The organism is Micromonospora sp. NPDC004704 (assembly GCF_053601675.1).
The window spans coordinates 1-112,475 of sequence record NZ_JBSGCD010000009.1; the positions used below are offsets into that span (position 1 = coordinate 1).

Annotated in this window: 109 protein-coding genes and 3 pseudogenes (1 of these 112 running past the window's edge); 68 read left to right on the top strand and 44 right to left on the bottom strand. The window is 71.5% G+C overall.

All coding sequences use genetic code 11. From position 1 onward, the window contains the following. Positions 1-159: 159 nt before the first annotated feature. Together ACWEFB_RS14745 and ACWEFB_RS14750 are read left to right on the top strand one after the other, a co-directional pair. The gene (locus tag ACWEFB_RS14745) at positions 160-795 is read left to right on the top strand and encodes a nucleotidyltransferase family protein (protein ID WP_452285669.1); all 636 of its coding nucleotides are present in this window, start codon (positions 160-162) and stop codon (positions 793-795) included. A gap of 41 nt (positions 796-836) precedes the next feature. Next, a pseudogene (locus tag ACWEFB_RS14750) lies at positions 837-1,844 on the top strand (XdhC family protein); the annotation flags it as partial. A 126-nt stretch (positions 1,845-1,970) separates the two neighbouring features. On the opposite strand, the gene ACWEFB_RS14755 reads toward ACWEFB_RS14750, so the two are convergent. Further along, on the bottom strand, positions 1,971-3,596 hold the full coding sequence (locus ACWEFB_RS14755) for a PucR family transcriptional regulator (protein ID WP_452285671.1): 1,626 nt from the start codon (positions 3,594-3,596) through the stop codon (positions 1,971-1,973). A 149-nt stretch (positions 3,597-3,745) separates the two neighbouring features. Here ACWEFB_RS14755 and uraD point away from each other — a divergent pair, with 149 nt between their 5' ends. From uraD to pucD, 7 genes are read left to right on the top strand one after another with little or no spacing between them, the layout of a single operon-like run. Beyond that, positions 3,746-4,306, top strand: coding sequence for a 2-oxo-4-hydroxy-4-carboxy-5-ureidoimidazoline decarboxylase (uraD, locus tag ACWEFB_RS14760; RefSeq protein WP_452285673.1), 561 nt, complete (start codon positions 3,746-3,748; stop codon positions 4,304-4,306). Further along, positions 4,303-4,644, top strand: a complete 342-nt coding sequence (gene uraH, locus ACWEFB_RS14765) for a hydroxyisourate hydrolase (protein ID WP_452285675.1) — start codon at positions 4,303-4,305, stop codon at positions 4,642-4,644. Before uraD ends, uraH begins: the two co-directional genes overlap by 4 nt. 3 nt (positions 4,645-4,647) lie before the next feature. Continuing rightward, entirely contained in the window at positions 4,648-5,514 is an 867-nt protein-coding gene (gene pucL, locus ACWEFB_RS14770; RefSeq protein ID WP_452285677.1) for a factor-independent urate hydroxylase, read from the top strand. Then, complete coding sequence (locus ACWEFB_RS14775) at positions 5,514-6,377, top strand: FAD binding domain-containing protein (protein ID WP_452286036.1); 864 nt, start codon at positions 5,514-5,516, stop codon at positions 6,375-6,377. The genes pucL and ACWEFB_RS14775 overlap by 1 nt, the downstream gene beginning before the upstream one ends. Then, the gene (locus tag ACWEFB_RS14780; RefSeq protein WP_452285679.1) at positions 6,374-6,868 is read left to right on the top strand and encodes a (2Fe-2S)-binding protein; all 495 of its coding nucleotides are present in this window, start codon (positions 6,374-6,376) and stop codon (positions 6,866-6,868) included. Before ACWEFB_RS14775 ends, ACWEFB_RS14780 begins: the two co-directional genes overlap by 4 nt. After that, positions 6,855-8,210 (top strand): 8-oxoguanine deaminase, encoded by a 1,356-nt coding sequence (locus tag ACWEFB_RS14785; protein ID WP_452285681.1) that lies wholly within the window; start codon positions 6,855-6,857, stop codon positions 8,208-8,210. The genes ACWEFB_RS14780 and ACWEFB_RS14785 overlap by 14 nt, the downstream gene beginning before the upstream one ends. Continuing rightward, a complete protein-coding gene (pucD, locus tag ACWEFB_RS14790; protein WP_452285683.1) occupies positions 8,207-10,459 on the top strand; it encodes a xanthine dehydrogenase subunit D in 2,253 nt (750 codons plus the stop codon). Before ACWEFB_RS14785 ends, pucD begins: the two co-directional genes overlap by 4 nt. A 43-nt stretch (positions 10,460-10,502) precedes the next feature. Here pucD and ACWEFB_RS14795 read toward each other — a convergent pair whose 3' ends face one another. Then, positions 10,503-11,915, bottom strand: coding sequence for a xylulokinase (locus ACWEFB_RS14795; RefSeq protein WP_452285685.1), 1,413 nt, complete (start codon positions 11,913-11,915; stop codon positions 10,503-10,505). Between the two features lie 371 nt (positions 11,916-12,286). On the opposite strand from ACWEFB_RS14795, the gene ACWEFB_RS14800 reads away from it, so the two are divergent. Together ACWEFB_RS14800 and ACWEFB_RS14805 are read left to right on the top strand one after the other, a co-directional pair. Then, complete coding sequence (locus ACWEFB_RS14800) at positions 12,287-12,679, top strand: YciI family protein (RefSeq protein WP_452286038.1); 393 nt, start codon at positions 12,287-12,289, stop codon at positions 12,677-12,679. Positions 12,680-12,682: 3 nt separating this feature from the next. Continuing rightward, positions 12,683-13,933, top strand: coding sequence for an RNA polymerase sigma factor (locus tag ACWEFB_RS14805; RefSeq protein WP_452286040.1), 1,251 nt, complete (start codon positions 12,683-12,685; stop codon positions 13,931-13,933). On the opposite strand, the gene ACWEFB_RS14810 is transcribed toward ACWEFB_RS14805, so the two are convergent. Next, positions 13,930-14,835, bottom strand: a complete 906-nt coding sequence (locus ACWEFB_RS14810) for a hypothetical protein (RefSeq protein ID WP_452285687.1) — start codon at positions 14,833-14,835, stop codon at positions 13,930-13,932. The two genes, ACWEFB_RS14805 and ACWEFB_RS14810, sit on opposite strands and share 4 nt — an antisense overlap. A 106-nt stretch (positions 14,836-14,941) precedes the next feature. On the opposite strand from ACWEFB_RS14810, the gene ACWEFB_RS14815 reads away from it, so the two are divergent. Then, complete coding sequence (locus ACWEFB_RS14815; protein ID WP_452285688.1) at positions 14,942-15,436, top strand: tetratricopeptide repeat protein; 495 nt, start codon at positions 14,942-14,944, stop codon at positions 15,434-15,436. Positions 15,437-15,461: 25 nt separating this feature from the next. Here ACWEFB_RS14815 and ACWEFB_RS14820 read toward each other — a convergent pair whose 3' ends face one another. Next, positions 15,462-16,616 carry a LacI family DNA-binding transcriptional regulator gene (locus tag ACWEFB_RS14820; RefSeq protein ID WP_452285690.1) on the bottom strand — a complete coding sequence of 385 codons (1,155 nt, stop codon included), beginning with the start codon at positions 16,614-16,616 and terminating at the stop codon, positions 15,462-15,464. A gap of 23 nt (positions 16,617-16,639) precedes the next feature. Continuing rightward, positions 16,640-16,831, bottom strand: coding sequence for a hypothetical protein (locus tag ACWEFB_RS14825; RefSeq protein WP_326559615.1), 192 nt, complete (start codon positions 16,829-16,831; stop codon positions 16,640-16,642). Between the two features lie 266 nt (positions 16,832-17,097). On the opposite strand from ACWEFB_RS14825, the gene ACWEFB_RS14830 reads away from it, so the two are divergent. After that, complete coding sequence (locus tag ACWEFB_RS14830; protein WP_442792037.1) at positions 17,098-17,226, top strand: SEC-C metal-binding domain-containing protein; 129 nt, start codon at positions 17,098-17,100, stop codon at positions 17,224-17,226. Between the two features lie 221 nt (positions 17,227-17,447). Next, on the top strand, positions 17,448-18,269 hold the full coding sequence (locus ACWEFB_RS14835; RefSeq protein ID WP_452285693.1) for an alpha/beta fold hydrolase: 822 nt from the start codon (positions 17,448-17,450) through the stop codon (positions 18,267-18,269). A 75-nt stretch (positions 18,270-18,344) separates the two neighbouring features. Here ACWEFB_RS14835 and ACWEFB_RS14840 read toward each other — a convergent pair whose 3' ends face one another. Further along, entirely contained in the window at positions 18,345-18,665 is a 321-nt protein-coding gene (locus ACWEFB_RS14840; protein WP_452285695.1) for a hypothetical protein, read from the bottom strand. Further along, positions 18,662-18,961, bottom strand: coding sequence for a hypothetical protein (locus tag ACWEFB_RS14845; protein WP_452285697.1), 300 nt, complete (start codon positions 18,959-18,961; stop codon positions 18,662-18,664). Before ACWEFB_RS14845 ends, ACWEFB_RS14840 begins: the two co-directional genes overlap by 4 nt. 447 nt (positions 18,962-19,408) lie before the next feature. On the opposite strand from ACWEFB_RS14845, the gene ACWEFB_RS14850 reads away from it, so the two are divergent. From ACWEFB_RS14850 to ACWEFB_RS14865, 4 genes are all read left to right on the top strand, one after another. After that, entirely contained in the window at positions 19,409-20,206 is a 798-nt protein-coding gene (locus ACWEFB_RS14850) for a helix-turn-helix domain-containing protein (RefSeq protein WP_452285699.1), read from the top strand. Then, a complete protein-coding gene (locus tag ACWEFB_RS14855; RefSeq protein ID WP_452286042.1) occupies positions 20,203-20,397 on the top strand; it encodes a DUF397 domain-containing protein in 195 nt (64 codons plus the stop codon). Before ACWEFB_RS14850 ends, ACWEFB_RS14855 begins: the two co-directional genes overlap by 4 nt. 89 nt (positions 20,398-20,486) lie before the next feature. Further along, on the top strand, positions 20,487-21,008 hold the full coding sequence (locus tag ACWEFB_RS14860; RefSeq protein WP_452285701.1) for a metallophosphoesterase family protein: 522 nt from the start codon (positions 20,487-20,489) through the stop codon (positions 21,006-21,008). A gap of 78 nt (positions 21,009-21,086) precedes the next feature. Continuing rightward, positions 21,087-21,617: an orotate phosphoribosyltransferase gene (locus ACWEFB_RS14865; protein ID WP_452285703.1), complete on the top strand. Its 531-nt coding sequence runs from the start codon at positions 21,087-21,089 to the stop codon at positions 21,615-21,617. Positions 21,618-21,636: 19 nt separating this feature from the next. On the opposite strand, the gene ACWEFB_RS14870 is transcribed toward ACWEFB_RS14865, so the two are convergent. The 3 genes from ACWEFB_RS14870 to ACWEFB_RS14880 all read right to left on the bottom strand — a co-directional run bounded on the left by ACWEFB_RS14870 (position 21,637) and on the right by ACWEFB_RS14880 (position 28,132). Further along, positions 21,637-22,692, bottom strand: a complete 1,056-nt coding sequence (locus ACWEFB_RS14870) for a glutathione S-transferase family protein (protein ID WP_452285705.1) — start codon at positions 22,690-22,692, stop codon at positions 21,637-21,639. Positions 22,693-22,790: 98 nt separating this feature from the next. Next, positions 22,791-25,007, bottom strand: a complete 2,217-nt coding sequence (locus tag ACWEFB_RS14875) for a M4 family metallopeptidase (protein WP_452285707.1) — start codon at positions 25,005-25,007, stop codon at positions 22,791-22,793. A gap of 242 nt (positions 25,008-25,249) precedes the next feature. After that, on the bottom strand, positions 25,250-28,132 hold the full coding sequence (locus ACWEFB_RS14880; protein WP_452285709.1) for an AAA family ATPase: 2,883 nt from the start codon (positions 28,130-28,132) through the stop codon (positions 25,250-25,252). 216 nt (positions 28,133-28,348) lie between these two features. Here ACWEFB_RS14880 and ACWEFB_RS14885 point away from each other — a divergent pair, with 216 nt between their 5' ends. From ACWEFB_RS14885 to alc, 3 genes are read left to right on the top strand one after another with little or no spacing between them, the layout of a single operon-like run. After that, complete coding sequence (locus ACWEFB_RS14885) at positions 28,349-29,542, top strand: DUF6986 family protein (protein ID WP_452285711.1); 1,194 nt, start codon at positions 28,349-28,351, stop codon at positions 29,540-29,542. Positions 29,543-29,594: 52 nt separating this feature from the next. Continuing rightward, entirely contained in the window at positions 29,595-30,920 is a 1,326-nt protein-coding gene (gene allB / locus ACWEFB_RS14890) for an allantoinase AllB (RefSeq protein ID WP_326559605.1), read from the top strand. After that, a complete protein-coding gene (alc, locus tag ACWEFB_RS14895; protein WP_452285713.1) occupies positions 30,920-32,029 on the top strand; it encodes an allantoicase in 1,110 nt (369 codons plus the stop codon). The genes allB and alc overlap by 1 nt, the downstream gene beginning before the upstream one ends. A gap of 80 nt (positions 32,030-32,109) precedes the next feature. On the opposite strand, the gene ACWEFB_RS14900 is transcribed toward alc, so the two are convergent. Together ACWEFB_RS14900 and ACWEFB_RS14905 are read right to left on the bottom strand one after the other, a co-directional pair. Continuing rightward, entirely contained in the window at positions 32,110-32,796 is a 687-nt protein-coding gene (locus ACWEFB_RS14900; protein WP_452285715.1) for a hypothetical protein, read from the bottom strand. Positions 32,797-32,923: 127 nt separating this feature from the next. Further along, complete coding sequence (locus tag ACWEFB_RS14905; RefSeq protein WP_452285717.1) at positions 32,924-34,141, bottom strand: phosphotransferase; 1,218 nt, start codon at positions 34,139-34,141, stop codon at positions 32,924-32,926. Between the two features lie 323 nt (positions 34,142-34,464). On the opposite strand from ACWEFB_RS14905, the gene ACWEFB_RS14910 reads away from it, so the two are divergent. Further along, positions 34,465-34,596 (top strand): hypothetical protein, encoded by a 132-nt coding sequence (locus ACWEFB_RS14910; RefSeq protein ID WP_363597848.1) that lies wholly within the window; start codon positions 34,465-34,467, stop codon positions 34,594-34,596. A gap of 50 nt (positions 34,597-34,646) precedes the next feature. Here ACWEFB_RS14910 and helR read toward each other — a convergent pair whose 3' ends face one another. Together helR and ACWEFB_RS14920 are read right to left on the bottom strand one after the other, a co-directional pair. Beyond that, positions 34,647-36,785 (bottom strand): RNA polymerase recycling motor ATPase HelR, encoded by a 2,139-nt coding sequence (gene helR, locus ACWEFB_RS14915; protein ID WP_452286043.1) that lies wholly within the window; start codon positions 36,783-36,785, stop codon positions 34,647-34,649. A 132-nt stretch (positions 36,786-36,917) separates the two neighbouring features. Next, positions 36,918-37,490 (bottom strand): TetR/AcrR family transcriptional regulator, encoded by a 573-nt coding sequence (locus ACWEFB_RS14920; RefSeq protein WP_452285719.1) that lies wholly within the window; start codon positions 37,488-37,490, stop codon positions 36,918-36,920. A gap of 103 nt (positions 37,491-37,593) precedes the next feature. Between ACWEFB_RS14920 and ACWEFB_RS14925 the strand changes: the two genes are divergently transcribed. Further along, entirely contained in the window at positions 37,594-38,514 is a 921-nt protein-coding gene (locus tag ACWEFB_RS14925) for an NmrA family NAD(P)-binding protein (RefSeq protein WP_452285721.1), read from the top strand. Between the two features lie 214 nt (positions 38,515-38,728). Here ACWEFB_RS14925 and ACWEFB_RS14930 read toward each other — a convergent pair whose 3' ends face one another. Both ACWEFB_RS14930 and ACWEFB_RS14935 read right to left on the bottom strand, forming a co-directional pair. Next, positions 38,729-39,718 carry a pirin family protein gene (locus ACWEFB_RS14930; protein WP_326559598.1) on the bottom strand — a complete coding sequence of 330 codons (990 nt, stop codon included), beginning with the start codon at positions 39,716-39,718 and terminating at the stop codon, positions 38,729-38,731. A 9-nt stretch (positions 39,719-39,727) separates the two neighbouring features. After that, on the bottom strand, positions 39,728-40,228 hold the full coding sequence (locus tag ACWEFB_RS14935; protein WP_452285723.1) for a MarR family winged helix-turn-helix transcriptional regulator: 501 nt from the start codon (positions 40,226-40,228) through the stop codon (positions 39,728-39,730). A gap of 182 nt (positions 40,229-40,410) precedes the next feature. On the opposite strand from ACWEFB_RS14935, the gene ACWEFB_RS14940 reads away from it, so the two are divergent. Both ACWEFB_RS14940 and ACWEFB_RS14945 read left to right on the top strand, forming a co-directional pair. After that, positions 40,411-40,935, top strand: coding sequence for a GNAT family N-acetyltransferase (locus ACWEFB_RS14940; protein WP_452285725.1), 525 nt, complete (start codon positions 40,411-40,413; stop codon positions 40,933-40,935). Between the two features lie 33 nt (positions 40,936-40,968). Continuing rightward, positions 40,969-41,553, top strand: a complete 585-nt coding sequence (locus ACWEFB_RS14945; protein WP_452285727.1) for a DUF1684 domain-containing protein — start codon at positions 40,969-40,971, stop codon at positions 41,551-41,553. Positions 41,554-41,614: 61 nt separating this feature from the next. Here the strand turns inward: ACWEFB_RS14945 and ACWEFB_RS14950 are convergent, their stop codons facing one another. Together ACWEFB_RS14950 and ACWEFB_RS14955 are read right to left on the bottom strand one after the other, a co-directional pair. After that, positions 41,615-42,193 carry a general stress protein gene (locus ACWEFB_RS14950; protein WP_326559594.1) on the bottom strand — a complete coding sequence of 193 codons (579 nt, stop codon included), beginning with the start codon at positions 42,191-42,193 and terminating at the stop codon, positions 41,615-41,617. Positions 42,194-42,366: 173 nt separating this feature from the next. Beyond that, positions 42,367-43,797, bottom strand: a complete 1,431-nt coding sequence (locus tag ACWEFB_RS14955) for a glycoside hydrolase family 6 protein (RefSeq protein ID WP_452285729.1) — start codon at positions 43,795-43,797, stop codon at positions 42,367-42,369. 323 nt (positions 43,798-44,120) lie between these two features. Between ACWEFB_RS14955 and ACWEFB_RS14960 the strand changes: the two genes are divergently transcribed. Continuing rightward, positions 44,121-47,054, top strand: a complete 2,934-nt coding sequence (locus ACWEFB_RS14960; protein WP_452285731.1) for a carbohydrate-binding protein — start codon at positions 44,121-44,123, stop codon at positions 47,052-47,054. Between the two features lie 154 nt (positions 47,055-47,208). On the opposite strand, the gene ACWEFB_RS14965 is transcribed toward ACWEFB_RS14960, so the two are convergent. Next, positions 47,209-47,715 (bottom strand): OsmC family protein, encoded by a 507-nt coding sequence (locus tag ACWEFB_RS14965; RefSeq protein ID WP_452285733.1) that lies wholly within the window; start codon positions 47,713-47,715, stop codon positions 47,209-47,211. Positions 47,716-47,838: 123 nt separating this feature from the next. Here ACWEFB_RS14965 and ACWEFB_RS14970 point away from each other — a divergent pair, with 123 nt between their 5' ends. Further along, positions 47,839-48,837 (top strand): anti-sigma factor RsbA family regulatory protein, encoded by a 999-nt coding sequence (locus ACWEFB_RS14970; protein ID WP_452285735.1) that lies wholly within the window; start codon positions 47,839-47,841, stop codon positions 48,835-48,837. Positions 48,838-48,863: 26 nt separating this feature from the next. Here ACWEFB_RS14970 and ACWEFB_RS14975 read toward each other — a convergent pair whose 3' ends face one another. The 3 genes from ACWEFB_RS14975 to ACWEFB_RS14985 are packed head-to-tail and all read right to left on the bottom strand — an operon-like array spanning position 48,864 to position 51,880. Then, complete coding sequence (locus ACWEFB_RS14975) at positions 48,864-49,541, bottom strand: HAD family hydrolase (RefSeq protein WP_452285737.1); 678 nt, start codon at positions 49,539-49,541, stop codon at positions 48,864-48,866. A gap of 5 nt (positions 49,542-49,546) precedes the next feature. Beyond that, entirely contained in the window at positions 49,547-51,694 is a 2,148-nt protein-coding gene (locus tag ACWEFB_RS14980; protein WP_452285739.1) for a SpoIIE family protein phosphatase, read from the bottom strand. 9 nt (positions 51,695-51,703) lie between these two features. Further along, positions 51,704-51,880: a hypothetical protein gene (locus tag ACWEFB_RS14985; protein WP_452285741.1), complete on the bottom strand. Its 177-nt coding sequence runs from the start codon at positions 51,878-51,880 to the stop codon at positions 51,704-51,706. Between ACWEFB_RS14985 and ACWEFB_RS14990 the strand changes: the two genes are divergently transcribed. Then, the gene (locus tag ACWEFB_RS14990; RefSeq protein ID WP_452285743.1) at positions 51,880-53,142 is read left to right on the top strand and encodes a mechanosensitive ion channel family protein; all 1,263 of its coding nucleotides are present in this window, start codon (positions 51,880-51,882) and stop codon (positions 53,140-53,142) included. The genes ACWEFB_RS14985 and ACWEFB_RS14990 overlap by 1 nt on opposite strands. 50 nt (positions 53,143-53,192) lie before the next feature. Here the strand turns inward: ACWEFB_RS14990 and ACWEFB_RS14995 are convergent, their stop codons facing one another. Continuing rightward, complete coding sequence (locus ACWEFB_RS14995; RefSeq protein ID WP_326559585.1) at positions 53,193-53,405, bottom strand: hypothetical protein; 213 nt, start codon at positions 53,403-53,405, stop codon at positions 53,193-53,195. A gap of 173 nt (positions 53,406-53,578) precedes the next feature. Here ACWEFB_RS14995 and ACWEFB_RS15000 point away from each other — a divergent pair, with 173 nt between their 5' ends. Further along, a complete protein-coding gene (locus ACWEFB_RS15000) occupies positions 53,579-54,775 on the top strand; it encodes an MFS transporter (protein ID WP_452285745.1) in 1,197 nt (398 codons plus the stop codon). Positions 54,776-54,812: 37 nt separating this feature from the next. Here the strand turns inward: ACWEFB_RS15000 and ACWEFB_RS15005 are convergent, their stop codons facing one another. From ACWEFB_RS15005 to ACWEFB_RS15015, 3 genes are all read right to left on the bottom strand, one after another. Beyond that, the gene (locus ACWEFB_RS15005; protein WP_326559583.1) at positions 54,813-55,070 is read right to left on the bottom strand and encodes a hypothetical protein; all 258 of its coding nucleotides are present in this window, start codon (positions 55,068-55,070) and stop codon (positions 54,813-54,815) included. Between the two features lie 88 nt (positions 55,071-55,158). Beyond that, a complete protein-coding gene (locus ACWEFB_RS15010) occupies positions 55,159-55,623 on the bottom strand; it encodes an SRPBCC family protein (RefSeq protein WP_452285747.1) in 465 nt (154 codons plus the stop codon). 63 nt (positions 55,624-55,686) lie between these two features. Beyond that, positions 55,687-56,097: a DUF2795 domain-containing protein gene (locus tag ACWEFB_RS15015; protein WP_326559581.1), complete on the bottom strand. Its 411-nt coding sequence runs from the start codon at positions 56,095-56,097 to the stop codon at positions 55,687-55,689. 162 nt (positions 56,098-56,259) lie between these two features. On the opposite strand from ACWEFB_RS15015, the gene ACWEFB_RS15020 reads away from it, so the two are divergent. Continuing rightward, positions 56,260-56,667 (top strand): ChaB family protein, encoded by a 408-nt coding sequence (locus tag ACWEFB_RS15020; protein WP_452285750.1) that lies wholly within the window; start codon positions 56,260-56,262, stop codon positions 56,665-56,667. A 32-nt stretch (positions 56,668-56,699) separates the two neighbouring features. Here ACWEFB_RS15020 and ACWEFB_RS15025 read toward each other — a convergent pair whose 3' ends face one another. Beyond that, on the bottom strand, positions 56,700-58,139 hold the full coding sequence (locus ACWEFB_RS15025) for an aldehyde dehydrogenase family protein (RefSeq protein WP_452285752.1): 1,440 nt from the start codon (positions 58,137-58,139) through the stop codon (positions 56,700-56,702). 60 nt (positions 58,140-58,199) lie between these two features. Next, complete coding sequence (locus ACWEFB_RS15030; RefSeq protein ID WP_326559578.1) at positions 58,200-58,967, bottom strand: polyprenol monophosphomannose synthase; 768 nt, start codon at positions 58,965-58,967, stop codon at positions 58,200-58,202. A gap of 665 nt (positions 58,968-59,632) precedes the next feature. Here ACWEFB_RS15030 and ACWEFB_RS15035 point away from each other — a divergent pair. The 9 genes and pseudogenes from ACWEFB_RS15035 to ACWEFB_RS15075 form a co-directional block, all read left to right on the top strand. Next, positions 59,633-61,216 (top strand): annotated as a pseudogene (locus ACWEFB_RS15035) (HAD-IIIA family hydrolase); the annotation flags it as partial. 95 nt (positions 61,217-61,311) lie between these two features. Further along, on the top strand, positions 61,312-62,289 hold the full coding sequence (locus ACWEFB_RS15040; protein WP_452285754.1) for a glycosyltransferase: 978 nt from the start codon (positions 61,312-61,314) through the stop codon (positions 62,287-62,289). Further along, positions 62,274-63,491, top strand: coding sequence for a glycosyltransferase (locus ACWEFB_RS15045; RefSeq protein ID WP_326559576.1), 1,218 nt, complete (start codon positions 62,274-62,276; stop codon positions 63,489-63,491). The genes ACWEFB_RS15040 and ACWEFB_RS15045 overlap by 16 nt, the downstream gene beginning before the upstream one ends. Continuing rightward, positions 63,491-64,330: a D-sedoheptulose-7-phosphate isomerase gene (locus ACWEFB_RS15050; protein ID WP_452285756.1), complete on the top strand. Its 840-nt coding sequence runs from the start codon at positions 63,491-63,493 to the stop codon at positions 64,328-64,330. The genes ACWEFB_RS15045 and ACWEFB_RS15050 overlap by 1 nt, the downstream gene beginning before the upstream one ends. Further along, complete coding sequence (locus tag ACWEFB_RS15055) at positions 64,327-65,766, top strand: PfkB family carbohydrate kinase (RefSeq protein WP_452285758.1); 1,440 nt, start codon at positions 64,327-64,329, stop codon at positions 65,764-65,766. Before ACWEFB_RS15050 ends, ACWEFB_RS15055 begins: the two co-directional genes overlap by 4 nt. Beyond that, positions 65,763-66,464 carry an SDR family oxidoreductase gene (locus ACWEFB_RS15060; protein WP_452285760.1) on the top strand — a complete coding sequence of 234 codons (702 nt, stop codon included), beginning with the start codon at positions 65,763-65,765 and terminating at the stop codon, positions 66,462-66,464. Before ACWEFB_RS15055 ends, ACWEFB_RS15060 begins: the two co-directional genes overlap by 4 nt. Then, positions 66,461-67,474 carry a glycosyltransferase family 9 protein gene (locus tag ACWEFB_RS15065; RefSeq protein WP_452285762.1) on the top strand — a complete coding sequence of 338 codons (1,014 nt, stop codon included), beginning with the start codon at positions 66,461-66,463 and terminating at the stop codon, positions 67,472-67,474. Before ACWEFB_RS15060 ends, ACWEFB_RS15065 begins: the two co-directional genes overlap by 4 nt. Continuing rightward, the gene (locus ACWEFB_RS15070; protein ID WP_452285764.1) at positions 67,458-68,438 is read left to right on the top strand and encodes a DNA topoisomerase IB; all 981 of its coding nucleotides are present in this window, start codon (positions 67,458-67,460) and stop codon (positions 68,436-68,438) included. Before ACWEFB_RS15065 ends, ACWEFB_RS15070 begins: the two co-directional genes overlap by 17 nt. A gap of 721 nt (positions 68,439-69,159) precedes the next feature. Continuing rightward, a complete protein-coding gene (locus ACWEFB_RS15075) occupies positions 69,160-69,495 on the top strand; it encodes a hypothetical protein (protein WP_452285766.1) in 336 nt (111 codons plus the stop codon). 19 nt (positions 69,496-69,514) lie between these two features. Here the strand turns inward: ACWEFB_RS15075 and ACWEFB_RS15080 are convergent, their stop codons facing one another. The 3 genes from ACWEFB_RS15080 to ACWEFB_RS15090 all read right to left on the bottom strand — a co-directional run bounded on the left by ACWEFB_RS15080 (position 69,515) and on the right by ACWEFB_RS15090 (position 72,319). Beyond that, complete coding sequence (locus ACWEFB_RS15080; protein WP_452285768.1) at positions 69,515-70,555, bottom strand: phosphotransferase; 1,041 nt, start codon at positions 70,553-70,555, stop codon at positions 69,515-69,517. 177 nt (positions 70,556-70,732) lie between these two features. Then, positions 70,733-71,608: an alpha/beta fold hydrolase gene (locus tag ACWEFB_RS15085; RefSeq protein WP_452285770.1), complete on the bottom strand. Its 876-nt coding sequence runs from the start codon at positions 71,606-71,608 to the stop codon at positions 70,733-70,735. Positions 71,609-71,674: 66 nt separating this feature from the next. Beyond that, a complete protein-coding gene (locus ACWEFB_RS15090) occupies positions 71,675-72,319 on the bottom strand; it encodes a TetR family transcriptional regulator (RefSeq protein WP_452285772.1) in 645 nt (214 codons plus the stop codon). A gap of 212 nt (positions 72,320-72,531) precedes the next feature. Here ACWEFB_RS15090 and ACWEFB_RS15095 point away from each other — a divergent pair, with 212 nt between their 5' ends. Together ACWEFB_RS15095 and ACWEFB_RS15100 are read left to right on the top strand one after the other, a co-directional pair. Then, on the top strand, positions 72,532-74,034 hold the full coding sequence (locus ACWEFB_RS15095; protein WP_452285774.1) for an MFS transporter: 1,503 nt from the start codon (positions 72,532-72,534) through the stop codon (positions 74,032-74,034). Between the two features lie 161 nt (positions 74,035-74,195). Beyond that, entirely contained in the window at positions 74,196-75,221 is a 1,026-nt protein-coding gene (locus ACWEFB_RS15100; RefSeq protein WP_452285776.1) for a hypothetical protein, read from the top strand. A 2-nt stretch (positions 75,222-75,223) separates the two neighbouring features. Here the strand turns inward: ACWEFB_RS15100 and ACWEFB_RS15105 are convergent, their stop codons facing one another. Both ACWEFB_RS15105 and ACWEFB_RS15110 read right to left on the bottom strand, forming a co-directional pair. After that, positions 75,224-75,727, bottom strand: coding sequence for a hypothetical protein (locus tag ACWEFB_RS15105; protein WP_452285778.1), 504 nt, complete (start codon positions 75,725-75,727; stop codon positions 75,224-75,226). A 160-nt stretch (positions 75,728-75,887) separates the two neighbouring features. Next, on the bottom strand, positions 75,888-76,022 hold the full coding sequence (locus ACWEFB_RS15110; protein WP_326559564.1) for a hypothetical protein: 135 nt from the start codon (positions 76,020-76,022) through the stop codon (positions 75,888-75,890). Between the two features lie 148 nt (positions 76,023-76,170). Between ACWEFB_RS15110 and ACWEFB_RS15115 the strand changes: the two genes are divergently transcribed. Both ACWEFB_RS15115 and ACWEFB_RS15120 read left to right on the top strand, forming a co-directional pair. Then, positions 76,171-77,688: a glycoside hydrolase family 3 protein gene (locus tag ACWEFB_RS15115; RefSeq protein WP_452285780.1), complete on the top strand. Its 1,518-nt coding sequence runs from the start codon at positions 76,171-76,173 to the stop codon at positions 77,686-77,688. Between the two features lie 142 nt (positions 77,689-77,830). Next, entirely contained in the window at positions 77,831-78,610 is a 780-nt protein-coding gene (locus ACWEFB_RS15120) for a hypothetical protein (protein ID WP_452285782.1), read from the top strand. A 19-nt stretch (positions 78,611-78,629) separates the two neighbouring features. On the opposite strand, the gene ACWEFB_RS15125 is transcribed toward ACWEFB_RS15120, so the two are convergent. Then, entirely contained in the window at positions 78,630-79,862 is a 1,233-nt protein-coding gene (locus tag ACWEFB_RS15125; RefSeq protein ID WP_452285784.1) for a cysteine desulfurase-like protein, read from the bottom strand. Between the two features lie 101 nt (positions 79,863-79,963). Between ACWEFB_RS15125 and ACWEFB_RS15130 the strand changes: the two genes are divergently transcribed. The 7 genes from ACWEFB_RS15130 (at position 79,964) to ACWEFB_RS15160 (ending at position 84,543) form a co-directional block, all read left to right on the top strand. Further along, positions 79,964-80,293, top strand: a complete 330-nt coding sequence (locus ACWEFB_RS15130) for a hypothetical protein (RefSeq protein ID WP_363597934.1) — start codon at positions 79,964-79,966, stop codon at positions 80,291-80,293. 125 nt (positions 80,294-80,418) lie between these two features. Beyond that, positions 80,419-81,252, top strand: a complete 834-nt coding sequence (locus ACWEFB_RS15135; protein ID WP_452285786.1) for a DUF1206 domain-containing protein — start codon at positions 80,419-80,421, stop codon at positions 81,250-81,252. A gap of 177 nt (positions 81,253-81,429) precedes the next feature. Continuing rightward, entirely contained in the window at positions 81,430-82,635 is a 1,206-nt protein-coding gene (locus ACWEFB_RS15140) for a mechanosensitive ion channel family protein (RefSeq protein WP_452286045.1), read from the top strand. A 159-nt stretch (positions 82,636-82,794) separates the two neighbouring features. Further along, positions 82,795-83,229 (top strand): phage holin family protein, encoded by a 435-nt coding sequence (locus tag ACWEFB_RS15145; RefSeq protein ID WP_326559558.1) that lies wholly within the window; start codon positions 82,795-82,797, stop codon positions 83,227-83,229. Further along, a complete protein-coding gene (locus ACWEFB_RS15150; protein ID WP_326559557.1) occupies positions 83,226-83,564 on the top strand; it encodes a DUF3618 domain-containing protein in 339 nt (112 codons plus the stop codon). Before ACWEFB_RS15145 ends, ACWEFB_RS15150 begins: the two co-directional genes overlap by 4 nt. After that, the gene (locus tag ACWEFB_RS15155) at positions 83,561-83,833 is read left to right on the top strand and encodes a DUF4235 domain-containing protein (protein WP_326559556.1); all 273 of its coding nucleotides are present in this window, start codon (positions 83,561-83,563) and stop codon (positions 83,831-83,833) included. Before ACWEFB_RS15150 ends, ACWEFB_RS15155 begins: the two co-directional genes overlap by 4 nt. A gap of 506 nt (positions 83,834-84,339) precedes the next feature. Beyond that, positions 84,340-84,543 (top strand): cold-shock protein, encoded by a 204-nt coding sequence (locus ACWEFB_RS15160; protein ID WP_091424054.1) that lies wholly within the window; start codon positions 84,340-84,342, stop codon positions 84,541-84,543. Positions 84,544-84,646: 103 nt separating this feature from the next. Here the strand turns inward: ACWEFB_RS15160 and ACWEFB_RS15165 are convergent, their stop codons facing one another. Beyond that, positions 84,647-85,630: an aldo/keto reductase gene (locus ACWEFB_RS15165; RefSeq protein ID WP_452285789.1), complete on the bottom strand. Its 984-nt coding sequence runs from the start codon at positions 85,628-85,630 to the stop codon at positions 84,647-84,649. Between the two features lie 87 nt (positions 85,631-85,717). On the opposite strand from ACWEFB_RS15165, the gene ACWEFB_RS15170 reads away from it, so the two are divergent. Together ACWEFB_RS15170 and ACWEFB_RS15175 are read left to right on the top strand one after the other, a co-directional pair. After that, a complete protein-coding gene (locus tag ACWEFB_RS15170; protein WP_452285791.1) occupies positions 85,718-86,542 on the top strand; it encodes a trans-aconitate 2-methyltransferase in 825 nt (274 codons plus the stop codon). Next, the gene (locus tag ACWEFB_RS15175) at positions 86,539-87,564 is read left to right on the top strand and encodes an adenosine deaminase (protein ID WP_452285792.1); all 1,026 of its coding nucleotides are present in this window, start codon (positions 86,539-86,541) and stop codon (positions 87,562-87,564) included. Before ACWEFB_RS15170 ends, ACWEFB_RS15175 begins: the two co-directional genes overlap by 4 nt. A gap of 473 nt (positions 87,565-88,037) precedes the next feature. Here ACWEFB_RS15175 and ACWEFB_RS15180 read toward each other — a convergent pair whose 3' ends face one another. Further along, on the bottom strand, positions 88,038-89,429 hold the full coding sequence (locus tag ACWEFB_RS15180; RefSeq protein WP_363597950.1) for a HAMP domain-containing sensor histidine kinase: 1,392 nt from the start codon (positions 89,427-89,429) through the stop codon (positions 88,038-88,040). A 29-nt stretch (positions 89,430-89,458) separates the two neighbouring features. Continuing rightward, complete coding sequence (locus ACWEFB_RS15185) at positions 89,459-90,148, bottom strand: response regulator transcription factor (protein ID WP_326559552.1); 690 nt, start codon at positions 90,146-90,148, stop codon at positions 89,459-89,461. Between the two features lie 74 nt (positions 90,149-90,222). Between ACWEFB_RS15185 and ACWEFB_RS15190 the strand changes: the two genes are divergently transcribed. Then, positions 90,223-91,140: an ADP-ribosylglycohydrolase family protein gene (locus ACWEFB_RS15190; protein WP_452285794.1), complete on the top strand. Its 918-nt coding sequence runs from the start codon at positions 90,223-90,225 to the stop codon at positions 91,138-91,140. 48 nt (positions 91,141-91,188) lie between these two features. Here ACWEFB_RS15190 and ACWEFB_RS15195 read toward each other — a convergent pair whose 3' ends face one another. Beyond that, positions 91,189-92,331 (bottom strand): class I SAM-dependent methyltransferase, encoded by a 1,143-nt coding sequence (locus tag ACWEFB_RS15195; RefSeq protein ID WP_452285796.1) that lies wholly within the window; start codon positions 92,329-92,331, stop codon positions 91,189-91,191. Between the two features lie 114 nt (positions 92,332-92,445). On the opposite strand from ACWEFB_RS15195, the gene thrS reads away from it, so the two are divergent. The 3 genes from thrS (at position 92,446) to ACWEFB_RS15210 (ending at position 96,287) form a co-directional block, all read left to right on the top strand. Next, positions 92,446-94,476, top strand: coding sequence for a threonine--tRNA ligase (gene thrS / locus ACWEFB_RS15200; protein WP_452285798.1), 2,031 nt, complete (start codon positions 92,446-92,448; stop codon positions 94,474-94,476). Positions 94,477-94,669: 193 nt separating this feature from the next. Further along, complete coding sequence (locus ACWEFB_RS15205; RefSeq protein ID WP_452285800.1) at positions 94,670-95,728, top strand: pectinesterase family protein; 1,059 nt, start codon at positions 94,670-94,672, stop codon at positions 95,726-95,728. A 16-nt stretch (positions 95,729-95,744) separates the two neighbouring features. Continuing rightward, positions 95,745-96,287: an HIT family protein gene (locus ACWEFB_RS15210; protein ID WP_452285802.1), complete on the top strand. Its 543-nt coding sequence runs from the start codon at positions 95,745-95,747 to the stop codon at positions 96,285-96,287. A gap of 12 nt (positions 96,288-96,299) precedes the next feature. On the opposite strand, the pseudogene ACWEFB_RS15215 reads toward ACWEFB_RS15210, so the two are convergent. Then, a pseudogene (locus ACWEFB_RS15215) lies at positions 96,300-97,562 on the bottom strand (GTP-binding protein); the annotation flags it as partial. Positions 97,563-97,890: 328 nt separating this feature from the next. On the opposite strand from ACWEFB_RS15215, the gene pgsA reads away from it, so the two are divergent. The 10 genes from pgsA (at position 97,891) to ACWEFB_RS15265 (ending at position 106,122) form a co-directional block, all read left to right on the top strand. Then, positions 97,891-98,541, top strand: coding sequence for a phosphatidylinositol phosphate synthase (gene pgsA, locus ACWEFB_RS15220; protein WP_452285804.1), 651 nt, complete (start codon positions 97,891-97,893; stop codon positions 98,539-98,541). A 37-nt stretch (positions 98,542-98,578) separates the two neighbouring features. After that, positions 98,579-99,511, top strand: a complete 933-nt coding sequence (locus ACWEFB_RS15225; protein ID WP_452285806.1) for a phosphatidylinositol mannoside acyltransferase — start codon at positions 98,579-98,581, stop codon at positions 99,509-99,511. 14 nt (positions 99,512-99,525) lie between these two features. Further along, positions 99,526-100,686: a glycosyltransferase family 4 protein gene (locus ACWEFB_RS15230; protein ID WP_326559544.1), complete on the top strand. Its 1,161-nt coding sequence runs from the start codon at positions 99,526-99,528 to the stop codon at positions 100,684-100,686. 83 nt (positions 100,687-100,769) lie between these two features. Next, the gene (locus ACWEFB_RS15235) at positions 100,770-101,336 is read left to right on the top strand and encodes a hypothetical protein (RefSeq protein ID WP_452285808.1); all 567 of its coding nucleotides are present in this window, start codon (positions 100,770-100,772) and stop codon (positions 101,334-101,336) included. A gap of 242 nt (positions 101,337-101,578) precedes the next feature. Then, complete coding sequence (pdxS, locus tag ACWEFB_RS15240; RefSeq protein ID WP_326559542.1) at positions 101,579-102,496, top strand: pyridoxal 5'-phosphate synthase lyase subunit PdxS; 918 nt, start codon at positions 101,579-101,581, stop codon at positions 102,494-102,496. A gap of 25 nt (positions 102,497-102,521) precedes the next feature. Then, positions 102,522-103,127 (top strand): pyridoxal 5'-phosphate synthase glutaminase subunit PdxT, encoded by a 606-nt coding sequence (gene pdxT / locus ACWEFB_RS15245; RefSeq protein WP_452285810.1) that lies wholly within the window; start codon positions 102,522-102,524, stop codon positions 103,125-103,127. 260 nt (positions 103,128-103,387) lie between these two features. Next, the gene (locus tag ACWEFB_RS15250) at positions 103,388-104,137 is read left to right on the top strand and encodes a YebC/PmpR family DNA-binding transcriptional regulator (RefSeq protein ID WP_363597974.1); all 750 of its coding nucleotides are present in this window, start codon (positions 103,388-103,390) and stop codon (positions 104,135-104,137) included. Positions 104,138-104,198: 61 nt separating this feature from the next. Beyond that, positions 104,199-104,411, top strand: a complete 213-nt coding sequence (locus ACWEFB_RS15255) for a type II toxin-antitoxin system VapB family antitoxin (RefSeq protein WP_452285812.1) — start codon at positions 104,199-104,201, stop codon at positions 104,409-104,411. Next, complete coding sequence (locus ACWEFB_RS15260; protein ID WP_452285814.1) at positions 104,408-104,812, top strand: PIN domain-containing protein; 405 nt, start codon at positions 104,408-104,410, stop codon at positions 104,810-104,812. Before ACWEFB_RS15255 ends, ACWEFB_RS15260 begins: the two co-directional genes overlap by 4 nt. Positions 104,813-104,922: 110 nt before the next feature. Next, positions 104,923-106,122 carry a low temperature requirement protein A gene (locus ACWEFB_RS15265; RefSeq protein WP_452285816.1) on the top strand — a complete coding sequence of 400 codons (1,200 nt, stop codon included), beginning with the start codon at positions 104,923-104,925 and terminating at the stop codon, positions 106,120-106,122. Positions 106,123-106,167: 45 nt separating this feature from the next. Here ACWEFB_RS15265 and ACWEFB_RS15270 read toward each other — a convergent pair whose 3' ends face one another. The 4 genes from ACWEFB_RS15270 to ACWEFB_RS15285 all read right to left on the bottom strand — a co-directional run bounded on the left by ACWEFB_RS15270 (position 106,168) and on the right by ACWEFB_RS15285 (position 109,373). Further along, positions 106,168-108,072 carry a LamG-like jellyroll fold domain-containing protein gene (locus tag ACWEFB_RS15270; protein ID WP_452285818.1) on the bottom strand — a complete coding sequence of 635 codons (1,905 nt, stop codon included), beginning with the start codon at positions 108,070-108,072 and terminating at the stop codon, positions 106,168-106,170. Positions 108,073-108,259: 187 nt separating this feature from the next. Next, on the bottom strand, positions 108,260-108,877 hold the full coding sequence (locus ACWEFB_RS15275) for a GNAT family N-acetyltransferase (RefSeq protein ID WP_452285820.1): 618 nt from the start codon (positions 108,875-108,877) through the stop codon (positions 108,260-108,262). A gap of 47 nt (positions 108,878-108,924) precedes the next feature. Further along, complete coding sequence (locus ACWEFB_RS15280) at positions 108,925-109,143, bottom strand: hypothetical protein (RefSeq protein ID WP_452285822.1); 219 nt, start codon at positions 109,141-109,143, stop codon at positions 108,925-108,927. Beyond that, complete coding sequence (locus ACWEFB_RS15285) at positions 109,143-109,373, bottom strand: hypothetical protein (RefSeq protein WP_452285824.1); 231 nt, start codon at positions 109,371-109,373, stop codon at positions 109,143-109,145. Before ACWEFB_RS15285 ends, ACWEFB_RS15280 begins: the two co-directional genes overlap by 1 nt. A 203-nt stretch (positions 109,374-109,576) precedes the next feature. Here ACWEFB_RS15285 and ACWEFB_RS15290 point away from each other — a divergent pair, with 203 nt between their 5' ends. After that, positions 109,577-110,461 carry a helix-turn-helix domain-containing protein gene (locus tag ACWEFB_RS15290; RefSeq protein ID WP_452285826.1) on the top strand — a complete coding sequence of 295 codons (885 nt, stop codon included), beginning with the start codon at positions 109,577-109,579 and terminating at the stop codon, positions 110,459-110,461. Further along, positions 110,451-110,633, top strand: a complete 183-nt coding sequence (locus ACWEFB_RS15295; protein WP_452285828.1) for a DUF397 domain-containing protein — start codon at positions 110,451-110,453, stop codon at positions 110,631-110,633. The genes ACWEFB_RS15290 and ACWEFB_RS15295 overlap by 11 nt, the downstream gene beginning before the upstream one ends. 529 nt (positions 110,634-111,162) lie before the next feature. Here ACWEFB_RS15295 and ACWEFB_RS15300 read toward each other — a convergent pair. Further along, positions 111,163-112,475, bottom strand: partial view of a SpoIIE family protein phosphatase gene (locus ACWEFB_RS15300; RefSeq protein ID WP_452285829.1) — the 3' portion only. Its footprint extends 247 nt past the window's final position; the window shows 1,313 of its 1,560 coding nt (coding positions 248-1,560); its start codon lies off the right edge, out of view; the stop codon is at positions 111,163-111,165.

Below are 112,475 nucleotides of genomic sequence, written 5' to 3' on the forward strand. Positions count from 1 at the left end.
TGTGAGCTGACCGGTTGTTCGCTTAGGGCCGATCAGTGCAGCCACCATAACCTGTTTAGTCAGCCGGAGGCTAGCCGAAAGTACGATGTATATAGTTCTCATATTGTACTCAAGGGTGAAAATCAGACTCGATTTCGGACTCCGACTACGCTCCGGAGCGTGGGATGTGAGCCGACACACGCTCCGGAGCAGGTTGCCGCGCTGGTCCTCGCCGCCGGAGGTGGCCGGCGTTTCGGGCGTCCCAAGGCCCTGATCGAGGTTGACGGCCGGCTGCTGGTCGAGCGCGCGGTGGCGACCGCCCGCGCCGGTGGCTGTGCGCCGGTGGTGACCGTGCTCGGTGCCGAGGCCGACACCGTGCGGGCCGAGGCCGACCTTGACGGCGCCGTACCGGTCGACAACCCCGACTGGGCAACCGGGCTGGGGTCGTCGCTGCGCGTCGGCCTCGCCGCCCTGGGCGACAGTGCGGCGGTGGCCGCCCTCGTACTCCTGGTCGACATGCCCGGCATCACCCCGGCAGCGGTCCGCCGGCTGGTCGCGCTGGCCGGTGCGGACACCCTCGCCATCGCCGGGTACGGCAACCGTCGCGGCCACCCCGTCCTGCTCGGCCGGGAACACTGGGCCGGGGTGTCCGCCCTCGCGATCGGGGACGCGGGTGCGCGCGGCTACCTGCGCGAGCACGAGTCGAGCCTGCTGGTGGTGCCCTGCGCAGACGTCGCCGACAACACCGATGTCGACACCCCGGCCGACCTCGACCGGGTGGTGCGCGGGTCGATCGTGGCGGTGGTCGATGGCTGAGCGGCCACACTGGTTCCATGCGTGAGGTACTGGACGATCTGATGCGCTGGTGGCACGCGGACGCGCCGGTCGGGATGGCCACCGTCGTCGCCACCTGGCGCAGCGCGCCCCGGCAGCCCGGCGCCACCATGCTGGTCGGACCGGACGGCAGCGCGGTCGGCAGCGTCTCCGGTGGCTGCGTCGAGGCAGCCGTCTACGACCTCTGCCGGGAGGTGGTGGCCGCCGGGGTGCCGCAGTCGCAGCGCTACGGCGTACACGACGACGATGCGTACGCGGTGGGACTCACCTGTGGTGGCAGCATCGAGGTGTTTGTCGAACGGGTGGACCGGGGCACCTTCCCCGACCTCGCCGACGTGGCCGCGTCGATCGCCGAACGGACCCCGGTGGCCGTACTCACCTGCGTGGCGGGGCCGGCCGAGCGGCTCGGCCGGCGGATGGTGCTCTGGCCCGACCGTCGGCGCGGGTCACTCGGCTCGGGTCGGCTCGACGACGCGGCGACCGATGACGGGCGCGGGCTGCTCGCCGCCGGACGCACGGGACTGCTGCACTACGGCACCGACGGGCAACGTCGGGGGACCGGGCTGACCCTGCTGCTCAACGCGTACGCCCCACCGGCCCGGATGATCGTCTTCGGTGCGATCGACTTCGCCGCGGCGGTCGCCCGGGTGGGCACCTTCCTCGGCTACCGGGTGACGGTCTGCGACGCCCGCCCGGTCTTCGCCACCGCCCGCCGGTTCCCGGACGCCGACGAGGTGGTGGTCGACTGGCCGCACCGCTACCTGGCCGAGCAGGCACGGGCTGGGCAGCTCGACGAGCGGACCGTGGTCTGCGTGTTGACCCACGACCCGAAGTTCGACGTACCGGTGCTCCGGGTCGCGCTCGACCTGCCGCTGGCGTACGTCGGGGCGATGGGTTCCCGGCGTACCCACCACGACCGGCTGGCCCGGCTGCGCGAGGCGGGGGTGCCGGAGCCGGCACTGGCCCGGCTCGCCTCCCCGATCGGGCTGGACCTCGGCGCCCGTACGCCGGAGGAGACCGCGGTCAGCATCGCCGCCGAGATCGTGGCCAACCGGTGGGGCGGCGACGGATCCCGCCTGTCCCACACCGAGGGCCGGATCCACGCCCGCAACCACCAGCCCCGCCCGCACCGTACGTTCGGACAGGCGCGGGCCGGGTCAGCGGGGGAGGCGGAGGGCGAGGAAGAAGTCGACCCGGTCCTCGAACCGGGACAGGTCCCGGCCGGTGAGCTGTTCGATCCTGCCGATCCGGTAGCGCAACGTGTTGACGTGCAGGTGCAGCAGGGTCGCGCAACGGGTCCATGACCCACCGGCGGCGAGGAACGAGTCGAGCGTCCGGAGCAGGTTCGCGTTGTGCGTCCGGTCGTACGCGAGCAGCGGGGCGAGCAGCCGACGCTGGAACGCCCGCCGGGTGTCGGCCGGTACACCGGCGAGCAGGAGCAGGTGCGAGGCGAGTTCGTCGGCGCTGACCAGGCTCACCTGCTCGTCGCGGGCGACCGCCGTACGCAACGCGTGCCGGGCCTCCTCGACCGCCCCGCCCAGCGCTCCCGGTCCGGCCGCCAACCCGCTCACCCCGACCGCCAACCGACCGTTGCCGAGCCCCGGCCCGTACGCGGCGACCCCGGCCCGGATCGTCTCCAGCGCCGCCGGTGCCTGCTCCGGCGACACGGCCAGCACGGCGAGCACGGTGTCGGGTGAGCCCGCGTCGGTCACCGCGACCCGGTCCGCGGCCGGCCCGACGAGTTCGGCGCAGACGGTGACGGCCAGCTCCGGCGGCGTACGCAGGCCGGTCAGGCTGGCGTTCAGCACCAGGAACGTCGACTCCGGCGGCAGCCCGCAGGAGAGCAGCCGGCCGCGCAGGTCGACCTGTTCGCCGCCGGTCAGCGCGGCACCGAGCTGGTCCGACAGGCGCCGCTCGATCCGCAGCGCCTCGTCGACCTGGGCCCGTTCCAGCGCGACCAGGCTGGTCAGCTCGGCCGCCGCGTCGGCCAGCCCGCTCGCCTCGGCCGCGTCCGCCTGATCACCGGCCGTCGGGGTGTGCCCGCCGGGCGACCTGCTGTGCCCGGCGGTCGCCAGCGGGGGGCGCGGGGCGACCGCGCAGGCGAGCAGCCAGGAGGCGAGCCGGTGTTCGGGACGGCCGGGGACACCGAACACCGCGACCCGGCGGCCGTCCACGGTGACCTGTGCCGGCAGCCGGCCGGCGGCGAGGAAGGCACGCGCCACCGCGGCCCGGTCCGTCGGGGCCAGACCGGTGGTGCCGGCGATCGGGCGACCGGTCGGCGTCAACACCCAGCAGTCCACGCCGAGTTCGGCGGCGGCCGGCGGCAGCAGGTCGACCAGGCGGGCGCCGGCCGCCATCGCCGCGACCAGACCCCGGTGCCGGCCCAGGACGGTGGCCAGACCACTGGCCCGCTGCGCCCACAGGGAGGGGTTCACCTCGTCGACGATGTCCCGGAAGGACACCTCGATCGGCACCTCGAACAGCGGCATCCGGTGCCGGCGGCAGGCGTCGACCAGGTCGTCGGGGACCGTACCGAAAACCGCGTCACCGGCGCCGATCGCGGTCACCGACGCCTCCGCGCAGGCGGCGACGAACGCCTCCGAGTCACCGGCGTCGCGCCACCAGACCAGCCCGGTCAGCACGATCTCGCCGCCGGACAGGTAACGCCGGGGGTCGGGCAGGTCGGTCACGTAGACCCGGCTCACCGGTCGTTCCAGCTCGTCGGCGCCGGTCAGCAGGGTTAGTCGCAACCGTGGCCGGTGCAGCGCCTCGCGTAGCAGCATGAGCGGTTCCTTCCGGTCGGGCCACGGGGAGTTGACTCGGGTTTGGAGGAAGCTACGGAAACCCTACGGGTCCACTGTTGCGAATTGGGTGTTGCTGCCGGTTCATCTGTCGCTGACGGACTGTTGTACTTCTCGCAACCGCTGGGGAGGTGGAAGGCATCGACGCATCCGGCCACACCCTCGAGAGCTTCAACACCGGACCGGCCGACGAGGTCGAGCGCGACCTGCTCGCCTGCTGTGCCGTACCGGCGTGGGCGGGGGCTGTGGTCGCCGGGCGGCCGTACCCGGATCCGGGGGTGCTCGTCGCGACCGCCGACGCCGCGCTGGCGGCCCTGACCTGGGCGGAGGTCGCGCAGGCCCTCGCCGCGCACCCGCGCATCGGCGAGCGCCCCACCGGCACAGACCGGGAGTCGGCCTGGTCGCGCCGGGAACAGGCCGGCGTCACCGACGCCGACACCGACGTCCGGGCCGCGCTGGCGCAGGCCAACCGGGAGTACGAGCACCGCTTCGGTCACCTCTTCCTGATCTTCGCCAGCGGCCGGACACAGGACGAGATGCTCGCCGCCGCTCGGCAGCGGTTGGGCCACGACGACGAAACCGAGCGCCGGGTGGTCCACGGGGAACTGCGCCGGATCGCCCGGCTGCGCCTGGAACGGCTGCTCGGCACCGAGGCCGCCACCACGACCGAAGCGTCGGGACCGGCGTCATGACCGAGACCTACGCCCGGATCTCCACCCACGTCCTCGACACCGGACGCGGAGCACCCGCCGCCGGGGTGCACGTCCGGTTCGAACGGCACGACTCCGGTGGTTGGACCCTGGTGGCGCAGGGGCGTACCGACGCCGACGGGCGACTGCGGGACTGGGTGCCGCTGCACGCCTGCCAGGCCGGCGGGTACCGGCTGGTGTTCTACGTCGAGACGTACTTCGACGGGGACACGTTCTTTCCGGAGATCACCGTCGCCTTCCAGCTCCGCGACCCGGACCAGGCGTACCACGTGCCGCTGCTGCTCGGCCGGTACGGCTACACCACCTACCGAGGGAGCTGAGCGATGTCGATCGTGCTCGGAGCCAACCAGTACGGCAAGGCCGAGGTGCGCCTGGTCCGGGTGGTCCGGACCGGTGGGCGGCACGACCTGCGCGACCTCAACGTGAGCGTGACGCTCGCCGGTGACCTGGCCGCCACCCACCTGACCGGCGACAACACCGTGGTCCTGCCGACCGACTCGCAGAAGAACACGGTGTACGCCTTCGCCCGCGCCCACGGGGTCGACGCGATCGAGGAGTTCGGGGTGCGGCTGGCCCGGCACTTCGTCACCTCCCAGCCGGCGATCGACACCGCCACCGTCCACATCGAGGAGTACGGCTGGCACCGGCTCGGCCCGCACTCGTTCCAGCGGGCCGGCGGTGAGGTCCGTACCGCCACCGTGACCTGCACCGACGAGCACACCGAGGTCGAAGCAGGGCTGACCGGGCTGGTCCTGCTCAACTCCACCGATTCGGAGTTCCACGGTTACGTCAAGGACCCGTACACGACGTTGCCGGAGACGAACGACCGGATCCTCGCCACCGCCGTCGACGCGCGGTGGCGCTACCGGGGCGACGACCTCGACTGGGAAGGCGCGTACGCGGGTGCCCGTGCGGCGCTGGTCGACGCGTTCGTCGGGACCTACAGCCTCTCCCTGCAACAGACCCTGTACGCGATGGGCCACCGGGTGCTGACCGACCGGCCCGAGATCACCGAGGTACGGCTGTCGCTGCCGAACAAACACCACCTCCTGGTGGACCTCAGCCCGTTCGGGTTGGACAACCCGAACGAGGTGTTCGTCGCGACCGACCGCCCGTACGGGCTGATCGAGGGCACCGTCCGCCGGGCCGACGACGGGACCGTCGACCCGGCGGACGGCGGGCGGCGGTGATGGAGTTCCTGGCCCCGGCGAGCTTCACGGACGCGCTGGCGGCGAAGGCGGCGTACCCGGAGGCGGTGCCGATCTGTGGCGGCACCGACGTGATGGTGGAGCTGAACTTCGACCGGCGTCGACCGGGGGTGCTGCTCGACCTGAGTCGGGTCGGCGCCCTGACCGAGTGGTCCTCCGACGGTGAACTGCTCCGGGTCGGTGCCGGGGTCACGTACCGGCGGATCATCGACGAACTCGGCCGGGCCCTGCCGGGGCTGGCGCTGGCCGCGCGTACGGTCGGCTCGCCGCAGATCCGCAACCGGGGAACGGTCGGCGGCAACCTCGGGTCCGCGTCGCCGGCCGGGGACGCGCACCCGCCGCTGCTCGCCGCCGGTGCCCTGGTCGAGCTGGCCTCGGTCCGCGGCACCCGCCGGGTCCCGGTGGCCGAGTTCTTCACCGGACCCAAACGCACCGTACGGGCACCCGACGAGCTGATCGCGGCGTTCCTGGTGCCCCCGGCACGCGGACCGCAGCAGTTCGCGAAGGTCGGCACCCGCAACGCGATGGTGATCGCGGTCTGCTCGTTCGGGCTGGCCCTGGACCCGGTGAAGCGTCGGGTCGGCACCGGGATCGGTTCGGCCGGGCCGACCCCGTTGCGGGCCGGGGAGGCCGAGGACCTGCTCGCCGCCGACCTGCCCTGGGACGACGTCGGGGCGTTGCCGGATTCGCTCGCCCGACGGTTCGGTGACCTGGTCGCGGCGGCGGCCAGCCCGATCGACGACGTACGCGGCACCGCCGCCTACCGCCGGCACGCGCTCGCCGTACTGGCCCGCCGGACCCTGCACTGGGCCTGGCGCGACCTTCGGGAGGGGGGACGGGGATGAGGGTCAACTGTGTGGTGAACGGGGAGGTGCGTACCGCCGACGACGTCTGGCCGGGGGAGAGCCTGCTCTACCTGCTCCGTGAACGACTCGGCCTGCCCGGCGCCAAGAACGCCTGTGAGCAGGGAGAATGTGGTTCGTGCACGGTCTACCTGGACGGTACGCCGGTCTGCGCCTGCCTGGTGGCGGCCGGACAGGCGCAGGACCGCGAGGTGCGTACGGTCGAGGGGCTGGTGGGCCCGGACGGCACCCTGGACCGGGTGCAGCGGGCGTTCGTCACGGCCGGGGCGGTGCAGTGCGGGTTCTGCACGCCGGGGCTGATGGTGGCGGTGCACGACCTGCTGGCCCGCGACCCGTCCCCGGCCGACCAGGACATCCGGGAGGCGTTGGCCGGGAACCTGTGCCGGTGCACCGGTTACGAGCACATCATGGCGGCCGTACGGCTGGCCGCCGCCACCCCGGCGTCCTCGGACGGTCACGATGATCATCATTGAGAACTGTGCGGTGGCGACCGTCGACGCCGACGGCACTGAGTACCTCGACGGCCACGTGGTGGTCGACGAAGGTCGGATCGTCGCCGTCGGCCCCGGTCACGCCGGCCGCTACCACCGCTCCCTACGCCGGGTCGACGGCACCGGCTGCCTGGTCACCCCCGGCCTGGTCAACACCCACCACCACCTCTACCAGTGGGCGACCCGGGGGATGGCCCAGCAGGAGAACCTCTTCGGGTGGCTCGGCGAGCTCTACCCGGTCTGGGCAGGGCTGGACGCCGAGGTGGTCGCCGCCACCACCTCCGCCGGCCTCGGCTGGCTCGCCCTGTCCGGCTGCACCACCAGCACCGACCACCACTACGTCTACCCGCGCGACGGCGGCGACCTGATGGCCGCGCAGGTCGAGGCGGCGACCGAGATCGGGCTGCGGTTCCACCCCGCCCGAGGATCGATGGACCTGGGTCGATCCAACGGCGGTCTGCCCCCGGACCACATCGTGGAGGACACCGACACCGCGCTCGCCGCCACCGAGGAGGCGATCGACCGGTTCCACGACCCGGCCGAGGACGCCATGGTCCGGGTCGCCGTCGCGCCCTGCTCGCCGTTCTCGGTCACCCCGAAGCTGATGACCGAGGCCGCCGCGCTGGCCCGCCGCCGGGGCGTACGGCTGCACACCCACCTCGCCGAGACGATCGAGGAGGAGGGCTACTGCCGGGAGACGCACGGCTGCACCCCGGTCGAGTACGCCGAACGCCTCGGCTGGCTCGGCCCGGACGTCTGGCTGGCGCACGGGGTCCACCTCGACGACCACGCCGTCGGCCGGCTCGCCGCCACCGGCACCTCGGTCGCCCACTGTCCCAGTTCCAACGCTCGCCTCGGTGCCGGCATCGCCCGGACCCGGGACCTGCTCGACGCCGGTGTCCCGGTCGGGCTCGGTGTCGACGGACCGGCGTCGCAGGAGGCGAACCAGCTCGGCGCCGAACTCCGCCAGGCGCTCTACGCCGCCCGGCTGCGCGGCGGCCCGACCGCGCTCACCGCCCGGCAGGCCCTCGCGCTCGGCACCACCGGCGGCGCTCGCTGCCTGGGCCGAGAGGACCAGATCGGCTCGATCGAGCCCGGCAAGCTCGCCGACCTGACCGTGTGGCGGATCGACGGGCTCGGCCACATCGGCATCGACGACCCCGTCGCCGCGCTGGTGTTCGGCCCGCCCGCCCCGGTCGAACTGCTGCTCGTCGGAGGTCGACCGGTGGTCGAGCGCGGCGAGCTGCGTACGGCCGACGAGCGGGACCTGGTGCGGCGGATCCGCCGGGCGCACCGGACCCTGAACCGGAGGTCCCGCGGATGAGCACACCGGTCAGCACCACCGCCCCCGCCACCACCGTGGAGGGGGGTGTCGGGCAGAGCGCGCGGCGGCCGGACGGGCGGCTGAAGGTCACCGGTGAGTTCGCCTTCTCCTCCGACCTCTGGGCCGACGACATGCTCTGGGGGGCGACCCTGCGCAGCCCGTACCCCCTGGCCCGGCTGCTCCGCATCGACCTGACCGCGGCGCTCGCCCTGCCGGGGGTGTACGCGGTCCTCACCGCCGACGACGTACCCGGCACGAAGTGTTACGGCCTGGACGTCGCCGACCAGCCGGTGCTGGCCTGGCCGGAGGTCCACTACCAGGGTGAGGCGATCGCGATCGTCGCCGCCGACCACCCGGAGACCGCCCGCCGGGCGGTGGCCCGGATCGAGGTCGACTACGAGGTCCTCTCCCCGGTCACCGACGCCGAGGCGGCACTGGCCGGCGGACACCTGGTCCGGCACGTCCCGGTCCGGTACGGCGACCCCGACGCGACCGCCGAGGTGGTGGTCACCGGGGAGTACCGGGTAGGCATGCAGGACCAGGCGTTCCTCGGACCGGAGTCCGGGCTCGCCGTGCCGGCCGAGGACGGGGGCGTCGACCTGTTCATCGCCACCCAGTGGCTGCACGTCGACCAGGCGCAGGTGGCCGCCTGCCTCGGCCTGCCGCCGGAACTGGTCCGGCTCACCCTGGCCGGGGTCGGGGGCGCGTTCGGTGCCCGGGAGGACCTCTCCATGCAGGTCCACGCCAGCCTGCTGGCACTGCACACCCGGCGACCGGTGAAGATGGTCTACTCCCGCGAGGAGTCGTTCTTCGGGCACGTCCACCGGCACCCGGCCACCCTGCGCTACGAACACGGCGCCACCCGCGACGGCAGACTCGTCTACGTCAGGGCCCGGATCCTGCTCGACGGCGGTGCCTACACCTCCAGCACCCCGGCGGTGGTGGCCAACGCCGCCACCCTCGGCATCGGCCCCTACCAGGTGCCGAACGTGACCATGGACGCCTACGGGGTGCGGACCAACAACCCGCCGTGCGGTGCGATGCGCGGTTTCGGCGCGGTCCAGGCCTGCTTCGCGTACGAGTCGCAGATGGACAAACTCGCCGACGCGCTCGGACTGGACCCCGTCGACCTGCGCACTCGTAATGCGTCGGTCGAGGGTGCGGTGATGCCGACCGGGCAGGTGGTCGACGGGCCGGCGCCGGTGGCCGAGTTGCTGGCCCTGGTCCGGAACCGACCGGCGGCCCCACCGGCAGCCGACGACCCACGGGAACGACCCGGCGGGGTGGCCAACACCACCCGAGGCGAGGGGGTCGTGCGCGGGGTCGGCTACGCCATCGGGATCAAGAACGTCTGCTTCTCCGAGGGGTTCGACGACTACTCCACCGCCCGGGTACGGCTGGAACTGATCAACGGTGAGCCGGCGGTGCTCGTACACACCGCCGCCGCCGAGGTCGGCCAGGGCCTGGTCACCGTGCAGGCACAGATCGCCCGTACCGAACTCGGCGTCGCCCGGGTCACCGTGGCGACCGCCGACACCGGGGTGGGCAGCGCCGGGTCGTCGTCGGCGTCCCGGCAGACGTACATGACCGGGGGCGCGGTCCGCGCGGCCTGCCAGGCGGTACGGACCAAGCTGCTGGCCCGCCTCGCCACCGCCGACCCGGCAGCGCGGCTGGTCGCCGGGCGGGTGGTCGACGGGACCGGTGAGACCGTCGCCGACCTGGTCGAACTGCTCGGCGACGAGCCGTTGGAGGAGACCGTCCAGTGGCGGCACCGGCCGACGGAGTCGCTGCACCCGCTCACCGGCCAGGGCAACGCCCACGTCCAGTACGCCTTCGCCGCCCACCGGGCGACAGTGGACGTGGACACCGAACTCGGCCTGGTCCGGGTGGTCGAGATCGCCACCGCACAGGACGTCGGCAGGGCGGTCAACCCGCAGGCGGTGCTGGGGCAGATCCACGGCGGCACCATCCAGGGGCTCGGGCTGGCGGTGATGGAGGAGATCCGGGTCGTCGACGGGCTGATCCGCAACCCGTCCTTCACCGACTACCTGATCCCGACCATCCTCGACTCACCGCCGATGCTGGTGGACGTGCTGGAGATGGCCGACCCACACGCCCCGTACGGGCTCCGCGGGGTGGGGGAGCCGCCGACCATCTCGTCCACCCCGGCCGTGGTAGCCGCGATCCGTGCCGCCACCGGCCGAGCCCTCACCACCGTCCCCGTACGCCCCGAGCACCTCGTCGACTAGGTTCCGTCCCAAGCTCGAATCGTCGCGGCGTTGACGCCGTCAGTCAGTTGCGGTCGGGGACGTTCGCGCGGGCGACGGCGTACCGGTCGCGGATCGTCGGCACGAGGTCTGCCTCGTACACCTCTACCTGCCCGACCGTCCACGATGGTGGCTGCTGCCCGCCCGACAGCACCCAGGCCGCCTGGCGGGCGGCGCCGTCCGCGACGTACTCACCCAGCGGTGGAACGAGCACGGGGCAGCCGAAGACCGTGGGCGCGATCCGGCGTACCGCCTCCGAGCGGGCGCCGCCGCCGACCAGGATGACCCGGTTGACCCTCGTACCCTGCGCGATCATCGCATCCAGCCCGTCGGCGAGTGCGCACAGAATGCCCTCGACCGCCGCGCGTGCCAGGTGCGCGGGGGTGGAGGTCCGCAGGGTCAGGCCGTGCACGGCCCCGGTGGCGCGCGGGCGGTTCGGCGTGCGCTCACCCTCCAGGTAGGGCACGAGGACCAGCCCATCGGCGCCCGGCGGGGCCGACAGTGCCAGCGCGGACAACTCCGCGTGGTCCACCCGCAGCATGGTCGCTGCCGCGTCCAGTACCCGGGCGGCGTTGAGCGTGCACACCACCGGCAGAAAACGGCCGGTCATGTCGGCGTATCCGGCCACGATCCCGCCCGCGTCGGCGGTCGGCACATCGGAAACGGCGGACACTATGCCGGAGGTCCCGATCGACACGATCACGTCGCCCGGCTCGGCGCCGACACCCAGCGCCGCCGCGGCGCAGTCGCCCGCGCCGGGGCCGAGCGGCGCGCCGGTACGCAGATACCCGGCCCGACCGGTCGGCCCGAGCACCTGCGGCAGCAGCAGGTCATCCCGACCGAATGCCAACCGGATCAGGTCCGGACGGTACTGACCGGTCGCGGCCGACCAGTACCCGGTCCCGCTGGCGTCGCTGCGGTCGGTGCGCAGCGCATCCAACCCGGGCGCGCCGGCCAGTTGCCAGGTCAGCCAGTCGTGCGGCAGGCAAACCGCGGTCGTACGGGCGGCGTTGTCCGGCTCGGCCGAGGCCAGCCAGCGCAGCTTGGTGACGGTGAAGCTGGCCACCGGTACCAGGCCGACCGCCTCCGCCCAGGCTCGTTGCCCGGTCTCGCCGCCGCCGAGATCCGAGATCAGATCGGCGGCGGCGCCGGCCGAGCGGGTGTCGTTCCACAGCAGGGCGTCCCGAACCACGGCGCCGTCGGCGTCCAGGCACACCATGCCCTGCTGCTGTCCGGCGATCGAGGCTGCCGCCACGTCGTCCAGCCCACCGGCCCGCGCGACCGCGTCGGACAGTGCGGCCTCCCACGCGGCCGGCGGCACGGCGGTGCCGGGCGGGTGCGGTGCGCGGCCCTCGCGCACCAGTTTCCCGGTCTCGGCGTCGCGGATGACGACCTTGCACGACTGGGTCGACGAGTCGACCCCGGCGACGAGTGGCACCGGTCCTCCAGGGGCTTGTCGGCGATGTGTTCATCGCGGGCGGTCGAGTCGGAGCCGAACGGGATCAGGTTGCCGTCGTGGAGGGCCGTGGGCCTCCGTACCACCGATGGAGCCGGGCAATGGGCGGATTTGTTTAATGGCTGAATTATTTGACCGTGCTGTGGCCCTGTCAAGACCGTGGTCCCGCCAACGGGCACCGGAGCCGTCTCTGCCATCGGTCGGCTCGGCGCGGTTAGGGTGGGGCGAATCTGCCCGGCGAACTTTTCTCTAGGATTCCGGTCGAGGATGTCGAGACGGCGGCGCCTGCTTCTACCTGACTGTGAGAGCGCCGCAGACGGGCGCGCAGCCTTGAGGAGCAAGACGTGAAGTACATGTTGCTGATGCAGTTCAGCTTGGCGAACGCCGACTTCCCCTCGATCGACACCTGGACCCCCGAGGAGATCCAGGCCCACATCGGGTTCATGCGCGACTCGAACGGCAAGCTGACCGCCGCCGGGGAACTGGTCGACGCGCAGGGCCTGGCCGGGGCGGACCAGGCGAAGATCGTACGGGGTGGGAACGGCGGGGCGGCGGTGGTGACCGAGGGGCCGTTCGCCGAGACGAAGGAGTTCCTGGCCGGCTACTGGATTGTCGACACCGACACCCCCGCGCGGGCGGTCGAGATCGCCGCGGAACTGTCGGCCGCACCCGGCCCCGGCGGTCGCCCGCTCAACATGCCGATCGAGGTACGCCCGGTCATGTCCGCGCCGCCGCAGGAGATCTGAGCGCTGAACGGGAACCCACACGTCGAGGACCTGCTGCGCGAGCTTGCGCCGCAGGTCGTCGGCGTGCTCACCCGCCGGTTCGGTGACTTCACCACCGCCGAGGACGCGGTGCAGGAGGCGCTGTTGGCCGCCGCGACCCATTGGCCGCAGGAGGGGGTGCCGGACAACCCTCGGGGCTGGCTGATCCAGGTCGGGTACCGCAGGATGATCGAGGTCGTACGCAGCGAACAGGCCCGGCGCAACCGGGAGGATCTCGCGGCCCGGCGTGAGCCGTACGACCTGCTCGCCGCACCGGCGGCCGACCTTGAGGCGACCGCGGACCGGGACGACACGCTGGTCCTGCTCCTGATGTGCTGCCACCCGGCGCTGTCCCCGGCGTCGGCGATCTCGCTGACCCTGCGGGCGGTCGGCGGCCTGTCCACGGCGGAGATCGCCCGCGCGTTCATGGTGCCCGAGGCGACCATGGCGCAGCGGATCAGCCGGGCCAAGCAGCGGATCAAGGCCTCCGGTGTGCCGTTCTCGATGCCGGACCGCGAGGACCGGGCCCGTCGGCTGGACGCGGTGCTGCACGTGCTCTACCTGATCTTCAACGAGGGCCACACCAGCAGCGCCGGCCCGGACCTGCGCCGGGTCGAGCTGTCCAGCGAGGCGATCCGGCTGGCCCGAGCCGTGCACGCCCTGCTGCCGACGAACAGCGAGGTCGCCGGACTGCTGGCGTTGATGCTGCTCACCGAGGCCCGCAGCCCGGCCCGCACCGGACCCGGCGGTGCGTTGATCTCCCTGGCCGACCAGGACCGCGGTCGGTGGGACGCCGCCGCCATCGCCGAGGGCGTCGCGCTGATCACCGCCGCGCTGCCCCGTGGCCCGGTCGGTCCGTACCAGCTCCAGGCGGCCATCGCCGCGCTGCACGACGAGGCGCCGAGCGCGGAGAAGACCGACTGGCCGCAGATCCTCGCCCTGTACCGGGTGCTGGAACGGCACTCCGCCAATCCGGTGGTGTCGCTGAACCGGGCCGTGGCGACCGCGATGGTGCACGGTCCGGCCGTCGGCCTCGACGCCCTCGCCGCCCTGGACACCGACCCGAGGATGGCCGGACACCACCGTCTGTACGCCGCCAGGGCGCACCTGTACGAGATGCTCGACGACCGGCAGGCCGCGGTGGAGAACTACCGGGCGGCGGCCAGCCGGACGACCAGCCTGCCCGAACAGCACTACCTGACGCTGCGGGCGGCCCGGCTCGCGAAGGGGAACTAGCGCGGGCCCTCGCGGCGGCGGGCCGGACCGGTGCTCGGGCGGCGGGCGCCGACGCGTGGCGTACGGACCGTGGCGGACTTCTGGGGCGCCCGGTCGAAGTCCCGTGCCGCGGCGGCAACCGACTCGTCCGGGTCGTCCTCGAGGGCGCGCCGGATGTGCGCCGGTACGAGGGGAGACGTCGCCATCGACAGCCGGACCTGGACCGCGCGGTCGTCGACCAGGCGGTGCAGATCCTCCTCGTCGAGTTCGAGGGAGCGTACGAGCGTGGCCCGGACGTCGACCACGGAGTCCCGGGCCAGCGTGCCGCGCTGCTCGGCGGAGGTCCGGGTGTTGCGGGCCAGCCCCTTGCGTACGCGTGCGGTCCGGTCGGCCAGCAGGGCGGTGATCACGTCGGGGTCGTGGGTGTGGATGGCGAGTCGTTCCCGTACCTCGGGTGAGACGTCGTCGATCAGGATCGCGGCCAGCTCCGGTTCGAGTTCCCGGGTCTCGGCGAGCAGGCCACGGAGTTCCTTGTCCTGCGCCTGTGCCATCGCCCGGCGAACCGACTCGTCGCATCCCGGGTTGCCGGCGACCGCCCACCGGACCCACCGGTCGGCGTCGCGGACGAGCCGCAGCAGGTTCCCCGCCGAGGTCGACGGATTCCGGGCCACCGCCTCGCGTACGTCGCGATCATGGTCGCGGGTCAGCGGTCGCAGGGCCTGCGCGGGCGCGTCCGTACGGGTCGCCACCGCCTTGCGGACCACGGGCGATGCGTCCGAGGCCAACTCGTAGAGCGTCGTCTGCGACGTGGTGGGGTCCTGTGCGAGGGCAAGCCGAGCGTCGACGCTCCCGCCGAGGTCGCGGTGAGCGGTGTCCGACCCGCCGTGCCGGTCGGAACCGTCGACGTCCTGCTGATTTGCCATGGGTGAATCCTCTCACGGGCCGACTCGGGCACCGTGGGCCCGACCGGCGTGCGCCGGGCCGGCGGCGTTTGCCGTCGGCGGTGGCGGGGTGGCAGCGTGGCTCGGCATGGGTGATCGGCACGAGGTGTTGTTGTCGCAGGCGGTACGGCTGCGGGAGGAGGGCACCGCGCAGGCGCGCGAGCGCCTGGTGGACCTCGCGGACCGGCATCCGCAGGACACGGGGATCGCGTACCAGGCGGCGTGGGCGCACGACGCCGCCGGCCTGGAGGTGGAGGCGGTCCCGTTCTACGAGCGGGCCCTGACGGGTACGGGCCTGTCCCCGGAGGATCGGCACGGGGCGTACCTGGGACTCGGCAGCACGTACCGGGTGCTGGGGCGGTACGAGGAGTCGCTGGCGACGCTGCGTCGGGCCCTGGACGAGTTCCCGGACGATCCGGCCCTGCGTACGTTCCTGGGGATGGCGCTCTACAACGTCGGCGAGGCCCGGGAGGCCGTCCGGAGCCTGCTCAAGGTGATCGTGTCCACCAGCGAGGACGCGGGGGTATGGCGGTACCGCCGGGCGATCGGGTACTACGCCGACAACCTGGACGAGACGCAGTAGCGGCGGGTCGCGTGGGGCTGACGCGTCAGGGCGGCGGCGGTGCGGTGCTGTCCCGGACGACCAGTTCGGTGGGGAGCAGGACGTGTTCGGCGGTTACCGTACGCCCAGCCCTGGTGTCCTCGATCGCCCTGGTGAGCGCGGCGGCGGCGACCCGGCCCTTGGCCTCGACGTCCTGGCGGACGGTGGTCAGCGCCGGCCGGAGCTGGCTGGCCAGCGGACTGTCGTCGAAGCCGACCACCGAGAGTTCCGCCGGCACCCGGATCCCGAGTTCCTCGGCGGCCTGGAGGGCGCCGTAGGCGACCGCGTCGGAGAAGCAGAGGATCGCGGTCGGGCGGTCGGGGCGGTCCAGCAGCAGCCGGGCACCGGCCTTCGCCTGCTCCGGAACGGAACCGTCCTGGCGGGCCACCAACGGCGTGATCCCGGCGGCGTCGAGGGCGTCGCGCCAGCCGAGCAGCCGCTGCCTGGACGCGTGCCCGTCGACCGCGATGTCCTCGGGGTCGATCAGCCCGTGTACGCCGTGCATGCCGGACATCAGCAGTCCGATTCTCCGGTGTCCCAGGTCGATGAGGTGCGCGGCGGCGGCACGGGCCCCGGACCGGTCGTCCACGTTGGCGGCGGGGATGCCCTCGACCGGGTCCTGGTCGACGTAGACCAGGGGAAGCCGGCGACGCGTGAGGTACTGGACCGCGGTTGACGTCGGGTCGCAGGAGTAGACCAGCGCACCGTCCATCGCCACGTCCCGGGCCGGAATGACGTCGCCGTCGTCGGACGAGGTCAGCAGGGTCAGGGCCAGACCGGTCGGACCGAGCTGTTCCGCGATCGCGCCGAGGAAGCTGGTGGCGACCAGGTCGGTGAAGGCGAAGCGCAGGGAGGAGGTCAGCACGATGCCGACGGCTCCGGTGGTGCCTTTCGCCAGGGCCCGGCCCGCCGGATCGGGCCCGGCGTAGCCGACCTCCCGAGCGGCGTCCAGGATCCGTTCGCGTAGCGCGGCGGAGAGCTGGTCGGGTTTGGAGAACGCGTTCGACACGGTCATCCGGCTGACGCCGACGCGGTCGGCGATCGTCTGCAACGTCACCCGTGGCGCCACGTCACCGCCAGTTGCTGGTCTGCGTCCGTCGCCGGGGCCGGGGGAGTGGCCGCCGGGGCGGATGGTCCGGTTCGGCGCCGAGAGGCTCGTCACGGGCACCGGTTTGCCCATCGAGGTTAGCAGGGTGCCGGTCGGGTCGGCTCGATCACGCGGGCGGCGCGGACGAGGGCCTCGGCGACCTTCGTACGGACCAGCCGGGTGCGTCGCGCCCGTTCGACGTACGGGACGACGGGGGCGTCGGGGCGGGCGCTGTTGAACTCGAACTCGACGTCGTTCAGGGCGATGACAAAGGCGGCGGGCATTTCCATGATGACCTCCAGTTTTCTTCTGTACCGATACAGTAAGCTCGCTGACTGTATCGGTCAAGAGATTTCCTTGACCGGTACAGAAAGTCTTCCGGTGCCAGCGCGACCGTGACAAAAACGGGTCGCCCGGTCCTGCCCGGGACCGCTACGGTTCGATCGCCGCGTTCCCTACCGAGGAGGCGATCACGATGAGCCGTGACTACGACGCCGAGGCGTCCTTTTGAGCCGACCAGCAAGCGCCGCAGGGGGTTCCCTCTAGCGAGTCGCAGGTGAAACGGGGGCACCGGGTCGTCGGTGTCGACACCGAGCTGGTCGAGAAGCTCGGCGGCAGGGACCCCTGTCCATGTGGTTCCGGGCGGCGGTTTCCGCCGCTGCTGCCGTACCGGTGGGCGGTTTGACGACACCAACGCCCACTACTACTGGCGAGACTGATGTTCCCGAGGGGTGCCGGGTGACCCGGCACCCCTCGGTTGTCGTTGCTCCGGGGCCCCTCGGGCGTTCCAGGGAAGCCCAGTTCAGGGCCATGACGGCGGTCTAGAGTCGGATGTGAGCCGGCTCGACCGGTGTGCGACCTGCGCCGAGTGCCCGCCTGCCTTGCGGACGTAGAGGAAGGGCGACGATGAGCACGATCACCACCAAGGACGGCACCGAGATCTACTACAAGGACTGGGGCGAGGGTCCGGTCGTCACGTTCTCGCACGGGTGGCCGTTGAGCGCGGACGCCTGGGACGGGCAGCTGCTCTTCCTCGTACAGAACGGCTTCCGGGTGGTCGCGCACGACCGTCGCGGTCATGGCCGATCGAGCCAGACCTCCGCCGGCAACAACATGGACGGGTACGCGGACGACCTCGCCGCCGTCATCGAGGCGCTCGACCTGACCGGTGCCAGCCTCGTCGGCCACTCCACCGGTGGTGGCGAGGTGGCCCGCTACATCGGTCGGCACGGCACCGGACGGGTCGCCAAGGCGGTGCTCATCTCGGCGGTGCCCCCGCTGATGTTGCAGACCAAGGCCAACCCCGAAGGGCTGCCGAAGAGCGTCTTCGACGAGCTGCGTGCCGGACTCTTCAAGGACCGGTCGCAGTTCTACAAGGATCTCGCCCTGATGTTCTACGGCGCGAACCGGTCGGGTGCGAAGGTCTCGCAGGGCATCCTGGACCAGTTCTGGCTCTGGAGCATGCAGTCGGGTCTGAAGAACGCCTACGACAGCATCGAGGCCTTCTCCGAGACGGACTTCACCGAGGACCTGAAGAAGTTCGACATCCCGACCCTGGTCATGCACGGCGAGGACGACCAGATTGTCCCGGTCAAGGACTCGGGGCCGAAGTCGGCCCAGCTCATTCCGGGATCACAGGAGATCTACTACCCCGGCGCGCCGCACGGGATGACCGCGACCCTCCAGGACAAGGTCAACGAGGACCTGCTCGCCTTCCTTAAGAGCTGAGAGGCCGTACCGGACGTAAGCGGAACAAGGGCGGCAATCAAATAGGGGTGGAGGAACGCCGCCCCGATGTTTCTGTCAGATGGAGCGGCGACGTCTGTCTCGCTGTTTGGCCTCATGTGCGATCAGCCAGCCGAGGATGCGTACGTGGAGGCCGGAAGGAGTCGCTCGCACTCCGTTGTCCACCGCCACCGTGTCGAGTTCGACCAGGGCTGTGGTGAACTGCAAGCCGAGGTACAGGTACAGCTCGATCCGGCGGTCGGGCAGATACGCGGCCACCAGGTTCAGTCGGGCGTCCGGGCAGGGCCACGGGCGGGCATCGACTCGGCAGATCCAGAGTGGCCGGAGCGGTGTGTGCTCGGCCAACTCGGGGATGACGAGGTCGCACAGGTCGTTCATAACGGCGGAAGCTCCTGCTCCATGAAGTGCGGTGTGACCAGGTTCAGACGACGCGGGACGCGACCGGGAAGCGCTTCGCGGTGGACGGCCACGGATATTTCCTCGCCCTCGACGTGGTCCACGATTTCGATGCCGCCCAGCGGCACCCATTCCGCTACGAGCATGTCGATGCGTTCCGGTAGGCGGGTCAATCGGAGGGTCAGCTCCGCCTTGCCGGGCTGAAGCTTGTTCTCTGCTCTGCGGTGGTAGTCGGCCGGTTGGAAAGTCAGTACGTTGCCCACGCTCAGGGTTGTCATCCGCGTTCGTTCCATCGGGTTGTCCCGTAGCAGGTTCGTTGGCCGAGGGTCCACGGGCGTTCCTGGAACCGGGTGGTTTCCTCGGTGGCCCAGGCGGGGCGTGTCGGAGGTGGGGGCGTTGGTGGTGCGGGGGGCGGCGGTGCCGGTGGCGCGACGAGTCTGATCAGCCAGTCGACCCAGATATGCCAGACGAACATCCCGCACCCCTTTTCGATGTTGGAAGCGGGGCTGTCCCGTAGGGAGGTTGGGACAGCCCCGCGCAGTCCCGCCCGTCCTTTGAATGCGGGCGACATCCGAGGGATGTGGATTCGAGCGGAACCGCTAGGTGACAGTCTGGTTAGGACTGCACTACCGTCGATAGGGGCGCGCAGGGTTCGCGCAGGTCAGGAGCCGATTGGGTAACGGCGAGCAAGTGGTGATCGTTGCCGAGAAGTAGAGGGGGAATCGATGAGCGAATTGATCGAGTACGTGCTTGAAGAGCTGCGGCTGGCGCGCACCGAGCGTGAGATGAGTCAGGAAGAGTTCGGAAAAGCCATCGGATACTCGGGGTCCCACGTCAGCTCCGTGGAGACCGGCCAGCGTCCGCCGACGCCGCCGTACGTCGACAAGATCGATGAGGTGTTCAAGACCGGCGGCAGGTACGCGCGGATGATGCGCAAGCTGGCAAAGCTCGAACTTTCCCCAACCTGGCTTCGACAGTGGATTGAGTACGAGGCATCCGCGCTCACGTTGCGTTGGTACGAGGCAACCTGCGTACCCGGACTCTTGCAGACTGAGGCGTACGCGCGGGCGACGATGGCAGGCGGTCGGTTCACCCCGGAGGAGGTCAACCAAGCCGTGGCATCCCGACTGGACCGGCAGAAGATCCTGGAGCGTGAAACGCCACCTCAACTGAACGTGATCATCGACGAGCAGATCATCCATCGACCCGTGCTTGACCGACCGGGATTGATGCTGGCCCAGTGTGAGCGGATCATCGAGTTGGCGGAGCTTGACCACGTTCAGGTCGGGCTAGTGCCGTCCGACGCGGGAATGTATATCGGTATGTCCGGACAGTTCATCATTGCCGAGTTGCCCGACGGAAGGCGGGTAGCGCACGCCGACAACCAGCTCCGCGCACAGATCGTTGATGACGCTAGCGATGTTGCTAGGCTGGCCAGGACGTGGGAGATAGTCCGGAATCACACCCTCCCAATGCGGCAATCGCTCCAGCGGATCAAGGAAGTGACGAAGACATGGACGTGACCGGCGCCAAGTGGCGGAAGTCCACCAAGTCCAGCGGCAACGGCGGGTCGTGCGTCGAGGTCGCCGACAACCTCCCTGGTCGCGTGCTCGTGCGGGACACCAAGGACCGCGACGGCGGCACCCTGACCTTCGGCCCGGACCAGTGGCAGGGGTTCGTGAACCTCGCCAAGAAAATCGGCCTGGTTAGCTGACTGCGAAACCCCGGAAGCCCCCGACCTGACTGGCCGGGGGCTTCCGTGTGTCCGAACTGCCAGGGGTCGCGGGCGGTTAGGCTGGTCGGGTGCGTCTCGTGATCATGGCGGACACCCACCTGCCGAAGCGGGCCCGAGACCTGCCGGCCGAGCTGTGGGCCGCCCTCGATTCCGCCGATGTGGTCTTCCACGCCGGTGACTGGGTGGACGAATCCCTGCTCGACGCCCTGTCCGCGCGCAGTGCCCGACTGGTCGGGGTGTACGGCAACAACGACGGGCTTGAGCTGCGGAAACGGCTGCCGGAGATCGCCCGAACCGAGCTGGACGGGCTCCGGATCGCGGTGGTGCACGAAACCGGGCCGGCGGCCGGGCGGGAGCAGCGCTGCGCGGCCCGGTTCCCGGACACCGACTTGCTGATCTTCGGTCATTCGCACATTCCCTGGGACAGCGAGGCGCCCGGCGGGCTGCGCCTGCTGAACCCCGGTTCGCCGACCGACCGGCGCCGGCAACCGTACGCCAGTTATCTCACCGCCGAGGTCACCGGCGGCCGTCTGGACGCCGTCACCCTGCACCCGCTACCGGCCCGCCGGCCGCCGGAGTCACCCCGCTGACCGAAACCCGCAGTACGCGGGGAGACTCCTTTATCCGCCGTCGATGAGTCGTGAGCGGTTCTGCCATGATGGTGCCTCGTGACTCTCGTTGATCTCGCCCATCGGGTGAACACCGTCGCCCGCCTGTCCGGCCGGTTCGTGCTCCGTTCCGGCCGTGTCGCCGACGAGTACTTCGACAAGTACCGCTTCGAGGCCGATCCGGTGCTGCTCGACGCCCTCGCCGCCGAGATGGCCGCGCTCGTACCGCCGGAGACCGAGGTCCTCGCCGGGCTGGAACTCGGCGGCATCCCGGTGGTGACCGCGCTGGGCCGGCACACCGGGCTGCCGTGCGCGTTCGTCCGCAAGGTCGCCAAGTCGTACGGCACCGCCAGGTTGGCCGAGGGTGCCGACGTCGGCGGCGCCCGGGTCCTGATCGTCGAGGACGTGGTCACCTCCGGCGGCCAGATCGCCATCTCCACCGGTCAGCTCCGCGAGCTGGGGGCGAAGATCGAACACGCGCTCTGCGTGATCGACCGGCAGGAGGGCGGTGCCGAGGCGCTGGCCGCCGACGGGATCGCGCTCAGGTCGCTGCTCACCCGCGCAGACCTGGACCGGGCCGCGACCGCCTGACCGGCCGGCCACACGGGCTCTAGATCGCGGCGTACGGAGTGTGCTCCACCGGGACCGCCTCGCCGGCCGAGACCGGTCCCGGCGGGGCGCCGTCGCCGAACGGGCGCCCGCCCAGCGACTCCCGCCCGTGCGGGTCGAGCCAGCCGGAAAGGTCCGGACCGATCGGCACGATGCCGGTCGGGTTGATGTCCCGGTGCACCACGTAGTAGTGCTCCTTGATCTGCTCGAAGTCGACCGTGTCCCCGAATCCGGGGGTCTGGAACAGGTCACGGGCGTACGCCCACAGCACCGGCATCTCGGTGAGCTTCTGCCGGTTGCACTTGAAGTGCCCGTGGTAGACCGGATCGAAGCGGACCAGCGTGGTGAACAGCCGGACGTCGGCCTCGGTGATCGTGTCACCGACCAGGTAACGCTGCCCCTCGAGCCGGGCGGAGAGCCAGTCGAGCCGGTCGAACAGCCGCTTGTACGCCCGCGCGTACGCCTCCTGGGAGCCGGCGAAGCCGCAGCGGTAGACGCCGTTGTTCACGTCGCCGAACACCACCCGGTTCACCTCGTCGATCTCCTCCCGCAGCTCCTCCGGGTAGAGCCTCGGCGCGTCCGGCCGGTGGTAGGCGGTCCACTCGGTGGAGAGGTCCAGCGACATCCGCGCGTAGTCGTTGGTCACCACCTGCCCGGTCGGTACGTCGACGATCGCCGGGACGGTGATGCCGCGCTCGTAACCGGGGAAGCGGGCGAAGTACGCCTCCTGGAGGCGTTCGATGCCGAGCACCGGGTCACGCCCGCCCGGATCGAGGTCGAACGTCCAGCTCCGCTTGTCGTGCGTCGGCCCGGCCAGTCCCAGCGACAGGACGTCCTCCAGTCCCAGCAGCCGACGGATGATCACCATCCGGCTCGCCCACGGGCAGGCCCGGCTGGCCACCAGCCGGTAGCGGTCGGGTTCCACCGGATAGCCGTCACGCCCGTCGGCGGTGATCCGGGTGGCGATGTAACGCTGGTCGCGGGTGAATTCGCCGCCGGGATTCACGTAGGTGCCGCCGGCATCGTTCGTCTTCGACATTCCGCTATCGTCGCGCATCCGGCCCGTTCCGGACGCCCGTTTACCGCCTCGAACGGACCGGAACGCACCGGCCGCCGCCCGGCGTACGGGCGGCGGCCGACGGGGTTCGGCGTGGATCAGAGGGTGAGCGTCCAGGTGTTGATGTAGCCGGTGTCGATCGGGCCGACGTCCTGCACCCGCAGCCGCCAGGTGCCGTTCGCCGCCTCGCTGGACAGGTTCGCCGTGTACGTGGTGTTCACGTTGTCGGCGCTGTCGCTGGAGCTGTTCTTCAGCCGGTACGCGCTGTTGTCCGGCGCGACCAGGTCGATGACCAGGTCACCACGGTAGGTGTGGACGATGTTGACCGCGATCGTCGAGCCGGTCCCGGCGTTGCGGTTGCAGCCGGCGATGGTGATGCTGCTGGTCACCGCCGCACCGTTGTCCGGGATGGCGACGTCGGTGCCGTTCGTGCCGGAGCAACCGCCACCCCCGCCACCGGTCACCGTCAGCGCGTACGACGTCGAGTGCGACACGCTCCCGGTCCCGGTGACCGTCACCGTGTACGTGCCGGCCGGAGTCGACGTCGAGGTGGTCAACGTCAGGGTGGACGAACCGCCGGCGGTCACCGACGACGGGCTGAAGGCTGCGGTCGTACCCGAGGGTAGGCCGGTGGCGGAGAGCGCGACCGTCTGCGCGGACCCGGCGGTCACCGCGGTGCTGATCGTGGTCGTCGCGACCGCACCCGGCGCGACGCTGCCGGCGGTCGGCGACGCCGAGATGGAGAAGTCGTTCGACGCGGTGCCACAGGTCGGCTCGCTCGACTGGGCCGGGACGCTGATCGCGTTCCAGGCCGCCTTGACCGTGTTGAACTCGGTGCAGCTACCCGGGTAGAGGTTCTTCGCCGCGTTCAGGGTGGCGACCCGGATGTTGGCGTAACGCCAGCTCGACGTCTTGGCCAGCAACGCGTTGTAGTAGATCTCGCCGGCCTTGCGGATGCTGATGCCGGTGACCGTGGAGCTGTTGCAGGTCGGGCTCGCCGGCTTGCCGCTGCCCGGGTTGGAACCCTCGGCGGTCAGGTAGAACCAGTGGTTCAGCGGACCCGCGGCGGCGTGCACCTCGGTGTTCGGGATCGAGGTGGACCAGCAGTTCGGGTCGCCGGCCAGGGACGGGTTGTACATGTAGCGGATCGGACCGTCACCGACCAGGTCCACCTCCTCGCCGACCTGGTAGTCCGGCGGGTCGTTGGCGTTGTTGGCGAACGCCTCGGTCAGCGCGCCGAAGATGTCACCGGTCGACTCGTTGATGCCGCCGTTCTCGTTGCCGCTGCCGGCGCCGCCCGGGGTGTACTGGAAGACCGCGTGACCCAACTCGTGCGCGACCACGTCGATCGGGGTGGCCTGGCGGGTGTTGGCCTGGTTGTGGCCGAAGTTGACGTAGCTGCCGTTCCAGTAGGCGTTCACGTCGTTGAGGCCGACCCGGATCGGCGGGCTGCCGCCGCTGCCGGTGATTCCGTTGCGGCCGAACCAGGAGCCGAGCAGGTCCCACTCCCGCTGCGCGGCGTACAGGGCGTCGACGCAGGCGGTTTCCAGGTTGGTCCCCGAGCCGTTGCCCCAGGTGTCGTCCGTGCCGGTGTACGCGGTGCCGGTCTGCCCGCCGCACCGCAGCCCGGACCGGGTCGTGTCGGTCATCGAGTACGACGAACCGGAGCCCGAGGTGTTGATGCTGACCGTGCCGTTGTAGTAGCTGTTACCGGTGCCGGCGCGGACCTCGTCGTACGAGTCGGCGACCGCGCCGGTGACGGCGTCGACGAAGACGTGCAGCTTGCTCGGCGTGTTACCGATCGAGCCGGTGACAACCGTTTCCCAGGTGAGTCGGGGTGCGCCCCAGGCGAGCACCACCAGGCGAGGGGTGGTGGTCTCGGTGGCCTTGGTGAGCTGCGCGGTGGCGGTGGCGGCAGCCCGGTCGGTGCTGACCGCCGGTGCGGTGTCGACCGCGATGGCGGACTCCTGCGCGACGGCGGTGCCGCGTACCGCACCGGTCGAGTCGGTGGTGACGACAACGTCGCCGCCGACCACCGGCAGACCACGGTAGCTGCGCTCGTACGTGACGTAGTGCAGCCCGCGGTTGCCGACCTGCACCCCCGTACGGCGCAGGGTGTCACCGGCGGAGCGGTGCAGCGCGGGGGCGGCGCTGTCGACGAGCTGGTCGGCTGCGGTGGCGGCCAGCTGGGCGGGGGCGGCGCTCGGGGCGGCCGGCACGGGTGCGGGTGCCGCGACACCGGGTGTCGCGGTCAGCGTCAGTGCCGTGCCGGTGGCGAGCGCCACCAGGCTGTGGCTGAGAACCTTGCGTCTCACCTGGGTACTCCTTCTTCCGCCCGATGGGGCGGGTCAGCCGGGGGTTGGCCGGCCGCACCGGTGGGTGACGGCGGACCGGGTCGACAGTGGGTCGACAGTGGAGCGTGCGATGACACGCTAGGCATCGACGCCTGTCACCGAATCAGGGAAATCCCTTGCCGGCGCCCGGCCCGGCCTCGACGGCGTTTGCCGGGTCGGTCGTTCAGCGGTCGGATGAGTCGTTCGGCGTTGCGGTCCGCCGGTCAGCGTTCGTTGAGTCGCGAGCTGAGCTGGGTGCGGGACCGGACACCGAGCTTGCGGTAGACCCTGGTCAGGGTCGCCTCGACGGTCTTCACGCTGATGAACAGCCGGGTGGCGATCTCCCGGTTGCTCGCCCCCTGCCGGACCAGCCCGGCGATGTGCGCCTCGGTCGAGGTGAGCCCCTCGGTGGAGCCGGGCCTGCCGTTGGACTGCCGATCCCCGGCGACGGCGGTAGCCCCGGCCACGAGTCGCGGGTGTTCGGGCGTACGGGCGGCCCCGTCGGGTGCGTACGGGCCGGTCGAGACGCCCTCGGCCCGGGCCAGGGTCCGGGTGGTCTGCTCCACCCACGGCTTCGCCTCGACCTGGAGGAAGATGGTCAGCGCGGCACCGACCGCGACCCGGGCGGCGGCGTACCGGCGGCGACGGCGTTCGGCACCGCCCTGGACGAGCAGCGCGTGCCCGCGTTCGATCGGCTGGTGCAGGGTGGCGAAGCACTCCGCTGCGGCGGCGGACAGGTCGACCGCCGAACCCGGATCGCCCCGCTCGGCCAGGACCAGGGCCGCCGCCCGGTCGAGCTGGGCAAGCACACCGGTGCAGTGGCCGAGCCGCAACGCCGCCCGTCGCCCCAGCGCGATGGTCTCGGTCGCCTCGTCGTACGCACCCAGCGCGGCCAGGCCGGCGGCCAGGTCACCGTGCCAGCGCAGCATCGACGGGTCGGCGACGCCCTGTGCGGCCTCCAGGTCGCGCAACCGGCGCAGCGCCTCCACCCCGGCCCGGTGCTGCCCCGCGCGCAGCCGCGCCTGGCCGAGCACGTGCAGGTTGCGGCAGAGGAAGATGTTGTCCCGTTCCTGTTCGGAGGCGCGCACCCCACGTTCGGCGTACGCGAGGGCGCGGGCCACGCTGCCGCCGGCCAGTTCCGCCACGGCCAGGGTGTACCAGCAGGGGCCGGGGCTGAGTCGGGTCTGCTCGCAGACGCGCATCGCCCGCTGCGCGTGCTGCAACGCCTCCCGGCACCGGCCGGCGCGGGCCGAGACCTCGGCCAGGCTGCGCAGCACCCCGATCAGCTCCTCACCCCCGCCCCGCTCGGCGGTGGCGAGCATGGTGAGCAGTTCGGCGCGGGCGGCGTCGAGCCGGTCGTCGGCGAGGGCGAACCGGGCGGACAGGTAACGCGGAGTCAGGTGCAGCCAGCCGGTCTGCTCCGGCACCGGCAGCGCGAGCGCCCGGGCCAGGGTGTCGACGTAGTCCGGGTGGCCGCGTACCCGCTGCACCTGGGCCCGTACGCCGAGGGCCATCGCCTCGGTGGTCCGGTCGCCCGCGGCCCGCGCGGCGGCGATCGCCCCGTCGATCTCGGCCACCGCCCGGTCCGGTGTGCCGGCGACCAGCGCACGCCAGGCCAGCCGCAGCCGCAGCGGCGCGAGCAGGGCGACCTCGCTCTCGGCGTCGGCGAGCGCCGCGGCGAACGCCTGGTCCATCTCGCCGAGCGCCTGACCGGCCAGGTCGATCAGCGCCATCCGGGCCCGGACCCGGTGCGCCGCCGTCGCGTCCCCGGCGAGCACCGCCTCGGCGGCCCGGCCGGCGAGGTCGGGTTGCCCGGCCGCTGCCGCCGCCTCCGCGGCGCTGACCAGCCACTCCTGCCGGGGCCAGCCGGGTGGGGTGCGGTCGGCGGCGAGCAGGTACAGCTCGGCGACCAGCCCCCGCGCACCCCGGCGCAGCGCGGCCTCGGCCGCCGCGACCAGGGACCGGGTCACCTCGGCTGCCGGCCCCGCGCCGGCCAGCGCCCGGTGCCGGGCGTCCTCGGCCCGGTCGGTCGCCACCCCGGCCAGCGCGGCGTGGATGGCCGCCCGGCGCGGTGACTCCGCCTCGTCGACCAGCACGGTCGCCACCCCGGTCGGGGTGAAGCGCACCACCGGGCCGTCGAGCCGGACCAGCCCCGCCGAGCCGGCGAGCCGGATCTCCCGTTCGGCGTCCGGGCGCCCGGCCAGGCAGAGCTGCGCCACCGTCGGGCGGGTGGCGAGCGCGGCCACCAGCAGCGTGTCGGCCACCCCGGCCGGCAGCGCGTCGATCCGCTGGCGCAGCCGGGCCCGTACGGGTTCGGGCAGCGGTACCGGGCGCCAGGCCGGTTCCGGGTCGGGTCCGAAGGCCCCGCCGAGCGCCAGCGCCAGGTACGGATTGCCACCGCTGTCGGCGTGCAGCCGGCTCGCCGCCCGGCACGGCAGCCCGTGCGCCTCCAACAGCGCGGCCAGGTCGTCGGCGGCCAGCGGCGGTACGGTCAGCTCCAGCACCGGCGGTGGGCAGAGCCGGCTGGCCCAGTGGTCCGAGCCGGGCTCGACCAGCCGCCGGGCGGCCACCGTACGGATCGGCTGGTCGCCGATGCGGCGTACGACGTAACCGAGCATGCCGGCCGAGGCGGCGTCGAGCCACTGGGTGTCGTCGAGCACCAGCAGGACCGGCTGCCGGGCGGCCACCGTTTCCAGCACCCGGCGCAGCGCCCGCCGGCAGGCCAGCTCGAACGCGGGATCGCCGTTGTACGACGCGTCCGGGCCACCGGTGCCGATGGTGCCGGACAGGACCGCCTCGATCGCGGCCCGGTACGGCGACGGCAGCGGGTCCACCGCACTCGCCGGCAGTTGGGTGAACAGGTCGACCAGGCCGGAGTAGAGCAGCGACCGTTCGGGTTCGGCCGGGCTGAGTCGCAGCACGAGTTCCCCGCGCCCGGCCGCCGTGGCGGCGACCGCGTCCAGCAGCGCGGACTTGCCGATGCCGTCGGGACCGGCGAGCACCACCCCGCCGCCCGCGGCGAGCCGCCGTTCGATGCCGGCCAGCAGCTCCGTCCGGCCGAGGAGGCCGGGTCGTCCTTCGGCAGGGAGGTCTCCGCCCAGCGCCATCCCCCTACGTTGCCGAGCCGGGTGGCTCCGACCCGTGGTCGGGGTCCCGGCGGCCTTCGTGCAGTCGATGCCGCACGTCAGCCTAGGAGCTGCACCTCAATACATCAATAGGTGTGCATAGGTGATGGTCTTGAGTGCTGACTGTCGGGGCCGGAGCGGCTACGGTGCTAGCAGGATCCACTGCAAAGGGTGACTCCGGGACGGGGGACATCGACCATGGCCGACCACACTCCACAGTGGAACAGACTTGACCCGTCCGTCTACGCCGAACTCGACGCCCTGCTCGGCCCGGTCGACGCCGACCTGCTCCGTACCTATCCCGGACCGGCCCAGGGGCGGCAACCGGTGCACACCGTCTACCTGCCCGCCGACCGGATGCATCCCGGCGTGGTGTCGGAGTGGGGGTCGGCGGCGCTCGCCGTACTGGCCGGGTTTCCACCGCCGCCGTACGCCGCCGACCTGCACGACCGGGTGGTCGGCAAGCTCGACCGGGAACCGATCGAGGACCTGCGGATCGACTTCGAGGACGGGTACGGCGTACCCGCCGACGGGGTCGAGGACGCGGCGGCCCGAAACGCCGCCAAGGCCCTGCGGGCGGCCGGACCACTGCCGTTCAGCGGGCTGCGGATCAAGAACCTGGAGGGGCCGAGCCGGCACCGGGCCGTACGCACCCTGGACATCTTCCTGGAGGCGCTGGACGGGCCGCCACCGGACGGTTTCGTGGTGACCCTGCCGAAGGTCAGCGCACCCGCACAGGTCGAGGCGATGGTCGTGCTCTGCGAGCGGCTGGAGGCGGCACACGGGCTGCCCGTACGGACATTGCGGTTCGAGGTGCAGGTGGAGACGCCGCCGGCCGTACTCGGCTCGGACGGCACCGCCACCGTCGCCCGGATGATCGGTGCGGCGAGCGGCCGGTGCACCGCCCTGCACTACGGCACCTACGACTACAGCGCGGCACTCGGCGTCGCCGCGGCGCAGCAGAGCATGGCGCACCCGGTCGCCGACTTCGCCAAGGCGGTGATGCAGGTGGTCGCCGCCGGCACCGGCGTACGCCTCTCCGACGGCTCGACCAACGTGCTCCCGGTCGGCTCCGAAGCCGACGTACGGGCCGCCTGGCACCTGCACGCCGGGCTGGTCCGACGTTCCCTCGAACAGGGGCTCTACCAGGGTTGGGACATGCACCCGGCGCAGTTGCCGACCCGGTTCGCCGCCACGTACGCCTTCTTCCGCGACGGGCGGGTGGCGGCGCAGCGGCGGTTGCGGGCGTACCTGGAGCGGCAGGCGAGCGGGGTGCTCGACGAGCCGGCGACGGCGCGGGCGCTGGCCGGGTTCCTGCTGCGCGGCCTGGACTGTGGCGCGTACGACCCCGACGAGGCCGGGTTCGACCGGGCCGAGTTGGCGGCACTGTGACCCGCCACCGGAGCCCGGACCGATCGGCGACATCCAGCAGAAGGTGGTGGGCATGAGCGGCGAGGAGAACAACGGCGACTACGACCTGGTGTTGCGCTCGCGTCGGGTGGTGACGCCGCAGGGGGAGCGCCCGGCGGCGGTCTGCCTGCGCGACGGGCGGATCGCCGCCATCGAGGACTACCACGCGGTGGCCGGCGAGGACCTCGGCGAACTGGCGCTGCTGCCCGGTCTGGTGGACACCCACGTGCACGTCAACGAGCCGGGGCGGACCGAGTGGGAGGGCTTCCCGACCGCCACCCGGGCGGCCCTGGCCGGCGGGGTGACCACCATCGTGGACATGCCGCTGAACTCGCTGCCGCCGACGGTGACCGCCGACGCGCTACGGATCAAGCGGCGGGCCGCCGCCGGCCGGTGCCACGTCGACGTCGGGTTCTGGGGCGGGGCGGTACCGGGCAACCTCGCCGACCTGCCCGCCCTGCACGCCGCCGGGGTGCTCGGCTTCAAGGCGTTCCTGGTCGACTCCGGGGTGCCGGAGTTCCCGCCGCTCGACCCGGCCGGACTGTGGCGGGCGCTGGAGGCGGTGGACGCCCTGTTCGTCCTGCACGCCGAGGACCCGGCCGAGATCCTGCCCACCCCGGAAACCGGCCGGTACGCCGACTTCGTCGCCACCCGCCCACCGCTGGCCGAGTCGAAGGCGGTCGCCACCGTGCTCGCCGCGGCCCGGGCCACCGGTGCGCGGGTGCACATCCTGCACCTCAGCGCCGCCGAGGCGCTGCCACTGATCTCCGAGGCCCGCCGCGACGGCGTACGGGTGACCGCCGAGACCTGCCCGCACTACCTGGCGTTGACCGCGGAGGAGGTGCCCGACGGGGCGACCGAGTTCAAGTGCTGCCCGCCGATCCGGTCGGCCGACAACCGCGACGCGCTCTGGGCGGGGCTGGCCGCCGGGCTGATCGACTGCGTCGTCTCCGACCACTCGCCCTGCCCGCCGGCGCTGAAGAACTTCGACCGGGGCGACTTCGCCTCCGCCTGGGGCGGCATCGCGTCGTTGCAGCTCGGCCTGCCGGTGATCTGGACCCAGGCCCGTCAGCGCGGACACAGCCTCGCCGACGTGGTCCGTTGGATGGCGCGTCGCCCGGCCGAGATCGCCGGCCTGCCCGCCAAGGGGCGGATCGAACCCGGTGCTGACGCCGACCTGGTCGCGTTCGCCCCCGACGGTCGGTTCACGGTCGAACCGGCCCTGCTGCGGCACCGCCACCCGATCACCCCGTACGCCGGTCGGAAGTTGTTCGGCGAGGTCCGGGCGACCTGGCTGCGCGGCGACCAGGTCCGGCCGGACGAGCCGCCGCGCGGCCGGTTCCTGCGCCGGGGGGCCTGATGGCCGACTTCACCGAGCTGCCCGACCTCGCCTCCCGGTTGCTCGGCGGTTCGGTGGTCGACGCCAACGACGAGTTCTTCGCCGCCCGGGACAACCTGGTCAACACCGGTGCGCCGACGTTCACCCCGCAGACCTTCGGGGCAAAGGGCCAGGTGTACGACGGCTGGGAGACCCGCCGCCGCCGGGAACCCGGCCACGACCACGCGACCGTCCGGCTCGGCGCGCCCGGTGTGATCTCCGGGGTGGTGGTCGACACCGCCTTCTTCACCGGCAACTTTCCGCCTTTCGTCTCGGTGCAGGCGTGCGGCCTGGAGGGTTATCCGAGCCCGGCCGAGTTGGCCGCCGCCGACTGGTTGACGATCGTGCCCCGCTCGGCGGTGCAGGGCGACACCGCGAACGCCTTCGCGGTGACGGACCCGCACCGGTTCACCCACGTGCGGCTGAACATCTTCCCGGACGGCGGGGTGGCCCGGCTGCGGGTGCACGGGACGGTCGTACCGGATCCCCGGCTCTTCCCGGACGGTCAGGTCGACCTCGCGGCCCTGGAGTACGGCGGTCGGGTCACCGACTGCAGCAACCGCTTCTACGGGTCGCCGGACCAGCTCGTCGCGCCCGGCCTGGCCCGGGTGATGGGGGAGGGCTGGGAGACCGCGCGGCGCCGCGACGCCGGCAACGACTGGGTACGCGTCCGCCTCGTCGCCCCCGGCCGGATCCGGTTGGCGGAGCTGGACACCAGCCACTTCAAGGGCAACGCCCCGGGCGCCGCGTCGTTGCGCGGGATCGACACCCGGTACGCCGACCCGGCCGACGACCGGTCCTGGTTCGACCTGCTGCCCCGAGTACGCCTGCAACCCGACACCCGGCACCGGTTTCCGCTGCCCGACGCCCGTACGGCAACCGACGTCCGGCTGGACGTGTATCCCGACGGTGGGATGGCGAGACTGCGCCTGCCCGGCCGGATCGCCCCCGACGACCTGGCGAACCTCCGCCAACGCTGGTGGGACTCCCTTCCCCCCACCCACCAACACCAGCTCGACCGCTCCGCCGCCCCGACCGCCGACACCCCCTGGCGCCGCTCCTTCCCACCGCCCCCTTCGACACACCGATAGCCCTCTTGTAGAGAAAGAGGCGCTATCCGGCGGGCGATTGCCCCTCTTTCTCTACAAGAGGGCTGAGCTTGGAAGGGGGGTCAGGGGAGGGGGGACTCGCCGCCGGGGTAGGCGAAGGAGGAGCGGGGGGAGTAGAAGCCCCAGGTGATTTCGAGGGGGTTGGCGGGGCGGAGGGCCCAGGTGGAGTGGTTGGGGTTCAGAAATTCCAGGGACTCGATCTCGAACGGGTCGACCGGCTCGGCGATGAACGGGTAGATGCCGCTCGTCCGCTGACCGTCGACGTCGGTGATGTACCGCAACTGTCCACGGTTGACGGCCTCGCCGGTCCGGCCGACCCGGGCCGTGGTCCGGATCACCGGCACACCGTCCGCCTCGGTGGTGGCGACCAGCCGCCGGCCCCTGACCTCGATCGTGGTCCGGCCCACGCTCGCCGGGGCGCCACGGGCGGCGGCGTACTCCCGGACCACGGGGCTGGAGTTGAGGTAGTGGGTCCACCACCGGCCGGGGGTCACCCCGTCGGGGGCGTCCAGCCCGGCCAGGTCCGGCCCGAGATAGGTGAGCGAGTAGGCGCCGAAACCCGAGGTCTGGCCCTCGTCGTCGACCACGTACTGGTTCATGAAAACCTGGCGGTTGGCCATCGGTTCCAGGCCCTTCGGCACCAGCGCCGCGACCGCGTCGGGGTCCGCCGGCAGCCAGCCGAAGTAGATCATCCGGCTGTTGACCACGAGCTGTGGTGCGACGATTGCGGGCGCGACATGATCGGTCACCGGGAGCCTCCGTACTGTGAACCGGCTCGGCCGCGACGCATCGTGTACGGCCGCGGCAAACCATGGGTAGTCGCGACGCTACGGCTTGTCCACAATGGAGGGCAACGACGGATAGGCGACAGTGGGACTACCCGGCCAGTCGCGCGGCCTCGTCCAGATAATGCGGTACGTCGGCCCGGTGGAACACCCGTTCGCTCGGCTCGATCCGGTTGACGAAGTCCGCGTACACCGCCGCGTTGCGCAGGGCGGCCAGCGGACGCAGCAGCCGTACCGCGGATTCCGGGTCGGAGTCCGGCCGGCTCGACCGCCACCGCTCGGCCCAGGAGCGGACCAGGGCGGTCGACTCGTCCGCCGTCAGGCCCTCGCTCAGACGCAGGATGTCGAAGGCGGGATGGCCGACGAAGGCGTCCCCCCAGTCGATCAGGACCCGTCGGCCGCCGTCGTACCGGACGTTGCCGGGGTGCAGGTCACCGTGGACGAGGGTGTCCGGCAGGCCGCACCCGGCGATTGCCGCGAGCCGGTGGTCGAGGTCGTCCAGGAGCCGTCGTACGCCGCTCAGGTCCGCCCCGCTCGCCACCAGTGTGTCGACCACCGTCCGGGTCAGTAGGGCTCCCCGCCGGTCGGGTACACCCCGATCGACCAGCGTTTGCGCGTACGGGATCGAGGCGAGTTGGATCCGGTGCTGGTCGGCCGCGATCGTGTCGCGTCCGGTGACGTCCACCCCGTACCAGTCGTCACCCGGCACGTGGTCGAGCAACATCCGCCCGTTGTGGTCGTCGGCGGCGAGCAGGGCCGGGGCGAGGTCGGGCGCCTCCCGGCCGAGCCAGCGCAGCACGGTCGACTCGTGCCGGAAGAACGGTGGCACCTGCTTTAGCCAGACCGGCGTACCGCTCCCTGCCGGCTCTTCCGGGTCCAGGCGCCAGATGGTGGAGAGGTTCCAGGCCCGCTGCTGGTGGCCGGTGAAGCCGCCCCGACCGAGCCGGGTCAGTTCGTCGGCCGCCCACCGGAGGCTCCGCGCCGGGCCACCCGGTTGCGCCCACGCGGCCCGCAACGGCTCCGGCGTCCGGATCGACGTCAGTACGGCCGGGTCGAGGGCGCTCAGATCGGCCAGTTTCGGTGCACTCGGGGCGAGTTGGGCCAGGTAACCGACCGCCCCGCCGTGCGGCACCGGCCGCTCGGTGTGCAACAACCGGAGCACGGTGACGTCCACCCCGTGGGCGGACCGGGCACCGGCCACGACGTCCGCGACCTCCTGCCACCAGGGCGCCGGTACGTCGTACGCCGGCAACACCCCCAGGGGTACGCCGTCTGCGTCGACCAGGACAAGGGTGACCGTACGGGACACGAGCCGGCACGCTACCCGCTCGGGCTCGGCCCGCACCATCGAGTTACATCCGGCCCGACACGGTGGCGGTAACCGGGACGAACCGGATTCGCCCTGCACACCTCGACGGTCTCCGTCCGGAGAACCGCGAAATTGCTGCCCCGGACCGGTTTCCGTGCCCTCGGATTGGCTAATCGGATGCCAGGTTGGCACGTTCGGCGCGTCGCGGGAGGGCCCCCTTCCCCGCGACGGGCGTGACCAACGCGTTCACCAGGACGTGGCGCCCGGTACGTCGGCGTGCCCGCACCGTCCGTTTCGAGCAGGGGACAGGGGAGGGACAGCACATGGCCAGCGAGGTTGTAGACAGCACACCGGACCAGCCCGATCAGGCGGTCGAAGGCGAACGGGGCGCCCTGGTCGCGGTGTTGGTGATGGTGGTGCTCGGTGTGGTGGGGATCTTCGCGGTCTCCGCCTGATCGCGAATCGCTGGTGTCCTCCGCCGCGACGGAGGACACCAGCGGCGTTGTCAGGAACTGGTGAGGACGACGAGTTGCCGGGTCGCGCGGGTCATCGCCACGTAGCGGTCCACCGCGCCCTCGATCCCCGTGCCGAAACCCTCCGGGTCGACGAGGACAACCAGGTCGAACTCCAGCCCCTTGGACAGTTCCGGGGTCAGCGACCGTACCCGGGACGTCGCCCGGAACGCGGGGTCGCCGATCACGCACGCGGTCCCTTCGCTGTGCTCGGCGAGCCACGCGTCGAGGATCGAACCCAGATCGGAAACCGTTCCGTGTACGACGGGGATGTTGTTGCCGCGGATCGACGTCGGCACGTTGGCGTCCGGCAGTACGGCCCGGATGACCGGCTCGGCCTCCGCCATCACCTCTTTCGGCGTCCGGTAGTTGATGCTCAGGGAGGCGAGGTTGATCCGGTCGATCCCCACCCGTTCGAGACGTTCCTGCCACGACTCCGGGAACCCGTGCCTGGTTTGGGCGCGGTCCCCGACGATGGTGAAGCTTCGGGACGGGCACCGCAGCAGCAGCATCTGCCACTGCGCGTCGGTGAGCTCCTGGGCCTCGTCCACGACGATGTGCGCGAACGGCCCGGCGAGCAGGTCCGGGTCGGTGTCGGCGAGTGCGGGCTCCTCGACCAGGGCGTCCTGCAGGTCCCGCCCGTGCAGCATGATCATTGCGCCCTCGTTGTCGTCCTCGGCCTCCAGCAGCTCCTCGACGACCCGTTCCACCTGCTCGCGTTTGGCGGCGAGAGCGGCGGTGTGTCGACGATGACGCCGTGACGCCTCCGGGTCGCCGAGGCGCTGGCGTGCCGCGTCCAGCAGTGGCAGGTCGGACACCGTCCACGCCTGAGCCTCCGCGCGCCGGAGCTTCCGGATGTCGTCGGCGCCGAGCCAGGGCGCACATTTGCGCAGGTACGCGGGTACCGACCACAGGTCCCCGACCAGGTCGGCCGCTTCGAGCAGCGGCCACGCGCGGTTGAAGGTGGCGAGCAGGTCCCGGTTGCTCCGCAGCGACCGGACGAGCAGGGCCTCCGGTTCGTCGCCGTCGTACCTGTCGACCAGGATCTCCAGCAGCTTCTCCCAGATCTGGTCCCGCGCCTCGTTGTGCGGCGTACCGGGATCGGGGGTTTCGAACGCCTCGGCCCAGTCGTCGGCGTCCAACCGGATGTCGGACCACTCGGTCGTAACCGTGATCGGTTTCGTCGGCGGCTCCTCGTAGAACCTCACCGCCGCCTCGATCGCCCGTACCAGGTTCGCGGACGACTTCAGCAGTGCCACCTCCGGGTCGGCCTCGATCACCGCCGTGGCCCCCTCGGCGACGAAGTCCCGCAGGGTGCAGGTCTGCACGTCGTCCTCGCCGAGGCTGGGCAGTACGTCGGCGACGTAGGCCAGGTACGGCTGGTGCGGGCCGACGAACAGCACGCCACCGCGCCGGTGACCGAGCCGGGGGTCGGAGTAGAGCAGGTACGCGGTCCGGTGCAGCGCGACGACCGTCTTGCCCGTACCCGGACCGCCGTCGACCACCAGGGCGCCGCGCGATCCCGCCCGGATGATGGCGTCCTGGTCGGCCTGGATCGTGCCGAGCACGTCCCGCATCCTGGCTGACCGGTTGCTGCCCAGGCTGGCGATGAACGCGGACTGGTCGTCGAGCGCGGCGTGCCCCTCCCACCCGTCGGGATTGAACACCTCGTCCCAGTAGTCGGTGATCCGGCCCCGGGTCCAGCGGTACCGGCGGCGACTCGTCAAACCCATCGGGTTGGCGTGGGTCGCGCCGAAGAACGGCTCGGCGGCCGGGGAGCGCCAGTCCAGGAGCAGTCGCCGACCCGCGCTGTCGGTGAGGGCGAGTCGTCCGACGTACACGGGCTCGGGGTCGTCCGCGTCGACCATGTGTCCGAGGCACAGGTCCGAGCCGTAACGGCGCAGGGTACGCAGCCGAGCCGTCAGCCGGTGGATCTCCTGGTCCCGGTCCATCGCGGCCTGCCCGACACCGCCGGGCGCCCTGCGTTCGGCGTCGAGGCGTTCGGTCAGGTCGGTGATCGTCCGGTCGAGGCTCTCCGTGATGGCCGCGAAGTGCCGCTCGTCGCGGGCGATCAGCGTCGGGTCCGCCTTGGCGGACATCCGGTCCGGAAGGTCGAAGACGCTCTCGGTCACCAGGTTCACGGCATCCCCATTTCCGCAGGTACTGAGCTCGACCAGCGATTCTGCGGCAGACCCGGGGTCTTGCCGCAAGCCCCGGGGTGCGGTATACGTTAGGAGTGGAAGGAGTGGTTATGCCTCTTTCCTTCACTCGCCCCGGACGGGGCTGACTCCCACCACGGTCAGGTCGAGCAGCCGGCCCGCCTCGGTGGCGGGGTCGGGGTGGTTCTCCGTGGCCAGGGCGATGCCGGTGATGAGCGCGAGTAGGTCGGTGATGCTCACGCCGGGTGTCAGTACGCCGTCGTCCGCGGCGCGGCGGACCAGTGGTGCGCCCGCCTCGGTAAGCTGTGCCGTGGCGCAGTGGGTGTGTTCCACACCGGGGTCGGCCACCCGGTCGCGGGTCAGGGCGATAGCCAGCCCTCGGATGGTTGCCGCGTCTGCGGTGACGGCACCCAACCACTCCAGCAGCGCCGCCCGAGTGTCGGCCGCATCGGTCAGATCGTGGGCGCGGGTGCACAGGAGCTCGATCCGTTCGCGGAAGACCGCCTCCAGCAGTGCGTGGCGGGTGGGAAAGTGCCGGCGGACGGTGGCCGATCCGACTCCCGCCAGACGGGCGATCTGCTCCAGGGACGCGTCCGCGCCGTACGCGGCGATCTCCTCCTCGGCCACCGCGAGCAGGCGCGCGTAGTTGCGCCGGGCGTCCGCGCGCTGGACGGGCATGGCTTCACCTCGGGGTTGCTAAGTGGCGGGGTCCTCCGTATCGTAGCCAAGCGTAAACGGCGGACCCCGCCGTTTCGTGAACGCGCACCTCAGGAGGAGCCTCATGGCTACCGAATCCGCCCCCGTCCTGGTCGCCGGCGCCACCGGACAACAGGGTGGCGCCACCGCCCGCGCCCTGCTCGCGGCGGGCGTTCCCGTCTGGGCACTGGTCCGCGACCCCGCAACGGAGCGAGCGAAGGCCGTCGAAGCTCTCGGCGCCGAACTGGTCACCGGCGACCTCGACGACCGTGACTCCCTGGTCCGGGCCGCACAGGGAGCCCGAGCCGTCTTCTCCGTGCAGATGCCCCGGATGACAGAGGACGGTCTCGACTTCGACGGCGAGCTGACCCAGGCCGCCAACCTGATCGGGGCCGCGCTTGCCGCCGGTGTGCCGCAGTTCGTGCACACGTCCGTCTCCGGCGCCGGGCAGCACACCGAGACCGCAGGCTGGGACGAAGGCCGATGGGCGTCCCTGGCGTCCTACTACGCCACCAAGGCCGGCATCCAGGACCGCGTACGCGACGCGGGCTTTTCACACTGGACGCTCATCAAGCCGGGCTGGTTCATGGAGAACTTCCTGCCGTCGGTCGCGTACCTGTTCCCCCGTGGTGTCGAGGGCGGCCTGGCTACCGTCCTCAAGCCCCAGACCCGGCTCTCCCTCGTCGCGGTCCGGGACATCGGCAGGGCAGCCGCCGCGGCCATCAACGAACCCGAACGGTTCAACGAGGTCGAACTGGAGTTGGCGAGCGACTACCTGACCATGACGGAGATCGCGAAGGTCCTCTCCGGTGCCCTGGGCACCGAGGTGGCCGTGCCCGACATGACCGAGGAGGAGGCGCTCGCCGCAGGAATGCCGGCGTGGGCCAGCGTCTCGCACGGGCGCATCAACGTGACCGGACAACCCGCCCGCCCGGAGTACGCACGGGCCCTCGGCATCCCACTCACCACGTTCGAGGAGTGGGCGAACGACCACCTGCGGCCCTGACGCTGCCCGAGGCCAGGGCCTCACGGAGCAGTGACAGCGCGTAGTCCCGCCGAAAGTGACCGCGCCGTTTCCCTCTACATACCCAACCGGGTACGTACATCGTCTTTGATGTACCACATTTTCGCGTCACCGCTCCGGGCGGGGGTCCCGAAGCGGTCCCAGCAGCCCGGACGCCCCCGTACCGGTGCGGTACGGGGGCGTCGGGCGCCGGGGGTTACGGGCGCGGGGTACGGCCGTCGGTGTGCGGGACCCGTGCGGCGGGGATGACCCCCAGGCGTCCGGCCTGGTAGTCCTCGAACGCCTTGACCAGTTCGTCGCGGGTGTTCATCACGAACGGGCCGTACTGCGCGACCGGTTCCCGGATCGGGAGGCCGCCCATGATGTAGAGGTCGAGCACCGGAGTGTTCGAGTCCTGCTGCTCGTCGGCGGCGAACCGCAGCGCCTCACCCGGCCCGTGGACCGCGAGCTGGCCGGTGTGCACCGGCCGGCGCTCGGTGCCGACGGTGCCCCGGCCGCCCAGCACGTACACCAGGGCGTTGAAGTCCGAACGCCAGGGCAGGTCGACCGAGGCGCCGGGCTGGACGGTCACGTGGGTGATGGTGATCGGGGTGAAGGTCGATCCCGGTCCCTGGTGGCCGTCGATCTCACCGGCGATGACCCGCAGCAGCGCACCGCCGTCCGGGGTGGTCAGCAGGGCCGACTCCTTGCCCCGGATGTCCTGGTAGCGCGGCGGGTTCATCTTGGCCGCCCGGGGCAGGTTGACCCAGAGCTGGAGGCCGTGGAAGAGGCCGCCGCTCATCACCAGGTGCTCCGGCGGTGCCTCGATGTGCAGCAGCCCGCTCCCGGCCGTCATCCACTGGGTGTCCCCGTCGGTGATGGTGCCGCCGCCACCGTTCGAGTCCTGGTGGTCGAAGATCCCGTCGATGATGTACGTGACCGTCTCGAACCCCCGGTGCGGGTGCCACGGGGTGCCCTTCGGCTCACCCGGCGCGTAGTCGACCTCGCCCATCTGGTCCAGGTGGATGAACGGGTCGAGTTCGGGCATCGGCACACCGGCGAACGCGCGCCGGACCGGGAAGCCCTCGCCCTCGAAGCCGCTCGGTGCGGTGATCACCCGGCGCACCTTCCGGTATTCGGTGGTCTGTTCGTCGAGTCGCGGCAGCCGCGGCAGGACCAGCACGTTTTCCACGGTGATCGCGGGCATCGTCGTCTCCTAGCTGGTGGTGAGGTCGGAGCTGGTGGGGGAGTCGGTGGCGGAGGGACGGGTGGGGGCCAGGCGCTCGCCGAGCCGCTCGAACACCCGGGTCAGGACGGTCAGCTCGTCCTCGCTCAGGTCGTCCATCAGGTGTTGGCGTACCGATGCCGCGTGCTGCGGGGCGGCCTGCTGGAGGGTGAGCAGGCCGGCGGCCGTCAGGACCGCCTCGCTGCCGCGCCGGTCGGCCGGACACGGCTGCCGGGTGACCAGGCCGCGCTTTTCCATGGTCGAGATCTGGTACGTCAGCCGGCTGGGCGAGAAGACCAGTTGCCCGGCCAGCTCGCCCATCCGCAGGCGCTGGCCGGGCGTCTCGGAGAGCAGGACCAGCACCTGGTATTCGGCGAGGCTCAGCTCGCTCGTCGCGCGCAACTCGTCCTCGAGCTGGTTGAACAACCGCTGGCTCGACTCGATGTACGCGCGCCAGCAGGCGAGCTGGGCGCTGTTCAAACTCTGTGTCACGTACGGAACAGTAGCACTCTTTCAAATTAGAAACAAACATGCTGCTCGGGCCGCGATCATGGTGTTCAGCTCGGGTAGGCATGTCCTACGGGTTTGAAGGGATCGCCATCGTCGGCGCGTTCGGAAGGGAAATCGGGGGCGCTGCCCGGTCCGGGATGCGAGACTGCACGACCGTGGAACCTGTGCAGATATCCGTACCCGGTCTGTTGCTGCGCCCGTGGCAGTTGGAGGACGCGCCCGAGGTCCTGGCGGCCATGCGTGAACCGGCGATCGCCCAGTGGAACGCCGCGCCGAGCGCGGCGGCCGGGCTCGAAGGCGCGCGGGAGTGGGTCCGGCGCCGGGCCGACTGGTCCAGCGGGGACCACGCCTCGTTCGCGGTGGCGGATCCGGCGTCCGGGGCGCTGGTCGGCTCGGTCTCGCTGCACCGGATCCACGACGGGGACGGCTCGATCGGCTACTGGACGCTCGCCCCGGTCCGGGGACGGGGTCTGGCGGCCCTGGCGGTCGGCACGGTGACCGGCTGGGCGTTCCAGCAGCTCGGGCTGCACCGGATCGAGCTGTGTCACGCGGTGGCGAACACCGCTTCCTGCCGGGTGGCCGAGAAGGCTGGCTACCCGCTGGAGGGGACCCTGCGCGAGTCGTACCGGTACGGCGACCAGCAGCGTTACGACGAACACATCCACGGCCGGTTGGCCACGGACGGCTGACCCCGGCGCCGGTCGCGGGCTACCGTGGGCGGGGTGGACGAACTTGATCTCAGCGACTGGCGCGAGCGGGTGGCCCGGCTCTACCTCTCCGACCTGGACCTGACCGGCTTCCGGGCCGCTCGGGATGAACTGTTCGCCCGGCACCCGCAGTCGCCCATTCCGCCCGACGAGCGGCCGGCGTTCACCGGCGTGCGGTACTTCCCCGAGAATCCCGAGGCTGTGGTCGAGGTCGCGGTCCGGCCGGCGGAGGGCACCCTGCGGATCGACACCGGCGGGCCCGACGGGGTCGTGCAGTACCGCCGGGTCGGGGTCGCGCAGACGCCGTGGGGTCCGCTGACCCTCTGGTGGATCGAGGCGTACGGCGGCGGCCTGTTCCTGCCCTTCCGCGACGGCACCTGCGGCCCGGAGTCGTACGGCGGTGGCCGCTACCTGACCGACACGGTCAAGGGCACCTTCGGCCGTGGACTCACGGTGCTGGCCGAGGACCGCGTCCGTCTCGACTTCAACTACGCGTACAACCCGAGCTGTGCCTACGACGACCGCTGGGCCTGCCCCTTGGCCCCGATCGAGAACCGGGTGACCGCCCCGATCGACGCGGGCGAACTGAAGTACCGGTAGCGCCGAAAGGGCCCCAGGTCACCGCTCCCGGAAGGTGACGAGGGGCCCCGGTTCCGACGGGTCAGCCGGGAGCGGGTTGCCAGTTCATCCGGCTCAGCACCTGGCGGGCCTGGTCGGCGAGGTCCGCGTCGACGGTGACCGCGTACTCGCGGGCGCGGAGGGTGGCCGCCGAGGTGAAGTCGCGGCGTCCCCCGGTGCTCGCGTGCGCGATGGCGCCGAAGATCGCTCCCCAGGCGGCACCGATCAGCAGACCGGCGACGATCACGGCCCACCAGTTGCCGACGGTGAAGATGCCGAACAACAGCCCGATGAACAGCCCGAACCACGCACCGGTGGCCAGACCGGCCAGGGCGGCCCGTGCGGTGGTCAGCCGCCCCAGCACCGTCTCCACCAAAGCGAGGTTGGTACCGATGATCGCCGTACGTTCCACCGGGAACCGGTTGTCGGCGAGGAAGTCGACCGCCTGTTGCGCCCCGGAGTAGTCGGGATACGACGCCATGGTCACGCTCGGGCGGAGGTTGTCGGCACCGCCGGCGCCGGGCATCCCCACTCCGCCGGCTGGACCGGGTGGCAGGTTGGAGCCACCACCGAGCAGGCCCGGTATCGCTGCCCGCCCACTGGAGGACATGGGTGTGGTCATCAGCTGCCTCCTTCGTCAACGCCACGGTTTCCCGCCCCGGTTCGGCGCTAACGCGTAGCGGCCGGCCGATGGGGCGGCCCCGACGGTCGTTCCGTCCCTGGCGTCCCGTCACCACGCGGAGGAGCCCTGCGCCCGATTACGCGGCGCAGGGCTCCGTTCCAGCTGGGTGGGGGTCAGCTGGTGCAGGCGGTGCCGTTGAGGTTGAAGGCGGTCGGTGCGGGCAGGGTGCCGGTGTAGGTGCCCTGGAAGCCGACACTGGCGGTGCCACCGGCCGGCAGGCTGCCGTTCCAGGCCGCGTTGCGGACGGTGAGCTGGCTGCCCGACTGGCTCCAGGTGCCGTTCCACCCGTTGCTGAGCCGGACGGTGGAGCCGACGGTGAAGGTGAGTGTCCAGCCGTTGACCGAGGTGCTGCCGTTGGTCAGCCGGACGTCGGCGGTGAACCCGCCGCTCCACACGTTGGGCACGTAGGCGACCTGGCAGCCGCCGGCCGGCGGGGTGGTGGGTGGCGGGGTGGTCGCCGGGGGAGTGGTGGCCGGCGGCGTGGTCGCGGGCGGGGTGGTGGGCGGTGGGGTGGTTGCCGGTGGGGTGGTCGGCGGGCGGGTGGTGGGCGGGGTGGTCGGAACCGGCCCGGCCGCGATCGCCAGGTCGTACGCCCGCTGCGGGACGAACTGTCCGGCGCCGGCGATGCAGCCGTCCGCCTCGCCCGGCAGTTTGATCCACAGTAGGGCGTCGACCGCCGCGTCACCGGTGTTGTTGGTGCTGGCGGTGCCGATCGCCCGTCCGGGCGGGTCGCACCACTCACCGCCGGCCGGTCCGTTGCCGTTGCGGCTGGTGTCCACCACGATCTTCAACCGGGAGATCCCGGTGGCCGCGATGACGTTCTTGCCGTACGCGACGGATTCGGCGGTGGTGCGGTAGTTGGAGACGTTGATCGAGATGCCGTCGGCGCTGTTGGCGATGTCCGCGCCGACCAGCCGGTTGGCCATCTCGGCGGGGGCGAGCCAGGCCGAGTGGGCCGCGTCGAAGTAGACCTTCGCCTGGGCCGAGGCCGCCTTGAGCTGCTTGCCGGCGTACGCCATGGAGGCCCTGGTCTCGGCCTGCTGGGCGGCGTTCTGGCAGCTGCTCATCTGGGCGAGCACGTCCGGCTCCAGGATGATGCTGGCCGGGCGCCCGGCCAGACCGAGCGCGACCTGGTCCACCCACTGCCGGTAGGCGGTGTGGTTGGGGGCTCCGCCGCTGCTGGCACCACTGCAGTCCCGGTTCGGAATGTTGTAGACGACCAGGATCGGGATCTTGCCGGCGGCAGCGGCGGCACCGACGAACGAGTCCACCTGTCCGCGTACGGTGGTCGGGTTGTGGGTGGCGAACCAGCGACCCTGCGGCACGCTGGCGATCCGGTCGCGGATGACGGCGGCGCGCGAGTCGCCGGGGTTGGCGGCGGTCCAGACGGCGGCGCTGGTGGCCGGGTCGACATAGAAGACGGAGTCGGCCGCGGCGGCGGTGCCGGGGTGCATCAGGTCGAGGCCGACCACGGTGGCGACGGCGAGCGTCAGCGCGGCGGTGGTGCTGGCCCCGGCCGCGGTGAGCGCTGATCGTCTGCGCATGCGGGTTCCTTTCCGGTAGCGAATGAAATCGAGAGCCGTGGATGGAAGCGCTCCCACGGATATCGACCACCGTACCGGCGGTGTAACGCCCATGTGAAGACCCCGTGTCCGAACACAACGACATTGACGGATGTTCTGCCCGTGTTCCCCGCGTCCGGATCGCCCCTGGTTGTTCGACTTCTGTCGATGGAGCGCCAACTTTTGGTTACAGGGCGGAAACTTCTGGGCTATCGCAGTGAAAGACGCTAATGTCTGCTCACCGCGGTGTCTCCTCCGGTCGGCGGGAGCGGCACCGAGATCGTCCTGACGTACGTGGAGGTCTCGTGCTACGCATTCCTCGCCGGCCACTGGTCGGCGCCATCGCTCTGTCCACAGTGCTCGGTCTGGGTGGTTGGACGGCTCCGGCCGGCGCGACGCCGGTCGCGGCACCCGCTCAGCGGGCGGCCGTCCAACCGGCGGTGAACGCAGTCGCGCAGGCGGCCCCGGTGGTCGCCGCCGCACCGCCGCCGACCACCGGGTTCGAGAAGGTCAAGCTCGACGGTGGCCTGTCCATGGGTGAGCCGATCGAACTGTCCGTGCTCCCCGACGGCAAGGTGCTCTACATCAACCGGGGCACCACCGCCGGCGGCGGCCAGGTACGCCTCTACAACCCCACCACCCGGGTCACCACCGTCGCGCTCACCGTGCAACTCGACGCCCGGTTCGAGGACGGCCTGATCGGGATCACCCTGCACCCCGGCTTCGCCACCAACCGGTGGGTCTACCTGTTCTACTCACCGAAGGTGACCCCGCTGGTCAACCGGATCTCCCGGTTCACCTTCAACACCACCACGAACGTCCTCGACCCGGCCAGCGAGGACATGCTCATCGAGTGGCCGACCGAGCGGGAACTCTGCTGCCACTCCGCCGGATCGATGAGCTGGGACAGCAACGGGAACCTGTACTTCGCCGTCGGTGACAACACCAACTCCGGCGGCGACAGCGCCGGGATGGCCCCGATCGACGAACGCACCTCCCGCAACGCCCAGTACGACGCCCAGCGCACCTCCGGCAACGCCAACGACCTGCGCGGGAAGATCAACCGGATCCACCCGGAGAACAACGGCACCTACACCGTCCCGAGCGGGAACCTCTTCCCCGCCGGGACCGCCGGGACCCGCCCCGAGGTGTACATCATGGGCACCCGGAACCCGTACCGGATCTGGGTCGACAAGCGCGCCGGCAACACCCTCTACTGGGGCGAGGTCGGCCCGGACGCCGGTGCCACCCTCGCCAACCGGGGACCGGCCGCGTACGACGAGTTCAACCGGGCCACCGGGCCGGGTAACTACGGCTGGCCGTACTGCGGTGGGCCGAACGTCGCATACAACGACTGGGACTTCGCGGCCAACGCACCACGCGGTTGGTTCCCCTGCGGCGGCACCACCGGACCGGTGAACAACTCGCCGCGCAACACCGGCATCCAGCAGTTGCCGCCGACCAAACCGGCGCTGGTCTGGGAACAGCACGGCGGTAGCCGGGAATGGCCCGCGCTGGACAACCCGGGCGGCTGCGGCTCGCCCAACCACACCGAGGTCTACCACTACGACCCGAACCTGGTCTCGGACGTGAAGTGGCCGCAGTACTACGACAACAAGCTCCTCATCTCCGAGTACTGCCGCAACTGGATCAAGGAGGTCCAGTTCAACAACGGGAACCCGTCGACCGGCACCCCGACGATCATCGAGCCGGTACTCGCCGGGATGAACCTGGTCCACCCGATCGACATGGAGTTCGGCCCCGACGGCTCGCTCTACCTGCTGGAGTACGGCAGCGGCTACTTCTCCGGCGCCGCCGACGCCGGCCTCTACAAAATCAACTACGTCCAGGGAGGCCGGTCACCGATCGCCCAGGCGAGCGCGAACCGGGACAACGGCCCGGCGCCGCTGGCGGTCACCTTCTCCAGCGCCGGCAGCTCCGACCCGGACGGCGACCCGATCACGTACGCCTGGGACTTCGACAACAACGGCACCACGGACTCGACCGCGGCGAACCCGTCGTACACGTACACCACCAACGGGGACAAGCGGGCCCGGCTCACGGTCAGCGACGGCACCGGCCGGTCCGCCACCACCCTGGTCCCGATCGTCGTCGGCAACAGCCGGCCGAGCGTGACCATCAACGCGATCCCGGCCGGCGGCATGTTCGACTGGGGACAGAACTTCACCGTCACCGCCTCCGCCACCGACCCGCAGGAGGGGGCGATCGACTGCTCCCGGGTCATCATCCGGGTCGCCCTCGGCCACCAGGACCACGCCCACGAGGAGGGTGAAGGGACCGGTTGCAGCGCCACCTTCAACACCGGCCCGGTGCACGCCGGCCCCGACTCGGTGCTCTTCTTCGTGGTCCGGGCCACCTACACCGACCAGGGTGCGACGGGTTCGGTGCCGCTGACCGGGGAACAGACGATCACGCTCTGGCCCAAGCAGTGGCAGGCCGAGCACTTCGTACAGCTGGGCGGTCCGCAGATCATCGACCAGGCCGCCGCCGAGGGCGGCAAGCGGCTCGGTGACATCCAGAACGGCGAGTGGGTCAAGCACCACGCGGTCAGCCTCAAGGGCATCAACTCGGTCAAGGCGCGGGTCAGCAACGGCAGCGGCGCGACCGGCACGATCTCCTTCCGGTACGACTCCACCACCGGGACCGAGGTGGCTCGGGTGACCGTGCCGAACACCGGCGGGTGGGACAACTACACCGAGGTCACCGCCCCGGTGACCCGCCCCAACGACGGGACCCACGACCTGTTCCTGGTCTTCACCGGGGGCGGTGGGGCGATCCTGGACATCGACAGCTACACCTTCGTCGGACCGGGCATCGGCACCGGCGGACCCACCGGTCCCCGGACCGGTGCGATCAAGGCGCTGAACAAGTGCATCGACATCAACGCCAGCGGCACCGCCGACGGGACCCGGGTCCAGACCTGGGACTGCAACGGTGCGACCAACCAGACCTGGACGGTCGGCACCGACGGCACCATCCGGGGACTCGGCAAGTGCCTGGACGTACAGGCCAGCGGTCTGGTCAACGGGACGAAGATCCACCTCTGGACCTGCAACAGCAGCGGCGCCCAGCAGTGGACGGTCCAGGCCGACGGCAGCCTGCGCAACCCGCAGTCCGGCCGCTGCCTGGACATCCCCGGCTCCAGCCTCACCAACGGGGTCCAGTTGCAGATCTACGACTGCAACGGCACCGGCGCCCAGCGCTGGACGCTCCCGTGACCCACTGAGTAGCCACCACCCGAGCAAGCCGGGCTGGTGTCCGTCAACCACGGACACGGACACCAGCCCGGCGCCCCCCCTCCCACCCCGCCCCCAAGATCAGCACTCTTGTAGAGAAAGAGGGGCCAATCCGTCGCGGATAGCCACTCTTTCTCTACAAGAGTGGCGAGGGCTGGGGTGGTGGGAGGTGGTGGTGCAGGATCACCGGCTCGTGGCGTATCGGGAAGTTGACCGAGTTGGCGATGAAACACTGCCGGTTGGCCTCCCGGTGCAGCTCCCGCGCCCGGTCGACCTGGTCGGCGGCGGCCACCGTGACACGGGGCCGGAGCACCACCTCGGTGAAGTGCCCACCCCCGCCCGAGGTACGGGTGAGGACCCCCTCCGGCTGGTCCACGTAAGCGGTGACCACCACCCCCGCCACCGCACAGACGTGCAGGTACGCCAGCAGGTGGCACTGGGACAGCGCGGCGACCAGCAACTGTTCGGGATTCCACCGGTCGGCCTCGCCACGGAAGGTCGGATCGGCCGAACCGAGCAGCGGCGGCAGACCCGACCCGGTCACCTCGTGGGACCGGCCGTACGCGCGGTAGTCGGCGGTGCCGCTGCCCCGGTCCCCGGTCCAGGTGAGCGTCAGCGGGTAGCGGTGCGATGTTCTGGGCACGATCACTCCTTCGGCCGAGAGACGGCTATCCGATCTCCGCGTGCGGGAGCCGAACGGCCGCGCGTAGGGTGCCAACCGGAGGTGCGGACAACGGGGGGTGCGCGTGGGCCGGTGGTACGACAGATGACCATTGTGCCGCGCGCCGTGTCCCGATCCGGTGCCCTGCGCCACGAAGCCCTCTTCTACCGCGACGACGACGACTACGTCACCGGCGTACGGACGTTCGTCGAGGCCGGGCTGGCCGCCGCCGAGCCGGTCCTGGTCGTCGTTCCGGAATCCCGACACGAGGCGCTGCGCCGGGCGGTCGAGGCGATCGCTGTCCCGCGCCACGCGGTCGAGGTGCCGCGCGAGGCGGGCGACGGCGACAAGCCCGAGGTGCGGTACGTCGACATGGCGACCGCCGGGCGCAATCCGGGCTGGATCATCCCCGGCATCCTGCACGCCTTCCTCGCCGAGCACCCGACCACCCGGGTACGGATCGTCGTCGAGCCGATCTGGCCGGGCCGGGCAGCGGTCGCGTACCCCCGCTGTGTGCAGCACGAGGCGCTGGTGAACCTGGCCCTGGGCGACGAGCCGGCCAGCATCCTGTGCCCGTACGACGCGGTCGCGCTGAACGCCGACGTGATCGCGGACGCGGCCAGCACCCATCCGGTGCTGATCCGGGCCGGTGTACCCCAGGGCAGCGCCGGTTACGGCAGCCCCGAGGCGGTGGTCGACGCATTCAACCGGCCGTTGTCCGAGCCGCCGCTGACCCCGTCGACCCTGCTGTTCGACCGGGCCGGGATGGCCGGGATGCGGGCCCTGGTCGCCGCGCTCGCCGGTGAGGCCGGTCTCGCCCCGGACCGGGTCGCCGACCTGCGGCTCGCCACGAACGAGATCGCCACCAACGCGGTCGTGCACGGCGGTGAACCGGCGGTCCTGCGGGTCTGGGCCGAGCCGACCGGCATGGTCTGCGAGGTCATCGGCACCAGCGTGCTGACCAACCGGCTCGCCGGTCTCCTGCCCGCGGCGCCCACCAGCGAACAGGGGCGGGGCCTGCTGCTGGTCAACCACCTCTGCGACCTGGTCCACGTGCACACCACCGACGAGTCGACCACCGTACGCCTGCACATGCACTGGTGACCGGGCGTCGGTGTCCCGCCGACGTCCTAGCCGAGGGCGGCCACCGGCGAGTCGGACAGGCCCGCCAGCAGGGCCGCCGGGTCGTCGAAGATGGCCGCCGCGCCGGCCCCGGCGAGTTCGCTGCGCCCGGTCCCGCCGCAGGTCAACGCGATGCACGGGATGTCGAGGTCACCGGCGGCGGCGACGTCCCAGACCGAGTCGCCGACGAAGACCACCCGGCTGCGGTCCAGCCCGGCCCGATCCAGGGCCGCCGCCAACAGATCGGGACCCGACCCCCGCACGTCGGGGTCGGTGACCGAGGTGATGCCGTCGATCACGTCGTCGGCGAGCAGGGCGGCGCGTAGCGCGGCCAGCTCACGTTCGGTCGCCGACGTGGCCAGCACCACCCGTAGCCCACGCGCGGAACAGGCCCGGAGGAGTTCCGCCGCGCCGGGCAGGGGACGCAGCCGGTCCCAGAACTCGGCGAAGAGGCTGTCGTGGCCGTACCGGATCCGCTCGTCGGCGTCCCGGTCGCGTTCCGGGCCGAGCAGGTGTTGCAGCAACCGCTCGGAGCCCATACCGAGGGCGCGGTGGATGGCCGCCATCGGGATCTCCTGGTCGGCCTGGCGCAGTGCCTCCCACCAGCTCACGGTGTGCAGGTAGGCGGTGTCGACGAGCGTGCCGTCAACGTCGAACAACACCCCTGCGGGTCTGTCGATCTCCATGCCACCTACCTGTGTACGTCGGGATCACCCTCCGCTGTCAGTATCTCGAACCAGACGGTCGAACCGCGTACGGTCGGGTCGGTCCCCCACGCGTCGCTGAGCTGCTCGATCAGCCCGAGTCCCCGCCCCCGACTGCTCAGGGTGTCGGCACGGGCCCGGGTCACGGTGCCCCGGGTGCCCTGGTCGGCCACGGACACCAGCAGCCGCTCCGGGCTCAGGTCGATCTCCACCCGCGCCGCCGTCCCGGCGTGCAGCAGCGCGTTGGTGGTCAGCTCGCTGGTGCAGAGGACCGCCGCACCGATCACCGACTCGGCCACCTGCCAGGTGGTGAGCTGGGTGGTCAGCCACTGCCGGACCCGCCCCGGTGCGGTCGGCTCGGCCGGCACCTCGAACGCCGCCGAGCGGCTCGGGGTCAGCGCGTGCTCGACCGCCAGCACCGCGGCGTCGTCCTCGCTCGACCCCGGCACCGCCCCACTGGCAACCGCGCAGAGCGTACGGGGGTCGCTGACGGCGGCCGAGGCGACGGCGGTGGCGAGGGCGGTGAACCCGTCGGTCAGGCTCTGCTGCCGCCGCTCCACCACCCCGTCGCTGAACAGCAGCAGCGTGTCACCGGGCAGGAAGGGCAGGGTGCTGGTCGGGCGATGACCGCCCAGTCCCAGCGGCACCCCCGGATGCACCTCCAGATACTCGGCGGTGACCGGCCCGCCGGCCGGGGCGCGGCGCAGCAGCGGGGTCGGGTGACCGGCACTGGCCAGGGTCATCAGCCCGGTGGCGGGTTCGATCACCCCGTACACCACGGTGACGAACAGCTCGTCCCGCCGGGCGTCGGTGCCCAGGCTCTCCACCAGCCGGTCCAGGCCGGACAGGACGGCCGCCGGGTCCGGGTCGCTGAGCGCCAGGGCGCGCAGCGCGGCCCGTACCTGGCCCATCATCGCGGCTGCGTGCACGTCGTGCCCGGCCACGTCGCCGAGGACCACCGCCAACCTGCCCCCGCTGAGCCGGAAGGCGTCGTAGAAGTCGCCACCGGCGGCGTTGCCGTCGACCCCGGTGTCGTACCGGGCGGCCAGCCGCAGCCTCGGCAGGTCGGGCAGGTTCTCCGGCAGCATGCTGCGTTGCAGCAGTTGGGCGGTGCCGTGCTGGTTCTCGAACCGGCGGGCCCGCTCTGCGGCCTGGGCCACCAGTTCCGCCGCCGCGGTCAGCAGTGCCCGCTCCGCCGGTGACCACGGGTGGGGGCTGCGGTAGCCGACCGTCAGCGCCCCGCGCAGCGACACGGTACGCAGCGGCAGCGCGGCCAGCGCCTGGATCTTCTCGTCGTGCCGGTCGGTGGCGGTCGGCAGCAGCGGCTGACCGTTGTTCCAGTAGCGCGGGGTCCCGGCGATGGCGGTGCCGATCAGGGGGGCGGGGGACTCCGGCGGGTAGGTGCGCCACAGCGGGGGGAGGCGCTCGTCGGCCTCGTCGAGCAGTTCGCCCCGGACCCGCCGTACGCCGCGCCAGTCGACCCCGTCGTCCACACCGAACGCGACCTGGTCGGCGTCGAACGATTCCAGGGCGTACCGCAGGGCCGCCCGGGCCACGTCGTCCAGGGTGAGGGTGCCCGACAGCGCGCTGGCCAGCTCGCTGAGGCTCTGTAGCCGCCGGGTGACCTGGGTGCTCTCGACGGCGATGACCAGGGTGCCGATGATCCGCCCGTCGCCGTCCCGGACCGGCGAGTAACCCCGGGTGAAGACCGCCTGGTCGGCGTGGTCCGGCTCGCCGGGTTCCGCCGGTAGCTGGCCTTCCTTCTCCAGGTAGCTCGTCCCGGTGCGGTAGACCCGTTCGATCTCGTCACCGATGCCGGGCAGGTGCCATATCTCGGAGAAGACCTCGGCGGCGGGACGGCCGAACGCGTCCGGGTGCTTGCCACCGATCAGTTGCGCGTAGCCGTCGTTGTAGATCAGCGCGAGGTCGTCGCCGTACGCGAAGGTCATCGGGACGGACGCGGAGAGCACCAGGTCGACCACCGCACGCAGGGCCGGATCCCACCGGTCGGCCGGGCCCAGGGGGGTGTCCGCCCATCGGATCCCCGCGTCGGGCTGCCGCGATGATTCGGGCGTCGGGGACAGACCGGTCCGCCGGGAGGGGGGAGCGGGAACCCGCCCGACCGAGCCTGGCATGACAGCAGCCTAACCGGCCGGCACGAACCCGCCGTCGATCAACGGGCCGCGGGGCGGTTCCGGCGTTTCCACCGGATCGGGGACACCGCGGTACGCGAGCCGCCGTACGCCGCCGCCGGGTCCGGAATGAACCAGGGCCAGCCGGGTACGCGGGCGGCGGTGGTCCAGTGACGGGAGGGACGCCAATGCCGGGAATCCTCGCGGTACGGCAGGTCGAAGTCGCCACCGAGCTGACCGAGATCTGGAATTCGGTGCTGCTGTTCGTGCCCCGACTGATCGGGTGCGCGGGCATCCTGATGCTCGGCTGGCTGTTGGCCCGGTTCGTCCTGCGGATGGCGATCAGGCTGCTCGACCGGTTCGGCTTCGACCAGGTCGTCCAGCGTGGCGGGCTGGGGCGGCTGGTGGCCCGTACCCGGTACCGGCCGGCCACCGTCCTCGCCCGGGTGGCGTACTACCTGTTGCTACTGTTCACCCTGCGGCTGGCGTTCGCGATCTGGGGTCCCAACCCGGCACACGACCTGGTCGAAGCCGTGGTCGGCTGGCTGCCGCAGGCCTTCGTCGCGCTCGTGGTGGTGGCGGTCTCCGTGGTCATCGCCAACGCGGTGCACGACCTGATCACCGACGCGCTGGGCCGGGTCTCCTACGGCCGGCTCCTGGCCGACGTGGTGTCGCTCCTGGTCATCGCACTAGGGGTGATCGCCGCGTTCGTGCAGACCGGGGTGGCCCGGGCGGTCACCGTGCCGGTCCTCGTCACCCTGCTCGCCACCGTGGCCGGCATCCTGATCGTCGGTGTCGGCGGGGGGCTGGTCGGCCCGATGCGGGTGCGCTGGGAGGAGTGGCTGCGGCGGGTGGCCGACGAGGCCCGGCAGCGTCGGGCACGTGCCGAGGCGTACCCGCGCGGCACGGACCCCGGTTCGCCGTACGCCGAGCCGGCGGTCACCGCCCGTGCGTCGGTCCCGCCACTGACCGGAGCCACCTCGGCCGTTCCCACCCTGGCCGACCCCACCCTGGCCGACGTGCCGACCTCGCCGGCCCCGGATGGCCTGCTGGGCTCGTACGAGCCGGCCTCGTCCGGTCCGACCGGCGGGTACGAGCCCGCGACGGACCGGCTGAACGCCTACGAGCCGCTGTCGGACGGGATCTCGACCCCGTACGAGCCGCTTCCGGACACGCTCACGGCCGGCTACGAGCCGTTGCCGGACGGGATCTCGACCGCGTACGAGCCGTTGCCGGAGGGGATTTCGACCGCGTACGAGCCGTTGCCGGACGTGCTGGCGGCCGGGTACGAGGTGGCGCCGGAGGGGCTGGCCTCGGTGGCACCGTCAACGGACGGTGTGCCCGCCTACCAGCCGAACCCGATCACGGAAGGTGCCGCCAGCCACCCGTCCGACCTGCTGACGCCGGCCCCGGAGCGGCCCACCGGCGGCGCCGACGAGGCGTCCCGGTAGTCCGGAGCCCGCTTCCCGGCTCAGGGGTTCCGGTGTGGGGTCAGGCCGGACTACTCGGCCGGTGTGGCCTCCGCCGGCCGGCGGCGCATCGCGTCGTCGGCGAGGATCGTTGTCGCCACCATCAGCGCCACCACGATGCTGAACAGCCAGGAGGCGTCGGGCAGGACCTGGGCGGCAACGGGGGCCTGGAGCGCGGTCAGCAGGAAGCCGACCCAGGCCAGGCGGCGTTGACGCGCGGAGAGCAGACCGGAGCGTTCATGCATCTCAAGAATTCTGCCGGGTGTTTTCCCGTTCGCCCGTCGTCCGATCGGCCGATTCTGGGGGAGCTGTCCGGATTAGAGGGCTCCGGGGCCCGCCGTACCGGAAGCGGCAATACTCCGGTTGCTGAATATTCCGGGTAGCGGTACCAACCGGGGATCCGGAAAGATCGCGAGACGTGCCAAACCGCCCCCGCCCCGCCCTGCTCATCCTGGCCTACCTGGCCTTCGTCAGCCTCGGCCTGCCCGACGGCCTGCTCGGCGTCGGCTGGCCGTCGATCCGCGCCGCCTTCGCGGTGCCGACCGAAGCCGTCGGACTCCTGCTCACCGCCGGCACGATCGGTTACCTGACGTCGAGCGTCGCGGCCGGTTTCACCCTCGCCCGGGTCGGGGTCGGCTGGCTGCTGGCCGGCAGCACCGCGCTGGCCGGCATCGCCCTGACCGGGTACGCGCTGGCGCCCGTACTGACCGTCATGATCGTCAGCGCGCTGGTGCTGGGGCTCGGCTCCGGTGCGGTCGACTCCGGGCTCAACGCGTACGCGGCGAGCGCCTTCGGACCTCGACACATGAACTGGCTGCACGCGTTCTTCGGCCTCGGGGTGGCCCTCGGCCCGTTGATCATGACGAGTGCGATCAGTGCCGGACTCTCCTGGCGCTGGGGTTACGGCATCGTCGCCAGCGCTCAGGTCCTGCTCGCCCTCGCGTTCGTGCTCACCGTACGGGCCTGGGACCGCCGCACGGTGACGCCGGACGGGACGTCGGAGCAGGCGGCCGGACCGACCCGGCTACCGATCGCCGCCACCCTCGCCCTGCCGGCGGTCTGGACCGGGGCCCTGGCGTTCGCCGTCTACGTGGGCGTCGAGGTGGGCGCCGGACTCTGGGCCTTCCTGCTGCTCACCGAGGGACGTCACGTCAGCGGGACGGTCGCCGGCATCTGCGTCTCGATCTACTGGGGCAGCCTGTTCGTCGGGCGAGTCGTGCAGGGGCTGGTCGCCGAACGGTTGGGCAGCGTCGCCGTGCTCCGGGGCAGCCTCATCGGGATGGCCGTGGGCGCGGCGCTGGTCGCCGTACCGGGGCCGGGCGCACTGGCGGTGACCGGGCTCGCCATCATCGGCTTCGCCGCGGCCCCGGTCTTCCCGCTGCTCACCCTGACCACGGCCGACCGGGTCGGTGTCGCGCACGCGGATCGGACCATCGGCCTGCAGATCGGCGCCGCCGGTCTCGGCGGCGCCCTGCTCCCGGCCGGAATCGGGGTCCTGCTCAGCCGGCTCGGCGTCGAGACGCTCGGGCCGTCCCTGCTGGTGCTCTCGCTGATCCTGCTCGGTCTCTACCTCGCCTCCACCCGCCGGGCACGGACCCGGACCGTCCCGGCCTGACCAACGCCCACGTCAGTCCGCCTGACCGGAGCCCACGTCAGGACGGTCCGTTGCGACCGGTGGTCGACGGCCGGTAGGCGCGCTCCGGGTCGGTCATCTCCTCCCGGGCGGCCTCGTCGCTCGGCAGTACGTCGTCCGCCTCGGCTCCGTTGCCGAACGTCGCCTCCGCGCCCGCCTCGTTGCCGGTCATGTCGTCCACCTGGCCGTCACCCGTTGACGCGCCCATCGCGCGCTCCAGGTCCCGCAGGGGTAGGCGTTCGTCGTCGCGCCAGACGGAGCTGTCGTTGTCGGTCATGCTCTGGCCGTACCCGGCGGCCCGACCGGCAAACCGGTGGTGCCCGCCGGGAGATCCCGACGGGCACCGGTGCGGATTGCGAGGGTTCCTACGGCTGCGGCCGGTCCACCTGGCCACGCCAGGCGCCGGTCTCGACACCGCCACGAGCCTCGATGAAGTTCTTGAACCGCTGCATGTCGCCCTTGATCCGGCGGTCCACCATGCCGAGCTTGTCGCCGGCCTTCTCGGTCATGCCCTGCGGCTCGAACTCGAGCTGGAGGGTGACCCGGGTGTGCCCATCGTCGAGCCGGTGGAAGGTCACCACGCCGGCCTGGTTGGTGCCGTTCGTGGAAGTCCATGCCACCCGCTCGTCGGGTAGCTGCTCGGTGATCCGGGCGTCGAACTCACGTTCCACCCCGACGATCCCGACCTTCCAGTGGGTCATCGTTTCGGAGACCTGGCGGACCTCCTCGACTCCCTCCATGAAACGGGGAAAGTCCTCGAACTGGGTCCACTGGTCGTACGCGGTCCGTACGGGGACGGCCACGTCCACGGATTCGGTTACCGCACTCATCTGACTGACTTCCTTCCTCGTCTGCCGGAAACCCACCGCATCCCGCGTGTACGCGGGGACGGGTCACCAGCGCTGTGTCTCGTTCGGATGCCCGAGCACCGCCCAGACCTCGGAGACCGTACGGAACTCGGTGTCCGGAGGCAGTTGGTCCAACTGGGCGAGTATCTCGTCCGGCGCCTCGTTGTTCTCCGCGCTGCGGCGCAACGCGTCCCGGTCACCGGGCAGCGCGGACAGGCTGATGAAACGGCCCAGCCGGCTGCGCTCCTCGACCTCGACCGAGGTCATTCCCGCGGGCGCCCCGGAGCGGGTGTCGGCACTCGGCGCCCTGGTCGAGCCCGGCTGGTCCTCACCAGCGGGCTCCGGCTCACGCCACTCCTCGGCTCGGGAGCCGGCCGTGTTGTTCACCGTGCTGGCCACCTCCCGGCTCATCTCGTCGTCGAGCCGCGGTCCGTGTTTGCTGTTGCCCCGGTCCATGTCCTATGCGCTACCCCGAGGCCCACCCGGTAAACCGAATCGTCGAACGGTCGCGCCTGAACTGGGCGAACGCGTTTGGTGGCGGTGGTGCCGGGAAGAGTGAGGGTTGGCCGACGACAGTCGGGGCCGGTACGGACCGGTCCGGGACTCCAGGAGGATGACATGCCGGGACGTGAGGTGCTTCCGAGTACGTTGCAACGCTCGCCGGACAAGGCCCAGGACACCTGGGTGAAAACCCACGATTCGGCGGTGGAGACGTACGGCGAGGGCGAACGGGCACACCGGACCGCGTACGCGGCGGTGAAGCACTCGTTCGAGAAGGTCGGCGACCACTGGGAGCAGAAGGAGAACGGCCACAGGGGCCCGAGCGACGAGCAGGCCGCCGGTGGTGGACCGGCCCGTCGGGCACCCACCGCGGGTGGTGTCGACGCGAACGCCACGAAGGACCACCTGCTGGAGGTGGCGAAGAAACTCGACGTGCGGGGCCGGTCCCGGATGAACAAGTCCGAGCTGGTGGGCGCGATCCAGAAGGCGAACAACCGGGAGACCGCACGGTCCCGGAAAAAGTAGCGGGTGGGCGTGCCGGCGGCGGTCCGGTCGGGTCACCAGCGCCCGGCGGGTCCGCCCGGCGCGGCGATGTGCACCACCTTCGTCACAGTCAGCTCGTCGAGCAGCTCCGGGCCGTACCCGAAGCCCTGGCCGCTGCCCCGGCGGGGGTGGGCGGCGCCGCCGGGTGCCCCACCGAACACATTGTTGATCTTCACGGTGCCGACCGGGAGCTCCCGCCAGGCCTGCTGGGCGTGGGTCATCGACCCGGTCAGCACACTCGCCGACAACCCGTACGGTGAGTGCGCGGCCCGCGACAGCGCCTCGTCGAACGAGTTCACCACCAGCACCGGGGCGACCGGGCCGAAGGTCTCCTCCCGCATCACTGCCATCTCGTCGGTGCAGTCGACCAGCACGGTGGGCGGGTAGAACGCCCCCGGCCCGTCCGGCACACTTCCGCCGGTGCGTACCCTGGCCCCGTCCGCGACCGCCGCCCGCACCTGGGCGTCGACCGTGGCCCGCTGCCGGCGGTCGACCAGCGGACCGACCTCCGTACCCGGATCGCGTCCCGGTCCGACCCGCAGCGCCTCCGCCCGCGCCACCAGCGCGTCGACGAACTCGTCCGCGACCCCCCGCAGTACGTAGATCCGCTCGACCGCGACGCAGAGCTGCCCCGAGTTGGTGAACGCGCCCAGGGCGGCCTGCTCGGCGGCCCAGCGCGGGTCGACGTTGTCGTCCACGATGAGCGGGTCGCTCCCGCCGTTCTCCAGCAGCGCCTTCGCCCCGGTGCCGGCACAGGTCGCGGCGATCGACCGCCCGGTGGCGGTGGAACCGACGTGGGCGACCACGTCGACCTCCTGGGCGGCCAGCGAGGCGCCTACCCGTGCACCCCCGGTGAGCAGCGACAGGACGCCCGCGGGCAGGTGTGCGGCGAAGAGTCGGGCCAGTAACCAGCCGCTCACCGGGCTGCGCTCACTCGGCTTGAAGACCACCGTGTTGCCGGTGACCAGGGCGGCCCCGAGCAGGCCGCAGGAGACCGCCACCGGGTCGTTCCACGGCGTCAGCGCAGCCACCACCCCCCGGGGCTGGACCGCCATCAGGTCGATCGCCTCGGGGTTGCCGGCGAGCGCCTGACCACGGTGGATCGGGCCGAGTTCGGCGTACTGGCGCAGGGTGCCGACGCCGGCCTCGACCCCGCCCCGGGACAGCCCGATCGGACGTCCCATTTCGGCGGTCTGTGCCTCCGCGAGTTGATCGGCGGAGGACTCCAGCAGATCCGCCACCCGGTGCAGGGCGGCACCCCGGGCCGCCGCCGGGGTAGCGGCCCAACCGGCGGCGGCGACCCGACTCGCCTTCACCGCCGCCGCCACGTGCGCCTCGGTGGCCTCCGGAACCCGGGTCACCTCGGTGTTGTCGGCCGGATCGATGACCAGCAGGTCACCGGTCTCGCCGGCCGCGCTCCACACCCCGTCGATGAGCTGCTGCACCTCGTACATGGCGCGCTGGATGCCCCGGTCTGGCGCTGACAAACGCCGTTTCGCCGGGTTGCCCGGCCACTACGAGGTGATGTTGCGATGCCGCGTACGCAGCTTGAACGGCATCAGCGCACTCTCGATCTTCGTCGCGGTGGTCATCTTCGAGGCACCCTCCCGGCGCTCCTCGAACCTGATCGGCACCTCGAGGATGGTGTGCCCGAGCTTCGTCGCCAGGTAGTGCATCTCGACCTGGAAGCTGTAGCCGTTGGACTGCACCCGGTCCAGCCCGATCGCGCGCAGCGAGTCCGCCCGCCAGATCTTGAAGCCGGCGGTCAGGTCGCGGATCCGTACCTGGAGCAGGGTGTGCACGTAGAGGTTGGCCCAGCCACTCAGGGCGCGACGGTAGAGCGGCCACGCCTCGTCGAGCTGCCCGCCGGGCACGTAGCGTGAACCGATCACCACGCCGGCCTGGGTGGACAGCAGTGCGCCGAGCATGCCCGGCAGCGCCTCCGGCGGGTGGGACAGGTCCGCGTCCATCTGGGCCACGAAGTCCGCGCCGCCGTCGAGCGCCCGACTGATCCCGTCGACGTACGCCCGCCCCAGGCCCTCCTTGCCGGGCCGGTGCACGACCCGTACCCGGTCGGGGTGCTCGGCGGCGAGTTTGTCCGCCACCTCGCCGGTTCCGTCCGGGGAGTTGTCGTCGGCGATCAGGACGCTCAGCCCTGTCAGTGGCAGAGCCAGCAGTCGGTCGACCAACAAGGGCAGATTGCCCGCCTCGTTGTAGGTGGGGACGACGACGGTGAGCCGCTCATCCCGCCACGGGGATGGCAACTGCACGGGTTCGATCATTACGGACATCCTCGTTCTGCCGACAGCGGTCAGGGGAGAGGGTAGTTGCGTGGGTAACCCGGCGCGACCACCGGGCCATCCGCGTACATCCTGTTTACCACCATTGCGCGGGGCGGCCATATGCCGTACCACGTGCGGGAGGGCGTTCCGACGGGCCGTTCGAGCGGGTTGTCGGGAGTGTCGCACCGTTATCGCAACGCTACAAACGGCGCTGCGTCCGGTCACGCACGGCGTTGTCGAACACTACCCAACGCAAGCGCGGGTCACCGCGACCCGGCAGGAACGCTACGGCGGTCGGTCCGGGGATTCCGGTTAGCCGGGCGCCGACTCGGGTACCGGTGCGGAGCGCGTAGTGGGCGAGAAGCAGGGCGCACAGTGGCCGCAGCAGCCGCCGGGGGCGGGCTGGGCGGCCCGGCGAGCGGGCGGAACCCAGGTTTACTCCTCCTACCCGAGGGAACCCGCCCCCCGTGCGAAACGATCAGGTCGACCCGCATCAGCGCAGGTCAGGCGGCACGATCGCCGGCCCCGCGCAGGGGCGACCTGAACCGGGACGGGACCGCGACGAGCCGGAGCGGGAGGGGCTGATCCGCCCCCCGCTGTTCGACGCGGTGCTCTTCGACCGGGACGGCACCCTGGTGCACGACGTGCCGTACAACGGGGACCCGATGCTGGTCGAGCCGGTGCCGGGTGCCCGGGAGGCACTCGACCGGCTGCGCGCGGCCGGTTTGCGCCTCGGCGTGGTCACCAACCAGTCCGGCCTCGCCAGGGGCCGGTTCAGCCATCGTGACCTGGAGCGGGTCAACGCCCGGGTGGAGGAACTGCTCGGCCCGTTCGACACCTGGCAGATCTGCCCGCACGGCGAACCGGGCCCGGGTGTCTCCGGCTGCCGCTGCCGCAAGCCGTCACCCGGCATGGTCTCCGACGCCGCCCGCGCCCTCGGCACCACACCCGACCGTTGCGTCCTGGTCGGAGACATCGGTGCGGACATGATCGCCGCAGGGGCCGCCGGAGCGGCCGGAATCCTGGTGCCGACGCCGCAGACCCGGGTCGAGGAGATCGCCGCCGCCCCGGCCGTCGCCGGTGACCTGCCGGGTGCGGTCGACCTCATCCTGCGCCGCCAACGACTCGTCTCGCCCGCCCGTGACAGCGTTTCCACCGGTGCCGACCGGCTCGCGACCGAGCCGACCCCGGTCGCCGCCGGATCCCGGCGCCGGCCGCGCTGCGTCCTGGTGGCCCGGCCGGACTCGGCCGGAGACGTGCTGGTCACCGGGCCGGCGATCCGGGCGGTGGCGGCCGGTGCCGACCGGGTGGTGATGCTCTGCGGACCCCGGGGTCGGGCCGCCGCCGAACTGCTGCCCGGCATCGACGAGCTGATCGAGTGGCCGCTGCCGTGGATCGACCCGCAACCGACCCCGGTCGACCGGTCCGAGGTGGACCGGCTGACCCGCCGGCTCGCCGAGGTCGGCGCCGACGAGGCGATCCTGTTCACCTCCTTCCACCAGTCCGCGTTGCCGCTGGCCCTGGTGCTCCGGATGGCCGGGGTCGGCCGGATCTCGGCGATCAGCGACGACTACCCGGGCTCGCTGCTGGACGTACGGCACCGGGTGCCGTTGGGCATCCCGGAGACCGAACGCGCGCTCTCGCTCGCCGCCGCCGCCGGATTCCCGCTTCCCGAGGGGGACGATCCGGCGCTGCGGTTACGGGCCGAGTGTCTGGAGAGCGGACCGACCGACGGCGCGCTCGCCGAACCCGGTTACGTCGTGGTCCACCCCGGTTCGTCGGTGGCCGCCCGCGCCTGCCCGCCCGACCTCTGTGCCCGGATCGTGACCGCGCTCGCCGCCGCCGGACACCGGGTGGTGGTCACCGGGGGACCGGGCGAGGGTGCGCTCAGCGCCCGGGTCGCCGGCCGGTCCGGCGTCGACCTCGGCGGCCAGACCTCGCTGACCGGACTCGCCGCGATCATCGCCCGCGCCGGGTGCCTGGTCGTCGGAAACACCGGGCCCGCGCACCTCGCCGCCGCCCTGGGTACGCCGGTGATCAGCCTCTTCGCACCGACCGTCTCGTTCGGACAGTGGGGTCCGTACCGGGTGCCCACGGTCCGACTCGGCGACGCCGCCGCCGGCTGCCGGCACACCCGGGCCACCCGTTGCCCGGTGCCCGGTCACCCGTGCCTGTCCCGGGTCGCGCCGGACAGCGTCGTCGAGGCGGTCCGGCTCCTCGCCACCGACCGATTGCCGGCCGACACCACCGACCGACCCCTCGTCGGCACCGCCGACCGACTGCTCGCCGGCGCCACCGACGGGTCGCTTGCCGGCGTCACGGTCCGGGTCCCCGGCGGCACCGCATGAACATCCTGCTCTGGCACGTGCACGGCTCATGGACCACGTCCTTCGTGCACGGCAAGCACCGTTACCTGGTGCCGGTCACCCCCGACCGGGGCCCGTACGGGTTGGGCCGGGCCCGGACGTACCCCTGGCCGGACACGGCCGAGGAGGTGACCCCGGAGCAGCTGGCCGACGCCGACGTGGATCTGGTGATCCTGCAACGGCCGGAGGAGTTCGAGCTGGCCGGGCAGTGGCTGCGCCGCCCGATCGGGGGCTCGTTGCCGGCGATCTTCGTCGAGCACAACACGCCCAAGGAGGGCGCGGTGCCGAACAGCCGGCACCCGATGGCCGACCGGGACGACCTGCTGATCGCCCACGTCACCCACTTCAACTCGCTGTTCTGGGACACCGGCGGCACCCGGACCACGGTTGTCGAACACGGCATCGTCGACCCGGTGGCGAGCTACACCGGCGAACTCGACCGCCTCGCCGTCGTGATCAACGAACCGGTACGCCGAGGCCGGGTCACCGGCACCGACCTGCTGCCGCGCTTCGCCGAGGTGGCCCCGCTCGACGTCTTCGGGCTGGGCGTGGCCGGTCTCGGTGACCACCTCGGCCTGCCGCCCGAACGGCTGACCACCCACGACGATCTCCCGCAGAGCCGGATGCAGGCCGAACTCGGCCGGCGCCGGGCGTACCTGCACCTGTGCCGGTGGACCTCGCTCGGGCTGAGCCTGATCGAGGCGATGGCCATCGGCATGCCGGTGGTCGTACTCGCGGCGACCGAGGCGGTGGCGGCGGTGCCACCGGAAGCGGGCGTGCTGTCCACCCGGGTCGACACCCTGCTGGCCGCCGCCGCGCACCTGATCGACGAGCCAGCGGCGGCACACCGGCTCGGCGCCCGGGCCCGGGAGACCGCCCGGACCCGGTACGGCCTGGACCGCTTCCTCACCGACTGGGACCGGCTGCTGGAGGAGGAGCTATGCGGATCGCGATGATCTCGGAGCACGCCAGTCCGCTCGCCACGCTGGGCGGGGAGGATGCCGGTGGGCAGAACACGCACGTCGCCGAGCTCTCCGCCGCGCTGGCCGCGGCCGGACACGACGTACGGGTCTACACCCGGCGGGACAGTGCCGACCTGCCCGAACTCGTACGGATGCTCGACGGGGTGGCGGTGGTGCACGTACCGGCCGGTCCACCCGAGCCGATCGTGAAGGACGCGCTGCTGCCGTACATGAAGGAGTTCAGCCGCTGGCTGGTCGCGGCGTGGCGGCGCGACGACTGGGTCCCCGACGTCGCGCACGCGCACTTTTGGATGAGCGGCCTCGCGGCGATCACCGCCGGCCGGCAGACCGGCGTGCCGGTGGTGCAGACGTACCACGCGCTGGGCACGGTCAAGCGGCGACACCAGGGGGCGGCGGACACCAGCCCGGCCCGCCGGATCGGTTACGAACGCGCCCTGGGGCGGGCCATGGACCGGGTCATCGCGCAGAGCCAGGACGAGGTACGCGAACTCGTCCGGATGGGCGTGCCGCAGGACCGGATGGTGGTGGTGCCGTCCGGGGTCAACGTGGAGAACTTCTCCCCGGCCGGACCCGTCGCCGCCAGGGAGACCGGCCGACCCCGGGTGTTGACCGTCGGCAGGCTGGTGGAACGCAAGGGCTTCCAGGACGTGATCCGGGCGATGCGCGCGGTACCGGACGCCGAGTGTGTGATCGTCGGCGGGCCGCCGGAGGAACTGCTCGGGGAGGACCCGCAGGCGCGCCGGCTGCGGGCGCTGGCCCGCTCGTGCGGCCTCGCCGACCGGGTACGCCTGGTCGGTGCGGTACCCCGCGAGGAGATGCCCCAGTGGTACCGGTCGGCGGACGTCCTGGTCGCCGCCCCCTGGTACGAACCGTTCGGGCTGACCCCGCTGGAGGCGATGGCCTGCGGCGTACCGGTGATCGGCACCCGGGTCGGCGGGCTCATCGACACGGTGGTGGACGGCCGGACCGGTGACCTGGTGCCGCCGCGCGACCCGAGCGCGCTCGGCGCCGCCATCGCCGGCCTGCTGGCCGACCGGACCCGCCGGTTCGGTTACGCCCAGGCGGCCCTGGACCGGGCCCGGCAGCAGTACTCGTGGCGGCGCGCCGCAGCCGAACTGGGCGGGGTGTACACGGCGGTCAGCGAGGTGCGGCGGCCGAGCGGGGTGGTGGCCTGATGACGCACTCCACCGAGGTGATCGACGCGCACCTCGCCGGTCTGGCCTCGGCACTGCTGCCGTACCGGCGGGTGGCGGGCGACCTCGCCCGGTGGGGCGACGAACTGGCCGACCGGCTCGCCCGGGGCGGGCGGCTGCTGGTCGCCGGGAACGGGGGCAGCGCCGCCGAGGCCCAGCACCTCGCCGCCGAACTGGTCGGCAAGCTGCGGGCGGACCGGGCGCCGCTGTCCGCGATCGCGCTCAGCGCGGAGACCTCCTCGCTGACCGCGATCGGCAACGACTACGGCTTCGAGGAGGTCTTCGCCCGGCAGGTACGCGCACACGGCCGCCGCGACGACATCCTGCTGCTGCTGTCGACCAGCGGGCGCAGCGCCAACCTGATCCGGGCCGCCCGCGCCGGACGGGAGGCCGGGTTGCGCTGCTGGGCGTTCACCGGGCCGGTGCCGAACCCGCTGGCCGAGGTCTGCGCCGAGGTGCTCGCCGTACCGTCACCGGACCCGCAGGTGGTGCAGGAACTCCACCTCGTCTCGGCCCACCTGCTCTGCGAGTACGTCGAACTGGCCCTGCCCACCGCGCTCGGCGTACCGGCCGGTTACGCCGCACTGCCGCTCGTCGACCCGACACCGGGCGGGAGCGGAGGAGCCGACGGCGTCTTCGACACCACCGAGCCGCAGGTGGTGGATCCGCCGCTGGTCGACTCCGACCTGGTGGTGCCGGGGGTGGTGGATCCGCCGCTGGTGGAGCGGGAGCCGGGGGAGTGGCAGCCGGGGGAACACCGGCCGGTCCGCTCGCGGCGTACGCACAGCCGAGGGCCGAACGGCCGTGGAGCCGGGCCGTGACCGGGCAGTTGGTGGTCATCGGCGACACCCTGCTCGACCGGGACGTGGAGGGTGTGGTCAACCGGCTCTGCCCGGATTCCCCGGTGCCGGTGCTGGACGAGAGCACCCACGTCGACCGGCCCGGTGGCGCGGGTCTGGCCGCCCTCTTCGCGGTCGGGCAGGGCTTCGAGGTCGCCCTGGTCACCGCGTTAGCCGACGACGCCGGTGGCGCCCGGCTGAGCAGCCTGCTGACCGCCGCCGGGGTGCAGGTCTACGCGCTGCCGCTGCCCGGCGCCACCCCGGAGAAGATCCGGTTGCGGACCCGTGGCCGGGTGCTGCTGCGACTCGACCGGGGCGGTGCCGCCGGTCCGCCCGGCGAACCGAGCGAGGCGATCCTGGACCTGCTCGCCGGGGCGGCCGGGATCCTGGTCAGCGACTACGGGCGCGGGGTGGCGGCCCAGCCCGGATTGCGCGCCGCCCTGGCCACCGCGACCGCACCGGTGGTCTGGGACCCGCACCCGCGCGGCCCGGCGGCGGTGCCCGGCGTCAACCTGGCCTGCCCGAACGAGGTCGAGGTACGCGAACTGGCCGGCGGTACGCCCGGCGCGTCCCGCCTGATCACCGCCTCCCGGGGAGCGAACGGGCTGCGCCAGCGGTGGCGGGTCGGCGCGGTCGCGGTGACCCTGGGCGGGGACGGTGCGCTGCTCTGCCACGCCGGCTCGACGCCGCTGGTGGTGCCGTCGCCGACCAGCGCGGACGGGGACACCTGCGGGGCCGGGGACCGGTTCGCCGCCGCCGCGACCGTGGCACTGGCCCGGGGCGCACTGGTCTCCGAGGCGGTGCAGCAGGCGGTTGCCGAGGCGTCCGCGTACGTGGCCGGCGGGGGTGTGGCGGCTGCCGTACCGGCCCCGGTGCCCGAGCCGGTCTCGGTCTCGGTTGCCGGTGGGGAACAGAGGATCGGTGCCGCGGCGGCCGGTGCACTGGTCGCCGAGGTACGCGCGACCGGCGGGACCGTGGTCGCCACCGGTGGCTGTTTCGACCTGCTGCACGCCGGCCACGTGGCCACCCTGGAGGCCGCCCGCCGGCTCGGCGACTGCCTGATCGTCTGCCTCAACTCCGACGCGAGCGTGGCCGACCTGAAGGGCCCCGACCGCCCCCTGGTGCCGCAGTACGACCGCAGCCGGCTGTTGGCCGCGCTCGGCTGCGTCGACGCCGTGGTGATCTTCGACGAGTCCACCCCGCACGCGGCCCTGTCCTGGCTGCGTCCGGACATCTGGGTCAAGGGCGGCGACTACGGCACCGGCGGCGGCGACGAGCCGGACCTGCCCGAGGCCGGGATCGTCCACCGGTGGGGTGGGCACACGGTGGTGGTGCCGTACCTGGACGGACGGTCCACCACCGGCATGATCGCGCTGGCCCGTACGGCTGCGCGACGCCTGACGGGAGGAGCGCGATGACCGCAACCATGCCGGGCGCCGGTCCGGCCGTACTGATCAGCGGGGGGTCCAGCGGGCTGGGTGCGGCGGTGGTCACGGCCGTGGCCAAGTCCGGCGGCCGGCCGTACGTGCTGGACCGGCAGGCGCCCGCCGACGGGGTGCCGTGGGTGGAGTGCGACCTGGCCGACACCCGCGCCGCCGAGCAGGCCACCCGACAGCTCGCCGAGCAGGCCGGTGGGCTCGACGGGCTGGTGACCGCCGCCGGCATGGACGTGCCCGGCCGGCTGGTCGACCTGCCCGCCGAAACCTGGGAAAAGGTGGTCACGGTCGACCTGCTGGCGACCGTGGCGGTGGTCCGGGCGGCGTTGCCGTACCTGGAACGCGTCCACGGGACGGTGGTCACCGTCGCCTCGACGCTGGGCGTGAAGGCGGTCAGCGACGCGACCGCGTACTGCGCGGCCAAGTTCGGGGTGGTCGGCTTCACCCGGGCGCTGGCCGCCGAGCTGGCGGGCTCGGTCGGGGTCACCCTGCTGGTGCCGGGCGGGATGCGTACGGCCTTCTTCGACGAGCGTACGGAGCAGTACCGGCCGGGTGCCGACGCGGTGCTCAACGATCCGGCGAGTGTGGCCTCCGCCGTCCTGTTCGCGCTCAGCCAGCCGGCCGGCTGCGCGATCCGTGAACTCGTGGTCTGCGCCGAGCAAGAGACGTCGTACCCGTGATCCTGGTCCTGCGGGCGCTCGGCGTGGGCGACCTCGCGACCGCGGTCCCGGCGCTGCGCGGCCTGCGCGCCGCGTTCCCGGACCGGACCCTGGCCCTGGCCGCGCCGGCCTGGCTGGCGCCCCTGGTCGACCTGGTCGGCGGGGTCGACCGGCTGGTGCCCACCGACGGCCTGGACGGGGTCGACTGGCCGGGACCGGCGCCGCACTGGGCGGTGAACCTGCACGGGCGCGGGCCCCGGTCGCACCGGGTGCTCCAGGCCGCCGGGCCGGAGCGGCTGTGCGCGTTCCACAACCCGGAGGCGGACCACACCGACGGTCCGCCGTGGTCGGCCGACGAGCACGAGGTGGACCGCTGGTGCCGGCTGCTCGACTGGTACGACATCCCCGCCGACCCGACCGACCTGGCCCTGAGCCGGCCCAGCCCGCACCGGGTGCCGGTCGGGGTGACGGTGGTCCACCCCGGCGCGAAGATCGCGGCCAAGCGCTGGTCGCCGGGGCGGTTCGCGGCGGTGGCGGCGGAACTGACCCGGGCCGGGCACCGGGTGGTGGTGACCGGCTCGGCCGCCGAACGTGACCTGGCCGAACAGGTGGCCCACCGGGCGGACCTGCCCGGTCCGGCGGTCCTCGCCGGGCGGCTCGACCTGGCCGGGCTGGCCGCGGTGGTCGCGCACAGCCGGCTGGTGGTCAGCGCGGACACCGGTGTGGCGCACCTGGCGACCGCGTACGGCATCCCCTCGGTGGTGTTGTTCGGCCCGGTCCGCCCCGAGCACTGGGGTCCGCCGGCCGACCGGCCCTGGCACCGTGCACTGTGGGCCGCCGCGATGGCCGACGCGGACGATCCGGGGCTGCCGGGGCTCGACCCGGAGGTGCCGGACCAGGTGCCGGTCGACGGGGACAGCGAGCGTTCCACGACCCATCCGACGCTGGCCGCGATCGGCATCGAACAGGTACTCGCCGCCGTCGACGAGGTCGACCGGGTGGGGCGGACCCGCTATGCGGTTGCGACGTAGCGACCCGGCGAAGCTCGGGTACGGTCGGCGTCGCCGCGGTCGCGGCGTGAGCTTCGTCGACCCCGGTGGCCGCCCGATCCGCGACCCCCGGGAGCTGGACCGGCTCCGGGGACTGGTGATCCCGCCCGCCTGGCGGGACGTGTGGATCTCGCCCGACCCGGCCGGGCACATCCAGGCCACCGGGATCGACGCCGCCGGACGCAAGCAGTACCTCTACCACCCCGAATGGCGGGTACGCCAGGACGAGGCGAAGTTCGACCACGTGCTGGAGGTGGCCGCCAGGCTCCCGGCGCTGCGTGCCCGTCTCGGCGCCGACCTGAGTGGTCGGGGCCTGGGTCGGGAACGGGTGCTGGCCACCGTGGCGAGCCTGCTCGACTCCGGCACCTTCCGGATCGGCAGCGACCAGTACGCGGCCGGCGACGACCCGACCTTCGGCGTCGCCACGTTGCGTCCGGAGCACACCCGTACCCGGCGCGGGTGCGTGGTGTTCGAGTTCCCGGCCAAGGGCGGCATCGCCCGGGTGCAGCGGGTCGACGACGCCGGCCTCTGCGCCGTACTGCGGGACCTGCGCAGGCGGCGGCGTGACGCGGACCGGCTGTTCGGCTACTGGGACGGCCACGGCTGGCGGGACGTACGCAGCGACGAGATCAACGAGTACCTGCGGGCGGCCAGCGGTGGCGAGATGACCGCGAAGGACTTCAGAACCTGGCACGCCACGTTACGGACGTCCCTCGCGCTGGCGCGGCAGGGGCCGGAGCGGTCCGAGACCAGGCGCAAGCGGGTGGTCGCCGGGGTCATGCGTGAGGTGGCCGAACTGCTCGGCAACACCCCGGCCGTGGCCCGGGCGTCCTATGTGGACCCGAGGCTGATCGACCGCTACCACGACGGTCACACGGCCGAGATCGATCCCGACGGCGCACCGGAGGCCATCGAACGCGCGGTGATCGAGTTCCTGTCGGACTGAAACAGGGGCGCGAGGTACAGATTCGTTCGAGTCGTTGATCAGCGGTCGGCGGTAGCCTGGCGCCTGCAGGGAAACTAACGCCTTCGACTCGTACATCGTCTTTGATGTACGTACATCAAAAACGATGTACGAGACTGACGCGTTCGTGGTTCTGGGGTGTCCCGCATTACTAGGATCGCCCGGTGAAGACGCCACCGCTGCCGCCGGAAACCCTCGACCGCCTGCCGGGGCTGGCCGACCTCGGCCGGACCGCCACCCGACTGCACCCGCGTCCCGGCGAGGTCGGCGTGCGGGACAGCCACGTCGGGGGACCACTGTGGTGGCCGGCGGACGAACCCTGGCCGACCTGCGCGGACCCGTACCAGGTGCACGAGGAGGTGCCGCTCCCAGCCGAGCTGGTCGAACGGATGCGGGCCGCCGAAGCACGCCGTACCGTCTCGCACCAGCTCGCCGACGGCGAGCGCGAGGTGCACGACGAGATCGCCGACCTGGTCGGGGCGGGCTTCACCGGCTGGGGTTCGCGTGACGGCGGCCCCACGGTCGGCCACCGGTACGTCGCCCGCCCGCACCCGACACCCCACCCGATGCCGAGATCCTGGCCGAGCCGCCAATTGGCGAGATCGGCGACGACATCTACCTGCCTCGCCCGTGCCGGCTCCACCCGGAGCAGGTCGTCGAGTACCCGTTCCCGCAGGAACTCCCCGACCCTCTGCGCGAACGTGTGGAAGCGTCCGGCGTCAACTACGTCAGCACGTTCATGGCGCCCGGCTGGAAGGTCGGCGGGTACGCCAACTGGAGTCTCACCGACCTGGGCACGACACTCTGCCCGAACTGCGCCGGCCCTACCACCCTGGCCCTGGTCATCGACTCCAAGGAGTACGACGGTGGCACCCGGGACCGGTGGCGCCCGGTCGAGGAGCAGCACCTGGAGTGGGCCGACCCCCGGCGGTTCGATTCGCAGGAGCCCACCGGCATCCAGGTCGGCAGGTGGGGTGCGCTGCGGATCTTCGTCTGTCCGCGCTGCCCGGACATCCCGTACCTGCTCGACCTCCAGTGAGCCGGCCCGTGGGACGCGGTCAGTCCAGGGCCGTCCGGAACCAGCTCACCAGGAGTTCGAGCACCTTCCGGCGACCGTCGAAGGTGGCCAGGTCGTCGCGGCGGTCGTACTGCTGGCTCCGGTTCGGATTGTCCCGGTCGAGGGCGGCGAGCATGCCGGGGGCGAGCCAGAAATACTTGGCGGCGGCGCCGAGCAGCACCGCCCGGCGTACGGTGCCGGCGTCCACGGCCGGGGCGAGCCCGCGCTGGTAACCGGCGCTGACCTCGGTGACCACGTCGTCGAGCAGGTCCACGTCGACCAGCCCGTCGAAGAAGGTGTCCAGGATCAGGTTGGCGGCGTCCTCGCCGATCGGCCCCGGCCCGACGAAGGTCCAGTCGAGCAGCACCGGGCCGCCCTGGTCGACGATCAGGTTCATCGGCCAGACGTCGTGGTGGCCCAGCGTCCGGGGCAGCGCGTCGGTGGCGGCGAGTACGTCGTACCGCCGCTCCCACAGCATCCGGAGCCCGTCGCGGAGGTCGGCCGACCAGGTCTGCACCGCCACCGGGTGATCCCACCGTGGCGTCTGCGGCACGGGCCGGGACGTCGTGTACGCCCGCAGCCAGTCCCGCGACAGCCAGGCCGGTTCCGTCTCCCGCCCCAGCCACGAGGAGTGCGCGACACCCAGCCGGTATCCGAATTCACCCAACTGCTCGGGTGAGCACTCCATGCCCGCCCGCCCGGATACGTCCTCCAGCCACAGCGCCACCGACCCGTCGGCCCGGTCCACCGCGTCCAGCAGCACCGGTGCCCTGATCCCGGCGGTCGCGTACGCCTGCGCCGCCAGCCCGGTGCGGTAGGCGAGCACCTCGCGCCGCCAGTAGTTCCAGTGCGTCGGGTCCGCGCTGGTCGCCCAGTGTGCGGGGTGGTCGTCGCGCCGGTTCGGCGTCGCGATCTTGAGAATTGCGGTGTCGGTGTCCCGCCGTACCCGCCAGATGCCGCCGGTGGCCGCGTTGAACGGGTTGTGCCCCAGCGGCTCCATCGACCACCCGGGCCGGATCAGGTCTTCGGTCGGCTCCGGCACCCGCCCAGCCTAGGGTCTGCCCAAAACCCGACCTAGACGCCCTCAAACCACCCGCCCTGCCCCGCCCCGCCCCAGACCGGGCCGCGCGACGATCTTGTACTTGTGGTGGGACACAATCCGGGTGAGTGCCCTGATTCCGGGCGCCACAAGTGCAAGATCGTCGAGGTCTGGTGACGGCTACCTGTTGGCGAGCGTGGCAAGGAACGGGATGAGCGCGCCGGCCAGTTCCTCCGGTGCCTCCTCGGCCATGTGGTGACCACTCTCGATCGGCCCGCCGCCCCGCAGGTCGGAGGACCAGTCACGCCAGATCGCGAGGACGTCGCCGTACAGGTACTCCAGGTCGTCGCGGGTGGACCAGAGGACGAGGGTGGGGCAGTCGATCCGACGGCCGTTCGCCCGGTCCGCGTCGTCCGCCGCCCGGTCCACCCCGAGGCCGGCGCGGTAGTCCTCCAGCATGGCCCGGACGGTGGCGGGGTCGTGGATCGCCGCCCGGTAGTCGGCGTGGTTCTCCGTGCCCATCCGGTCCGCGTCGCCGCCGTACCAGGCGTCGGGGTCGGCCAGGATGGCCCGCTCGGGCTTGTCCGGCTGGGCGAAGAAGAACCAGTGCCACCAGGCGGCGGCGAATCTGCTCCCCGCTCGGGCGAGGGCCTCGCCGATCGGCACGCAGTCCAGCACGGCCAGTCCGGTGACCGCGTCGGGCGCGTCGAGGGCCAGCCGGGTGGCCACGTAACTGCCCCGGTCGTGGCCGACCACCGCGAACCGCCGATGTCCGAGGCCGCGCATCAGCGCCAGGACGTCGCCGGCCATCGCCCGTTTCGAGTACGGCGAATGGTCGTCGGTGGTGGCGGGTTTCGAGGAGCGGCCGTACCCGCGCAGGTCGGGGCAGACCACGGTGTGCCCGGCCGCGACCAGCAGCGGCGCCACCCGGTGCCAGGTGGTGTGCGTACGCGGGTGGCCGTGCAGGAGCACGACGGGTGGCCCGGCACCGCCACTGCGTACCCGCAGCTCGGCGGGACCGACGTCGATCATCTGCAGGTCGAAGCCCTCGAACATCCGATCACTGTGCCCAGCCCGGACCGCCGGCAATCATCACCGGTCACCGGGGTGGCAGCGTGTGTCCTACCTGCCGGGCAGCAGTGCGTCGACCAGGGCGCGCAGTGGCTCGACCAGGTCCTGCTCGGTGGCCGACGCCAGCGGTTGCAGCGGGGTCGACGTCGTACGCAGTACCGCGAGCCCGATGGTGGCGGCCAGCACCATCTGGGCCTGGAGGAGCAGCCGGTCGCTGTCCGGCTCGTCGGGTCGCCAACCGGCGGCGGCGGCCAGTCGTTCACCGGACTGGTGCAGTACGCCGAGCCGGATCTCGTCGGCGCGGGTGTCCCCGGAGGAACGCAGGAGCAGTGTCAACTGACTGGGGACTCCCGAAGTCGGGAGGCCGGCGACCTGGTGTGCGATGGCTTCGGCAATCCGCTCGAACGGCACCTCGCCGGTGGTACGCCGCAACTCGTCACCGGCGGCCCCCAGGCAGGCCTCGAACAGTCCCTCCTTCGACGCGAAGTAGCGGCTGATCAGGGCGACGTTGACGCCCGCGTCGTCGGCGATGTCCCGTACGGTCGTCGCCGCGTAGCCGTCGCTGCCGAAGCGACGGCGGGCCGCGTCGAGCAGGAGTTGACGGGTCTCGGTCGCGTCCCTGCGCCGACGCGGGGTCGGGTCGGTGGCGGTCGGAGCCGCCTTCCGGGTCACGCGGCCGGGGGGCTGTGCGGTCACGGCACGTCCTCTCTCGCTCTTGCCGCCAGCGTAACCGCCCCGACACATGATGTAAACGATTGTTGACTTGTGGTCGTGAGCGGACCCGGTCCCCCCGTGCGGCGGGCGGCGCGCCGAGCCGGAGGTGTGACGTAAACGATTGTTGACTTTAGCTCCGAGCTGCGGATACTGGGCTAAATCAGCAAGCGTTTACATCTAGTTTCGGGGATCTCATGACCCAGACCATCGAGGAGCCGCGTAACACCGGCTCCACCGTCGGCGTGGCTCCACGCGCCAACAGCACGCTCCTGGTGGTGTACCTGTCGTTGGGCGGCCTCGCGTTCGCGGTGCTGCAGTCGCTGGTGGCGCCCGCGATGTCGACCATCGCGCGCGACCTGGAGGTCTCCACCGGGGACATCAGCTGGGTCCTCACCGCGTACCTGCTGGCCGCGTCGGTCCTGACGCCCATCCTCGGCCGGCTCGGCGACATGGTCGGCAAGCGTCGGGTCCTCATCGGCATCCTGGCCACCCTCGCCGTGGGCACCCTGCTGGCCGCCCTCGCCCCGAACCTGGCCGTGCTGATCATCGCCAGGGCGCTGCAGGGTGCGGCGGGGGCGATCCTGCCGCTGTCGATCGGCATCGTCCGGGACGAACTGCCCCGGGAACGGGTCGGCGTCACCGTGGGCCTGCTGTCGGCGATCTTCGGTGTCGGTGCCGGTGTCGGCATCGTGGCCGCGGGTCCGATCGTGGAGCACCTGTCGTGGCACTGGCTGTTCTGGCTGCCGCTGGTCCTCGTGGTCATCGCGCTGCTCGGGGCCATCTTCGGGATGCCGGAGTCGCCCGTACGCACACCGGGCCGGCTCGACATGCTCGGCGCGTTCATCCTGTCGGTGTCCCTGGTGTCGCTGCTGCTCGCGGTCAGCAAGGGACAGGGCTGGGGCTGGGGTGAGCCGAAGACCATCGGCCTGCTCCTGCTCGGTGCGGTCGCCCTGGTCGTCTTCGTCCTGGTCGAGTTGCGGGTACGGGAACCACTCATCGACATGAGCCTGATGCGGATCCGTGGGGTGTGGGCCACCGACCTGGTCGCCCTGATCCTCGGCTTCGCGATGTTCGGTACGTTCGTGCTCGTACCGACGCTGCTCCAGCTCCCCGCCGCCACCGGGTACGGGTTCGGCAAGTCGGTGTCCCAGGCGGGACTGTTCCTGCTGCCCACCGTCGTGATGATGGTGGTGTTCGGCCCGTTGGCCGGCCTGCTCGACCGCCGGTTCGGCCCCAAGGTGCCGATGTTCCTCGGCACCGTCTCGGTGGTCGTCGCGTTCGTCCTGCCCGCCCTCGCCCACGGTGCGACCTGGCAGGTGCTGCTCTCCGGGGTGCTCACCGGCGCCGGCATCGGCCTGGCGTTCGCGGCGATGTCCAACGCCATCATCGAGAGCGTCCCGGCCGCGCAGACCGGTGAGGCGAGCGGGGTCAACACCATCGCGCGGACCATCGGCAGCAGCATCGGGGCGGCCGTGGTCGCGGCCGTCATCACGTCCAAGAGCACCCCTGAGGGCCTGCCCATGGACTCGGCGTTCACCACCGGCTTCTGGGTCTGCGCGGGTGTGGCCGTACTGGCCGTGTTCGCCGCGCTCGCCCTGCCGTCGGCGCACCGCCGCCACCAGCAGGCCGTCGCGGCTGGCGTGGACGACCTCCCGCCGGAGCCCGTGGAGCTGCACCTGCCGCACGCGCACCGGTAACACCACTGCCGCACGCGCACCGGTAACACGGGGACGCGGGCCCCGCGACGCCGATCGGCCCGTACCCCGGGATCCCGGGCCCTGGCCACCCACGCCGGTGACACGTCCGGGCGGACGTGTCACCGGCTGGTGTGGACGCCGGTCCTCCGAGACAATGGGCCATGGGGATCATGGGACCCGAGGACGCGGGCTGGGCGGGAACGTTGCGCGAGGTCGCCGAGCGACAGCGGGCCGAGTTGGACCTCCACCTGCCCGGTTGGCCGGTCTACGGGCTGGCCGACTCGGTGGAGTCCGGCTGGTTGGCCGGTTGGTCGCGCCAGGACGGCACGGTCGTGGCTGTGGAGATCGGCTACGGGCTGCGGGTGGACGACACCTGGCTGCTGGTGGAGACCCAGCCCCGCGCCGGCGTGCTGTTCCACTCCCTCGACTGGGTCCTCGCCCTCCGGTTCGCCGCCGACGGACGGGACTACCCGGTGCCGGGGGCGTTGCCGGCGGCGTCGGACCGGGAGCTGCCGGAGGCGCCCCGGTCGCGTCCGGTCGAGCTGACGGTCGACGCGACGCCGACGTCCGCACAGGTCCAGCGGGTGGACGGGTACGTGGTGTGGCGGGTCGTCCTCGACGACGTGGTGGTGACGGTGACCGGGCGGGGGATCTCGACGCTCCCCGCCCTGGTCCGCCTCACCGACCTCGGCTCGTACGCGTCCCGGCGGAACGAGGCCCTGGCGGCGCTCGCCGCCGTTGCCCGACCGGAGGAGAGGACGTTGACCGGCCCGGACTCGACCGAGCCGCTCTGGGCCCACCACGGCCTGCTGTCGATGACGATCGCCGACCAGGCGGAGAGGGCGGCGCGGCTGGTGTTGAACCGTCCCTTCGGTCAGCTACCCGCCGACTGGGGACCGCGCTGGGAGGCGGCGATCCGCCGGCAGCGGCAGCTTCGCGACCAGGGCACCGCCGACGCCCGCGACGCGGTCACCGCGATGGTCGCGCAGATCGGTGACCTCCAGGAACGCGCGCCGTGGTGGCAGCGGGCCGGGTTGCGGCAGCGGGCGGTCAACGAGGTGGTCTGGGTGACCGCGACCGGCGAGCAGAACGTACGCAGTGCCGCCGCGCAGCGGGCCTGGGAGGTCCACCGCGACGGCGGTCTCGACGCCTGGCAGGGCTGGGCCGACACCCTGCCGGATCGGTGACGTCAGTCGTTGAGCACCGAGGCGAGCCGGTCCCGGAAGCGTCGTTCCGCGTCGCTGACGGTGTCGCCGCCGAGGCCGAGGATGCCGCCGCTGGGCGCCGCCGACACCACCTGGTCGGCGATCTCGACGAGCCAGTGCTCGTACGCGCCGACCTCGCCCTCGTGCACCTTGTTCCCGAGCAGGGTCACCGCGCTCTTGGCCCGCAGCAGCACGTCGTCGATCAGCGCCTGCGGATCGTCCGGTTCGATCACCGGTAGTTCCTCGCCGGTCTCGGGGTCACCGGCGCGGGCGATCACCTCGCCGGCCACCGCGGCGACCAGCGGGCTGGCCGACTCCCGTCCGGCGGAGATCGCCTCCAGGCCGGCGGCGTTCTCGTTGCGGGTGCGCCGGGAGCCGTTCGACTCGGCCGCGCTCGCCGCGGTCAGCACCGCCTGCGGCAGGCCGACGAGCAGCCCCCACTCCTCGTCGGAGAAACCGAGCTTGGTGAATACCGGCTGGTCGGTCACGGCATGCCCCTTTCGCGTACGTCGATCAACAAGCGAGGCCCGGCGGTCGGCATCGGTCGCCGCACCGGGCTGAGTCGGATCAGGTGACAGGTTAGATCAGGTTGGTGCTACGCCGTGTTACCCCCACGGGCGTTCGCCCAACCCGGTCTCCTCCTGCAGGTCAGCGACCGCCCTTACCGAACATCGAGCGGATCGCCGCGATCAACAGAAGTGCACCGAGTACGGCACCGAGCAGCCGTACGCCGGGAACGTCGTACCAGCTTGTTTCCTGCGCGGCGAGCGGAATCTGACCCATCCGAGCATTGTCGTACGGCCGCCGGAACGGCGCATCCCGCTAATAGAAAGGTTTATTGACTATTTCTTGGGCCGGTGTGACCATGGCAGCACGCGCCGCGACCGGACCGGCGCGTATTCACTGTGGATAACGGGGGGTACGGAGCCTGATGAGCACACCGACGGGCGGCCTTTCGATTCTGGCCGCGGCGGTCCTGCAACCGGGTTTCGAGGGCAGTGCCGCTCCGCCGGACTGGGTGCGCCGCTGGCTCGGTGAGGGGCTCGGTGGGGTCGCCCTGTTCGCCCGCAACGTACGCGACGCCGAGCAGGTTTCCGCGCTCACCGCCGCCCTGCGGGCCGAGCGGTCGGACGTGCTGGTGGCGATCGACGAGGAGGCCGGTGACGTCACCCGGTTCGAGTCGCGGCTCGGCAGTTCCCGGCCCGGCAACCTCGCCCTCGGCGCGATCGACGACCCGGACCTGACCGAACGGGTGGCCCGTGACCTCGGCGTCGACCTGGCCGCCGCCGGGATCACCCTGAACTACGCACCGGTCGCCGACGTCAACTCCAACCCCGACAATCCGGTCATCGGCGTACGCGCCTTCGGGGCCGACTCGGCCCTGGTGGCCCGCCAGACCGCCGCCTGGGTACGCGGACTCCAGTCCGCCGGGGTCGCCGCCTGCGCCAAGCACTTTCCCGGCCACGGTGACACCAGCGTCGACTCGCACATCGACGTACCCCGGATCGGGGCGACCCGCGACCAGCTCGACGCGGCCGAGCTGCCGCCGTTCCGGGCCGCGATCGACGCCGGGGTGCAGGCCATCATGACCGGGCACCTGCTGGTCCCGGCGATCGACGGGCAGTGGCCGGCGACCCTGAGCCGCCGGGTGCTCAACGGCCTGCTCCGGGAGGAACTCGGCTTCCAGGGCGTGGTCATCACCGACGGGATCGAGATGCGGGCCGTCGCCGACCGCTACGGACTGGAGGCGGTGGCCGTACGTGCCCTGGCCAGCGGGGTCGACGCGATCTGTGTCGGTGGCGACCACGCCGACGAGGAGACCGCCCGCCGGTTGCGGGACGCGATCGTGGCCGCCGTCATCAACGGCGAGCTGCCCGAGGAGCGACTGGTGGAGGCCGCCAAGCGGGTCGGCCAACTCGCCGCCTGGACCACCGCCGCCCGCGCCGACCTGCCGGCAGGTCCTGGCTCGGGGCCGGACGGGTCGGTCATCGGGCTGGCGGCGGCCCGACGTGCGGTACGCCTGACCACGACCGCCGACGCCGTCGCGCTGCCGCTGGCCGGTCCGGTGCACGTGGTGGAGTTCGCGCCGCCGCGCAACATCGCGATCGGCGCGGAGACACCCTGGGGTCTGGCCGAGCCGCTGGCCGCGTTGCTGCCCGGCACCACCTCGGTCCGGCTCACCGCCGAGGACCTGCCCGCCGGTGATCGGCTGCCGTCGTCCCTGCTCGCCCCGGCGGTGGGTCGCCCGCTGGTGCTGGTGGTCCGGGACCTGCACCGGCACGACTGGATGGCGGCGACCGTGGCCCGGGTGTTGGCGGTACGACCCGACACCGTCGTGGTGGAGCTGGGGGTGCCGGAGCTGGTCACCGGCCGGCTCCACCTGTCCACGTACGGCGCCACCCGGGCCGGTGCGCGCGCCGCCGCCGAACTGCTCACCGGTCGCTCCTGAGGGGACGGTCGGCACCTCACCGGGCCGGTCCGGGGTCGGATCTGCGGTTCGGATCCGATCGGCGTCAGTCCATACCGGAATCAATCCAATCTTTACGAAGGGTGCCCCCACCTTCACGTCGAGTCGCGGTATTGTCCGTCCGGTGACCCCTCGCTGGCAGCGGGCCGCGATGATGCCGTCCTGGATTCGCTGGCTCCCGTGCTCCTTCGTCTATCTGACCGTCGTCCCCGGTCCGGTGCCGTTCCGTCGCTCGGCCTGGCACGGTCTCGTGCCCTGGGACGACGCGCTCTGGTGCGATCCCGGTGATGTGGAGGAGTGGGTGACCCGATCGCGGCACCGCCATCCTCGCCGGGAGGCGGCCCACGCGGAGTTGCACGCGCGCCAGCACTACGACTGGCTGATCGAGGTACGCGGCGCGCGGATCGAGCTGTTCGGCGAGATGTGCCGGCGCCGGGACCTGCCGATCCCGCACACCGTCGGTGAGCTGTTGCCCTGCCTGGCCGGGTTCGGCCTGTTCGAGATCGTGCACGACGGCGCCACGGACGACCCGTGGGTACGACCCCGCCTCGACCAGGATCCGCTCGACGTCCTGCCGCTCTCGGTCGAGGAGCGGGAGCTCGAGCTCCGCGCCCAGCGCGACGACCGGGCGGTGCTGGTCGCCATCGCGGTCCGCCGGCTGGCCCAGCGCACCCGGCGGCGGTGGCGGCGGCGGACGATCAGCACCAACCTCGCCGGTCTGGCCGAGGTCGCCGGTCTGCCGGTGGAGCAGACCCGGCAGGGCCTGACCGACCTCGGTGGCATCGCCGATGTGGAGGTGGACTGGCGCGGCGGCGACGGCCGGGTACGCCTGACCGTGCCCTGGCCCGACTTCCGGTCGCGGTTCCCGTTCAACGCGCTGCCCGCACCGGAGCACGCGGTCTAGCGGGGCCGGCGCACACCCGTCAGCCGCGCGGGCTCAACCGGTCCAGCTCGGTGAGCAGCCGGTCCACCTCGTCGGCGGTGTTGTAGTGGTAGACGCTGGCCCGTACCGCACCGCCGGTGTCGCGCAACCCCATGGTCTGGAAGTACTCGTAGGCGTAGTAGTCACCGGCGGAGACGCAGATTCCGAGCGCACCGAGGGCCGCCGCGGTATCGGCCGGTGCCTGCCCGGCGACCCGGAACGAGACCGTGGGCCAGCGGTGCCGGGCCGAGCCGTAGACGGTCACCGCCGGCAGCCCGGCCAGCCCGGTCAGCAGCCGTTCGAAGATCGACTCCTCGTACGCCCGTACCGCGGTCAGGCTGGCCCGCAGCCGCGCCGGACGGTCGGCGGGCGTGGCCGGGTCGGCGACGCCGGCCAGTTCGGCCAGCCCGGCGAGGTGGTCGACGGCCGCCCGTACCCCGGCGAGCAGGGGGAAGCTCGGGGTGCCGAACTCGAACCGGTCCGGTGCCGCGTCCGGCGACGGGATCAGCTTCGCCGGCCGCAGCGGCTCCCACACCCCGGGCGCGGCGACAACGGCGGCGAGGTGCGGGCCGGACCACTTGTAGGCGCTGGTGACGAAGAAGTCCGCCCCCAGATCGGCCAGGTCCGTCGGGGCGTGCGGGGCGGCGTGTACGCCGTCGACGTAGACCAGGGCGCCGGCCGCGTGCGCGAGCTTGGCGATCGCCGGTACGTCCGGCACGGTGCCGATCGCGTTGCTGCCCCCGGTGACCGCGACCAGGCGGGTCCGTTCGGTGATCAGATCGGCGTACTGGTCGACCGGCAGCTCGCCGCTGTCCCGGTCGAACTCCGCCCAGCGTACGGTCGCACCGGCGGCCTCGGCGGCCTGTGCCCAGGGACGGACGTTGGAGTCGTGGTCGAGCCGGGAGAGCACCACCTCGTCGCCCGGCCGCCAGTTGCGCCCCACCGTCCGGGCCACGGTGTACGTCAGCGCGGTCGCGCTCGGCCCGAACACCACCCCTTCGGGCACCCCGCCGACCAGGTCGGCGATCGCCGCTCGGGCCTGCGTGACGTACCCGTACGCCCGCTGTCCGGGTACGAACGCGGTGCTCCGGTTCGCCACCGCCGTACGCATCGTCTCCGCCACCACGTCGGCGACCCCAGCGGCCACCTGGCTGCCCCCGGCCCCGTCGAAGTGCAGGTAGCCCTCGGCGAGAGCGGGGTAGGCGGCCCGTACCCGGGCGATGTCGTACGGCATGTCAGGCACGATATCCGGTCGAAGATCGTCGCGGCGAACGCGCTCGGTCGCATCACTCTCGTACCCTTGTGAGGGTGAATAGCCCCCGCAGGTATCCCAGAATGACGTATGTCCGTCGAATCACCGGTCTTGCCGCTGGTCTCGCTCTCGGTGCCGCCCTGCTCGCCGGCTGTAGCTCCGAGGGTGCCTCCACCGACTGTGGCATCGACCAGTGCACGGTCACCTTCGAGCGCGGCGTCGAGGCGAACGCCTCGATCCTCGGAGTCAACGCCAAGCTGGTCAAGGCCGAGGGCGACCAGGTCACCCTCGAGGTCGCCGGCGAGCAGCTCACCCTGACCACGGGCCAGCAGGCCACCGAGATCGGCGGCATGGCGGTGACCCTGGAGAGCGTCACCGACCAGCAGGTCCAGGTACGGATCGGCAAGCTCTGATCTCGTAGCGTCCGCTGCGGTGACGTGCGGTGGCGGTTGGGGTGACCCCGGCCGCCACCCGGCGCCTTCGGCGGGGTGCGGTGGGCGACGTTTGGAAATCGCGCCTTCCGGTCAATGACAGGTCCATGTCGATGACCCGTGGCGCCGAAGCCACCGCCTCCCGTGCCGCCTCCCGCGCCGCGAACAGCCCCGCCCTGGCCGCACTGGCTCGGGCCGGGTTCGTCGGCTACGGGATCGTCCACCTCCTCTTCGCCTGGCTGGCCCTGCAGATCGCCTTCGGCAAGGCGGCCGACGACGGGGACCAGTCGGGCGCCCTGCGTACCCTGGCCGAACAGCCGCTGGGCCGGTTCCTGGTGATCGCGATCGCCGTCGGCCTGCTGGCCATGGCGATCTGGCAGGCCTTCGAGGCCGCCATCGGACACACCGAGGACCGGGGCCGTGAGCGGGTGCTGGAGCGGGTCGCCTCCGCCGGCCGTACTCTCGTCTACCTCTACTTCGCCTGGACCGCGTACCAGGTGTTCAACCACGCGAACTCGTCCAGCGCGGACAAGCAGCAGGCGCTGACCGAGGAACTGATGGCCTCCTCCGGCGGTCGCTGGCTGGTCGGCGTGGCCGGGCTCGCCCTCGCCGCGCTCGGCATCGGGCTGGTGATCTACGGCGTGAAGAAGCGGTTCGAGAAGCACCTGAACACCGGCCAGATGAGCCCGCAGACCCGGACGCTGAGCCGCCGGCTGGGCGTCGCCGGTTACAGCGCCAAGGGCATCGCGTACGGCATCGCCGGGATCCTGTTGGTGACCGCCGCCGTCAAGTACGACCCGGACCAGGCCCGTGGTCTGGACGCCGCGCTGCACACCCTGCGGGAGCAGTCGTACGGCACGCTCCTCCTGTCGCTGGTCGCGCTCGGCATCGCGGCGTTCGGGGCGTTCTGCTTCGTGCAGGCGCGGTATCGCAAGGTTTAGCCCGAATAGAACTGGTTAATTTGGGCAAACTGTTGCAATTGCTCAGAGGTCGAGCCACCCGTACCGCCTGACCGGTGTTCCCCCGCAGGCCGGCGCCAGCCGCCAGCCCCGCGCGGGACACCGGTCAGCTCTGCGTGTTGCCGGCCGGGTCCCAGGGGAGAAGAAGTCGTGCCGGACGTGCCCGAATACGCCGAAACCCTCGCCGCCGCGCTGGGTGCCGCGGCGATCGCCCTGCTGGTGGCCGAGGTGCTCTACCGCCTGCTGCACTGGCTCGGCCGACGCTCGCTGTTACTGGTCGAGCTCTCCGAACACGGGCACCGGCCGTTCCAACTCGCCGGCACGGTCTTCGCCGTACAGGTCGCGATCCGGGGCAACACCGACTACGCGGTGGGCGACACCTGGCGCGAGGTCCTGCTGCACCTGCTGGTCCTGGGCATCATCGCCGGCGCCGCCTGGCTGGTGGGTGCCGTACTGCTGGCCGCCGAGGACACCGCCCTGGCCCGGTTCCGCGTCGACGTACCGGACAACCGGCAGGCCCGCCGGATCAAGACCCAGGTGGTGATGCTGCGCCGGGTCACCATCGCGGTGATCGTCGTGCTCTCCGTGGGCGCCGCCATGATGACCTTCCCCAGCGTCCGGGGTGTCGGCGCCAGCGTGCTCGCCTCCGCGGGTGTGATCGGCGTGGTCGCCGCGCTGGCCGCGCAGACCGTGCTCGGCAACGTCTTCGCCGGTATCCAGCTCGCCTTCAGCGACGCGGTACGCCTCGACGATGTGGTGGTGGTCGAGGGGGAGTGGGGACGGGTGGAGGAGCTGACCCTCAGCTACGTGGTGGTCCAGATCTGGGACGACCGGCGACTGATCCTGCCCACCTCCTACTTCACCAGCAAGCCGTTCCAGAACTGGACCCGTACCCGGGCCGCGGTCCTCGGTACCGCCGAGTTCGATGTGGACTGGTCGGTCCCGGTCCAGCAGATGCGGGAGGAGCTGCGCCGGCTGGTCGAGGGCACCGAGCTGTGGGACGGGCGGGTCTGCGTCCTCCAGGTCACCGAGGCCACCGGTGGCCTGGTCCGGGTACGGGCCCTGGTCAGCGCCGCGGACGCGCCGAGCCTGTGGGACCTGCGCTGCCTGGTCCGGGAACACCTGGTTGGCTGGATCCGGGACCAGCGCCCGATCGCCCTGCCCCGTACCCGGGCCGAGGTCGGCGACGCCAACGGTGGTTTCGACTGGCAGGGTGTCCAGCCCCCGGTCCGGGTCGGCCCGACACCGGCCGCCGAGGCTCCCGACGACGCCCGGGTCTTCGGCGGCAGCGACGACGGCGACGCGCGCAGCAGCACCTTTGTCGGACCGGACGAACCGGTCGACGCCAACGCACCGAGGAGCTAGGCGGACATCCCCGGAGGTACGGGAGGCACCCTTCCTGTGCCGAATCGGCAACGAGGGACCCTTCCTTCCTTCAGGGTGGGAGGGGACGAACTTTCGCCGAACAGGATTGCCCGGGTGGGATTCGGGGCATTCAGGTCGGCAAGCGGATAGGGGGACACCATGGCCGACCTGCGTGACGGCAAGGTCACCCGGCCGGTGGCCGAACAGTCGGTCGCCGAGCTGGTGCAGCACGGTACCGAGCAGGTGTCGAAGCTGGTCCGCGACGAGCTGGCCCTGGCCCGTGCCGAACTCGCCCAGAAGGGCAAACACGCCGGGATCGGCGTCGGGCTCTTCGGCGGCGGTGGCGCGCTCGCCCTCTACGGACTCGGCGCGCTGGTCGCCACGGCCATCCTGGCGCTGGATCTGGTGCTGCCGGCCTGGGCCGCGGCTCTGATCATCGCCGGGGTGCTGTTCATCGGCGCAGGCCTGCTCGCGCTGATCGGCAAGAGTCAGGTGACCCGGGCCGTGCCGCCGGTGCCGAGCGCCGCGGTGAAAAGCGTGCGCGCCGACGTCGACACGGTCACCGCTGCGGTCAAGGACAGGGGACAGCCATGACATTGAGTAATGGCCACGGCGACCACGAAGCGTTGCGGGACGAAATCCGGCAGACGCGTGCAGAACTGGCGGAAACGGTCCAGGCGTTGGCCAACAAGGCGGATGTCAAGGCACGGATCAAGGGCTCCGCCGCTCAGGTCACCGGCCGCCTGCGCGGGCAGGCCGGGCAGGTTCGGGCGCAGGCCGGGGAGCGGGCCGACGAAGTTCGCTCGTCGGTGTCCGAGGCGAACCGGGCGATTCGTCGCCGGCCGGTGCCGTGGGGTGCCGGCGTACTGGCCGCCGCGACCCTGGCGGCGGCGATCGCGTACCTCGTGGTGCGGCGGTCGCGGCGATGAGCGGGGGCATCGGACGGGCCGCGTACAAGCCGGTCGGGCTGCTGCTCGGGATGGGTGCCGGTGTGTTGGCCGGTGCCCTGTTCCGGCAGGTCTGGAAGGTGACCGCGGGCGACGGCGAGGCACCCGACGCGATCGACGAGGACCGGGGCTGGGTCGAGATCCTGGCCGCCGCGGCGTTGCAGGGGGCGATCTTCGCGGTGGTCCGGGCCGCGGTCGACCGGGGCGGTGCGATCGGCGTACGACGGTTGACCGGTAGCTGGCCGCAGTAAGCCCCCGATCGGTGCCGTCCTTTGGTACGGCTTGCCCCACTCGCGACGCTATGCGAACCGTTGTCAATGGTGCCGAAGTAGTCCTATGCCCCGCCACCGGATCGCTCTCGGTATCCGGCAGGTGCTCCTATCGCCACCGCCGGTAACGACAAGCGGGTACGACGATGCGTGAAGGGATCCGGTCGGCTCGTTCGGCCGAGCATCATCGACTCCCGGTGTGTACGCAGCGTGTTGCCGTACAACGCTCTGACCGGGCGATCGTCGCTCCGACAACGCGCTCGCGATCGATCGCCGGACGAAGAAGTCACGGGCGTTCAGGTCACATGTCGGAGAATATCGTCGGGTAGGCTGTGCGAAGTTTTTGCGTACGTGGTTTGCTGTTCCCCGCTGTTAGAGACAGCGGGGTTGAGAAGTCTCCCTCTGTGGGGGCCGCTCAGGCGCCGCTGCTCGAAAACGGCCAACCGGCCGCACGGCGTGCTCGGCCGCCAGTTTAGAAGGAGATACACATGGCGCAGGGAACCGTGAAGTGGTTCAACGCAGACAAGGGCTTCGGCTTCATCACCGTCGACGGCGGGGGTGCTGACGTGTTCGTCCACTTCTCGGCGATCCAGTCCAGCGGCTACCGCACGCTGGAGGAGAACCAGCGGGTGGAGTTCGAGATCGCTCAGGGCCAGAAGGGCCCGCAGGCTGAGCAGGTCCGCCCCATCTGATTCATGACGGCCGGCCGCCGCCGGCCCTGTATTTGATCCCTCACCGGATCGACGTCGAGCCCCGTGACCAGCAGTGGTCACGGGGCTCGACGCATTCCACGGGCTACCAGCGGTTGTGCACCTGGGGGCGGATCAGCTCGTCGTAGACGGTGTTGACGCCGGCCAGCGTCTCCGCCGGCAGGGGTGCCAGGTCGGCCGCGGCGACGTTGCCCCGGGCCTGTCCGGGGTTGCGGGCGCCCGGGATGACCACGGTGACACCCGGCTGGTCGATGACCCACCGGAGCGCGAACTGGGCCATCGTCGCCCCGGAGGGGACCAGTGGCCGCAGGCGCGCAACGGCCTCCAGGCCGACGTTGAAGTCGACTCCGGAGAAGGTCTCGCCGACGTCGAACGCCTGGCCCTGCCGGTTGTAGTTGCGGTGGTCGTCGGCGCCGAAGCTGGTGTGCTCGTCGTACCGGCCCGAGAGCAGGCCGCTGGCCAGCGGTACCCGGGCGATGATGCCGACCCCGGCCTGCGCCGCGGCGGGCAGGACCCGCTCCAGGGGCTTGAGCCGGAACGCGTTGAGGATGATCTGAACGCTGGCGGTTCCGGGCCGGGAGATCGCCGCCAGGGCCTCTTCGACGGTCTCCACGCTCACCCCGTACGCGGCGATGCGCTTCTCCTCGACCAGGGTGTCGAGGGCGTCGTAGACCCGGTCGTCGCTGAAGACCGGCGTCGGGGGGCAGTGCAACTGCACCAGGTCGAGCCGGTCGACGCCGAGGTTGGTCCGGGACCGGTCGGTCCAGGCCCGGAAGTTGTCCAGGGTGTATGCCTCGGGGACCTGCGGCACCCGCCGGCCCATCTTGGTCGCCACGGTCAGCCCGGAGTTCGGACGCTCCCGCAGGAACCGGCCGATGAGCTGCTCGCTGCGACCGTCGCCGTACACGTCTGCGGTGTCCAGGAAGGTCACCCCGGCCTCGACGGCCGTGGCAAGGATCTCGAGGGCCTCGTCCTCGCCGACCGTGCCCCAGTCCGCGCCGAGTTGCCAGGCGCCGAGCCCGACCACACCGACCTCACGCCCCAATCGGGGGAAGCTGCGCTTTTCCACGAACGGGAGCCTAGACCCCCGGGGCTGACGGGACGCCGTCCTGCCCCTATTCTTCAACAAGACGTACGTACGGTTTGGAGGCCGACGATGTGGGACCCGAACACCTACCTGCGGTACGGCGACGAACGCTCCCGCCCGTTCCACGACCTGGTCGCCCGGGTGCCGGCGGACCGGCCGAGGACAGTGGTCGACCTCGGCTGCGGCCCCGGCAACCTCACCGTGACCCTGCGGGAGCGCTGGCCACAGGCCCGGATCAGCGGGTACGACTCCTCGCCCGAAATGATCGACAAGGCGCTCGGGCTGGGCTCCGGCGCCGACTTCGCGGTCGCCGACGTACGCGACTGGGTCCCGGCCCCGACGGTCGACGTGGTGGTCTCCAACGCCGTACTGCAGTGGGTGCCGGGGCACGAGGCACTGCTGCGCCGCTGGGCCGGGGAGTTGCCGGCCGGATCGTGGCTCGCCGTCCAGGTGCCGGGCAACTTCGACGCCGCCTCGCACCGCGCCCTGCGGGCCGTCGCCGCCGACCCGCGCTGGAGCGAGCGGCTACACGACCTGCTCCGGTCGGCACCGGTGCTCGACGTGGTCGGGTACGCCACCCTGCTGACCGGCGCCGGGTGCGCGGTGGACGCCTGGGAAACTACCTACGTGCACCTCCTGCCCGCCCGTGACGTGGTCGACCATCCGGTGTTGAGCTGGATGGAGGGGACCGCGCTGCGACCGGTCCGGGCCAGCCTCGGCGGCGACACCACCGCGTGGGCCGACTTCCGAGCCGCGCTCAACCGGCGACTCGCCGAGGCGTACCCGGTCCGGGACGGTCTGGTGTACTTCCCGTTCCATCGCCACTTCTTCGTCGCCCGGACCGGCGCCCACGCCGTGACCGGCGCACCACCCGCAGTTAGGAAGAACCCGTGACCGACCTGTCGGCCTTCATCGCCGGACTACCCAAGGTGGAACTGCACGTACACCACGTCGGTTCCGCATCACCGCGGATCGTGGCCGAACTGGCGGCGCGGCACGAGGGGCGTACCCCGGTGCCCGCCGACCCGGCCGCGCTCGCCGACTACTTCGCCTTCCGCGACTTCGGCCACTTCATCGAGGTCTACCTGAGCGTGGTCGACCTGATCCGGGACCCCGACGACGTACGGATCCTGACCTTCGAGGTGGCCCGTGAGCTGGCCCGCCAGGAGGTCCGGTACGCCGAGCTGACCATCACCCCGTACTCGCACGTGAAGCGGGGGATCCCGGCACCGGCGTTCTGCGAGGCGATCGAGGACGCCCGCAAGGCCGCCGCCGCCGAACTCGGGATCGAGCTGCGCTGGTGCTTCGACATCCCCGGCGAGGCCGGACTGCCGGCCGCCGAGGAGACCCTCCGGATCGCCCTGGACGAGCGCCCGGACGGGCTGGTCAGCTTCGGGCTCGGCGGGCCGGAGGTCGGGGTGCCCCGGCCGCAGTTCAAGCCGTACTTCGACCAGGCGCGGGCGGCCGGACTCCGCTCGGTCCCGCACGCGGGCGAGACCACCGGCCCGGAGACGATCTGGGACGCCCTGCGGGAGCTGGGCGCCGAGCGGATCGGGCACGGCATCTCCGCCGCCCAGGACCCGCAACTGCTGGAGTACCTGGCGCAGCGGCAGATCGCGCTGGAGGTCTGCCCGACGTCGAACGTACGTACCCGCGCTGTCCGGGTCATCGAGGAGCACCCGCTGCCCGCGCTGGTCGCGGCCGGGGTGCTGGTCACCGTCAACTCCGACGACCCGCCGATGTTCGGCACCACCCTGGAGCAGGAGTACGCCGTCGCGGCCAACCTGCTCGACCTCGGCCCGGACGGGGTGGCCGCGCTGGCCCGCAACGCGGTCACCGCGTCCTTCCTGCCGGCGGCGGAGCAGCAGCGCATCATCACCGAGATCGACGGTTACCTCGCCACCACCGTCGCCTGACCCGCCACCGGCGGCCCCGCTCCGGGAACAATGTCGGACGAGGAAAAGGGGCTGGCCCGGCGCGGGGTGCTGCGGGCGGCCGCACCGGGCCAGCGTTCGTGGGCGGAGGCCACGGCGCCGGGCCCGACCGAGGGGTGGTCGGGCGGCGCCGTGGCGTCGCCGAGCTGGCGCGCGCGACGGGACGGGTGTGGGGGACCGAGTCCCGCCGCGCGCACGATTTCCCGCCGGACCGCGTGGGGAAAGTGATGGTCCGGCGGAACTGGATGGGATCGGTGCCAATCCTGCCAGCGCTCGCCACCGTGTACTGCGCGGTTAATCCAGACCTAAGCTGAACTTGAAGATTTCTTACTGATTTCCGGTAAGGAGCCGGACACCAGTCCTCCACAGTGGAGGGTCGGCATCCGGAAACCGGTGGACAGTGGACGGCGGGGTGAAGGTGACTCGGCGGCGCCCGGTACGGGCAACCGGCGGCCTCAGTTCTCCGTACCGCCGGATTTTGCCTGGCGACGGCCCTTGCCGTCGCGTTCCCGAGCCAACCGGCCGACCAGCCCGAACCGGCTGACCTGACGTGGCGTCGCCTCGGGATCGGCGAGCAGCATCACGACGCTGGCCCCACCGAGCCGGGCCCGGTCGATGCTGACCGAGCCGTTCGCCTGCAACGCCACCCGCCGGGCGATGTCCAGCCCCAGGCCGGTGGAACCCCGGTCGCTGGCGCCGCGGCGCAGGGCCCGGTCGGGGTTGGCGATGCCCGGCCCGGCGTCGTCGACCCGGACCGCTATGTAACCGTCCCGCCGGGACACCGCGACCTCGAACGCCGTGCCCTGCGGGGTGTAACGGAACACGTTGCCGAGCACCGCGTCCAACGCCGCGGCCAGCTCGGCCCGCGGCACCGGTACGGGAATGCGCAGCTGGGCGCCGCTGATCCGGTGCGGCCGGTTCTGGTCACCGGCGAGCGCGGCCCAGAACACCATCCGGTCCCGGACCACCTCGCTGACGTCGCACATGCCCGGTTCGGTCTCCTGCACGACCGTCTTGCGGGTCGTGTTGATCAGCACGTCGATCTCACCCTCCAGGGTGACGATCGCCTGCCGGATCCGCCGGATCGTCCGGCGCCGGTCGAGTTCCGCCTCGCTGAACGACCCCACGCTCGTGTCGTCGGAGTCGAGCGCGTCGGCGTCGAGCCGCAGCACGGTCAGCGGCGTACGCAACCGGTGCGACAGGTCGGCGACCAACTCGCGTTCGTCGGTACGGGAGGTGACCAGACGGTCCGCCATCCGGTTGAAGGCGTACCCGGCCTCGGCCAGCTCGCGCGGGCCGCTCGGTTCGATCCGCAGGTCGAGGTCGCCGTCGCCGACCGCGAGCGCGGCCTGCACCAGTCCCCGGGCGGACGCGACCGCCCGGCCGGCGAGCCGGTCCACCACGATCACCGAGACCACCACCAGCCCGATCGCGATCGCGATCAGCGTGAGCCACCGACCACCGGCCCCCGGCTCCAGGGCGGAGGAGGGGATGAAGACCTCGACCACCGCGACCCGGTCGCCGAGCGACACCGGTTCCAGCCGGACCACCCCGCCGTCCACGTCGGCGATGACCAGCTCGCCGCTGGCGCGGGCCCGGTCGACGTCGTCCTCACTGGCCCGTGGGGTGCCACCGGTCTCCAGACCGTGCACCACCGGTCGGTCGGCCGGGCCGTCGGCGAACTGTCCGATCACCTGGGTGAGCAGCGTCGGATCGGCCCCTGCGGCCAGCGCCCCGACGACCACCGCGGCGTGCCGCCCGGCGTCGGCGAGCGCGTGCTCCCGCGCCTCCTGCTGCAACGACAGGCCGAGCGGGATGAGGAAGGCGAGAGCGACGATCGAGGTCATGCCGGCCCCGAGGTAGGCCAGCGCCAACCTCAGTCCGGTGCCACCAACCGGAACCCGACCCCCCGCACGGTGCGCAGGTAGCGGGGTTTCGCTGCGGACTCGCCCAGTTTGCGACGAAGCCAGTACAGATGTACGTCGATTGTCTGATCCTCGCCGACCGATGGCTGCCGCCATACCTCCTCCAACAGTTCCCGGCGGGACACTACCCGGCCCGGTCGTGCGGCGAGATAGGCCAGCACGTCAAATTCCTTCCGGGTCAGCGCGAGTGGCACGCCGTCCAGCAGTGCACTGCGTTCACCCACGTCGACCCGCAGGCCACCGACCTCGTGGACCGCGGGCGCCACCGTACGGCTCGCCCGGCCGGCCCGGCGCAGCACGGTGGTGATCCGGGCGTCCAGGTGCGCGCCGGTGAACGGCTTGACCATGTAGTCGTCCGCCCCGGCCCGGAGCAGCCGGACGACCGACTGCTCGTCGTCGCGGGCGGTCGCGATGATGATCGGCACGTCGGTGATGCCGCGCAGCATCCGTAACGCGTCCGCCCCGTCCAGGTCGGGTAGTCCGAGATCCAGCACCACCAGGTCGGGCGTTTCGGCGGCCACCCGACGCAGGGCGTCGAGAGCCGTACCGACCGCGTGCACCGCGTGCCCACGATCGGCCAGGGAGCGCAGCATCGCGCCGCGCACGACGTGGTCATCCTCGACCAGGAGCACCGTGGCCACGTGAGCACCGTACTGCCCCTGGCAAGTGCGGCGGATTGCGCCCACGTGCCTTTTGCCGGCATGCTCCCCGTACCATGTCCTTCGTACTTGTCGATGACGCGCGACTTGCCCTGGCTAGGGACAGTCTGGCCGGTCTGTCGGTGGGCGACGCCCTCGGCGCGCAGTTCTTCGTTCCCGGCTCCGGCGTGTCGCCCTGGCGCGACACCCCGCCGGCGAGTCCGTGGGTGTGGAGCGACGACACGGAGATGGCCTGCTCGGTTCTTGCCGTCCTGGCCCGGCGCGGAACGATCGACCGGGACGAACTCGCCGGGTCCTTCGCGGCCCGGTACGACCCCGCCCGGCGCTACGGTGCCGGCGCGGTCGAACTGCTCGAACTCATCCGTGCCGGTACGCCGTGGCCGGTCGCCGCCGTGTCCGCCTTCGACGGCCAGGGCTCGTACGGCAACGGGGCGGCGATGCGGGTCGCCCCGTGCGGCGCGTACTTCGGTGACTCGACCGGTCGGGCGGCGGCGCAGGCGACGGCCTCGGCCGAGGTGACCCACGCACACCCGGAGGGGATCGCCGGTGCGGTGGCGGTCGCGGTGGCCGCCGCGCAGGCCGCCCGTGCCCGGCTCACCGGGTACCGGCCGGAGCCGGACCGGTTCCTCGCCGCGGTGGCTGGTCCGCTCGACCCCGCCGGCCGGGTGTGGCGCGGCATCCAGCGGGCGATCACGATCGGTGACCGTCCGGTGGTGGAGGTCGCCGACGAACTGGGCAACGGGAGCCGGATCAGCGCCGCGGACACCGTCCCGTTCTCCGTCTGGGTGGCGGCCAGGTATCTCGACGACTACCCGACGGCGATCCGTGCCTGCGTGGACGCCGGTGGCGACGTGGACACCACGGCGGCGATCGTCGGCGGCATCGTCGCCACGTACACCGGGGTGGGCGGGCCGGGCGGCGTGCCGGCCGACTGGCTCGCCGCCCGCGAACCGCTGCCCGCCTGGCTGCCCTGACCGCCGCCGTCCGGTGGCGTACCACTCGGGAAGGCGGCGAAAGAGCGGTCAGGGCAGGCGGAGGACCCAGCGGTACGCCTGGACCAGGCCGGTGTCGAAGCCGGCGGCCGATCCCCACAGGAAGAGCCGGAACCGGCGGTAGAGCGGCTCACCCCAGTTGTTCACGATCTCGTCCCGGGCGTCGTCCAGCCGGCTGGCCCACTCTCGGCAGGTCAGGTAGTAGTTGTGCCGGTCGTCGGTCACGCTCAGTAGCTCGAACGGCGACCGGGCGACGTGCCGCAGGTACTGGTGCAGCAGCAGCGGGGCCGACGCGCCGGGGTAGATGTAGCGCTTGAGGAAGGTCGACGCGGCGTGCTTGCGCCGCATCGCCAGCGCGTCCAGGTAGACCCGTCCGCCCGGCTTGAGCAGCTCGGCGTACTTGCGCAGGGTGGTGCGGTAGTCGGGCAGGTGCTCGGTGACGCCCATGTTGACGATCGCGTCGAAGCGCTGGTGGGGGGAGTAGTTGAAGATGTGCTCGCGGACGACCCGTACCGGCAGTTGCTCGCGGTTGAACAGGTCGACCAGGTACCGCTCCGACTCCTTGGCCAGCGTGGTGGTGGTGACGTTGATCCCGCGCCGGGCGGCGTGTTCGGAGAACGCGCCCCAGCCGCCGCCGACCTCGAGGACGTGGTCGCCGGGGCCGACCCCGATCGCCTCGATCGCGAGGTCCATCTTCCGGGTCATCGCGTCCTCGAGCGGCTCGTCGTCCGAGGCGAAGACACCCTCGGTGTAGCACCGGTGCCGGGTGTCGAGGAAGGTGAGGAAAAACGCGGAATCCTCGTCGTAGTGGTGGGAGATCGAGCGCCGGTCGTCCTCGCGTCGGCCCCGGACGAGCGCCGGCAGGAACCGGCCCATCCAGGCGATCGGGTGGAAGTCGGTGAAGAATCCGCGCATCCGCAGCGCCGCGGCGAGGTCACCCTCGACGTCGAGCCAGCCCTGGAGGTACGCGACCGCGACGCCGAACTGGTCGAGCCCGGCCAGTGCCTTCGCGCCACGGGGGTCGCTGATGGTGATGGTGAACTTCGGGTCACCGGTGCCGAATAGGTGTGCCGGCGCGCCGGCGTCCGCCACCGCAAACGGCATTGCCGGTTGGGCGGCGAAAAAGGTCTCGTACCTGCGCTGGAGCGCGCTGACTAAGTCCGCGGGTGCCACCGCGCCAATCTAACGCCGCAGTCGCGTCGCTGGGAGGCGTAAAAGCAGGACCGATAGCATCGGATAGCCGATCCACGGGCGATGCCCGTTATGTCTTAATTGAAGGAGCACACCGTGTCCGCATCCCGTACCCCTGTCGTGGCTGACCCGGTCGTCGTCGCGGCCGGGACCACGGCGGCCGACGCGGTGGCCGCGGCAGGTCTGCCGGCGGCCGGCCCGAAGGCGATCGTGGTCGTCCGGGAGGTGACCGACGACGGCACCGGCCAACTACGTGACCTCGACTGGGCACCCGAGGTCGACACCGCCGTCGAGCCGGTCAGCCTGGACTCCCCGGACGGGCTGAAGGTGCTGCGCCACTCCACCGCGCACGTCCTGGCCCAGGCCGTACAGGACATCTTCCCGGAGGCGAAGCTCGGCATCGGCCCGCCGATCGAGAACGGGTTCTACTACGACTTCGACGTGGCGAAGCCGTTCCAGCCCGAGGACCTCGAGAAGCTCGAGAAGCGGATGCAGGAGATCGTCAAGTCCGGGCAGCGGTTCCGCCGCCGTCGCTTCGACACCCTGGACGCCGCCCGTACGGAGCTGGCCGACGAGCCGTACAAGCTGGAGTTGATCGAGGTCAAGGGTGCCGGCGACTCGGCCGGTGGGGCCGGACTGGACGCGGGCGAGGTGATGGAGGTCGGTGCCGGTGACCTCACCATCTACGACAACGTCGACGCCAGCACCGACAAGGTCTGCTGGTCCGACCTGTGCCGGGGACCGCACCTGCCCACCACCCGGCTGATCGGCGCGTTCAAGCTGATGCGCTCCGCCGCCGCGTACTGGCGCGGGTCGGAGAAGAACCCGCAGCTCCAGCGGGTGTACGGGACCGCCTGGCCGACCCGGGACGCGCTCAAGGCGTACCTGAAGCTGTTGGAGGAGGCCGCCCGGCGCGACCACCGCAAGCTCGGCTCGGACCTCGACCTGTTCAGCTTCCCCGACGAGATCGGCTCGGGCCTGGCGGTCTTCCACCCCAAGGGCGGGATCATCCGGCGGGAGATGGAGAACTACTCCCGGCAGCGGCACGAGCGGGCCGGGTACGAGTTCGTCAACACCCCGCACATCACCAAGGGCCACCTGTTCGAGACCTCCGGCCACCTCCAGTGGTACGCCGACGGCATGTACCCGCCCATGTCGGTCGAGGGCGCGGACTACTACCTCAAGCCGATGAACTGCCCGTTCCACAACCTGATCTACCGGGCCCGGGGTCGCTCCTACCGCGAACTGCCGCTGCGGCTGTTCGAGTTCGGCTCGGTCTACCGGTTCGAGAAGTCCGGCGTGGTGCACGGCCTCACCCGGGTACGCGGTATGACCCAGGACGACGCGCACATCTACTGCACGAGCGAGCAGATGGCCGGCGAGCTGAAGTCGCTGCTGAGCTTCGTGCTCGACCTGCTGCGCGACTACGGCCTGGACGACTTCTACCTGGAGCTGTCCACCCGCAACCCGGAGAAGTCGGTCGGCACCGACGAGAACTGGGAGAGGGCCACCGAGGCGCTGCGGTCGGCGGCCGAGGAGTCCGGGCTGGACCTGGTGCCCGACCCGGGCGGCGCGGCGTTCTACGGCCCGAAGATCTCGGTGCAGGTGAAGGACGCGATCGGCCGTACCTGGCAGATGTCCACCATCCAGGTCGACTTCAACCTGCCGGAGCGCTTCGGTCTGGAGTTCCAGGCCTCCGACGGCAGCCGGCAGCGCCCGGTCATGATCCACCGTGCCCTCTTCGGCTCGATCGAGCGGTTCTTCGGGGTGCTGACCGAGCACTACGCCGGAGCGTTCCCGGCCTGGCTGGCGCCGGTGCAGGTGGTCGGCATCCCGATCCGGGAGGAGCACTCCGGCTACCTGGCCGACTTTGTCGAGGCACTGCGTGACCAGGGGATCCGGGCCGAGGTGGACAGCTCCGACGACCGGATGCAGAAGAAGATCCGTACCGCCCAGCAGCAGAAGATCCCGTTCATGGCGATCGCCGGCGACTCCGACGTCGAGGCGGGTTCAATCTCCTTCCGCTACCGCGACGGCTCCCAGCGCAACGGCATCCCCCTGGCCGAAGCCGTCGCCCACGTGGTCGACGTAGTCCGCTCCCGCACCAACACCGGCCCCACTGCCTAACCTCCCACCCCCACCCCACCCCCACCCCGTCGCGTTGATCATAAAGTTAGCGACACTGGAGAAGATCGAAAACGCGCTAACTTCATGATCAACGCCCTGGGTGAGCGGGGGTGGGGCATTGACGGGGGTTGTTGGGGTTCGTAGTCTGCCCTGGTGAGGAAAGCCCTTTCCTGGACCGGGGTGGTGTGCGCGTATGCGACGTAGGACTCTGCTTGCGGCTGGGCTCGCCACCGGGGTGGGCGTTGCCGGGCCGCTCACGCTCGGGCGGCGGGAGGCGTGGGGGTGGCCGGGGCCGTACCTGACGGTTGCCGCCGACGGGAGTGGTGACGTGACGAGCATCCAGGCCGCCGTCGACCTGGTGCCGGCCGGGAACCCGTCGACCTTCACCATCAAGATCAAACCCGGCCGGTACGTCGGCCAGGTGATCATCCCCGCCGACAAGCCGTACCTGGTCTTCCGTGGTCAGGGCGCCGACCCCGGCCAGGTGGTGATCGTCGACAACCGGGCCAACGGCACGCCCCGCCCCGACGGCGGCACCTGGGGCACCTCGGGCAGCGCCTCGGTCACCATCTCCGGCGCCGACTTCAGTGCCCGCAACCTCACCTTCGCCAACGACTTCGACGAGGCGGCGAACCCCGGCACCAGCGGCGAGCAGGCGGTGGCCGTACTGACCCGGGCGGACCGGTTGGTCTTCGACAACTGCCGGTTCCTCGGCAACCAGGACACCCTCTACGTGAACAGTCCCGACGTGGCCACCTTCAGCCGCGCCTACTTCCGCAAGTGCTATGTCGAGGGAGACGTCGACTTCATCTTCGGCCGGGGGACCGCCGTCTTCGACCGGTGCGAGATCCGCTCACTCGACCGCGCATCGACCACCAACAACGGGTACGTCACCGCGGCCAGCACCGACACCGCCAACCCGTACGGCTTCCTCTTCGTCGACAGCAGGTTCACCGGCACCGTGGCGCCCGGCACCGTCTACCTCGGCCGCCCCTGGCACCCGAGCAACGACCCGCTCGCCATCGCCCAGACGGTGATCCGGGACAGCACCCTCGGCGCCCACGTCAACCCGGCCCCGTGGACCGACTTCGGCACCTGGTCCTGGCGCGACGCCCGCTACGCCGAGTACCGCAACCGTGGCCCCGGTGCGGCCTCCGGAACCGACCGGCCGCAGCTCACCGCCGCCCAGGCCGCCGCGCTGACCCCGAGCGCCTACCTGGCAGGTACGGACGGGTGGGATCCGCGACGCTGAACGTAGGATCACCGGTGTGACAGGGGCGGCGCGGCACACGGACACCGGATTGTCGGACGGATTGGATCGGCTCTGGACCCCGCACCGGATGACGTACATCTCCGGGCAGGACCAGCCGGCCGAGGGATACGAGAAACCGTCCGGGTGCCCGTTCTGCCTGGCACCGGGCAGGGAGGGCGACGACAGCCTGGTGGTCGCCCGGGGCGAGCGGGTCTTCGTGGTGCTGAACCTGTACCCGTACAACCCGGGGCACCTGCTGGTCTGCCCGTACCGGCACGTGGCCGACTACACCGAGCTGGACACCGAGGAGACCGCCGAACTCGCCGACCACACGCAGACCGCGATGCGGGTGATCCGCAAGGTCAGCAGCGCGCACGGTTTCAACATCGGGATGAACCAGGGCGGGGTGGCCGGTGCCGGCATCGCCGCCCACCTGCACCAGCACGTGGTGCCCCGGTGGGGCGGCGACGCCAACTTCATGCCCGTGATCGGCCGGACCAAGGTCCTGCCCCAGCTGCTGACCGACACCCGCAACCTGCTCACCACCGCCTGGCCCTAACGGTGGTCAGACCATTTCCCCCCGCTCGACCCGTAGCGGGACCTCCCTGGCGGAGATGGTGTCGCCGGCCTCGATGTCGCCGGAGGTGGTGATCGCGCAGATGTCCCCGGCGACGCAGGCGCACACCTCGTGCAGCGCCGTGCCGAGCGGGGTGTGGAGGCGTTCGATCTCGATGTCGGGGTGGTCGCGTCCGGCCGTCCCGGGTGCGGACACGTGCACCGCCTGATCGGGGCGGAGCGTGCCGGAGAAGACCCGGACCAGGGACACCCGCTCGGCGTACCCGTCGGCGGTTGTGGTGACCACCTCGGCGACCAGCGGGCCGTCCGGGTCGCAGGGCAGCGGCGGCCGGGGCGAGCCGTCCACGCCGGTGACCACGGGCGGGTCGTGCTCCAGCGGCGAGGGGAGGGCGGAGGTCAGCACCTCGATCAGGGCGTCGAGCCCGACGCCGGTCTCGGCGCAGACCGGCACCACCGGGTGGAGGTGTCCGCGCGCGACGGCGGTCTCCAGGTCGTCTATGAGTACGTCGACGGCGATCTCCTCGCCATCGAGGTAGCGGTCCAGCAGGGTTTCGTTCTCGCTCTCGGCGAGGATTCCCTCGATCAGCTCGTCGCGGGACTCGCCGATGGCGGGTACGTGCTGCGGGTCGGGGTCGCGTACGTCCGCCGGAAGGCCGTCGGAGTAGTCGAAGACCCGGCGGGTGATGAGACCGAGCAGACCGGCCACCGACACGCCGTCGTCGCCGAGCATCGGCAGGTACAGCGGAGCGACGTTGTCGCCGAAGAGCCGCTGGCACAGTGCCACCGCCTCGTCGAAGTCGGCCTTGGGGTGGTCCAGCCGGGAGACGGCGACGGCGCGGGGCAGGCCGACCTCCGCGCACTCCTCCCAGAGGTCGACCGTGGTCGCGTCCATTCCGCCGGCCGCGGAGACGACAAACAGGGCCGCGTCGGCTGCGCGCAGACCGGCCCGCACCTCACCGAGGAGGTCGGCGTCACCGGGGGTGTCCAGCAGGTTGACCTTGATCCCGTCGTGCCGGAACGTTGTGCAGGCGAGAGCGGCCGAGCGCTGCTGGCGTACGGTCGCGGGGTCGTGGTCGGTGCTGCCGTCGGTGACCGTACCGGCCCGGCTGATCGTGCCGGTGGCCGCGAGCAGCGCCTCGACCAGGGTGGTCTTGCCACCGCCGGAGTGGCCGACGAGGACCACGTTGCGGATGTTGGCGGGTTCGTCCGCCATCGGCGCGAGGCCGGTGCCGCCCTTGTCCTGACTCTTCTGCGCCATCGGGCGCTCCTCCCTCTGCCGGTGGCCGGTCGCTGACGACACGTCGCCGGCCTGCGACGACGTGCCGGTGGTTGGTGGTGGGCGCCGCGCTGGCGACCGGGTGGAACCGCACCGGGGCGGATCCCGGCGGAAAGCGGCCCGGGCGCCCCGCGGCGATTTCCTGGGGTAGCCTGCCCGATGCCGGGAACATGTAGTTTTGTTGCGTGACCTAGCTCACGTTCCCCTGTCCGATCCCACACCCGCGGCGGACGGTACACAACCCCGCTGCGGCAAGTGACACCACCGGGCTTACCACGATCGGCGCGGCGACCGTTATCGTGAGACCGCCATGGCGAAGATCTTCCAAGTATCTGCCCGCGCGGGTCTGGCCCGCGTCATCGAACCGGTCGCCCGCGCGCTGCTGCGCCGCGGCGTGACCCCCAATGCGGTAACGGTGACGGGCACCGTCGGGGTGCTGATCGGAGCCCTCGGCTTCGGCGCCCGCGGCTACCTCGTCACCGGTGCCATCATCGTCACCTTCTTCGCGCTCACCGACCTGCTCGACGGGACGATGGCGCGGATGTCCGGTGGCTCCACCAAGTTCGGCGCCTTCCTCGATTCGAGCATGGACCGGGTAGCCGACGGTGCCGTCTTCGGGGCGGTGGCCTTCTGGCTCGCCAGCGAGGGTGACCAGTGGGGGGTGGCCGGCGCGCTGGTCTGCCTGGTCGCCGGTGGTGTCGTCTCCTACGTGAAGGCTCGGGCCGAGGGGCTCGGGATGACCGCGAACGTGGGCATCGCCGAACGCACCGAGCGCCTGATCATCGTCGGGATCGGCGGCATCATCCAGGGCGCCGGGGTCCCGCACGCGCTGACCGTCGCGCTCTGGCTGCTGGCCGCGGTGTCCGTCTTCACCGTCGGACAGCGGATGACCCACGTCTACCGCCAGGCGGCCCAGCAGGCTCAGCCGGCCCAGCCGACCGAGTCGAGCGTGGACCGGTGAGGCGGATGATCGGACCGAGTGCCGGGATCGTGGTCGGGTGAATCTGGTCGAGCTGGGCTATCTGGCCGGCTGGCGGATCACCCGTACGGTGCCCAGGCCGCTGGCCGCCGCCGTGTTCCGGCTCGGCGCCGACCGGGCGTACCGGCAGGGTGGCCCCGGGGTGAAGCGGCTGGCGAACAACCTGCGCCAGGTCGTCGGCCCGGACCTGCCGCAGGCCGAGTTCGACCAGCTCGTACGGCGTGGGCTGCGCTCGTACGCGCGTTACTGGCTGGAGCTGTTCCGGTTGCCGTCGCTGTCGCACGCCCAGCGGCTGGCCACGTTCGAGCTGGTCGGGACCGAGATGCTGGCCGCCGACGTGGCCGCCGGGCGGGGCGCGGTGATCGCGTTGCCGCACGGGGGCAACTGGGACGCGGCCGGTGCCTGGGTGGCGGCGATGGGTTGGCCGATCACCACGGTCGCCGAGCGGCTCAAGCCGGAGGCGATCTACACCCGGTTCCTGGAGTTCCGTCAGGGGCTCGGCATGGAGATCATCCCGCTCACCGGGGGGCAGCAGCCGCCGTTCGACATCCTCGCCGAGCGGGTGCGTCAGGGGCACGTGGTGCCGCTGCTCGCCGACCGGGACCTGACCCGCCGGGGGATCGAGGTCCGGTTCTTCGGTGCCCGTACCCGGATGCCGGCCGGTCCGGCCCTGCTCGCCCTCAGTACGGGGGCCCCGCTCTACGTCGCCTCGATGTGGTACGAACCGGACAAGGCGCTCGCCGAGCTGATCGGCCCGCTGGAGTTGCCGGACCCGGACAGCGGCACCCTCACCGAGCGGGTACGGGCGCTGACCCAGGACATTGCCGACCATCTCGCGGCCGGTATCGCCCAGCATCCGGAAGACTGGCACATGTTGCAGCGGATGTGGTTGGCCGACGGGGATCGGGCACCCTCGGACCCGGTGACACCAGCCGCCCCCGGGCCGGCCTGAGGGGGAGGGCGCAAGTGCGGATCGGCATCGTGTGCCCGTACTCCTTCGACGTGCCGGGCGGGGTGCAGAACCACATCATGGATCTGGCCGAGGCCCTGATCGGTCTCGGACACGAGGTGAGCGTGCTCGCCCCGGCGGACGAGGACTCCCCGCTGCCGGCGTACGTGGTGACGGCGGGCCGGTCGGTGCCCTTCCCGTACAACGGGTCGGTGGCCCGGATCACCTTCGGCCCGGTTTCGACCGCCCGGGTACGCAGGTGGATCGCCCGGGGCGATTTCGACGTACTGCACGTGCACGAGCCGCTGGCGCTGAGCCTGTCGCTGCTGGCCGTGATGTCGGCGCGGGGTCCGGTGGTGGCGACCTTCCACACCGCGATGACCCGGTCCAGGGCGCTCGCCGCGGCCCAGGGCATGCTCCAGATCGTGCTGGAGCGGATCACCGCCCGGATCGCGGTCAGCGCGCTGGCCCGCAAGGTGCAGGTGGAGCACCTCGACGGCGGCGCGGTGGAGATCCCCAACGGGGTGGCGGTGGCGAAGTTCGCCGACGCCGAGCCGTTGCCGGGGTGGCCGGGGGAGTGCGCGCCCGGCACCGGCGGCACGATCGGTTTCCTCGGCCGGTTCACCGAGCCGCGCAAGGGTTTCGCCCTGCTCCGGGAGGCGTTCGTGGCGCTCGCCGCCGAACGCCCCGGCCTGCGTCTGCTGGTGGCCGGGCCGGGCGAGCCGACCGAGCTGATGGAGGACGTCCCGGCGGAGCTGCGCGATCGGATCACCTTCCTCGGCCTGGTCTCCGAGGCGGACAAAGCACGCATGCTGCGCAGTGTGCACGTTTACGTCGCACCGAACACCGGTGGCGAGTCGTTCGGCATGATCCTCACCGAGGCGATGGCCGCCGGAGCCGCCATCGTCGCCAGTGACCTGGACGCGTTCCGCCGGGTGCTGGACGGGGGCCGGGCCGGGCAGCTCTTCCCCACCGGTGACGCCCAGGCGCTGCGTCGTACGCTCGTCGAACTGCTCGACGACCGGGAGCGCCGGGCGGCCCTGTCGGCCTGCGCGCGGGAGGTCGTGGCGATGTTCGACTGGCCGATGGTTGCCCGCCGGGTTCTGGAGGTATACGCAGCTGCGATCGAGGCCACCGACGGACGGGTGATCGACCAGGAGTGGGTGGGGCCACGCTGAGCCGGGACGGCGGTCGGCTCGCATGCAGGTGCCGGCGGCGTACACGCGCCTCCGGCCGGACGGGATGAGGGAGCCGCACGACGATGCCGCACATGTGGTGGTTGGTGGGTGCTGTCGCCGTGATCGGCCTGATCGCGGTGTACCTGTCCTGGACGGCCGGTCGGGTCGACCGGCTCCACATCCGGGTCGCCTCGGCCGCCCGGTCCCTCGACGCGCACCTGCTGCGCCGGGCCGCCGCCGCGGCGGTGCTGGCCGAGGAGCACCTCTCGGTGGAGCTCTACGCGGCGGCCCGGATCGCGCTCGACGCCGGACCCGAGGAGCGTGAGGCGGCCGAGAACGACCTCACCCGCCAGCTCCGCTTCACCCCGATCTCGGCGGACGACCCGGCCGCCGAGTCGGTGATCGCGGCCAGCCGCCGGCTCGGCCTGGCCCGCCAGGTCCACACCGATCTCGTACGCGACGCGCTGACCGCCCGCCGTCGCCCCGTCGTACGCCTGCTCCGGATGGCCCGCAAGCACGAGCGCCCCACCTACTTCGACGTCGACGACCCCACCCTCCACCCCCTCCCCTCCACCCCATCACCACCACCCCCACCACCCCCCCTACCCCAACCCGCCCCGACCCCCGACAACCGCCCCGCCCCCGCCTGACCCACCCCCTCGGACGATCTTGCAGTTGTGGCTCCCGGATTGTGGTGAAAGTTCGATTTTGTCCACGACCACAAGTGCAAGATCGACGGGCGGTCGGGGTGGGGCTCGGGACGGGTCCTGGGGTGGGGTGAGGTTGGGCACAGGGGAGGCCACGGGGGGGTTGATTGGCTGTGGGGCGGGGCGTTGGGCGCGCGTAACATCGGTTGCGGAATGTGAATCCCGCCCCTGAGGAGTGACTGAGCGTGTCCGATTCCGCCGTGCAGCCAGAGTCCGCCAGCCCCGTTGTCGGCAGTGCCCGAGTCAAGCGCGGGATGGCCGAGATGCTCAAGGGCGGCGTGATCATGGACGTGGTCACCGCCGAGCAGGCGAAGATCGCCGAGGACGCCGGTGCGGTCGCGGTGATGGCGCTGGAGCGGGTGCCGGCCGACATCCGGGCCCAGGGCGGTGTCTCCCGGATGAGCGACCCGGACATGATCGACAGCATCATCAACGCGGTCTCCATCCCGGTGATGGCCAAGGCCCGGATCGGCCACTTCGTCGAGGCCCAGGTGCTCCAGGCGCTCGGCGTCGACTACGTCGACGAGTCCGAGGTGCTGACCCCGGCCGACTACGCCAACCACATCGACAAGTGGGCGTTCACCGTTCCGTTCGTCTGCGGGGCGACGAACCTGGGCGAGGCACTGCGCCGGATCACCGAGGGTGCGGCGATGATCCGCTCCAAGGGCGAGGCCGGCACCGGTGACGTCTCCAACGCGACCACCCACATGCGCAAGATCCTGGGCGAGATCCGCCGCCTCGGCTCGCTCGCCCCGGACGAGCTCTACGTCGCGGCCAAGGAGCTCCAGGCGCCGTACGAGCTGGTCCGTGAGGTGGCCGAGACGGGCAAGCTGCCGGTCGTACTCTTCACCGCCGGAGGCATCGCGACCCCGGCGGACGCCGCGATGATGATGCAGCTCGGCGCCCAGGGGGTCTTCGTCGGTTCGGGGATCTTCAAGTCCGGCAACCCGGAGCAGCGGGCCGCCGCGATCGTCAAGGCGACCACCTTCCACGACGACCCGGACGTGCTGGCGAAGGTCTCCCGCGGGCTGGGCGAGGCGATGGTCGGCATCAACGTCGACGAGATCCCGCAGCCGCACCGCCTCGCCGAGCGTGGCTGGTGAACCCGGTAGCAAACGGGAGCGGCAGATGACCACCATCGGCGTGCTCGCGTTGCAGGGTGACGTACGCGAGCACCTGCTGGCCCTGGCCAGCACCGACGACGCGATCGCCCGGCCGATCCGCCGGCCCTCGGAGCTGGACGACGTCGACGCCCTGGTCATCCCGGGCGGCGAGTCCACCACGATGAGCAAGCTGGTCGCCGAGTTCGAGCTGCTCGAACCGATCCGCAAGCGGATCACCGACGGCATGCCGGTCTACGGCTCCTGCGCCGGCATGATCATGCTGGCGACCGAGGTCCTCGACGGGCGACTCGACCAGCGCGGCTTCGACGGGATCGAGATGACCGTCCGGCGCAACGCGTTCGGCCGGCAGGTCGACTCGTTCGAGGCCCCGGTGGAGATCACCGGTGTGCCCGGTCCCCGGTTCGACGCCGTTTTCATCCGGGCTCCCTGGGTGGAGCGGGTGGGTGACGGGGTGCAGGTGCTGGGCCGGGTGACCGAGGGTCCGGCGGCGAACCGGATCGTCGCGGTACGGCAGGGAAACCTGCTCGCCACCTCGTTCCACCCGGAGCTGACCGGGGATCTGCGGGTGCACCAGTACTTCGTGGACCTGGTCCGGGAAGCCACCGCCTGAACCGCTGCGCCGGCGATGTCGGCGGGTGGGAGCACCGCCGTCGGGCCGCGTGCAACGCCACCGCCTGACGGGGTGTGACGGCCGGGCGGGTCGCGCCGGTAGGATTGCCGGGTTCGGCCGGGCAGTCTGCTCCAATCGCCTTCCGCCCAGAGCCGACAGCGGATCTTCACCCGGCCTGATTGTCGCGAAATCGGCGATATCGCCGGGAAGATGAGCGGGCAGTCGACTGTTGACGCGTGGGTTAGCGACGGAGGTAACAGATGTCCGGCCACTCAAAGTGGGCGACGACCAAGCACAAGAAGGCGGTCATCGACGCCAAGCGCGGCAAGATGTTCGCCAAGTTGATCAAGAACGTCGAGGTGGCGGCGCGTACCGGCGGCGGTGACCCGACCGGCAACCCGACCCTCTACGACGCCATCCAGAAGGCGAAGAAGAGTTCGGTCCCGAACGACAACATCGACCGCGCGGTCAAGCGCGGCTCCGGCCTGGAGGCCGGCGGCGCCGACTGGCAGACGGTCATGTACGAGGGCTACGGCCCCAACGGCGTCGCGCTCCTGATCGAGTGCCTCACCGACAACCGCAACCGGGCCGCGACCGAGGTACGCACGGCGCTCACCCGTAACGGCGGCTCGCTCGCCGACGCCGGCTCGGTGTCGTACATGTTCACCCGCAAGGGTGTGGTGATCGTGCCGAAGGCGGGGCTGACCGAGGACGACGTCCTGCTCGCGGTCCTCGACGCCGGTGCCGAGGAGGTCAACGACCTGGGCGAGGCGTTCGAGGTCATCTCCGAGCCGACCGACCTGGTCGCGGTCCGTACCGCGCTCCAGGAAGCCGGCATGGAGTACGAGTCGGCCGAGTCGTCCCTGGTCCCGAGCGTCACCATCCCGCTCGAGGAGGACGGCGCGCGGAAGATCTTCAAGCTGATCGACGCGCTGGAGGACTCCGACGACGTGCAGAACGTCTACGGCAACTTCGACATCTCCGACGAGGTCATGGCCGCCGTCGACTAGTTCGTCGCTCCGTCCGTATATACGGCGCGCCCCGGTATATCCTTCCGGCAGGAGGTGACTCATGGCGAAGACTCTGTTGGACCTCGACGAGGACCTTCTGGCGGAGGCCACGGTCGCACTCGGCACGTCCACGAAGAAGGACACGGTGACCGAGGCGCTGCGACAGGCGGTCGAGGGAAGTCGGGAGCGTCGGCAGCGGGCATTGGCGGATCTCCAGCAGATCGCGGATGAGGGCGGTTTCCACTTCGATCGGCTCGACGAGCTGGATCAGTGAAGTACCTCATCGACACAAGTGCGTTGGTCAGGGTCCTGCGTCGCCAGGTCGAACCCCAGTGGTCCGATCTGGCGACTCGGGGCCTGATCGCTATCTGCGAGCCCGTACTCGTGGAGACGCTGACCATCGCCGATGCCAAGAGCCACGAGCGGGTGGAGGAAGGGCTACGGGACTTGTACCCGTGGGTACCGGTCCCCGACGACGCCTGGCGACTCGTGAGCGCGGTACGGCTCGAACTCGCCGCACGCAGTGCCCACCAGGGACTCTCGGTCGCCGACCATCTGATCGTCGCGACCGCCATCAAGCTGAAGCTTGTCGTTCTTCATCAGGACGCTGATTTCGAGACAGTGGCCAGTGTGGTGCCACAGTTCCAGCAGGAGCGCGTCGGCTCGGCGACATAGCCGAGCAAGCCCGCCCTCTCCGTGATGTGAAAGCCTCTCGTCGCCCTCAACGGGCATCCGAACGATGTGGCATTTCATACCATTACTCGGAGAGGGGGTATTTTGTCTAGTTGCGACTGCGGCGGCCGGTGACCGTCGACCGGGCGGTGGGATTGAACCGCCAGGCCGGCGGGCCCCAGCGGGCCACCCTGCTGGAGCTGTTTCTCGACCTCGTCTTCGTCGCCGCCCTCGCCCTGACCTCGCAGAAGCTCTCCGCCGATCTGAGCTGGACCGGAGCCTTCCAGAGCCTGGTGCTGCTGATGGCGGTCTGGTGGGTCTGGTCCGTCACCGCCCTCACCACCGACCTCTACCTGACCCAGCACCCACCGATCTACCCGATGACCATCTCGGTCATGTTCGGCACCATGCTGATGGCCGCCGCACTGCCGGCCGCCTTCAGCCACAGCGCCGCCGTCTTCGCGGGCGCGTACGTGGCGATCCACCTCGGCCGCAGCCTCTTCCTCACCCCGGCACTCCAGGGCCGGGAGGTACGCCGGCACGCCGGCCGCTTCTTCTTCTGGTTCCTCGTCTCGGCCGTACCGTGGCTGGTCGGAGCCGTTGTGGCGGGCACCGCGCGCGGGCTGCTGTGGGCGTTCGCGCTCACCGTCGACTACCTGGCGGCGCTGCTGCGTTATCCCACCCCGTGGCTCGGCCGCGTGCCCAGGCCGCAGTACCGGTTGGCGGCCGAACACCTGGCCGAGCGCTACCAGCAGTTCTTCACCCTCGCGCTGGGCGATCTCATCCTGGTCACCAGCCTGACGTACGCCGGGACCGGTTTCGCCCCGGCCCGGACCGCCGCGTTCGTGGTCGGGTTCGCCAACGCCGTGCTGCTCTGGCAGATCTACGTCCAGCGGGCCGGAGCGCTGTTGCAGGCGGCGATCGAGTCGTCCCGCGACCCCGGCCGCCTCATGCGGTCCGCGCCCTACACCCACCTGTTGATGGTGGCCGGTGTGGTCGTCGCCGCGGCCGGGGCGGAAGCCGTCATCCACCACCCCACCGGGGACAGCACCGCGGGCATGATCGGTGTCCTCCTCGGCGGGCCGGTGCTGTTCCTGCTCGGCCGGGCCAGATTCGAGTACGAGGTGTTCAGCCGGGTGTCCCCCTCCCGGTGGGTGGCGTTGCTCGTACTGGTGATCGCCGCCCCGATCATGATCCTCGTCCCGCCGCTCGGGATCGCGATCGTGGCCACCCTGGTCCTGACCGGGGTCGCCGTCGCCGACGTCCTCCGGGCACGCGGCCGTCCCCCCGAGTCTCCGTCACCCGCCATCTAGGGGTGGACGGCGGATCGCCCCGCCGTCCACCCGAAGACGCTGCCGTCAGGCGGTGGCGTTCATGAAGCGGGCCACCGGCAGGGCGTGGTTGACGATGCGTACGTCACCGAGCCAGCCGTAGAAGCCCTGCTCGATCAGCCGGTCGTAGTGGTACGCGCCGAAGAACCACGGTTCACCCGAGGTGGCCAGGCCGATCGCCGGGGTGCTCGGGTTGCGCAGCAGCGGGGCGCCGTCGACGTACAGGACGGTGTGCTGGCCGTCGTTGACCACCGCGACGTGGAACCACTCACCGGTGCGCATCTCGTGGCCCCAGTTGGTGGAGATGTCGTTCTGGTTGGTCGGGAAGACCGCCCACTGCAACGCCATCCCGTCCGACAGCGACAGCGTCGCCAGCGGTTCCGCCGGGTCGCCACCGGTCTTGCCGGCGTCGGCACCCGCACCGAACCGGCTGACCACGCTCATCCAGGCGTGGTTGGTCGACTTGGCGTCGGCGGGGAGCTTGACGAACGCCTCGATCGTGTAGCCGCCGGTGAAGGTCATCGTGTTCATCGGCGCGGCGTCGCCCGTACGCAGGTAGGCGCCCCGGGCCGGCTTCTTGCCGCCGGCGAACCGGAGACTCGACCGGGTCGGCTGGGCCGGGTGGTGCTCGGTCGACCAGCGCAGCGCGGTGGCGTCACTGCCGGCGAGGGTGACCCGGGTCAGGTCGTTGCCGTTGCCGGAGAGGTCGTTGACCCGGTATCCATCCGGGACGGTGGCGCCGTCGGTCGACGACTGGTCGAACCGCCAGTAGCCGACGGTCCCCTTGACCAGCATTTCCTTCACCGGGCGGACCGGCGGCACCGGCACCGGGGCGAAGCCGGCGAACCGGGCCGGGAAGTCGATCGCGAGACTGAACCGGTCGGCGGGGCCGGTCAGCTCGATCTCACCCTGCTCCAGCGGGTTGCGCCGCTCGGCGGGCTTGCCGAGGATCCACGGCGACAGCGTCTCCACGTCGATCGTGTTCCGGGCCAGGTCGAAGTGGTAGAGCCGGATCATCGCGCTGCCGCCGTAGTAGCGGTCCTGGTAGTCGGTGACGTGCACGTGCACGTCGTGCCCGGCGGTGTTGGTGAGCACGGTCCGCCCCGACGGCCAGTAGTGCCCGTTGAGGGTCAGGAAGATCTGGTCGCTGTCCTTGACGAGGTTGTCCCAGAGCGACTGGCCGTAGGCCGACAACGTGGCCTTGCCGGCCGCGTCGGCCGACGCGACCTCGTGGGTGGTGAGGATCGCCGGCGTACGGGGGTGCGCGGCGAGAACCTGCTTTGCCCAGGCGATGGTGCCGGCGGAAGCCCGCCAGTCCAGCGCGAAGACGAGCCACTCCCGGCCGGCTGCGCGTACGAGATGGTAGGTGTTGTAGCCGTCGGGGGTGGACCCACCGAACGTGGAGAGCGGGGCGAACCGCGACGGCGGGAAAACGTCGAGGTAGGCGCTCGGCCCGCGCTGGTCGTCCGTACGCGAGTCGATGTCGTGGTTGCCGGCGAGCACGCTGTACGGCATCTTGCGCTTGTCGAAGATCTCGAAGACCTTGCCCGCGGCGGTCAGCTCGGACGCGGCGGCGTTCTCGACCACGTCCCCGAGATGCGCGGCGAAGACGATGTTGTGCTCCTCGCGCTGGTCCAGGATGTACCGCAGGCTCGCGGTCAGCGGGGCCGGGTCACCCCGGTCACCGTCGAAGAGATACTGCGTGTCCGGGATGATGGCGATCGTGAAGCGGGGGTTCTCCGGGTCGACCTTGCCGTTGCCGGTGGCGGTGGTGCCGGCGGCCTGGTCGGCGGCGAGGGCGGGCTGCGCGGCGACGCCGAGTACACCGGCAGCCGCCGCGCCCGCACCGACCAGACCGGCACCCCGCAGGAACGTACGTCGGCTGGCGGCGCCCGGAACGGGCGAAAGGGAATTATCAATAGGCTCTTGCATGTCAGGGCTCCCAGCTGTGACGAAGGTTCGGGCACATTAGGGGCGACAGCTCCGAACGATGATCACCAGTACGGGCAACGCCAGCCGAACGCCGAGTGAAGTATCCGCAGCTACAGCGGCTGCACCCTCCCCATGATCTCGAAGAGTTCGGCCGGTCCTGGCGAGCCGAACCCTCCCGGATCATGGGCTACGGGATGGCTCGCGGGGGGCGCCACATGGGCCAGAGGGAGGGGCCTGTGTCCGGCAGGGTGATCCGGCCCTCGCTGACGTAGCCGTGCCGTTGGCAGAAGTCGCGGCCCGCCTCGCTCCCGGCGACCAGGTAGGCGGGGACCCGGGCCGCGTCGAGGATCCGGTGCCGGTGCCGGAGCAGCGCACTGCCGACCCCCCGCGACCGCCGCACCTGGTGCACCCCGAGCCAGCTCAAATGGTGGTGCGGACCGCCCGGATGGTGCCCGCCCAGCGTGGTCTCCAACAGGTGGAACCGTTGCGCGTACGGGCCGGCGGCGGCGCGCAGGCGGGTGGGGAGGTCGGCAAGGCCGGGCGGTCGGTGGTGCGGGGTGATCCGGGGCAGCCAGAGGGCGGCGGCGGATAGCTCGGTGGTGACGTGCACCGTCCCGGCCCCGAGGGTGTGCGTGATCAGCTCACCGAAGAGGTCGTAGAGCACGGGGTAACGCTGGACCGGGTCGGGCACCAGCCACTGCGCGACCGGCTCGTGCCGGAACACCTCGGCCATGATGTGGCTGATGCCGGAGACGTCGGCGAAGCCGGCCGCACGCAGCTCCGGGTCCGATGTGGTGGTGGCCAACACGGATCCTTTCAGCTCGATATAATGGATGCTTTTTCGTGTACGCGCTATTCGCGCGTCCATTTCATGAACCGCTCGAAAAGCTGGATCGGCGTCACGTCCGGCAACTCCCGGGCGGCACCGGTCATCCAGCCGGCGGCGAACATGGCGAGGCTGATCCGATCAGTGGTGAGGAGAAGGAGAGTTCGCGCCCGTTCGCACGGCCATTCGGCGGCTCCGCAGGTGCAGGACCAGGCGGGTCGTACCGCCATATGATCTTCGCTCATCACAGCCCCTCGGGTTCGAGTCGATCGCGCAGGGCGCTTGTCCGTACCCGGAGAAGCCGCTCGCCGAGGCGGTCGCCGTTGCCGGCGATCTGGATGCCGTGCAGGTCACACCACTCGGGATCGTCGGTCGAGGTCGGCTCGCGGGTGACCCGGACGACCAGTGGTTGGTCGCCGTCCTGATAGTCGTCGCGCTCCAAGCGGATCAATCGCCGGTGCAGTTCGGGAAACATCGTCCTCGTCTCTCCGTGCAGGGGCACGGGTGGGGAAATGTGGCGTTGGTGAATTCACCCGTGCCCCTGCCGGTGCTCGCCGGGTGGGGGATCGGCGAGTTGCAAAAGATATTTCAGGGAGCCCTTGGCTTGGCGCAATCCCGTGCACCACAATCGACACCGGGGAATGAGGCGCCTAACGCAACGGCAGAGGGGGACATAACGTGGACGTTGACGAGAGCACCGTCCCGCGTAGGCAACTCGGTAGGTATCTGAGGGAGCTTCGCGACGACGCGCACATCACCGCGACCGCCGCGGCCAAGGCTTTGGAGTGGTCGGTGCCCCGGATCTGGCGGTACGAGACCGGCCAGGTGCCGATGCACCCGAACGACGTCGAGGCGATGTGCCGGCTCTACGGCGCCACGCCGGAGCGGACCGAAACGCTGCGTGGCCTGGCCCGGGAAACCAAGTCACGCGGCTGGTGGCACAGCTACGGCGAAGCCGTCAAAGACTGGTTCAAGCTCTACATCGGTCTGGAAGCAGCAGCCGTCAGAATTCGGCAGTACGAGACGAGTCTGATCCCTGGCCTGTTGCAGACCGTGGAGTACGTGCAAGAAATCATGCGGCTCGACCATCCGGACATGCCGGACGCGGAGCGCCGTGCCAAGGCAGACGTCCGGATCCGGCGGCAAGGACTCCTGGCTCGGGCAGTACCACCGGGACCGCAACTCGACGTGATCTTGACGGAGTTCGTGCTCCGCCGTTCGCTGAGCGACCGGGCGGCGATGGGCCGACAGCTCGACTACCTGGTAGCGGCGGGGCAGCGGCACAACCTGAGCATCCGGGTCCTGCCACTGAATGCCGGACTGGGCCGCTGGGCGATGATCGGGCAGTTCACGATCCTGGACTTCGCCACCGAGAACGTTCGAGAACCGGAGCCGGCGACCGTCTACATGGATGGCCCGTGCGGCGCGGTCTACCTCGACAAGCCGTATGAGATCGCCACCTACGAGGATGCCTGGCGCTCGCTTACGGAGCAGGCGCTTGGTCCGGAAGAATCACGAGAGTTGATCGCATCGATAGCCAAGGAGTTCAACAGTGCGTACTGACGGTGTCTGGCGTAGGTCGACTCGCTCCGGTGGCGAGGGCAACTGCGTCGAGGTGGCTGGGCTGCCTGGGGTGATTTCGGTGCGAGACAGCAAGGACCAGGCCGGGCCGGTGCTCGCATTCCCCGACCACGCGTGGCGTGCGTTCCTCGCCGACCTGCCCCACCAAAGCTGACCTGCCTTACGGAGGCTGACCCACCCGTGACGGTGTGCGTCGTGGTACCCGCGCGGGTGGGCGACGCACACCAGTCGATGATCCACGCGCGCTGAGCTGTCGAAAGACCCGCCCCGGCGACAGCTCAGCGCGCGTGGATCATGCAAAGCCACCCCACCGACCCGGGCTGCCCCCCGCACCCCCCAAGATTGGGCGCGGCCGTGGCGATTTGCTGCCCTTCTGGGGGCAGTTAGTCGTCACAGCCCGAGGTGCCACGTCCCTTGATCTCGTCCGCAGGTGGGTCGGCGTGGGTCCGTACAGGATCAGCCCTTTTCTCTGCCGGGCAACCTTCTGCGGGGCGGATCCGTGGTAGCTGCCTGACGGACCGTGCAGGTCAGCGCCCAACCGACGTGTTCGCCGTCCACTAGCACCCCCCGTACCAGCTAGCGCCGCCGGCACCGCCCCTTCACGCGTTGATCATGAAGTTAGCGCGCCGCCGAGGCCCTGATCGCGTACCTAACTTCATGATCAACGGCGTGATCCGGGAGGGTCAGTGGCGGCGGAGGGCTACTACGGCTATGTCGTCGGTGATTTCTGGGGGGGCCAGGTTGGTTAGGAGGCGGCCGCAGAAGTGGTCGAGGTTGGCGTCGACCGGGGCGGCGGTGGCGGCGAGGGCCAGCATCCGGCGGTCTATGTCGATGTCGCGGCGTTCGATCAGGCCGTCGGTGTAGAGGACCAGGGTCGCGCCGGGCGGGAGGACGAGTTCCAGGTCGTCGGGGCGGTTCGCGCGTACGCCGAGCAGGGTGGCGGTGTGCTCGACGAAGGTGGTGGCGCCGCCGTCGGTGACCAGGAGGGCGGGGAGGTGGCCGGCGCTGGCCAGGCGGATCCTGCCCGTGTCGGGTTCGAGGGTCAGTACGCAGAGCGTGGCGAACTCGCCCGGCAGGAGCGTACGGACGAGTTTGTCGACCCGCGCGACGATGGCGCCCGGCGGATGCCCCTCCACCGCGTACGCCCGGATGGCGTGCCGGAGCTCGGCCATCACGGTCGCCGCGTGCAGTGAGTGGCCCGCGACGTCGCCGATCGCCACCAGGAGCCTGCCGTCGATCATCGCGAGTTCGTAGAAGTCGCCACCGACCTCGGTCTGCGCACTCGCCGGCTCGTAGCGGACCGCGAGGTCCAGACCCTCGATCCGGGGCAGCGTACGGGGCAGCAGGCTGCGTTGCAGCGTCACCGCGATCCGGTGCTCCTGGTCGTACGAGCGCTGCGCCTCGACCGCCGCGGCGAGCGCCTGCACGAGCTGACTGAGCACGATGGACTCGGCGGCCAGGGCCGAGTCCGGTACGGCGATCTGCACCCCCGGCCGGTCGTCGCGCAGTCGCGCGGTGGCGACCGCGATCCGCTCCTCCGCTTTGGTGAGTAGCGGCCAGGCGGTCGGCGGTTCGGTGCGCAGGGCGACGCCGACCGGAACCGGACTCGGGTCGACCGGCCACGACTGGATCGTCACCGGGGTGCCGGGCTCGGTGGCGGTGGCGATCAGCCGTTCGCCGTCGGTGTTCTGCGCGGCGACAACCGCGCCCGTACCGAAGATCTGCGAAGCCCCGGCCACGGCGGCGGTGAGGAGCTGGACCAGGGTGGGGGCGGAGTTGACCGCCAGGGTGGTCTCGGCGAGGCGGGCGAGGCGGGCGGCGAGCAGCTCGGCCCGGCGCCGGGCCCGGTAGTACCGCAGCGCGGCGTGGGTGGTGGCGATCAGCTCGTCCGGCTCGATCGGCTCCACCAGGTACGCGTCCGCGCCCCGGGTGAGGCCCTGGATCCGGTCCCCGACGTCGACCGCGTGCGCGGACACGTGGATCACCGGCCGGGACG

Bases quoted from the DNA above. Each gene is read 5' to 3' on its own strand.
- ACWEFB_RS14755 (WP_452285671.1), bottom strand. From the start codon at position 3,596: ATGCTGCTACGCGAGGCGCTGCACCGGCCACGGTTGCGACTAACCCTG.
- uraH (WP_452285675.1), top strand. From the start codon at position 4,303: ATGACCGAGACCTACGCCCGGATCTCCACCCACGTCCTCGACACCGGA.
- pucL (WP_452285677.1), top strand. From the start codon at position 4,648: ATGTCGATCGTGCTCGGAGCCAACCAGTACGGCAAGGCCGAGGTGCGC.
- ACWEFB_RS14775 (WP_452286036.1), top strand. From the start codon at position 5,514: ATGGAGTTCCTGGCCCCGGCGAGCTTCACGGACGCGCTGGCGGCGAAG.
- ACWEFB_RS14780 (WP_452285679.1), top strand. From the start codon at position 6,374: ATGAGGGTCAACTGTGTGGTGAACGGGGAGGTGCGTACCGCCGACGAC.
- ACWEFB_RS14785 (WP_452285681.1), top strand. From the start codon at position 6,855: ATGATCATCATTGAGAACTGTGCGGTGGCGACCGTCGACGCCGACGGC.
- pucD (WP_452285683.1), top strand. From the start codon at position 8,207: ATGAGCACACCGGTCAGCACCACCGCCCCCGCCACCACCGTGGAGGGG.
- ACWEFB_RS14800 (WP_452286038.1), top strand. From the start codon at position 12,287: ATGTTGCTGATGCAGTTCAGCTTGGCGAACGCCGACTTCCCCTCGATC.
- ACWEFB_RS14810 (WP_452285687.1), bottom strand. From the start codon at position 14,835: ATGGCAAATCAGCAGGACGTCGACGGTTCCGACCGGCACGGCGGGTCG.
- ACWEFB_RS14815 (WP_452285688.1), top strand. From the start codon at position 14,942: ATGGGTGATCGGCACGAGGTGTTGTTGTCGCAGGCGGTACGGCTGCGG.
- ACWEFB_RS14825 (WP_326559615.1), bottom strand. From the start codon at position 16,831: ATGGAAATGCCCGCCGCCTTTGTCATCGCCCTGAACGACGTCGAGTTC.
- ACWEFB_RS14835 (WP_452285693.1), top strand. From the start codon at position 17,448: ATGAGCACGATCACCACCAAGGACGGCACCGAGATCTACTACAAGGAC.
- ACWEFB_RS14840 (WP_452285695.1), bottom strand. From the start codon at position 18,665: ATGAACGACCTGTGCGACCTCGTCATCCCCGAGTTGGCCGAGCACACA.
- ACWEFB_RS14845 (WP_452285697.1), bottom strand. From the start codon at position 18,961: ATGACAACCCTGAGCGTGGGCAACGTACTGACTTTCCAACCGGCCGAC.
- ACWEFB_RS14850 (WP_452285699.1), top strand. From the start codon at position 19,409: ATGAGCGAATTGATCGAGTACGTGCTTGAAGAGCTGCGGCTGGCGCGC.
- ACWEFB_RS14870 (WP_452285705.1), bottom strand. From the start codon at position 22,692: ATGCGCGACGATAGCGGAATGTCGAAGACGAACGATGCCGGCGGCACC.
- ACWEFB_RS14880 (WP_452285709.1), bottom strand. From the start codon at position 28,132: ATGGCGCTGGGCGGAGACCTCCCTGCCGAAGGACGACCCGGCCTCCTC.
- ACWEFB_RS14885 (WP_452285711.1), top strand. From the start codon at position 28,349: ATGGCCGACCACACTCCACAGTGGAACAGACTTGACCCGTCCGTCTAC.
- allB (WP_326559605.1), top strand. From the start codon at position 29,595: ATGAGCGGCGAGGAGAACAACGGCGACTACGACCTGGTGTTGCGCTCG.
- alc (WP_452285713.1), top strand. From the start codon at position 30,920: ATGGCCGACTTCACCGAGCTGCCCGACCTCGCCTCCCGGTTGCTCGGC.
- ACWEFB_RS14910 (WP_363597848.1), top strand. From the start codon at position 34,465: ATGGCCAGCGAGGTTGTAGACAGCACACCGGACCAGCCCGATCAGGCG.
- ACWEFB_RS14920 (WP_452285719.1), bottom strand. From the start codon at position 37,490: ATGCCCGTCCAGCGCGCGGACGCCCGGCGCAACTACGCGCGCCTGCTC.
- ACWEFB_RS14925 (WP_452285721.1), top strand. From the start codon at position 37,594: ATGGCTACCGAATCCGCCCCCGTCCTGGTCGCCGGCGCCACCGGACAA.
- ACWEFB_RS14930 (WP_326559598.1), bottom strand. From the start codon at position 39,718: ATGCCCGCGATCACCGTGGAAAACGTGCTGGTCCTGCCGCGGCTGCCG.
- ACWEFB_RS14950 (WP_326559594.1), bottom strand. From the start codon at position 42,193: ATGACCACACCCATGTCCTCCAGTGGGCGGGCAGCGATACCGGGCCTG.
- ACWEFB_RS14955 (WP_452285729.1), bottom strand. From the start codon at position 43,797: ATGCGCAGACGATCAGCGCTCACCGCGGCCGGGGCCAGCACCACCGCC.
- ACWEFB_RS14970 (WP_452285735.1), top strand. From the start codon at position 47,839: ATGACCATTGTGCCGCGCGCCGTGTCCCGATCCGGTGCCCTGCGCCAC.
- ACWEFB_RS14975 (WP_452285737.1), bottom strand. From the start codon at position 49,541: ATGGAGATCGACAGACCCGCAGGGGTGTTGTTCGACGTTGACGGCACG.
- ACWEFB_RS14980 (WP_452285739.1), bottom strand. From the start codon at position 51,694: ATGCCAGGCTCGGTCGGGCGGGTTCCCGCTCCCCCCTCCCGGCGGACC.
- ACWEFB_RS14990 (WP_452285743.1), top strand. From the start codon at position 51,880: ATGCCGGGAATCCTCGCGGTACGGCAGGTCGAAGTCGCCACCGAGCTG.
- ACWEFB_RS14995 (WP_326559585.1), bottom strand. From the start codon at position 53,405: ATGCATGAACGCTCCGGTCTGCTCTCCGCGCGTCAACGCCGCCTGGCC.
- ACWEFB_RS15005 (WP_326559583.1), bottom strand. From the start codon at position 55,070: ATGACCGACAACGACAGCTCCGTCTGGCGCGACGACGAACGCCTACCC.
- ACWEFB_RS15010 (WP_452285747.1), bottom strand. From the start codon at position 55,623: ATGAGTGCGGTAACCGAATCCGTGGACGTGGCCGTCCCCGTACGGACC.
- ACWEFB_RS15015 (WP_326559581.1), bottom strand. From the start codon at position 56,097: ATGGACCGGGGCAACAGCAAACACGGACCGCGGCTCGACGACGAGATG.
- ACWEFB_RS15020 (WP_452285750.1), top strand. From the start codon at position 56,260: ATGCCGGGACGTGAGGTGCTTCCGAGTACGTTGCAACGCTCGCCGGAC.
- ACWEFB_RS15025 (WP_452285752.1), bottom strand. From the start codon at position 58,139: ATGTACGAGGTGCAGCAGCTCATCGACGGGGTGTGGAGCGCGGCCGGC.
- ACWEFB_RS15030 (WP_326559578.1), bottom strand. From the start codon at position 58,967: ATGATCGAACCCGTGCAGTTGCCATCCCCGTGGCGGGATGAGCGGCTC.
- ACWEFB_RS15040 (WP_452285754.1), top strand. From the start codon at position 61,312: ATGAACATCCTGCTCTGGCACGTGCACGGCTCATGGACCACGTCCTTC.
- ACWEFB_RS15045 (WP_326559576.1), top strand. From the start codon at position 62,274: ATGCGGATCGCGATGATCTCGGAGCACGCCAGTCCGCTCGCCACGCTG.
- ACWEFB_RS15050 (WP_452285756.1), top strand. From the start codon at position 63,491: ATGACGCACTCCACCGAGGTGATCGACGCGCACCTCGCCGGTCTGGCC.
- ACWEFB_RS15060 (WP_452285760.1), top strand. From the start codon at position 65,763: ATGACCGCAACCATGCCGGGCGCCGGTCCGGCCGTACTGATCAGCGGG.
- ACWEFB_RS15070 (WP_452285764.1), top strand. From the start codon at position 67,458: ATGCGGTTGCGACGTAGCGACCCGGCGAAGCTCGGGTACGGTCGGCGT.
- ACWEFB_RS15085 (WP_452285770.1), bottom strand. From the start codon at position 71,608: ATGTTCGAGGGCTTCGACCTGCAGATGATCGACGTCGGTCCCGCCGAG.
- ACWEFB_RS15095 (WP_452285774.1), top strand. From the start codon at position 72,532: ATGACCCAGACCATCGAGGAGCCGCGTAACACCGGCTCCACCGTCGGC.
- ACWEFB_RS15100 (WP_452285776.1), top strand. From the start codon at position 74,196: ATGGGGATCATGGGACCCGAGGACGCGGGCTGGGCGGGAACGTTGCGC.
- ACWEFB_RS15110 (WP_326559564.1), bottom strand. From the start codon at position 76,022: ATGGGTCAGATTCCGCTCGCCGCGCAGGAAACAAGCTGGTACGACGTT.
- ACWEFB_RS15115 (WP_452285780.1), top strand. From the start codon at position 76,171: ATGAGCACACCGACGGGCGGCCTTTCGATTCTGGCCGCGGCGGTCCTG.
- ACWEFB_RS15125 (WP_452285784.1), bottom strand. From the start codon at position 79,862: ATGCCGTACGACATCGCCCGGGTACGGGCCGCCTACCCCGCTCTCGCC.
- ACWEFB_RS15130 (WP_363597934.1), top strand. From the start codon at position 79,964: ATGACGTATGTCCGTCGAATCACCGGTCTTGCCGCTGGTCTCGCTCTC.
- ACWEFB_RS15135 (WP_452285786.1), top strand. From the start codon at position 80,419: ATGTCGATGACCCGTGGCGCCGAAGCCACCGCCTCCCGTGCCGCCTCC.
- ACWEFB_RS15145 (WP_326559558.1), top strand. From the start codon at position 82,795: ATGGCCGACCTGCGTGACGGCAAGGTCACCCGGCCGGTGGCCGAACAG.
- ACWEFB_RS15150 (WP_326559557.1), top strand. From the start codon at position 83,226: ATGACATTGAGTAATGGCCACGGCGACCACGAAGCGTTGCGGGACGAA.
- ACWEFB_RS15155 (WP_326559556.1), top strand. From the start codon at position 83,561: ATGAGCGGGGGCATCGGACGGGCCGCGTACAAGCCGGTCGGGCTGCTG.
- ACWEFB_RS15160 (WP_091424054.1), top strand. From the start codon at position 84,340: ATGGCGCAGGGAACCGTGAAGTGGTTCAACGCAGACAAGGGCTTCGGC.
- ACWEFB_RS15170 (WP_452285791.1), top strand. From the start codon at position 85,718: ATGTGGGACCCGAACACCTACCTGCGGTACGGCGACGAACGCTCCCGC.
- ACWEFB_RS15180 (WP_363597950.1), bottom strand. From the start codon at position 89,429: ATGACCTCGATCGTCGCTCTCGCCTTCCTCATCCCGCTCGGCCTGTCG.
- ACWEFB_RS15190 (WP_452285794.1), top strand. From the start codon at position 90,223: ATGTCCTTCGTACTTGTCGATGACGCGCGACTTGCCCTGGCTAGGGAC.
- ACWEFB_RS15205 (WP_452285800.1), top strand. From the start codon at position 94,670: ATGCGACGTAGGACTCTGCTTGCGGCTGGGCTCGCCACCGGGGTGGGC.
- pgsA (WP_452285804.1), top strand. From the start codon at position 97,891: ATGGCGAAGATCTTCCAAGTATCTGCCCGCGCGGGTCTGGCCCGCGTC.
- ACWEFB_RS15235 (WP_452285808.1), top strand. From the start codon at position 100,770: ATGCCGCACATGTGGTGGTTGGTGGGTGCTGTCGCCGTGATCGGCCTG.
- pdxT (WP_452285810.1), top strand. From the start codon at position 102,522: ATGACCACCATCGGCGTGCTCGCGTTGCAGGGTGACGTACGCGAGCAC.
- ACWEFB_RS15250 (WP_363597974.1), top strand. From the start codon at position 103,388: ATGTCCGGCCACTCAAAGTGGGCGACGACCAAGCACAAGAAGGCGGTC.
- ACWEFB_RS15255 (WP_452285812.1), top strand. From the start codon at position 104,199: ATGGCGAAGACTCTGTTGGACCTCGACGAGGACCTTCTGGCGGAGGCC.
- ACWEFB_RS15270 (WP_452285818.1), bottom strand. From the start codon at position 108,072: ATGCAAGAGCCTATTGATAATTCCCTTTCGCCCGTTCCGGGCGCCGCC.
- ACWEFB_RS15280 (WP_452285822.1), bottom strand. From the start codon at position 109,143: ATGAGCGAAGATCATATGGCGGTACGACCCGCCTGGTCCTGCACCTGC.
- ACWEFB_RS15285 (WP_452285824.1), bottom strand. From the start codon at position 109,373: ATGTTTCCCGAACTGCACCGGCGATTGATCCGCTTGGAGCGCGACGAC.